99 protein-coding genes, 1 tRNA gene and 3 pseudogenes are annotated in these 109,309 nt (G+C 65.3%); 24 read left to right on the forward strand and 79 right to left on the reverse strand.

What is annotated here, in order from left to right; all coding sequences use genetic code 11:
* Window positions 1-121: 121 nt before the first annotated feature.
* Entirely contained in the window at window positions 122-436 is a 315-nt protein-coding gene (locus FEF27_RS08155; RefSeq protein ID WP_279526791.1) for an integrase core domain-containing protein, read from the forward strand.
* A 349-nt stretch (window positions 437-785) separates the two neighbouring features.
* On the opposite strand, the gene FEF27_RS08160 is transcribed toward FEF27_RS08155, so the two are convergent.
* The 6 genes from FEF27_RS08160 to FEF27_RS08185 form a co-directional block, all read right to left on the reverse strand.
* On the reverse strand, window positions 786-1,130 hold the full coding sequence (locus FEF27_RS08160; RefSeq protein WP_138170370.1) for a hypothetical protein: 345 nt from the start codon (window positions 1,128-1,130) through the stop codon (window positions 786-788).
* Between the two features lie 59 nt (window positions 1,131-1,189).
* Window positions 1,190-1,522 (reverse strand): VRR-NUC domain-containing protein, encoded by a 333-nt coding sequence (locus FEF27_RS08165; protein ID WP_166429964.1) that lies wholly within the window; start codon window positions 1,520-1,522, stop codon window positions 1,190-1,192.
* A 107-nt stretch (window positions 1,523-1,629) separates the two neighbouring features.
* Window positions 1,630-1,911 carry a hypothetical protein gene (locus FEF27_RS08170; protein WP_138170372.1) on the reverse strand — a complete coding sequence of 94 codons (282 nt, stop codon included), beginning with the start codon at window positions 1,909-1,911 and terminating at the stop codon, window positions 1,630-1,632.
* A gap of 1,734 nt (window positions 1,912-3,645) precedes the next feature.
* Complete coding sequence (locus FEF27_RS08175; protein ID WP_138170373.1) at window positions 3,646-3,831, reverse strand: hypothetical protein; 186 nt, start codon at window positions 3,829-3,831, stop codon at window positions 3,646-3,648.
* Window positions 3,832-4,409: 578 nt separating this feature from the next.
* Window positions 4,410-5,273 carry a MurR/RpiR family transcriptional regulator gene (locus FEF27_RS08180; protein ID WP_138170374.1) on the reverse strand — a complete coding sequence of 288 codons (864 nt, stop codon included), beginning with the start codon at window positions 5,271-5,273 and terminating at the stop codon, window positions 4,410-4,412.
* Window positions 5,274-5,328: 55 nt separating this feature from the next.
* Window positions 5,329-6,570 (reverse strand): pyridoxal phosphate-dependent aminotransferase, encoded by a 1,242-nt coding sequence (locus FEF27_RS08185; protein WP_138170451.1) that lies wholly within the window; start codon window positions 6,568-6,570, stop codon window positions 5,329-5,331.
* Window positions 6,571-6,758: 188 nt separating this feature from the next.
* Here FEF27_RS08185 and FEF27_RS08190 point away from each other — a divergent pair, with 188 nt between their 5' ends.
* Entirely contained in the window at window positions 6,759-7,655 is an 897-nt protein-coding gene (locus FEF27_RS08190) for a VOC family protein (protein ID WP_138170375.1), read from the forward strand.
* Between the two features lie 9 nt (window positions 7,656-7,664).
* On the opposite strand, the gene FEF27_RS08195 is transcribed toward FEF27_RS08190, so the two are convergent.
* Both FEF27_RS08195 and FEF27_RS08200 read right to left on the reverse strand, forming a co-directional pair.
* Window positions 7,665-8,558: a sulfite exporter TauE/SafE family protein gene (locus tag FEF27_RS08195; protein WP_243729157.1), complete on the reverse strand. Its 894-nt coding sequence runs from the start codon at window positions 8,556-8,558 to the stop codon at window positions 7,665-7,667.
* Window positions 8,559-8,562: 4 nt separating this feature from the next.
* The gene (locus FEF27_RS08200; RefSeq protein WP_138170376.1) at window positions 8,563-9,348 is read right to left on the reverse strand and encodes an ABC transporter ATP-binding protein; all 786 of its coding nucleotides are present in this window, start codon (window positions 9,346-9,348) and stop codon (window positions 8,563-8,565) included.
* 49 nt (window positions 9,349-9,397) lie between these two features.
* On the opposite strand from FEF27_RS08200, the gene serB reads away from it, so the two are divergent.
* The 6 genes from serB (at window position 9,398) to pgl (ending at window position 17,909) form a co-directional block, all read left to right on the forward strand.
* A complete protein-coding gene (gene serB / locus FEF27_RS08205) occupies window positions 9,398-10,366 on the forward strand; it encodes a phosphoserine phosphatase SerB (RefSeq protein ID WP_166429965.1) in 969 nt (322 codons plus the stop codon).
* A 70-nt stretch (window positions 10,367-10,436) separates the two neighbouring features.
* Window positions 10,437-12,545, forward strand: a complete 2,109-nt coding sequence (gene tkt / locus FEF27_RS08210) for a transketolase (protein ID WP_243729158.1) — start codon at window positions 10,437-10,439, stop codon at window positions 12,543-12,545.
* A gap of 32 nt (window positions 12,546-12,577) precedes the next feature.
* Complete coding sequence (tal, locus tag FEF27_RS08215) at window positions 12,578-13,720, forward strand: transaldolase (RefSeq protein ID WP_138170378.1); 1,143 nt, start codon at window positions 12,578-12,580, stop codon at window positions 13,718-13,720.
* 78 nt (window positions 13,721-13,798) lie between these two features.
* The gene (locus tag FEF27_RS08220) at window positions 13,799-15,451 is read left to right on the forward strand and encodes a glucose-6-phosphate isomerase (protein WP_138170379.1); all 1,653 of its coding nucleotides are present in this window, start codon (window positions 13,799-13,801) and stop codon (window positions 15,449-15,451) included.
* Entirely contained in the window at window positions 15,448-17,022 is a 1,575-nt protein-coding gene (gene zwf / locus FEF27_RS08225) for a glucose-6-phosphate dehydrogenase (RefSeq protein WP_138170380.1), read from the forward strand. The genes FEF27_RS08220 and zwf overlap by 4 nt, the downstream gene beginning before the upstream one ends.
* 53 nt (window positions 17,023-17,075) lie before the next feature.
* The gene (gene pgl, locus FEF27_RS08230; protein ID WP_243729159.1) at window positions 17,076-17,909 is read left to right on the forward strand and encodes a 6-phosphogluconolactonase; all 834 of its coding nucleotides are present in this window, start codon (window positions 17,076-17,078) and stop codon (window positions 17,907-17,909) included.
* A 39-nt stretch (window positions 17,910-17,948) separates the two neighbouring features.
* Here pgl and secG read toward each other — a convergent pair whose 3' ends face one another.
* From secG to uvrA, 11 genes are all read right to left on the reverse strand, one after another.
* Window positions 17,949-18,200, reverse strand: a complete 252-nt coding sequence (secG, locus tag FEF27_RS08235; protein ID WP_138170381.1) for a preprotein translocase subunit SecG — start codon at window positions 18,198-18,200, stop codon at window positions 17,949-17,951.
* Window positions 18,201-18,268: 68 nt separating this feature from the next.
* A complete protein-coding gene (gene tpiA, locus FEF27_RS08240; RefSeq protein WP_138170382.1) occupies window positions 18,269-19,081 on the reverse strand; it encodes a triose-phosphate isomerase in 813 nt (270 codons plus the stop codon).
* Window positions 19,078-20,316, reverse strand: a complete 1,239-nt coding sequence (locus FEF27_RS08245; protein ID WP_138170383.1) for a phosphoglycerate kinase — start codon at window positions 20,314-20,316, stop codon at window positions 19,078-19,080. The genes tpiA and FEF27_RS08245 overlap by 4 nt, the downstream gene beginning before the upstream one ends.
* 60 nt (window positions 20,317-20,376) lie before the next feature.
* Window positions 20,377-21,384 (reverse strand): type I glyceraldehyde-3-phosphate dehydrogenase, encoded by a 1,008-nt coding sequence (gap, locus tag FEF27_RS08250; RefSeq protein WP_138170384.1) that lies wholly within the window; start codon window positions 21,382-21,384, stop codon window positions 20,377-20,379.
* Window positions 21,385-21,607: 223 nt separating this feature from the next.
* Window positions 21,608-22,231, reverse strand: coding sequence for a superoxide dismutase (locus FEF27_RS08255; RefSeq protein ID WP_138170385.1), 624 nt, complete (start codon window positions 22,229-22,231; stop codon window positions 21,608-21,610).
* A 150-nt stretch (window positions 22,232-22,381) separates the two neighbouring features.
* Window positions 22,382-23,362, reverse strand: coding sequence for a DNA-binding protein WhiA (gene whiA, locus FEF27_RS08260; protein ID WP_138170386.1), 981 nt, complete (start codon window positions 23,360-23,362; stop codon window positions 22,382-22,384).
* Window positions 23,363-23,425: 63 nt separating this feature from the next.
* Entirely contained in the window at window positions 23,426-24,439 is a 1,014-nt protein-coding gene (locus tag FEF27_RS08265; RefSeq protein ID WP_138170455.1) for a gluconeogenesis factor YvcK family protein, read from the reverse strand.
* A gap of 26 nt (window positions 24,440-24,465) precedes the next feature.
* Window positions 24,466-25,356 (reverse strand): RNase adapter RapZ, encoded by an 891-nt coding sequence (gene rapZ / locus FEF27_RS08270; RefSeq protein WP_138170387.1) that lies wholly within the window; start codon window positions 25,354-25,356, stop codon window positions 24,466-24,468.
* Between the two features lie 9 nt (window positions 25,357-25,365).
* Window positions 25,366-27,249 carry an excinuclease ABC subunit UvrC gene (gene uvrC, locus FEF27_RS08275; RefSeq protein ID WP_138170388.1) on the reverse strand — a complete coding sequence of 628 codons (1,884 nt, stop codon included), beginning with the start codon at window positions 27,247-27,249 and terminating at the stop codon, window positions 25,366-25,368.
* Complete coding sequence (locus FEF27_RS08280) at window positions 27,242-27,997, reverse strand: lysophospholipid acyltransferase family protein (protein ID WP_138170389.1); 756 nt, start codon at window positions 27,995-27,997, stop codon at window positions 27,242-27,244. The genes uvrC and FEF27_RS08280 overlap by 8 nt, the downstream gene beginning before the upstream one ends.
* Before the next feature lie 11 nt (window positions 27,998-28,008).
* Window positions 28,009-30,948, reverse strand: a complete 2,940-nt coding sequence (gene uvrA, locus FEF27_RS08285) for an excinuclease ABC subunit UvrA (protein WP_243729160.1) — start codon at window positions 30,946-30,948, stop codon at window positions 28,009-28,011.
* 106 nt (window positions 30,949-31,054) lie between these two features.
* Between uvrA and FEF27_RS08290 the strand changes: the two genes are divergently transcribed.
* From FEF27_RS08290 to FEF27_RS08300, 3 genes are read left to right on the forward strand one after another with little or no spacing between them, the layout of a single operon-like run.
* Window positions 31,055-31,720 (forward strand): MBL fold metallo-hydrolase, encoded by a 666-nt coding sequence (locus tag FEF27_RS08290; protein WP_138170391.1) that lies wholly within the window; start codon window positions 31,055-31,057, stop codon window positions 31,718-31,720.
* On the forward strand, window positions 31,699-34,332 hold the full coding sequence (locus tag FEF27_RS08295) for a DEAD/DEAH box helicase (RefSeq protein WP_138170392.1): 2,634 nt from the start codon (window positions 31,699-31,701) through the stop codon (window positions 34,330-34,332). Before FEF27_RS08290 ends, FEF27_RS08295 begins: the two co-directional genes overlap by 22 nt.
* Window positions 34,329-35,612 carry an alpha/beta fold hydrolase gene (locus tag FEF27_RS08300; protein ID WP_138170393.1) on the forward strand — a complete coding sequence of 428 codons (1,284 nt, stop codon included), beginning with the start codon at window positions 34,329-34,331 and terminating at the stop codon, window positions 35,610-35,612. The genes FEF27_RS08295 and FEF27_RS08300 overlap by 4 nt, the downstream gene beginning before the upstream one ends.
* 9 nt (window positions 35,613-35,621) lie before the next feature.
* On the opposite strand, the gene uvrB is transcribed toward FEF27_RS08300, so the two are convergent.
* From uvrB to polA, 6 genes are all read right to left on the reverse strand, one after another.
* Window positions 35,622-37,754: an excinuclease ABC subunit UvrB gene (gene uvrB / locus FEF27_RS08305; RefSeq protein ID WP_138170394.1), complete on the reverse strand. Its 2,133-nt coding sequence runs from the start codon at window positions 37,752-37,754 to the stop codon at window positions 35,622-35,624.
* A gap of 21 nt (window positions 37,755-37,775) precedes the next feature.
* Entirely contained in the window at window positions 37,776-38,381 is a 606-nt protein-coding gene (gene coaE, locus FEF27_RS08310) for a dephospho-CoA kinase (protein ID WP_341805714.1), read from the reverse strand.
* A 4-nt stretch (window positions 38,382-38,385) separates the two neighbouring features.
* Window positions 38,386-40,179, reverse strand: coding sequence for a BCCT family transporter (locus FEF27_RS08315; protein ID WP_138170395.1), 1,794 nt, complete (start codon window positions 40,177-40,179; stop codon window positions 38,386-38,388).
* A 142-nt stretch (window positions 40,180-40,321) separates the two neighbouring features.
* Window positions 40,322-41,824, reverse strand: a complete 1,503-nt coding sequence (rpsA, locus tag FEF27_RS08320; protein ID WP_138170396.1) for a 30S ribosomal protein S1 — start codon at window positions 41,822-41,824, stop codon at window positions 40,322-40,324.
* A gap of 284 nt (window positions 41,825-42,108) precedes the next feature.
* A complete protein-coding gene (locus FEF27_RS08325; RefSeq protein WP_138170397.1) occupies window positions 42,109-43,494 on the reverse strand; it encodes a GNAT family N-acetyltransferase in 1,386 nt (461 codons plus the stop codon).
* A 34-nt stretch (window positions 43,495-43,528) separates the two neighbouring features.
* Window positions 43,529-46,330 carry a DNA polymerase I gene (gene polA, locus FEF27_RS08330; protein ID WP_279526792.1) on the reverse strand — a complete coding sequence of 934 codons (2,802 nt, stop codon included), beginning with the start codon at window positions 46,328-46,330 and terminating at the stop codon, window positions 43,529-43,531.
* A 41-nt stretch (window positions 46,331-46,371) separates the two neighbouring features.
* Here polA and FEF27_RS08335 point away from each other — a divergent pair, with 41 nt between their 5' ends.
* Complete coding sequence (locus FEF27_RS08335; protein ID WP_138170398.1) at window positions 46,372-46,893, forward strand: hotdog fold thioesterase; 522 nt, start codon at window positions 46,372-46,374, stop codon at window positions 46,891-46,893.
* On the opposite strand, the gene FEF27_RS08340 is transcribed toward FEF27_RS08335, so the two are convergent.
* Window positions 46,894-48,018, reverse strand: a complete 1,125-nt coding sequence (locus FEF27_RS08340; RefSeq protein ID WP_166429966.1) for a glycosyltransferase family 4 protein — start codon at window positions 48,016-48,018, stop codon at window positions 46,894-46,896.
* Window positions 48,019-48,120: 102 nt separating this feature from the next.
* Here FEF27_RS08340 and FEF27_RS08345 point away from each other — a divergent pair.
* Both FEF27_RS08345 and FEF27_RS08350 read left to right on the forward strand, forming a co-directional pair.
* Window positions 48,121-48,194, forward strand: a tRNA-Gly gene (locus FEF27_RS08345).
* A 34-nt stretch (window positions 48,195-48,228) separates the two neighbouring features.
* Window positions 48,229-49,320, forward strand: a complete 1,092-nt coding sequence (locus tag FEF27_RS08350; RefSeq protein ID WP_138170400.1) for a glycosyltransferase family 2 protein — start codon at window positions 48,229-48,231, stop codon at window positions 49,318-49,320.
* Here FEF27_RS08350 and FEF27_RS08355 read toward each other — a convergent pair.
* From FEF27_RS08355 to FEF27_RS08410, 12 genes are all read right to left on the reverse strand, one after another.
* The gene (locus FEF27_RS08355) at window positions 49,280-50,239 is read right to left on the reverse strand and encodes a glycosyltransferase family 2 protein (RefSeq protein WP_166429967.1); all 960 of its coding nucleotides are present in this window, start codon (window positions 50,237-50,239) and stop codon (window positions 49,280-49,282) included. The genes FEF27_RS08350 and FEF27_RS08355 overlap by 41 nt on opposite strands.
* A complete protein-coding gene (locus tag FEF27_RS08360; RefSeq protein WP_138170402.1) occupies window positions 50,229-51,434 on the reverse strand; it encodes an LCP family protein in 1,206 nt (401 codons plus the stop codon). The genes FEF27_RS08355 and FEF27_RS08360 overlap by 11 nt, the downstream gene beginning before the upstream one ends.
* Window positions 51,431-52,189 (reverse strand): ribonuclease III, encoded by a 759-nt coding sequence (rnc, locus tag FEF27_RS08365; protein ID WP_138170403.1) that lies wholly within the window; start codon window positions 52,187-52,189, stop codon window positions 51,431-51,433. Before rnc ends, FEF27_RS08360 begins: the two co-directional genes overlap by 4 nt.
* 19 nt (window positions 52,190-52,208) lie before the next feature.
* Entirely contained in the window at window positions 52,209-52,412 is a 204-nt protein-coding gene (gene rpmF / locus FEF27_RS08370) for a 50S ribosomal protein L32 (protein ID WP_138170404.1), read from the reverse strand.
* 35 nt (window positions 52,413-52,447) lie between these two features.
* A complete protein-coding gene (locus FEF27_RS08375; protein ID WP_341805715.1) occupies window positions 52,448-53,026 on the reverse strand; it encodes a YceD family protein in 579 nt (192 codons plus the stop codon).
* A 20-nt stretch (window positions 53,027-53,046) separates the two neighbouring features.
* The gene (galU, locus tag FEF27_RS08380) at window positions 53,047-53,955 is read right to left on the reverse strand and encodes a UTP--glucose-1-phosphate uridylyltransferase GalU (protein ID WP_138170405.1); all 909 of its coding nucleotides are present in this window, start codon (window positions 53,953-53,955) and stop codon (window positions 53,047-53,049) included.
* A 9-nt stretch (window positions 53,956-53,964) separates the two neighbouring features.
* Window positions 53,965-54,459: a pantetheine-phosphate adenylyltransferase gene (gene coaD, locus FEF27_RS08385; protein WP_138170406.1), complete on the reverse strand. Its 495-nt coding sequence runs from the start codon at window positions 54,457-54,459 to the stop codon at window positions 53,965-53,967.
* Window positions 54,460-54,461: 2 nt separating this feature from the next.
* The gene (locus FEF27_RS08390) at window positions 54,462-55,688 is read right to left on the reverse strand and encodes a glycosyltransferase family 4 protein (RefSeq protein WP_138170407.1); all 1,227 of its coding nucleotides are present in this window, start codon (window positions 55,686-55,688) and stop codon (window positions 54,462-54,464) included.
* Between the two features lie 30 nt (window positions 55,689-55,718).
* Window positions 55,719-56,270 carry a 16S rRNA (guanine(966)-N(2))-methyltransferase RsmD gene (gene rsmD, locus FEF27_RS08395; RefSeq protein ID WP_138170408.1) on the reverse strand — a complete coding sequence of 184 codons (552 nt, stop codon included), beginning with the start codon at window positions 56,268-56,270 and terminating at the stop codon, window positions 55,719-55,721.
* 45 nt (window positions 56,271-56,315) lie between these two features.
* The gene (locus tag FEF27_RS08400) at window positions 56,316-58,598 is read right to left on the reverse strand and encodes an ATP-dependent DNA helicase RecG (RefSeq protein WP_138170409.1); all 2,283 of its coding nucleotides are present in this window, start codon (window positions 58,596-58,598) and stop codon (window positions 56,316-56,318) included.
* The gene (locus tag FEF27_RS08405; RefSeq protein WP_166429968.1) at window positions 58,595-59,590 is read right to left on the reverse strand and encodes a DAK2 domain-containing protein; all 996 of its coding nucleotides are present in this window, start codon (window positions 59,588-59,590) and stop codon (window positions 58,595-58,597) included. Before FEF27_RS08405 ends, FEF27_RS08400 begins: the two co-directional genes overlap by 4 nt.
* Before the next feature lie 67 nt (window positions 59,591-59,657).
* Window positions 59,658-60,719 carry an LCP family protein gene (locus tag FEF27_RS08410; RefSeq protein ID WP_138170411.1) on the reverse strand — a complete coding sequence of 354 codons (1,062 nt, stop codon included), beginning with the start codon at window positions 60,717-60,719 and terminating at the stop codon, window positions 59,658-59,660.
* 140 nt (window positions 60,720-60,859) lie between these two features.
* Between FEF27_RS08410 and FEF27_RS08415 the strand changes: the two genes are divergently transcribed.
* Window positions 60,860-61,255 (forward strand): DUF3515 family protein, encoded by a 396-nt coding sequence (locus FEF27_RS08415; protein ID WP_279526793.1) that lies wholly within the window; start codon window positions 60,860-60,862, stop codon window positions 61,253-61,255.
* On the opposite strand, the gene FEF27_RS08420 is transcribed toward FEF27_RS08415, so the two are convergent.
* The gene (locus FEF27_RS08420; protein ID WP_138170412.1) at window positions 61,252-62,184 is read right to left on the reverse strand and encodes a tetratricopeptide repeat protein; all 933 of its coding nucleotides are present in this window, start codon (window positions 62,182-62,184) and stop codon (window positions 61,252-61,254) included. The genes FEF27_RS08415 and FEF27_RS08420 overlap by 4 nt on opposite strands.
* Before the next feature lie 35 nt (window positions 62,185-62,219).
* Window positions 62,220-64,436, reverse strand: coding sequence for a hypothetical protein (locus FEF27_RS08425; RefSeq protein ID WP_138170413.1), 2,217 nt, complete (start codon window positions 64,434-64,436; stop codon window positions 62,220-62,222).
* Window positions 64,437-64,579: 143 nt separating this feature from the next.
* Between FEF27_RS08425 and FEF27_RS08430 the strand changes: the two genes are divergently transcribed.
* Window positions 64,580-64,888: a hypothetical protein gene (locus FEF27_RS08430; protein ID WP_138170414.1), complete on the forward strand. Its 309-nt coding sequence runs from the start codon at window positions 64,580-64,582 to the stop codon at window positions 64,886-64,888.
* Between the two features lie 128 nt (window positions 64,889-65,016).
* Here FEF27_RS08430 and nucS read toward each other — a convergent pair whose 3' ends face one another.
* The 23 genes from nucS to FEF27_RS08545 all read right to left on the reverse strand — a co-directional run bounded on the left by nucS (window position 65,017) and on the right by FEF27_RS08545 (window position 89,094).
* Window positions 65,017-65,709, reverse strand: coding sequence for an endonuclease NucS (gene nucS / locus FEF27_RS08435; RefSeq protein ID WP_138170415.1), 693 nt, complete (start codon window positions 65,707-65,709; stop codon window positions 65,017-65,019).
* Window positions 65,710-65,820: 111 nt separating this feature from the next.
* Window positions 65,821-66,084 carry a F0F1 ATP synthase subunit epsilon gene (locus FEF27_RS08440; protein WP_138170416.1) on the reverse strand — a complete coding sequence of 88 codons (264 nt, stop codon included), beginning with the start codon at window positions 66,082-66,084 and terminating at the stop codon, window positions 65,821-65,823.
* A gap of 5 nt (window positions 66,085-66,089) precedes the next feature.
* The gene (gene atpD, locus FEF27_RS08445) at window positions 66,090-67,547 is read right to left on the reverse strand and encodes a F0F1 ATP synthase subunit beta (RefSeq protein ID WP_138170417.1); all 1,458 of its coding nucleotides are present in this window, start codon (window positions 67,545-67,547) and stop codon (window positions 66,090-66,092) included.
* Window positions 67,548-67,560: 13 nt separating this feature from the next.
* Complete coding sequence (locus FEF27_RS08450) at window positions 67,561-68,454, reverse strand: F0F1 ATP synthase subunit gamma (RefSeq protein ID WP_138170418.1); 894 nt, start codon at window positions 68,452-68,454, stop codon at window positions 67,561-67,563.
* Between the two features lie 41 nt (window positions 68,455-68,495).
* A complete protein-coding gene (gene atpA, locus FEF27_RS08455) occupies window positions 68,496-70,124 on the reverse strand; it encodes a F0F1 ATP synthase subunit alpha (RefSeq protein ID WP_138170419.1) in 1,629 nt (542 codons plus the stop codon).
* Between the two features lie 82 nt (window positions 70,125-70,206).
* On the reverse strand, window positions 70,207-71,034 hold the full coding sequence (locus FEF27_RS08460; protein ID WP_138170420.1) for a F0F1 ATP synthase subunit delta: 828 nt from the start codon (window positions 71,032-71,034) through the stop codon (window positions 70,207-70,209).
* Window positions 71,034-71,594, reverse strand: coding sequence for a F0F1 ATP synthase subunit B (locus FEF27_RS08465; RefSeq protein ID WP_138170421.1), 561 nt, complete (start codon window positions 71,592-71,594; stop codon window positions 71,034-71,036). Before FEF27_RS08465 ends, FEF27_RS08460 begins: the two co-directional genes overlap by 1 nt.
* Before the next feature lie 80 nt (window positions 71,595-71,674).
* Window positions 71,675-71,878 carry a F0F1 ATP synthase subunit C gene (locus FEF27_RS08470; RefSeq protein WP_119903463.1) on the reverse strand — a complete coding sequence of 68 codons (204 nt, stop codon included), beginning with the start codon at window positions 71,876-71,878 and terminating at the stop codon, window positions 71,675-71,677.
* An 85-nt stretch (window positions 71,879-71,963) separates the two neighbouring features.
* Window positions 71,964-72,773 carry a F0F1 ATP synthase subunit A gene (atpB, locus tag FEF27_RS08475; protein WP_166429969.1) on the reverse strand — a complete coding sequence of 270 codons (810 nt, stop codon included), beginning with the start codon at window positions 72,771-72,773 and terminating at the stop codon, window positions 71,964-71,966.
* A gap of 172 nt (window positions 72,774-72,945) precedes the next feature.
* Complete coding sequence (locus FEF27_RS08480; RefSeq protein ID WP_138170423.1) at window positions 72,946-73,344, reverse strand: hypothetical protein; 399 nt, start codon at window positions 73,342-73,344, stop codon at window positions 72,946-72,948.
* Window positions 73,341-74,453: a glycosyltransferase family 4 protein gene (locus tag FEF27_RS08485; RefSeq protein WP_138170424.1), complete on the reverse strand. Its 1,113-nt coding sequence runs from the start codon at window positions 74,451-74,453 to the stop codon at window positions 73,341-73,343. Before FEF27_RS08485 ends, FEF27_RS08480 begins: the two co-directional genes overlap by 4 nt.
* Complete coding sequence (locus FEF27_RS08490; protein ID WP_138170425.1) at window positions 74,450-75,097, reverse strand: L-threonylcarbamoyladenylate synthase; 648 nt, start codon at window positions 75,095-75,097, stop codon at window positions 74,450-74,452. The genes FEF27_RS08485 and FEF27_RS08490 overlap by 4 nt, the downstream gene beginning before the upstream one ends.
* A gap of 13 nt (window positions 75,098-75,110) precedes the next feature.
* Entirely contained in the window at window positions 75,111-76,037 is a 927-nt protein-coding gene (gene prmC / locus FEF27_RS08495) for a peptide chain release factor N(5)-glutamine methyltransferase (RefSeq protein WP_138170426.1), read from the reverse strand.
* A 26-nt stretch (window positions 76,038-76,063) separates the two neighbouring features.
* Window positions 76,064-77,140, reverse strand: a complete 1,077-nt coding sequence (gene prfA / locus FEF27_RS08500) for a peptide chain release factor 1 (RefSeq protein WP_138170460.1) — start codon at window positions 77,138-77,140, stop codon at window positions 76,064-76,066.
* 117 nt (window positions 77,141-77,257) lie between these two features.
* Complete coding sequence (gene rho / locus FEF27_RS08505; protein ID WP_138170427.1) at window positions 77,258-79,135, reverse strand: transcription termination factor Rho; 1,878 nt, start codon at window positions 79,133-79,135, stop codon at window positions 77,258-77,260.
* A gap of 205 nt (window positions 79,136-79,340) precedes the next feature.
* On the reverse strand, window positions 79,341-80,417 hold the full coding sequence (thrB, locus tag FEF27_RS08510; protein WP_138170428.1) for a homoserine kinase: 1,077 nt from the start codon (window positions 80,415-80,417) through the stop codon (window positions 79,341-79,343).
* Entirely contained in the window at window positions 80,383-81,465 is a 1,083-nt protein-coding gene (gene thrC, locus FEF27_RS08515) for a threonine synthase (RefSeq protein WP_138170429.1), read from the reverse strand. Before thrC ends, thrB begins: the two co-directional genes overlap by 35 nt.
* 12 nt (window positions 81,466-81,477) lie before the next feature.
* On the reverse strand, window positions 81,478-82,827 hold the full coding sequence (locus FEF27_RS08520; protein ID WP_138170461.1) for a homoserine dehydrogenase: 1,350 nt from the start codon (window positions 82,825-82,827) through the stop codon (window positions 81,478-81,480).
* A gap of 52 nt (window positions 82,828-82,879) precedes the next feature.
* A complete protein-coding gene (gene lysA, locus FEF27_RS08525) occupies window positions 82,880-84,325 on the reverse strand; it encodes a diaminopimelate decarboxylase (protein WP_138170430.1) in 1,446 nt (481 codons plus the stop codon).
* Between the two features lie 10 nt (window positions 84,326-84,335).
* Window positions 84,336-85,994 (reverse strand): arginine--tRNA ligase, encoded by a 1,659-nt coding sequence (gene argS, locus FEF27_RS08530; RefSeq protein ID WP_138170431.1) that lies wholly within the window; start codon window positions 85,992-85,994, stop codon window positions 84,336-84,338.
* 17 nt (window positions 85,995-86,011) lie between these two features.
* Window positions 86,012-86,683: a LysE family translocator gene (locus FEF27_RS08535; RefSeq protein WP_166429970.1), complete on the reverse strand. Its 672-nt coding sequence runs from the start codon at window positions 86,681-86,683 to the stop codon at window positions 86,012-86,014.
* Between the two features lie 63 nt (window positions 86,684-86,746).
* Complete coding sequence (locus FEF27_RS08540) at window positions 86,747-87,481, reverse strand: response regulator (protein WP_138170433.1); 735 nt, start codon at window positions 87,479-87,481, stop codon at window positions 86,747-86,749.
* Window positions 87,478-89,094: an ATP-binding protein gene (locus FEF27_RS08545; protein ID WP_243729168.1), complete on the reverse strand. Its 1,617-nt coding sequence runs from the start codon at window positions 89,092-89,094 to the stop codon at window positions 87,478-87,480. Before FEF27_RS08545 ends, FEF27_RS08540 begins: the two co-directional genes overlap by 4 nt.
* A gap of 200 nt (window positions 89,095-89,294) precedes the next feature.
* Between FEF27_RS08545 and FEF27_RS08550 the strand changes: the two genes are divergently transcribed.
* The 4 genes from FEF27_RS08550 to FEF27_RS08565 all read left to right on the forward strand — a co-directional run bounded on the left by FEF27_RS08550 (window position 89,295) and on the right by FEF27_RS08565 (window position 92,746).
* The gene (locus FEF27_RS08550) at window positions 89,295-90,764 is read left to right on the forward strand and encodes a CitMHS family transporter (RefSeq protein WP_138170434.1); all 1,470 of its coding nucleotides are present in this window, start codon (window positions 89,295-89,297) and stop codon (window positions 90,762-90,764) included.
* Window positions 90,765-90,938: 174 nt separating this feature from the next.
* Window positions 90,939-91,286: an ArsR/SmtB family transcription factor gene (locus tag FEF27_RS08555; RefSeq protein ID WP_138170435.1), complete on the forward strand. Its 348-nt coding sequence runs from the start codon at window positions 90,939-90,941 to the stop codon at window positions 91,284-91,286.
* Window positions 91,287-91,313: 27 nt separating this feature from the next.
* Window positions 91,314-92,288: an SRPBCC family protein gene (locus tag FEF27_RS08560; protein ID WP_138170436.1), complete on the forward strand. Its 975-nt coding sequence runs from the start codon at window positions 91,314-91,316 to the stop codon at window positions 92,286-92,288.
* A complete protein-coding gene (locus tag FEF27_RS08565) occupies window positions 92,285-92,746 on the forward strand; it encodes a VOC family protein (protein WP_138170437.1) in 462 nt (153 codons plus the stop codon). The genes FEF27_RS08560 and FEF27_RS08565 overlap by 4 nt, the downstream gene beginning before the upstream one ends.
* A gap of 66 nt (window positions 92,747-92,812) precedes the next feature.
* On the opposite strand, the gene FEF27_RS08570 is transcribed toward FEF27_RS08565, so the two are convergent.
* From FEF27_RS08570 to phnC, 13 genes and pseudogenes are all read right to left on the reverse strand, one after another.
* The gene (locus FEF27_RS08570) at window positions 92,813-93,307 is read right to left on the reverse strand and encodes an SRPBCC domain-containing protein (protein ID WP_138170438.1); all 495 of its coding nucleotides are present in this window, start codon (window positions 93,305-93,307) and stop codon (window positions 92,813-92,815) included.
* Entirely contained in the window at window positions 93,304-93,651 is a 348-nt protein-coding gene (locus FEF27_RS08575; protein WP_138170439.1) for an ArsR/SmtB family transcription factor, read from the reverse strand. The genes FEF27_RS08570 and FEF27_RS08575 overlap by 4 nt, the downstream gene beginning before the upstream one ends.
* Window positions 93,652-93,726: 75 nt before the next feature.
* Window positions 93,727-95,643: a hypothetical protein gene (locus FEF27_RS08580; protein ID WP_138170440.1), complete on the reverse strand. Its 1,917-nt coding sequence runs from the start codon at window positions 95,641-95,643 to the stop codon at window positions 93,727-93,729.
* Between the two features lie 12 nt (window positions 95,644-95,655).
* Window positions 95,656-96,237: a rhodanese-like domain-containing protein gene (locus FEF27_RS08585; RefSeq protein WP_138170441.1), complete on the reverse strand. Its 582-nt coding sequence runs from the start codon at window positions 96,235-96,237 to the stop codon at window positions 95,656-95,658.
* Between the two features lie 28 nt (window positions 96,238-96,265).
* On the reverse strand, window positions 96,266-96,799 hold the full coding sequence (locus FEF27_RS08590; RefSeq protein WP_138170442.1) for a DUF421 domain-containing protein: 534 nt from the start codon (window positions 96,797-96,799) through the stop codon (window positions 96,266-96,268).
* 52 nt (window positions 96,800-96,851) lie between these two features.
* Window positions 96,852-97,835 carry an acyltransferase family protein gene (locus tag FEF27_RS08595; RefSeq protein WP_138170443.1) on the reverse strand — a complete coding sequence of 328 codons (984 nt, stop codon included), beginning with the start codon at window positions 97,833-97,835 and terminating at the stop codon, window positions 96,852-96,854.
* 35 nt (window positions 97,836-97,870) lie between these two features.
* Window positions 97,871-98,335 (reverse strand): hypothetical protein, encoded by a 465-nt coding sequence (locus FEF27_RS08600; protein ID WP_424991675.1) that lies wholly within the window; start codon window positions 98,333-98,335, stop codon window positions 97,871-97,873.
* Window positions 98,336-98,359: 24 nt separating this feature from the next.
* Window positions 98,360-98,551 (reverse strand): annotated as a pseudogene (locus FEF27_RS13855) (peptide chain release factor 3); the annotation flags it as partial.
* Between the two features lie 68 nt (window positions 98,552-98,619).
* Window positions 98,620-98,808: pseudogene (locus FEF27_RS13860) on the reverse strand (transposase); the annotation flags it as partial.
* Between the two features lie 36 nt (window positions 98,809-98,844).
* Window positions 98,845-99,876, reverse strand: a complete 1,032-nt coding sequence (locus FEF27_RS08610) for a phosphonate dehydrogenase (RefSeq protein WP_138170445.1) — start codon at window positions 99,874-99,876, stop codon at window positions 98,845-98,847.
* A complete protein-coding gene (gene phnE, locus FEF27_RS08615) occupies window positions 99,873-100,706 on the reverse strand; it encodes a phosphonate ABC transporter, permease protein PhnE (protein WP_137319275.1) in 834 nt (277 codons plus the stop codon). Before phnE ends, FEF27_RS08610 begins: the two co-directional genes overlap by 4 nt.
* Complete coding sequence (gene phnD / locus FEF27_RS08620) at window positions 100,703-101,596, reverse strand: phosphate/phosphite/phosphonate ABC transporter substrate-binding protein (RefSeq protein ID WP_138170446.1); 894 nt, start codon at window positions 101,594-101,596, stop codon at window positions 100,703-100,705. Before phnD ends, phnE begins: the two co-directional genes overlap by 4 nt.
* Before the next feature lie 105 nt (window positions 101,597-101,701).
* Window positions 101,702-102,499: a phosphonate ABC transporter ATP-binding protein gene (phnC, locus tag FEF27_RS08625; protein ID WP_138170447.1), complete on the reverse strand. Its 798-nt coding sequence runs from the start codon at window positions 102,497-102,499 to the stop codon at window positions 101,702-101,704.
* A gap of 169 nt (window positions 102,500-102,668) precedes the next feature.
* Between phnC and FEF27_RS08630 the strand changes: the two genes are divergently transcribed.
* The 3 genes from FEF27_RS08630 (at window position 102,669) to FEF27_RS08635 (ending at window position 104,290) form a co-directional block, all read left to right on the forward strand.
* On the forward strand, window positions 102,669-103,586 hold the full coding sequence (locus FEF27_RS08630) for an amidohydrolase family protein (RefSeq protein ID WP_243729162.1): 918 nt from the start codon (window positions 102,669-102,671) through the stop codon (window positions 103,584-103,586).
* Complete coding sequence (locus tag FEF27_RS13640) at window positions 103,516-103,854, forward strand: amidohydrolase family protein (RefSeq protein WP_243729163.1); 339 nt, start codon at window positions 103,516-103,518, stop codon at window positions 103,852-103,854. The genes FEF27_RS08630 and FEF27_RS13640 overlap by 71 nt, the downstream gene beginning before the upstream one ends.
* A gap of 73 nt (window positions 103,855-103,927) precedes the next feature.
* Entirely contained in the window at window positions 103,928-104,290 is a 363-nt protein-coding gene (locus FEF27_RS08635) for a flavin reductase (RefSeq protein WP_243729169.1), read from the forward strand.
* Window positions 104,291-104,311: 21 nt separating this feature from the next.
* On the opposite strand, the pseudogene FEF27_RS13645 reads toward FEF27_RS08635, so the two are convergent.
* Window positions 104,312-104,525 (reverse strand): annotated as a pseudogene (locus tag FEF27_RS13645) (integrase core domain-containing protein); the annotation flags it as partial.
* A 47-nt stretch (window positions 104,526-104,572) separates the two neighbouring features.
* Here FEF27_RS13645 and FEF27_RS08645 point away from each other — a divergent pair.
* A complete protein-coding gene (locus FEF27_RS08645) occupies window positions 104,573-105,970 on the forward strand; it encodes an IS30 family transposase (RefSeq protein ID WP_166429972.1) in 1,398 nt (465 codons plus the stop codon).
* On the opposite strand, the gene FEF27_RS08650 is transcribed toward FEF27_RS08645, so the two are convergent.
* Window positions 105,935-106,327, reverse strand: a complete 393-nt coding sequence (locus tag FEF27_RS08650; protein ID WP_243729164.1) for a hypothetical protein — start codon at window positions 106,325-106,327, stop codon at window positions 105,935-105,937. The genes FEF27_RS08645 and FEF27_RS08650 overlap by 36 nt on opposite strands.
* 189 nt (window positions 106,328-106,516) lie before the next feature.
* Window positions 106,517-109,291: an AAA family ATPase gene (locus tag FEF27_RS08655; protein ID WP_243729165.1), complete on the reverse strand. Its 2,775-nt coding sequence runs from the start codon at window positions 109,289-109,291 to the stop codon at window positions 106,517-106,519.
* Window positions 109,292-109,309: the final 18 nt, after the last annotated feature.

The raw sequence follows: 109,309 nt of genomic DNA on the forward strand, positions 1-109,309 counted from the left end.
CGTTAAGCCGAGGAATTTCTACCGATCCGTCACAGGACCGGCCAGCACCAGATTCCTCGGCTTAACGAAAACCTCGGCATAATCCGAGTTAACCGGAACTCCGGTTAACAGTGACCGCGGGGTGCAGTACACCTCTGAGGACACCCACAAGGTCTGCTCCACCTTGGGGATTAGCCAGTCGGTGGGTAGGACGGGGGTCTGTTTTGATAACTCTATGGCCGAGAATGTGTTTTCTAAGCTGAAGACCGAGTTCTACTACCGGCGCTCATGGGCGACCCGAGCCCAGGCTCGCAGCGGGGTAGCCTGCTGGATCGAGAAGGTCTATAACCGCCGTCGGCTGCACTCCGCTGTTGGGATGATCCCGCCAGTGGAATACGAGGAATCCCTCCGTCACCAGGCAGAAGGACAGTCACAAGGAATTCAGGAAGCCGCCTGAAGAACTAAGCAAGTGTCCACGATTTGCGGGCAAGGCCAATGGCGCCCGAAGAGAAGCTGACTATCCTGCGGACCCGGCCTGCGCTAATAGAAAGAACAGCTCGCATTCCGAGTGACCAAAGGACGGTTCACGTGCGCCAAAGGCACACACTAACTCTTTTGCAGGGCGGCCGCACTATGGCTACCCTCGACGACCGCATGGATGTTACCCCTTACTGTCGGTAGGAATCGGTTCTCAGGCGCTACGCCTAAAACCGACGTCACAGCGGTCGGTCTACATGATTGCTCACCCTTACTTTGAGGCGCAGAAAAGGCCCCCACTATTCGGTGGGGGCCTTTGGTTTCCTCGATCATGGGTTCTCTTTGAGCCAGGGGTCTAAATCAACGCCTACGAGCCATCTGCGCAGGACACCTTCTCGGCCAACCTGCCAGGCATCGAGATCGGGCCCGTGCTCTTTCAATCGTTGGATCCGCTGAATCGTGCCTTGGGCAACTAATTCACGTTCTTCCTCGCTGAGACTCGGGTGCAGGTGGAGCTCGAAGGAGTAGCCGGGCTCACCAGACGACGTTTTCCCAGGTTGAGCGATGATGCATGCAGCGTAGTTCTTGCCCAACTTAATTGCTTCTTCTGCCACTTGTGGATCGTCTTCAATTGGCATATTAAGACGCTGCAGCCGCCGCATATAGTAGGCCACGTCTTGGCTCCTATCCGTGGTAGAACGTTCCTTCATCCTAGCGTGGCCCAGTCCTGCGTCTATCGTTTGCGGATATCTAGGGCGCGCAAAATTGCGCCGCTATGCAGGTTTTCCGGCTTCCAGGCGTGCGAGCTGATTTGGTGGCCATCAATCCATGCCCCTACCTGTCGCCAGACATCAAGCCACTGCTGCTGCTCGACTGTGACCTTGCCGAGTCGTCCCCGGCTGTTGTAACCCTTCAGCTCAATGAGCATTAGTCGGCCGGAAGTGTGCGCGGCGATGAAGTCCGGGAATCCGCGTTTCGACTTGCGGCTGTCTGTTTCGTGGTGCCATTTCCACCCGTACAGGGTGAGCATGTCCACGACTGCGCTCTGCAGCTCGGCTTCGCTCATACGCTTGGTGTGCTGGCGCCTCATCGTGTCCTCTCTCGTTTGCTTTTGTAGCCCGCGTTGGCCTTCAGGCGCGCTGCCACTTCCCTGAATGCTGGCGTTGGCGGCGTCTACGGTTTGCGCTCTGACGGCTCCCGGGCTCGCTGTTTGGCCTCAAATTCGCGCCGGCGCCTGCCGTACAGAATGCGCAGCACTGACGTGTCCATCGGCACCCGGCTGTGCGGCTCTGGGTGGCTGCCGTAATCGTCTTCAATCAGTGCCACCCCGGGCTCGAATGGGACATGCGGCAATTTCTTCTCCATCGTTCGCGCTGCGGCGTCGGTGTTGACCACCAGAGTGTCGTGGTGGCGCGCCAGTAACAGCAGCGCGTTGACCTCCCGTGGTGTCATCATGTCCCCCGTCCAGTTTGTGCGTGGCCGCCCCACAGTCCGGCCTATGTTGGCTGTGGCCTCATGTCGAACTCACCCGACTGGATGCGCTGGTCTCCGTCTTTGATGATTTGCAGTTCACGCTCGGCGGCCGTCAATTTCGGCGCCTGCTGGCCTGTTGCGTATTCGCTGGCCCGTGTCAGCCATGCGTGGAAGGCCAGGCCCCCAATCGGCGTATCGGTTGTCTTTCGACTGGTGGTGACTCTTGAATTTCTCAGCTTCCATGTGCAGGTCAAGAGAGAGTTGCCGCGCCATGGCGCGGTGCGCGTCGGTCGGCTCCCAATCGTCAGGCAGTGGCACCTTCGGCTTGGCGCGCTTCACTCTCTTAGTACCTTTAGGTACTACGGGTACGGGCTCGGGTACGGGGGTTACGAACTCATCCGTTACAGGCGCGTGACTCACGTCGGTGTCACGGTGTGGCGCATGCGTGACACCGCTGTCGTTACTGTGTGTGTTTGGCTGCGGTTCCCGTTGACGTGCCTGTTTCTTCGGCCGCTGTTCTCAGCGTCGGCGCGGTCTTTCCTTTGACGCTTCACGCTATGACTCAACTGATTCCCGCGTTGGCTGGTAGTCGTGCCAGTCACGGAATCGGTAGCCGTCCCCTGTGGTCTCCTAAAGTCCAGCCTCCACCAGCTCTGCCGCATGGGGGCAGTGCCCCGTGAACGCCTGCTCTGCCCTGGCCGAATGACACCGCCGGTCAGATCGTTGGCACACAGCCGCCGCCTGCCCTCCGTCGCTCTTTTGATCACTTCCTGCGCTGTCGAGCTCCACCTCATGGCGCGCACGTCATCGCCGGCGCCTTCTGCAACACCGGTTGCGCCGAGCCGGTGTCCGATGTCGAACTCGTCGTGACATTCGTCCTGGTCCCTCAGGCGTGTTTTTCGTGAAGGAAGAAATCGCCCTGTGGTGCCTGCGGGTGCCTCTGATGCGCAAGAGTGCATTTCTCGACTGCTAGGCCACTGACGGCCCCACACAGAGTCTCTGCGGATGCACCCCCGGCGATCGTGGAACTGTCGACACGGCAGCATCCGGCCAAATTGCAAGTCCTGGGGCACGACAAGCAGCTGATGATCACCTGGCCATCTATGCGCGCACCGGCCTGTCTCCACCCTCCAAACCAATGCTCCTCTGCATAGCTCTGGTGGTCGTGGTGTCCTGCAACCCCTGTCTAATTAGTGGCTGACCACCCCAGAGCTCGGCTTGACTCGGCTCGCGCCCGATGGCCAACTGCCGAGGCAGGATGCGCTGGTCCCTGTCGGCGGCAATCTGCAGTATCACCTCTCGTGAGCTTCGGCGCCTGGTGGCCGACGCTTTACTCGGCAGCCCGTGTCAACCAGGTGTAGCACGCCTCGTGAAAGTCGGAGCAACAGTTGTCGTTCGGGATGGTGGTAACTCTTGAATTTCGCAGTTTCCATATGCAGACCCAGTGAAAGTTTGACGCGCCTTGGCGCGGTGCGTAGCGGTCGGCTCCCAATCGCCAGGCAGCGGCACTTTTGGCTTTGCGCGCGAACTCTCTGGTTCTGGTTTAGGTTCTGGTTTAGGTTCTGGTTTTTCCTGCGCGCGAGGGGATACCCCATGCGATACCCCTTCGGATACCCCTTCCGGCATCTTTGGGAAAGGTGCATTTCTGACCATGAATTTGCTCACGGCATTCATGCCCGCTGGCCTATTCTCGTATTGGTCCATTCGGTGCAATTCTTAGCTTAGGGCTGCCCGTATCTGCACCGATTCGAGAAGGTCCAGAGCCGTGGCTACGCCCGTGTCTGTCTTGATGGGTGCGAAGATGCGGCCATTGCGGATGAATGAGCGCACGCACGCCGCTTCGGTGGCGTCGTGAATCATGATGAAGGCGCGCTGTGCCAGTTTCTGACCGGCGTGCTCCACACGCTCCGTCCTAATGTCATCGGCACTGGGAGAGATGCGTCGCGGACGCCAGTCGGTCGCGCCGGCAATTCTCAGCTTCGGGTCAAGACGCGACTCTAAGGCACGGATTTAGGCAGCCTCAGGGCCCCGCGCACTTGGTGGCCTTGCGGCGAAACACGACGTGACTCGCGAGCTGATCCGTCTCCCTTGAAAGTCGCACGAACGGCTCTCTGCGAGAATCCTCGACGCCCGATCCGGAGCCCAGCGGGCCAGTACGGACAGTTCCAATGCGTATCCCCAATGGGGATACAAAATGGTGAATAGCAGTGAATAGCAGTTAATACTGGTGAAGACCTACCTATTTCGGCAGGCGGGCTGGATGGCCCTGGATGCCTGCAATGACGGCGAAGTGGGCCGATTGTTACGAAACCTTGCAAGGTGGTTCAAGTCCCCCTCCGCGCACAGTGTGATGTGCCGGGACGTCGTTCACAGATGTCTCAGCACATTATTGAAAGGTAGGGTTCTGGACCGTCGGGTTCGGGGCCCTACCTTTTTTTGTCCCGAGGTCCGTGCGGCGGCTGCGGAGGGTGTCGCTCGGCTCAGTCCTCGTAGACGCCGAACTGCTCCAGCAGCTGCTCGTCCACGAGGAGCTCTGAGCGGGCCTCCGCGCCCCTTTCCACCGCGACGGCGGTCGCCAGCGTCTGGCTCAACGACGTGAAGACACTCAGCGAGCGAAGGATCGTCACGCCCTCAGTCTCGATGAGGAAGACATGGTCAGCTAGCTGCGCCAAGGGCGAGGACCTGTCATCAGTCAGCGCGATCGTCGTCAGCCCCTTCTCCCGGGCGTATCTGAGGCCTTGGACGGTACTTGCGGTATACCGCCGGATCGACGCTGCGATGAAGGCATCCCCCGCCTCGAGGTTCCGCAGCTCGTCCACCAGCCCGCCTTCTGCCGGTGCCAGCTGGAACACCTGGGGCCGCACCAGACCCAGAAGATAGGCCAGCAGCTGCGCGACGCTGGCGCATTTGCGCAGGCCCAGGACATGGACTCGGGGTGCAGCAGCGAGGGTCCGCACTGCCTCCTGCCACACCTCAGGCACGATCCGGGAGTATGTGCGACGCAGGTTCTCCTGCTCGTGGTGCAGCACTGCCGCGAACATGTCATCGGAGCTCGATCCTTCAACGAGATCGAACCGGGAGACCAGGTTTGCCTGCTGCGTCACCTGTGCCCGGCACAGGCCGACGACCGCAGCGTACCCGGGCAGGCCCAGGGACTGCGCGAATCGCACCACGGAGGACTGATTCACCGCAGCGAGTTCGGCGGTCTGGGCGATGGTGCGGAAGGCGGTGCCCTCCGGGTCGCGCAGCAGCAGATCCGCTATACGCTCCTGTCCAGGGGCAAGGCCGGCGCTGCGGCGAGCCTGGAGCGCTGCGGCCAGCTGATCGTAACTCTCAATAGCCATCCTGCCTGCCTTTCGGTTCACTGCCGTCATTCTCCGTTAGGCCCTCAGGCGACGATCACCGCAGCAGTGCGGTGAGGGCCTCGCGGAGGTGGTCCAGCGCCTCAGCAGTCCATGGCAGATTGAGCGGGTCAGTGGAGCCCAACGCCGCCCAGCGCTCTTCCTCGGTGGAGCCGTAGAGCAGACTCGTCGCCACCCGCGCCCGCACCCGCCGGTCGTCGTCGCCGAATGCTGCCCCGGCAAGCACCCCGACACCGTGGTCATTAAGGAGGACGCGTGCCAACTCCGTGCCCGTGGTGATTCCGCGCGCCGCTAGCCGCTCCCGCTGGGGCTCGAAGTCCGGATACAGGTAGAACCCCGCAGCCGGCGGACGTGCGACGGCGCCGACCTGGGCGAACTCCTCATACACAGCGGCAGCGACTGTGGCGTGCAGCCGAGTGGACTGCTCAATGTGGGCCAGAACCTCAGGTGCGTCGCTGAGGACGAATCCGGCGGCTTCCTGTTGCGGAGCGGCCAGCCCGGACCAGACCTCACTGGCGACTCCCACGATTCTCTGATGCACCGCGCGGCCCCATTCCGTGGCAGGTATGCGGGCGTAGCCGATTCGCCAGCCGCCCAGGGCAAGCGACTTCGAGAGGCCAGTAGTCACGATCACACGGTCGGGAAGCAGCTCGGCAATGCTCGGTGACTGTTGGCCTGAGTGGACCACTGAGGCATAGATCTCATCGGAGATCACCGCCAGGCCGTAGTGCTCCGCTATCTGGGCGATCTCCTGCAGCTGCGCCCATGAGGCCACCGTGCCGGTGGGATTATCCGGCACCGTGAGGACGAGCACCCCTGGCTCACGCCCGGCCTGTACGGCCTCCCTCAGCCGGCTGCGCAGCTGCTCCGGCTCGGGGACTCCTCCGGCTGGAGCCGAAATGGGCACCGGAATGGTGCGCTTGCCCAGCAGCGCTGCCTGAGCGGCATAGCTGACCCAGGACGGTGTCGGCAGCACCAGATCGCCGGGGAGGCTGGCCAGGCCAGCGAACAGCAGGGCCTTGCTGCCGGGAGCGAAGATCACCTGGTCGGCCTCGGTGGGCAGGCCGCGGCGTGCGAACCATCCCGCCGCCTGAGCCCGCACATGCGGGGCGCCGACCACCGGCCCGTACCCATTGCGGTGCGCATGTTCGGCCAGCGCATTCTGGATACTGGGCAGCACCGGCAGACCGGCTTCCCCGAAGCCCAGGTGCAGAACTCGTTCCCCGCGAGCACGCCGGGCAAGCACTGCTTCGTTGATGGCCAATGTGGCCGAATGCATCGTAGTCACAACTCTCCTTAGCAATCCTAGTTGCGTACAAAACCTTACACGCAATCACAATTGCCCGGCACCCCGGCTGACTCCGGAGCGCGAATGGCGAATGCCACCTATTGGTTGCAGCTTTAACCAAGTTATGGGACACTGGCATTACTTGTTACCGCAACTAAAACGCTTGAAGGAAACTACTCATGGAAGCACCGGCCTGGGCCCCTGAAGCCGTCGAGACACCGGGCGCGGCGGCGGCCGACACCCGCATGGACACTGTCGAACTGCTGGTCCACGACCTCGACGCGATGACCGCCTTCTACCGCGACGCGGTGACACTCGATGTCCTGGACCAGTCCGGTCCCACCGCAACTCTGGGCCGCGGAATCCGCCCCATGGTGATGCTGAAGCAGGAGAAGCATCTGCCAGGACGTGACAGCTACGGAGCCGGTCTCTTCCACACCGCCATCGTGTTCGAGGACCAACGCCGGCTGGCCGCAGCCTTGGCCTCCATGGCCGAAAACGCAGGAGACCTGTACCAGGGTGCCGCGGACCACTTGGTCAGTGAAGCCTTCTACTTCGCTGATCCCGAAGGCAACGGGATCGAGCTGTACCGCGACCGGCCCCGCGACCAGTGGCAAATCAGCGGCGGGGTGATCCAGATGGCGTCGAATCCCCTGAGCCCCCGGCAATATCTGACCCAGTGGCACGATCCCGACCTGCCCGCAGGCGGGACCTCTGCCGCCATCGGACACGTGCACCTCCAAGTCGGCGACATTCCCACGGCCCAGCACTTCTACACCGACATCATGGGGCTCGACGCCACCTTCAGGATGGGCCGCTCCGCACTCTTCGTCTCCGCCGGCGGTTATCACCATCACCTGGGACTCAATACCTGGAACAGTGCTGGAGCGGGCCCCCGCGCGGCCACCCTGGGTCTGGGCGATGTGCGGATGCTGACTCCCACTCGGGAGGATGTTGAGGCTCTGGCGGAGCGGCTCAGGCATTACCAGGTGCCGTTTGCCGACGATGGCAGCACGCTGCGTTTCGAGGACCCTTGGAAGACCCAGCTGATGGTCAGTCCCGAACAGGCAGCGTGAACCGGTCTGCTAACCGACCAGCAGGTTCCGGAGCATCACTGCCAGCGCTACCAGGCCCAGTGTGATGATGACCGCGCGCAGCACCAGTGGCGAGAGCTTCCGGCCCACCCACGCGCCAATGACTCCGCCCACGGTGGAGCCGACTGCGATGATCGCCACCACACCCCAGAGGATGACTCGGTCGTCGGGCTCGCGAATCAGGTAGTCCACCACCACATAGCTGACCGCGGCAGTGAGGTTCACGAACGCCACCAGGAGGTTCTTCACCCCGTTGGCCTGCTGCATTGTGGCTGCCAGCAGGATACCCATGATGCCCATCAGCAGGATGCCCTGCGCAGCGACAAAATACCCGCCGTAGACCCCTGCGAGGAACACCAGCAGGATCAGCGGCCAGCCGACCGAGTCGGCCGCCTTGCGCGCCACCGTCTCCGGATCGTCCTGCGGCTGCGGCGTGCGCGGATCGGGATCCTCGGTGCGCTCTGCGGTGCGCCGCCTGACCCAGGCCGCCAGCCGCGGCTGGGCGATGACCATCACCAGTGCAAGCACGATCAGCAATGGCGCCACAGCGCCGAAGACTTCCTCGGGCAGCGTGATCAGCAGTGTCGCGCCGATGACGCCACCGAGGAAAGACGCAGGAATCAGCCGGCCTAGGACGGACCTGATCTGGACGATCTCCCTGCGGTACCCCCAGGCGCCGGTGAAGTTCCCGGCGATCAGCCCCATGGCATTCGACACCGTCGCGGAGACGGGCGGGACCCCCATCGCCACCAGCACAGGGAAGGTGACCAGGGTCCCGGAACCGACCACAGTGTTGATGGAACCGGCCCAGATGGCGGCGATGAAGATCAGCAGCAGCAGACCTGCGCCCAGGCCGTGCAGTTCGAACTCGAGCAGCGCCTCCAAGGCGTCAGCTCTTCATGAAGGCGCTGTACCGGCCTTCACGCTCGGTCAGCTCCAGGGGCATGTCAAAGGTGGTGCTGAGGTTTTCCGAGGTCAGCGTCTCGGCCAGGGGCCCTGCGGAAACCACCTGTCCGTCGCGCAGCAGCAGCACGTGGGTGAATCCGGGGGGAATCTCCTCCAAATGGTGGGTGACCAGCACCGTGGCAGGAGCGAAGGCACCTTGCACCAGCGCGGCGGTCCGCGCCACCAGAGCTTCTCGGCCTGCCAGGTCGAGCCCGGCTCCGGGCTCATCCAACAGCAGCAGCTCGGGGTCAGTCATCAGCGCCCGGGCAATCTGGACTCGCTTGCGCTCCCCCTCGCTGAGCGTGGCGAAGGGCCGGTCGAACACGGTGCCGACACCCCAGTCGTTGAGCAGCTGGAAAGCCCGGCGCTCGTCCTGCCTCTCGTACTCTTCCCGCCACCGTCCGGTCACCCCGTAGGCGGCGGTGACCACCACGTTCAGCGAGGTTTCCCGCCCGGGCAGGGTGTGCGCCACCGAGTTCGAACACAGGCCGATGCGCGGACGCAGCTCAAAGACATCCACCCCGCCCAAAGTTTCGCCAAGGATTTCAGCGCTGCCTGCGGTGGGAAACATACGGGCGGCGGCAATCTGCAGCAGCGTCGTCTTCCCCGCTCCGTTGGGGCCCAGGATCACCCAGCGCTCCCCGTCCTCAATCCGGAAGTCGACGTCGTCGAGGAGCAGTTTGCGGCCACGGCGCACAGTGACACTGGAGAGATTCAGCACGGGACTCATGCGCCCAACCCTACCGAACCGCTCTCGCGGTTATAGGCTGAGACGCGCTATGACTGATCTGCCTTCCGGGACTATTGCCATGCTCGCCGCCGAAGACCTCGACGGCCCCCTGACCCGCTCGCTGACCGCGGAATTTGACCGCCGCGGCAGGGTCCACCACACCGAATCCGCCGAATTCACCACGCCGTCCGGCACCATCCGCGCTGTGCGATGGTCCTTGGAGCTGGGTGACTCGGACGACACTTTCGGCACCCAGCTGATCAGTTCGCTGCTCGACGACGCCGCAGCCCAGCTCGCACCCGCCCATGTCACCACCACGGTGCTCCCGGCCCGGCAGCGCCCCACCGGGGAGATGCTGCTGATCATGGACGTGGACTCGACGCTGATCGATCAGGAGGTCATTGATCTGCTGGCCGGTTTCGCCGGCGCCGCCGAGGAGGTCGCCGAGGTCACCGAACGGGCGATGCGCGGGGAGCTGGACTTCACCCAGAGCCTGCACGCCCGCGTGGCGACACTGGCTGGGCTGGACGACACAGTTCTTCACGAAACCTCTGCGGCGCTGACCGCCACCACCGGCGCCACAGACCTCATCAGCACCTGGCAGCGCCGGGGCTGGCCCGTCTACGCGGTCTCGGGGGGCTTCCGCCAGCTACTGGAACCACTTGCGGAGCAACTGGGTCTAACCGGCTTTGACGCCAACACGCTCCAGGTGCGCGACGGGCGCCTCACCGGCCGCACCGCAGGTCACATCGTCGATCCGCACACCAAGCGGCAGCGCCTGCTGGAGTGGAGCAAGCACCATGCCACGCCTGTTCAGAATGTGGTCGCTGTGGGCGATGGTGCCAATGATGCCGATATGGTGAAAGAGGCAGGCGTGGGGGTCGCTTTCTGCGCCAAGCCGGCGTTGGCGGAGCACGCCGACCTGGTGATCACTCATCGCCATATGGGGCTCATTGCCTACGCCATCGGCTTGGCCACAGAGGCGACGAAACCCACTCCCCCCGGTAGGGTGGAGTGAGACACGGCACGAGGGCGTGCCTCCTATAGGCCCCACCCAGAGACACATCACCGCTTGGAGGACTCTCACTGTGACCGAAATCTTCACCGACCTGGACAAGAAGGCCGTGAACACCCTGCGGGTGCTCGCCGCCGACGCCGTCGAGAAAGTCGGCTCAGGCCACCCCGGCACTGCGATGTCACTCGCCCCGGCAGCCTACCTGCTGTTCCAGAAGGTGATGCGCCATGACCCCTCGGACCCCGAGTGGGCCGGCCGGGACCGGTTCATCCTCTCCCCCGGGCACTCCAGCCTGACCCTCTACCTGCAGCTGTACTTCTCCGGATACGGTCTGGAGCTGGACGACATTCGCGCCCTGCGCACCTGGGGATCACTGACACCGGGCCACCCCGAGTACGGCCACACCGACGGCGTGGAGATCACCACCGGGCCCTTAGGTCAGGGCCTGGCCTCGGCAGTCGGCTTCGCCTACGGTCAGCGCCGACTGCGCGGCCTGCTGGACCCTGAGGCGGATCCGGGGACCTCCCCCTTCGACCACCACGTCTGGGTCATCGCCTCCGACGGCGACCTCCAGGAAGGCGTCACCTCTGAAGCCTCCTCGCTGGCCGGGCATCAGCAGCTGGGCAACCTCAACGTGATCTGGGATGACAACAAGATCTCGATTGAGGACGACACTGACATCGCCTTCACCGAAGATGTCATGGCACGCTACGCAGCCTATGGCTGGCACGTTCAGCGGGTCGACTGGCTGAAGACCGGCAACTACGCCGAGGACATCGAAGAGCTCCACCGGGCGCTCAGCGCCGCCAAGGCTGAAACGGCCAAGCCCTCGTTGATCGCGCTGCGCACAGTGATCGGCTGGCCCGCACCGGGCAAGCAGAACACCGGTGGGATCCACGGCTCAAAGCTCGGGGAGGAGGAGCTGGTCGCCACCAAGGAGATCCTCGGCTTCGACCCAGAGCAGCACTTCCACGTCGAGGACGAGGTCATCGGCCATGCCCGGCAGGTCGGTGAGCGGGGTGCTGCCGCCCGCGCCGAGTGGGAAGACAGCTATGCGGCCTGGCGGGAAGCCAACACCGATGCTGCCGCCCTGTACGACCGGCTTGTCGCCGGCGAACTGCCCCCGGGGTGGGAGGACCGGCTCCCCGTCTTCCCCGCCGGTGAATCGGTCGCCACTCGGGCGGCCTCCGGCAAAGTGATCAACGCCGTCGCACCGGTGCTGCCCGAACTCTGGGGCGGATCAGCGGACCTCGCCGGATCGAACAACACGCTCATCGCCGGTGAGGATTCCTTCGGCCCGCACAGCTGGTCCACCGGGAAATTCTCCGCCCAGCCGTTCGGGCGAAATCTGCACTTCGGCGTGCGGGAACATGCCGCAGCCGCGATCACGAACGGCATCCAGCTCTCCGTGCCGCTGCGCACCTACAACGGCACCTTCCTGATCTTCTCCGACTATCAGCGCCCGGCAGTCCGTCTGGCCGCCCTGATGGGCGTGGGCTCCATCTTCGTATGGACCCACGACTCGATTGGCCTGGGTGAGGACGGCCCCACCCACCAGCCGGTCGAACAGCTGGTCAGCCTCCGGGCCATCCCCGGGCTGGATGTCACCCGGCCAGCCGACGCCAACGAGGTCGCGGTGGTGTGGCGTGAGGTTCTCAAGCGCGCCGACCGGCCCGCAGGGATCGCCCTGACCCGACAGGGTGTGCCCACGTTCGCCCGGGGCGAGGGCCCCGCCACCGCTGAAGCGTTCGCCTCGGTGGAAGGTGCCGCCCGCGGCGCCTACGTGCTGGCAGAGTCAGTCCGCGACGGCGTCGTCACCACCCCCGACGTCATCCTCATCGGCACCGGGTCCGAGGTGTCGCTGGCTGTCGAAGCCCGCGATGAGCTGGCTGGAAAAGGAATCGCCGCCCGCGTGGTCTCCGCCCCGTGCTTGGAGTGGTTCGCCGAGCAGGACCCCGCCTACCGGGAATCGGTGCTCCCGAAGGATGTCAGAGCCCGTGTCGCCGTGGAGGCGGCGCACCCGTTGAGCTGGTATCCCTACGTCGGCGACGCCGGCCGGATTGTGGGCCTGGACCACTTCGGGGGCTCAGCTGACTACAAGGAGCTGTACACGCAGTTCGGCATCACCGCCGAGGCAGTCACGGCCGCGGCTGAAGATTCCATCAGCGCCGCGAAGAACTGAACTTTCACGACCTTCTGACCAAGGAGCACAGCATGACCGTCGACACCGAGTCCACCACCGGCAACCCCCGCACTCAGGCGCTCTCCGACATCGGAGTGTCCATCTGGCTGGACGACCTCTCCCGGGAGCGGCTGAACTCCGGCTCCCTGGCGAGGCTCATCAAGACCCACCATGTGGTGGGTGTGACCACCAATCCGACCATCTTTGAAACAGCCGTCAGCTCCGGAGAAGCCTATGAGCAGCAGCTGGCCCAGCTGGCGGAGCAGGGCGCCGACGCCGAACAGGCCGTTTTCGAGATCACCACCTCGGATGTGCGGGAAGCCTGTGATGTGTTTGCCGAGACCTACTCGGCCACCGGAGGGGTGGACGGGCGAGTCTCCATCGAGGTGGACCCGCGCATGGCTCGTGATGCCGATGCCACGATCGCCGAAGCAAAACGGCTCTACCAGGCGGTCGGACGCGAGAACGTCATGATCAAGATTCCCGCCACGGTGGAGGGGATCGAGGCCATTGCCGCGGTGCTGGCGGAGGGGATCAGCGTCAATGTGACCCTGGTCTTCTCCCTGGAGCGTTACCGTGCAGTGATCAACGCCTTCATGCTCGGCTTGGAGAAGGCACACACCGACGGTCTGGACATCTCCAAGATCCACTCGGTCGCGAGCTTCTTCGTCTCCCGGGTTGACAGCGAGGTGGACAAGCGTTTGGAGCTGGCCGCCGAAGAGGGCAAACCCGGAACTGAGAAGCTGAAGTCCAAAGCTGCCATCGCCAACGCCCGGCTGGCCCACCAGATCGCGGCCGAGTCGTTCAGCTCGGAGCGCTGGCGGCTGCTGGCCGAACGCGGCGGCCGGCCGCAGCGCCTGCTGCTGGCTTCCACCGGCACCAAGGACCCCAGCCTGTCTGACACCCTCTACGTCACCGAGCTGGCCGCAGCGGGGGTGGTCAACACCATGCCGGAGAAGACACTGCAGGCTCTGGCCGATCACGGCGAGGTGGACGGGGACACGATGACCGACACCTACGTGGAGTCCAACCGGGTGCTCGACGGGATCTCCGCAGCCGGTATCAGCTACCGCTCCGTGGTGGAGACCCTGGAGGCTGAAGGGCTGGAAAAGTTCGACAAATCCTGGGAAGGGTTGCTCAGCACCATCGATGAGGGCCTGAAGCGCCAGAGGTAAGCGGCACCGGAGCATATCCGGCCACCGCGTGAGCGGGACTCCCCGCCGGAACGAATTCGCAGAGAAGGGAACACTCAGATGAGCTCGCTGTCGTTGACCTTGATCGGTGCCGCAAGAGAGGCTGCCGAGGCCCAGGCACCCGGACTCGTCGACCACGAGTTTGCCTCCCGGCTGGCAGCCCAGGACCACACGCTTTGGGGTCCTGACGCAGAGGAGGAGGCCGCGAAGCGGCTGGGCTGGGTCGCACCGTTCGCCGCGGGGCGGCCGCTGGTGGACCAGATCAGCCGGCTGCGCCAAGAGCTCGCGGCCGAAGGCGTGAACCGGGTGGTGCTGGCCGGAATGGGCGGCTCCTCACTGGCGCCTGAGGTCATCTGCGCCTCCGCAGGCGTCGACCTTGTGGTGCTGGACTCCACTGACCCCCAGCAGGTCCGGGCGGCGCTGACCGAGCTCGAACGCACTGTACTGGTGGTCGCGTCGAAGTCGGGCTCCACAGTAGAGACCGACTCCCAGCGGCGCATCGTGCAGCACGCCCTCGAGCAGGCCGGCATCGACCCGTTCTCCCGGACGGTGGTCGTCACTGACCCCGGCTCCCCCATGAATGAGCAGGCCCGTGAGCAGGGTGTCCGTGCCGTGTTTGAGGCTGACCCGACAGTCGGCGGCCGCTACTCCGCCCTCACCGCGTTCGGTCTGGTCCCGGCAGGGCTGGCCGGGGCGGACATCGCTGAGCTCTTGGACTCTGCGGAGAGCGCAGCAGATCTTTTGGCGGAGGACGACGCCGCCAACCCCGGCCTGCAGCTGGGAGCCGCCCTGGGCGGGACTGCGCCGCTGCGGGACAAACTGGTCATCACCAATGCGGGATCGCCGCTGGTAGGGCTGGGCGCCTGGATCGAACAGCTGGTGGCCGAGTCCACCGGCAAGCAGGGCACCGGCCTGTTGCCGGTGCTCGTGGCCGACGGCGAGCCGGAGCTGACCCGCGACGCCGAGGACGCGCTGGTGGTCCAGCTGGTCGACGCCGAGGCCGACGAAGGCCCTTCGGTGGACGCCGACCCCGCCGAGACGGTGGTCTCTCCGCATATGGTGCGCACCGGCGGAAGCCTGGGGGCGCAGTTCCTGCTGTGGGAGGTCGCCACGGCGGTCGCAGGATCGCTACTCGGTATCAACCCCTTCGATCAGCCCGACGTCGAGTCGGCAAAAGTTGCCGCACGCGGCCTGCTGGACTCCCCTGCGCCGGTCCCGGCTGCCACCACCGTCGACGGCGCCGTGGAGCTCCGTGCCTCCGGGGACCCCAGTCTGCTGCCGGCTGGGGAGGTCAGCGTCGCTGAGGCCCTTGAGGCACTGCTGCGGCGGATCCCCGACCGTGGCTACCTGGCCGTCATGGCCTACCTGGACCGCATCTCTGAGAACCGACTTGAGGAGCTTCGGCCGCAGCTGGCCGCGCTGTGCGGACGCCCGGTCACCTTCGGATGGGGACCACGGTTCCTGCACTCGACCGGGCAGTTCCACAAGGGTGGGCCCGCGGTCGGAGCGTTTCTGCAGATCACCGGCACCCCGGAGCAAGACCTGGAGGTGCCCGACCGTCCCTTTACGCTCAGCCAGCTGATCACCGCCCAGGCCCATGGCGACGCTCAGGTGCTGGCTGATCACGGGCGCCCCGTGCTGCAGCTGCACCTGCGCGATCGGAACGCGGGCATCGCTGCGGTCCTCGACGCGGTCTCGGCGCTTGCCTCATGAGCAGTGCCGCACACGGCGACCCGCTAGCCTCCGCCTTTGCTCGCCAGGCGCAGGACCAGCGCACCAAACGCAATGGCTCGCGCCCGGCCGGGGACTGCGCGATGGTGATGTTCGGTGTCACCGGGGACCTGGCGCGGAAAAAACTGCTGCCCGCGATTTATGACCTCGCCAACCGCGGCAGGCTCCCGGAGAGCTTCAGCCTGGTCGGGTTCGGGCGCCGCGACTGGGACGACGCGGAGTTTGCCTCTCAGGTCAAAGCTCACGTGCAGGAGCGGGCGCGCACCGACTTCGACGAAGAGGTATGGGAGAAACTCGCCGCGGGTCTGCGATTCATCCACGCCGAGGGCTTCGACGACGACGACGCCTACCGGCGTCTGGGGCAAGTGCTGGTGGACCTCCAGGACGAGCGCGGCACCGGCGGCAATCACGCGTTCTACCTCTCCATCCCGCCCAACTCCTTCGAAACCGTGTGCCAGAAGCTCTCCAGCCACGGATTGGCCCGGCGGGCGCAGTCCGCCGCGGATTCCTGGTCCCGGGTCATTATCGAAAAACCCTTCGGGCACGATGAAGCCTCCGCCCATGAGCTGAACCACGCGGTGGAGCGAGTCTTCGCCTCCGACGATGTCTTCCGCATCGATCACTATCTGGGCAAAGAGACCGTGCAGAACCTGTTGGCTCTGCGGTTCGCCAACCGACTCTTCGAACCGCTGTGGAACAACCAGCACATCGATCACGTGCAAATCACGATGGCCGAGGACATCGGCATTGAAGGCCGAGCCAGCTACTACGACGGCGTCGGTGCCTCCCGTGATGTCATCCAGAACCACCTGCTGCAGCTTCTGGCGCTGACCGCGATGGAAGAGCCCATCAGCTTTGACGCCGATCACCTCCGGCGGGAGAAGGAGAAAGTGCTGGAGGCGGTGCACGTCCCGGAGGACCTCGGCGCCTCCAGCGCGCGCGGACAATACGCCGCCGGCACCCAGCACGGCGAGGAAGTTCCCGGGTTTCTGCAGGAAGAGGGCTTCGACCCGGAGTCCACCACAGAAACCTACGCCGCCTTCAAATTGGACATCCACACCCGCCGGTGGGCCGGCGTGCCGTTCTACCTGCGCAGCGGGAAGCGCTTGGGCAAGCGTGTCACCGAGATCGTGGTGCTGTTCAAACGCGCCCCGAATCTGCTGTTCACCGAAGCGGATGAAAACCAATTCGGACAGAACGCCCTGATCATCCGCATTCAGCCCAATGAGGGGGCCACCCTCCGGCTGGCCTCCAAGGTGCCCGGCACCGGGATGGACATCCGTGATGTGGACATGGACTTCAGCTACGGCCGCTCCTTCACCGAAGAGTCCCCGGAAGCCTATGAGCGGCTCATCCTCGATGTGCTTCTCGGGGAGCCGCCGCTGTTCCCCCGGCACCGTGAGGTGGAGCTCTCCTGGCGGATCCTGGATCCCTTCATTCAGCGCTGGGAGGCCATGGATACCCAGCCTGAGCCCTACAGTCCAGGCTCATGGGGTCCGAGCTCCGCTCATGAACTTCTCAGCCGCGACGGCCGAGCATGGAGGGTTCCCTAAGTCAGGGAACCTAGCCTGGGCCAGCGGAAACACAACGACCTCGAGGATAAGGGATGGGTGTTATGGAGATCAGCATCAATACGCACACCGCAGAGCCACAGATTGAAGTCTACGCGGACCGGCCCGCGGTCACCGAGGCCATCGCCAGCAAGCTCCTCACTGTGCTGAGCGAGGCACTGGTCAGCCAGCCCGCCGCACACGTGTCCCTGACCGGCGGCGGGGCAGGAATCGCGGTGCTCACCGCGGTCAAAGACCTCCTGGAGCACAGCACCACAGTTCCCGATTGGTCGGCAGTGCACTTCTGGTGGGGCGACGAGAGGCTGCTCCCCCGGGATGATGCTGAGCGCAATGAGACTCAGGCCAGGCAGGCTTTACTGGACGCTCTGGTCGACGAACACGGCCTGCCGGAGGAGAACATCCACCCCATGCCGACCTCCGAGGACGCCGCCCACCCGGCTGCCGGGGCGGAGATGTACGCCCAGCAGCTGGAGAGCTTCGCCCCCGAAGGCGGGATCCCGGGCCCACACGGACCACTCAATATGCCCGCCTTTGATGTCATGCTGCTGGGGGTGGGTCCAGACGGGCACATCAACAGTCTCTTTCCCGGCAAGGACTCCTTGACGGTGGTCGGTCAGACCACCGTGGGCGAGGAGGACGCCCCACAGCAGCTGGGCCCGCCGCTGCGCGTGACACTAACGTTCGATGGCATTCACACCGCGCAGCGGGTATGGACAGCGGTCACCGGAGCAGACAAGGCTGAGGCGGCCGCCCGGGCGCTGGCTGCCGAGCCCGACGTCTCAGAGGTCCCGGCCGCCAATGCCCGCGGAGCACAGGAAACGGTCTGGCACGTGGACCGCGCCGCCGCCGAGCAGCTGCCGCGCGTCTGAGTTCTTGCCCAGCGCGGCGGCTGGGTATTAACCGCTGCGCTACCAGGAACCGGTGGTCTGAATCAGCAGCGCCAGGGTGACGATGATCAGACCCCACACGATGCCCAGCACGATCGTCAGCCGCGTCAGGTTCCGTTCAGCGACACCAGAGGAACCCAATGAGGAGGTGATCCCGCCGCCGAACATGTCAGACATGCCGCCCCCGCGGCCCTTGTGCAGCAGGATCAGCAGAATCAGGAGCAGGCTGATCACCAAGAGGGCGACCTGAAGCCCGACGGTCATTGCGGTCACATGCGGCCTTTCGTGGACGTTCAGCAGAAATTGCGCAGCTACCAGCCTAGCAGGGCGGCTGCAGCCGGCTAAGCGGTGATGTGCTTTTCGAACTGGGCGATCTTGGCGAACTCCTCGGCATCAAGTGAGGCCCCGCCGACCAGTGCGCCGTCGACGTCGGCACCTTCCAGGATCGCAGCCACGTTGCTGGACTTCACAGATCCGCCGTAGAGGACTCGGACCGAGTCGGCGAACTCTGCTGTATAGAGCTCGGCGAGCTTGCTGCGAATAGCCTGCGCCAGTTCCTGGGCGTCCTCGGGGCCGGCGGTCTTGCCAGTGCCGATCGCCCAGACGGGTTCGTAGGCGATGACCAGTTCACTCAGCTGCTCCGCAGTGAAGCCCTGCAGCGCTGCCTCCACCTGAGCCAGCGTGTGCCGCACGTGGTCACCCGCCTCGCGCACCTGAAGTCCTTCACCCACACACAGCAGCGGGCTCAGCTGGTGGCGCAGAGCAGCCTCGATCTTCGCATGGATCAGCTCATCATTTTCGTGGTGAATCTCACGGCGTTCGGAGTGCCCGATGAGCACCTGGGTGCAGCCCAGCTTGGCGAGGAAGCCCCCTGGGATGTCCCCGGTGTAGGCACCGGAGTCTTGCGCGGAGAGATCTTGCGCGCCGTACGTCAGGGAGAGCTTGTCCCCGGCGACCAGGGTCTGCACACTTCGGAGATCGGTGAACGGCGGAAACACCGAGACTTCGACGCGGCCGTAGTCGTGGCCGGCGTCGTCGAGGGTCCAGGCCAGCTTCTGCACCAGGGCGATGGCCTGAATATGGTCCATGTTCATCTTCCAGTTGCCGGCGATCAGCGGCCGGCGGACATACGCCCCGTCCCGTGTGGTGGTCATGCTGCTCCTAATGCGTCGATTCCTGGCAGGTTCTTCCCCTCAAGATACTCCAGCGAGGCGCCGCCTCCGGTGGAGATGTGACCGAACCGGGACTCGTCAAAGCCCAGTGCCCGCACCGCGGCCGCCGAGTCCCCGCCGCCCACCACGGTGAACCCGCGAGTCTCGGTCAGCGCCCGGGCCACCGCGGCTGTGCCGTGGGCGAAGGCATCCATCTCGAACACGCCCATCGGCCCGTTCCAGAACACGGTCTCGGACCGGGAAATCTCGGCAGCGAACAGCGCCGCGGACTCCGGTCCGATGTCGAGACCGAGAGCCTCAGCCCCGTGGGCACCAGATTCCAGTGCTTCCAGGGGCAACACCTCATGCTCCGCATCCTCGGCGAACTTCGAGGCCATGACGATATCAGTGGGGAAGATCAGCTTGGTCCCGTGCTGTTCGGCCAACTTCATCAGTCCGGTGACAGACTTATCGTTCAGCAGGTCCGTCTCGACCAGGGACTTCCCAATCCGGTACCCCATCAGGGCCTTCGCGAGAGTGAAGACCATGCCGCCGCCGATGATGAGGCTGTCGGCTTTGGGAATGAGGTTCTCGATCACCGCGATCTTGTCTGAGACTTTGGACCCGCCCAGCACCACGGTGTAGGGCCGCTTTGGGGAGCGGGTGAGCCGGGTCAGCACCTCCAGCTCGGTGGCCACCAGGTCTCCCTGGTAGGCGGGAAGCTTTTGCGCAATGTCATAGACCGAGGCGTGCTTGCGGTGCACCGCCCCGAAGGCGTCATTGACGAAGGCCCCGCCCTCCCCCACCAGGGCGGCCAGTTCCGTGGCAAGCTCGGCGCGTGCGGCGTCGTCCTTGGAGGTTTCGCGCGCGTCGAACCGTACGTTCTCCAACAGCAGGATCTCCCCGGCCTCCAGGGAGGCGACCGCAGCGTGTGCCCGCGGACCCACCAGGTCCTCGGCGTGGGTCACAGAGGCGCGCGCGAGCTCTTTCATCCGCGCCGCCACCGGAGCGAGCGAGAACTCCGGATGCGGTTCACCCTTGGGCCTGCCCAGGTGAGCGGTGACCAGCACCTTCGCCCCGGCCGCGGCGAGCTTCTCCAGGACCGGCAGGGAGGCGCGAATCCGGCCGTCGTCGCCGACCTCACCTTGGATGAGGGGCACATTGAGGTCGGAGCGGACCAGTACGGTGCGCCCGGAGACACCCTGCCTGAGCAGGTCATCAAGAGTCGAAGCAGTCATAGCTGGCGCGGTGTCCCTTCCCATCACGTCGCGCTGAACCGGGGTCCCGGTCCGCTGTTTTCAGAGTTTACTGGCAACGTGCTCGGTCAGGCGCACCAACCGTGAGGAGTAGCCGTACTCATTGTCGTACCAGGAGAACACCTTGACGGTGCGCCCGATGACCTTCGTCAGCGGCGCATCGAAGATGGAGGCGTGGGGGTCGCCGATGATGTCGGAGGAGACGATGGGGTCCTCGTTATAGGCGAGCGCGCCGGCCATCGGGCCTTCTGCCGCGCGCTTGAAGGCGGCGTTGACCTCCTGAGCGGTGACCCCCTCCTTGGCGACGGTGACGGTGAGGTCCGTGCCCGAGCCGGTGATGACCGGGACGCGGACAGCGAAGCCGTCCAGCTTGCCGTCGACCTCCGGGATCACCGCGCCGATGGCTGCAGCGGCACCAGTGGAGGTGGGGACCATATTGTTCGCCGCAGCGCGGGCGCGCCTGGGGTCACGGTGCGGTGCGTCGTGCAGGCGCTGGTCACCGGTGTAGGCATGGACCGTGGTCATCAGGCCCTCGACGATGCCGAACTCGTCATTGAGCACCTTCACCAGCGGTGCCAGGCAGTTGGTGGTGCAGGAAGCGTTGGAGATCACGGTGTGGTTCTCCGCATCGTAAGTGTCCTCGTTGATGCCGGGCACAAAGGTGCCGTCCACACCATCACCGGGGGCGGAGATGATGACCTTCTTGGCGCCGGCGTCAATATGCTTGCTGGCTGCCGCCTTTGTGGCGAAGAATCCGGTGCTCTCAATCACGATGTCGATGCCCAGCTCCCCCCACGGCAGTTGAGCCGGGTCCCGCTCGGAAAGCAGCTTGATGCGGCGGGACCCGATCACGAGGGTGTCGCCGGAAAGGGTCACCTCCTGCGGGAAGCGGCCCAGAATGGAGTCATACTTGGTGAGGTTGACCAGCGTGGACGGGTCAGTGAGGTCGTTGATCGCAACGAGCTCCAGATCGGATCCTTGGTCTTGCAGCACCCGCAGCACATTGCGTCCGATGCGTCCGAATCCGTTGATTGCGATCTTAGTCGCCATAGTGTGTCCTTCCGTTTCCGGCTTGAGGTTTTCTGCATTAACCCACACGGTTAAACGTGCCGAGAAACAGGTTGGGGATCAGCTGCGCCGGTGTGTTTCCGGCGCCGCTGACCCCCAACAACTTCGTTGTTCTCAGGTGTAGCTGCAGAACGTGTTCAGTTTTCTTCAGCCTATTGTGTCATAGGCGCGACGCCGCGGCGTCGTCTTCGTCACATTCTTGCGACTACGGCGTGACGAGTTTGCCTGCTCCGGCGCGTGCGGCGGCCAGGCGGGAGGCGACGTCGTCCCAGTTGACGACGTTCCACCATGCCTTGACGTAGTCAGGCTTCACATTCTGGTAGTCCAAGTAGAAGGCGTGCTCCCACATGTCCAGCATCAGCAGCGGCGTCGTGGCCACGGGGATGCCGTTCTGCTGGTCGTAGAACTGCTCGATGACCAGGTTGCCGCCCATTGGCTCATAGGCCAGCAGCGCCCACCCCGAGCCCTGGATGGTCAGCGCCGCCTGCGTGAACTGCTCCTGGAACTTCTCAAATCCTCCGAAATACTCATCGATGGCAGCCGCCAGGTCACCTTCAGGGCGCCCCTGGCCGTTGGGCGTCATGTTTTTCCAGAAGATGGAGTGGTTGGTGTGCCCGCCGAGGTTGAACTGCAGGTCCTTGAGCAGCTTGGGGGTGGTGGCGTAGTCGCCCTTGTCGCGAGCCTCGGCCAGCTTCTCCAGAGCGGTGTTTGCACCGCCTACGTAGGTGTTGTGGTGCTTCGAGTGGTGAAGCTCCATGATGCGGCCGGAGATGTGCGGCTCCAGGGCACCGTAGTCGTAGTCGAGCTCAGGAAGGGTGTACTCAGCCATGCGTTCCTCCTTGTGACGGGGGTTCCGAGGTCGCTGCCTCGCTGCAGATTCATCCTATGCCGCCGGGGAGCTGCGATGAAGAGGGTGAAGCCGTGTGACAGGCTCTGTTCACCGATGGAGGAACGCCTCCAGCTGGCGTCCAGGTGCCGCTCAGCTGTCGAGCATCTCGTCGGTGACGTGAGCCTCGGTGCCGGGAATGCCCTTGTCTTCTGCGAGTTTGTCCGCCATGGCCAGCAGCCGACGGATTCGCCCGGCGATAGCGTCCTTGGTCATGGCTGGCTCCGCCAGCCGGCCCAGTTCGTCCAGTGAGGCCTGTTTGTGCTGCAGGCGCAGCTTGCCCGCATAGGCCAGGTGTTCGGGGACGTCCTCGCCCAGGATCTCCAGGGCTCGCTCCACGCGGGCTCCGGCAGCGACTGCCGCCTGGGCGGACCTGCGGAGGTTGGCGTCGTCGAAGTTGGCCAGCCGATTGGCGGAGGCGCGGTGCTCCCGCCGCTGCCGGCGCTCCTCCCACACTTCCAGGGTCTTGTGCGCACCCATGGCGGTGAGCAGCTTGGCGATGGACTCCGCGTCTCTGATCACCACGCGATCTGCATTGCGGACCTCCCGGGCCTTGGCGAGGATGTCCATCCGGCGCGCCGCACCCACCAGGGCCAGGGCGGCCTCGGATCCGGGGCAGGTGACTTCCAGGGAGCAGGACCGCCCCGGTTCGGTGAGCGAGCCGTGGGCGAGGAAGGCGCCTCGCCAAGCGGCCACCGCATCGTCCACCGAGCCGTTGACCACCACCGCTGGCAGCCCCCGCACCGGTCGCCCCCGTCCGTCCAGCAGGCCGGTCTGACGCGCAAGCGCGTCACCGTCGCGGACCACCCGCACCACATACCGGGAGCCCCGCTTGAGCCCATTGCCGGAGACCACAATGATTTCGCAGCCGTGCCCGAAGACTTCGCCCAGCCCGGCCCGGAGCCGCCGCGCGGTGTGCGCATGGTCCAGCTCCGCTTCAATGACGATCCGGCGCGAGATCACGTGCAACCCGCCGGAGAAGCGGAGCATGGCGGAGATCTCAGCCTTGCGCTGAGCGGTGGTGAAGACCTCCACCCGGGAGAGTTCGTTCTTGACCGATTCGGTCAGCGCCATTGGTATCTGATCCTCATGTGTGGTTCGGTTCGGCTGGTGCGCTGGAGCGTGCGCAATAGTATCTCAGGCGTGGAACACCTCGCTGAAGGAGATGGCCAGACGCAGCGGATCATGCACGTCCTGCTGGGTTTCTCGCCGGACCTCCCCGTACGTGATCGAAGCACCCAACTGGGCCGCCGCCTGCTCGAAGTCTGCCTGCTCCGTCTCCGCGATCGCGCGGGGATCCGCGATCACAGAGTCCACGCGCATCCCCGGGGCGTACTCGGCAATCACCTTGAGGTGATCAGCCGGAGTCATCCCGGGCGTCTCAGCAGTGTCCGGCTTGAGGTTCATCACAATGCACCGTCTGGCCTCCGTCTCACCCAGTGCGATGCGCAGCCCGTCCAGCAGCAGGTGGGGAAGTACAGAGGTGTACCAGGACCCGGGCCCGAAGACCACCCAGTCGGCCAGCTCGATGGAGGTCACTGCCTCCATGCACGGTTCGGCATCCTGCGGGTCCAGCTGCAGGTCGGTCAGCCTGCCGAGACTGCCGGCACGCGCGAGTTCAGCTTGGGAGCTCATACGGACCGGTTCTCCCCCGTCCTTGGGGTGCACCATCCCTGACAGCGCCAGCGGGGTGCGGGACATCGGCAGCACCTGACCGCGCGCTCCCAGCAGCGCTCCGGCCCAGCGAAGGCCGTCGACCGGGTCGCCCAGCAGCTCCCACAGCGCCACGATCAGCAGGTTGCCCATGGCGTGGTCGTCGAGGCTGCCGGTGATCCCCGCCTTGGACCTGAAGCGGTGCTGCATCACATCGGCCCATGTCCGGCCCCAGTCGGTGTCGTCACAGAGGGCGGTCAGCGCCATGCGCAGGTCTCCAGGGGGCAGCACATCCATGTCATGCCGCAGCCTGCCTGAGGAACCGCCGTCGTCCGCCACGGTACAAATCGCGGTGAGGTGCTCAGCTCCGACTATGCGCAGAGCTTTCAGCGTGGCCGAGAGGCCGTGACCCCCGCCCAGCGCTGTGACCCGGAAGGTCCTCCGGCTCGTGGGAGGGGCCATCAGCTGCGAGCTGACTGTCGGCACGGGGCCGGTCATATGGTTCACGGTGGGTCTCCCGCCAGTTACTCGCGGCCGAGATCGCGGTGAACAACGTTGACGGTGACGTTCGGCAACTGAGCCAGCCGACGGGCCAGCTCCTCACTGATCGCCACAGAGCGGTGCTTGCCGCCCGTGCAGCCCACCGCAAGGGTCGCGTAGTGCTTGTTTTCGCGTCGGTACCCGTCCAGGACCGGTTTGAGCGCTTCCACATAGCGGTCGACGAATTCTCCGGCGCCCTCGTTCTCCAGCACGTAGTCCCGGACCCGCGCGCTCTGTCCCGTCAGCGGGCGCAGCTCTGGCACCCAATGCGGATTGGGGATGAACCTGACATCGGCCAAGTAGTTGGCATCAGCGGGCACGCCGTACTTGAAGCCGAAACTCATCACGTTCAATCGCAGGGTGATCGGGCCGTCATCGTTGAAAAGCTCGTTGATGGCGTTGGCCAGGCCGTGGACGTTCAGATCCGTGGTGTCAATCACGATGTCAGCCTGGTCCTTCACGGGGGCGAGCAGCTCCCGCTCGGCGCGGAGCCCGTCGGGGATGCGTCCCTCCCCCTGCAGCGGGTGCGGACGCCGGCCCTGTTCGAACCGGCGGACCAGCAGCTCGTCGCTGGCTTCGAGGTACAGCACCCGGTAGTTGATGCCCGCCGCAGAGACCTGGGCCAGGCCCTCCTGCATCGAGCTGTAGAGTCCGCGGCTGCGCGCATCCAGCACCACCGCCAGCTTCTCCACCGAGCCAGGGTTGCGCGCCACCAAGTCCATCATGGTGGAGATGAGCTCCGGCGGGAGTCCCTCCACCACGTACCAGCCCATGTCCTCCAGCGCGTGGGCCGCGGTGGTGCGCCCCGCGCCAGACATTCCGGTGAGAATCAGCAGTTCGCTCTCGGGCGGTTTCACCGGCGCAAGGTCGCTCATGTCTCCACCCTACTGCCCCTGCTCGTCCGCGCGAAGGTGCTGCAAAATCTTCTGTGCTGTCTCCAGGCCCAGGCCCGGAACTTCCGCGATCTCCTCGGGGGTCGCGCGCAGAATATTGGCTACGGAGCCAAAATGGGCGACGACGGCGGCACGGCGCTTGGGACCGAGACCCGGCACCTCGTCCAGTGCTGAGGCTGTCATCTTTTTCGACCGTGTGGAGCGGTGGTAGGCGATGGCGAACCGGTGCGCCTCGTCGCGGATCCGCTGCAGCATGTAGAGCGCCTCAGAGGTCCTCGGCAGCACCAGTGGGAACTCCTCGTCACTGACCCATACCTCTTCGAGCCGCTTGGCCAGGCCGACCACCGGCATCTCGGCCAGCCCCAGATCCTGAAGCGCTCGGTGCGCAGCTGCCACCTGCGGCTGGCCACCGTCGACCACCACCAGGCTGGGCGGGTAGGCGAATTTCCCAGGATCGTCGACGTCGAGCTCGGCCGATTCTTCGAGGTACTTACTGAACCGTCGAGTCAGCACGTCATACATTGCCGAGGTGTCATCACGGGCCGCCTCGCCGCGGACGCTGAATCTCCGGTAATCCTTCTTCTTAGGCAGCCCATCCTCCAACACCACCATGGAGCCGACCACATTGGTCCCGCCCGTGTGGGAGATGTCGAAGCACTCGATGCGCAGCAGCGGTTCCGTGAGACCCAGCTGCTCCTGCAGTTCGCGCAGCGCCGCTGAGCGAGTGGTGATGTCGCTGGACCGGCGAGCCTTATGCAGACGCAGCGCCTGCTCCGCATTCTCCTGCACGGTTTCCAGCAGGGCGGCCTTGTCCCCGCGCTGGGGCACCCGCAGGTCGACGGCGGCTCCGCGCCGAGCGGAGAGCCACTGGGTCAGTTCGGCGCGGTTGTCGGGGACCGCGGGCACCAGGACCTCGCGCGGGATGCGTTCGGTGTCCGCCATGTCCCCGTAAATCTGCAGCACCAGCTGCTCCACCATGCCGGCGTCGTCGATCTCCTCCACCTTCTCTGAGATCCAGCCGCGCTGCCCGCGGATGCGGCCCTGGCGGACGTGGAAGACCTGGGCGCTGGCTTCCAACTCATCCTGGGCAAAGGCGAAAATGTCAGCATCGGTTTCGTCGGCGAGCACCACCGCATTGCGTTCAAAGACCCGTTGGATCGCGTGGAGTTCGTCACGGTGCCGAGCGGCGTCCTCATACCGCAGCTCATCGACCGCCTGCTTCATCTGCGCCTCAATCCGCCGGATGTGAGGTCCGGGGCGCCCGGCCATGACCTCCACAAACTCCTCGGCAAGCTTCCGGTGGTCCTCCACGGAGATCCTGCCCACGCACGGGGCGGAGCACTTGTCGATGTAGCCCAGCAGACAGGGGCGTCCGGCCGCTTCGGCCCGCTTGTACACCCCTGCGGAGCAGGAGCGGACCGGGAACACCCGAAGCATGGTGTCCACAGTGTCACGGATGGCTTTGGCGGGGTAGAACGGGCCGAAGTACTTCACCCCGGGCTTCTTGTCGCCGCGCAGCACCTGGACCCGGGGGACCTTCTCGTTCATGGTCACCGCGAGGTAGGGATAGGACTTGTCGTCCCGGTACATGATGTTGAACCGGGGCGTATGCTGCTTGATCCAGGTGTATTCCAGCTGGATCGCTTCGAGCTCGGAGCGCACCACCGTCCATTCCACTGACGCGGCGGCATGGACCATCGCGTACGTCTTCGGGTGCAGCTGATGCACGGAGGCGAAGTAGGTGTTCAGCCGGGACCTGAGGTTCTTGGCCTTTCCCACGTAGACAACCCGGCCGTGGGCATCGATGAACCGGTACACCCCCGGCGTGGTGGGGATCTCACCGGTCTTGGGACGGTAGCTGGCTGGGTCAGCCATCGGCTCCCGGGGTGCCGCCGGAGGCCGAGTCGGGCGCAGCGGGGCGAGCGTTGTAGGCGTCCACCCGCTCCTGCCCGGACAGGGCGGCGATGGCATCCATGACTGCGCTGGTGGCTTCCTTCCGGGGCTTCATGGAGTGCTTCTCGCCCAACTTCTCGAACTGCAGCGGCGCGCCCACGCGCATCTCAAACTTCGCCGGACGCATCATGTTCTTATCCGGCGGCTGCAGCTTCTCGGTTCCGCGCAAGCCCACTGGAATAACCGGAGCGCCGGTGGCCAAAGCCAACCAGCCCACTCCGTTCTTGCCACGGTAAAGCCGGCCGTCCCTGCTTCGGGTGCCCTCGGGGTAGATCCCGACCCCGTGGCCTGCTTCGATAATCCCGGTCAGCCCGAAGAGCGCCTCCACGGCCCCGGACTGCCGGTCGCGGTCCACCGGCACCGACCCGAACGACTCAAAGAAGAACCGCTTGCCCCTGCCGCGCAGCCCGGGCTGGGTGAAGTACTCGGCTTTTGCGAAGAAGCTGACCGCGCGGGGGAAGATGCCCTGAATCAGGACGGAGTCCAAGAAGCTGAGGTGGTTGGAGGCGACGATGAACCCACCGGCGTCGGGAACGTGCTCCAATCCGGTGACAGTAGGCCGGCACAGCAGGCGCACCACGCCCCCGCCCAGCTTGCGGATAGTCTCTTGGGCGGCGGTGCGGCCTTCGACGACGTCGGCCGAATCTGGTGCTTCCGGTACGGTGCTCATCGCAAGAGAGCTTAGCAACTGTGCTGGGCCACACGGGCAGCGCTCAGCAGCGGGGCCAGAAACCTGCCGGTGTGGGACCCGGTCTCCTCATGCGCTTCAGCGAGCGTCTCGGGGACCCCTTCTGCAATGATTCTGCCGCCGCCGGAGCCACCCTCGGGCCCAAGGTCGATCACCCAGTCCGCCGATTTCACCACGTCCAGGTTGTGCTCGATCGTGAGCACCGTGTTGCCCTTGTCCACCAGGCCCTGCAGCACCCCGAGCAGCTTGCGGATGTCCTCGAAGTGCAGCCCGGTGGTGGGTTCGTCCAGCACGTAGATGGAACGGCCATTGGACCGTTTCTGCAGCTCGGAGGCCAGTTTCACCCGCTGCGCCTCCCCTCCGGAGAGGGTGGTGGCGGACTGGCCCAGCCGCACGTAGCCCAGGCCCACCTCCACCAGCGTGTTGAGGTGCCGTGCGATGGGGGCGAACGCGGAGAAGAACTCGGCGGCGACCTCGATGGGCATGTCCAACACGTCGGCGATCGACTTGCCCTTGTAGAGGATCTCCAGGGTCTCCCGGTTGTAACGCGCCCCCTGGCAGACTTCGCAGGGCACATAGACATCGGGGAGGAAGTTCATCTCAATCTTGAGCGTGCCGTCACCCGAACACGCCTCGCAGCGTCCGCCCTTGATGTTGAAGCTGAACCGCCCCGGCTGATACCCGCGTGTCTTGGCCTCTGGGGTGGAGGCGAAGAGTTTGCGGATGTGGTCGAAGACCCCGGTGTAGGTCGCGGGATTGGACCGAGGCGTGCGTCCGATCGGGCTTTGGTCGACTTGGATGATCTTGTCGAGGTGATCGGCGACGCCGTCGATGCGGCGATGCCGCCCGGGCACCTGGCGTGCCTTGTTGAGGCGGTTGGCCAGCGCCTTCGACAGGATCTCGTTGATCAGGGTGGACTTTCCGGAGCCCGAGACCCCGGTCACGGCAAGGAAGAGGCCCAGCGGGATGTCGACGCTGACATTGTCCAGGTTGTTCTCCGTCGCCTCCACTATCCGCAGCTTCCGCTGCGGGTCGACCGGCCGTCGCTCACCCGGTACTGGAATGCTCCGGCGACCCGCGAGGTAGTCCCCGGTGATGGAGTCTTCATTGGCCCGCAGCCCCGCTACCGATCCGGAGTGGACAATGCTGCCGCCGCGCTCGCCAGCCCCGGGACCGATATCCACGATCCAGTCAGCCTCTTCGATCGTGTCCTCGTCGTGTTCGACGACGATGAGCGTATTGCCAAGGTCACGCAACCGCGTCAGTGTCTGGATGAGCCGGGCATTGTCGCGCTGGTGGAGGCCGATCGACGGTTCGTCCAGGACGTAGAGCACTCCCACCAGCCCGGAGCCGATCTGCGTCGCGAGCCGGATCCGCTGAGCCTCTCCGCCGGAGAGGGTCCCAGCCGCCCGCTCCAAATTGAGGTAGTTCAGGCCCACATCCAGCAGAAACTGCAGCCGCGCGTCGATCTCTTTGAGCACCTGGTCTGCGATCTTCGCATCGCGCGCCGAGAGCTTCAGCCCGTGGAAGAACGCGGCGCACTCGTCCAACGGCAGCCGTGCGACTTCCGCAATGGACCGGCCCTCCACGAGCACCGAAAGCACCGCCGGATTCAGCCGCTGACCCGAGCACGCCGGACAGGGTATCTGCCGCATGTACTGTTCGTAACGGTCCCGGGCGTTGTCGGACTCGACCTCTTCGTGCTTGCGCTCGATATAGGCCAGCACACCCTCAAACCCGCTGGTGTAGCGCCGCTCCCGGCCCCACCGGTTCCGGTAGGAGACCTTGACCTTGAAGTTGCGTCCGCGCAGCAGCGCCTTCTGCACTTTCGGGGTGAGGTCTCTCCAGGGCGTGCTGACCGAGAACTTCAACTCCTCGGTGAGACCCTCAATGATGCGTACCCAGTACTTCTTGGTCTCCGCCCCCATGGCCCAGGGCGCGATCGCCCCGTCCCGAATGGAGAGGGAGTCATCGGGCACCACCAGGTCAGGGTCCACCTCCAGTCGGGAGCCGATGCCGGAGCAGACATCACAGGCGCCGAACGGAGAGTTGAAGCTGAAGGTGCGCGGCTCGATCTCATCGATAGGCAGCGGATGCTCATTCGGGCACGCAAGATTTTCACTGAACGTCCGGTACTTGGGGCCGGTCAGCCCGTCCGGAACCCGTGAACGGTCAGCAGGCTCCCCGGTGGAGTCCAGGTCCACCAGGTCGATGACCACCCGACCGTCAGCCTGTTTGAGTGCCGTCTCTATGGAGTCCGTCAGACGCTGGCGTATCCCGTCCCGGATGACGAGCCGGTCGATGACCACGTCCACCGAGTGCTTGAACTGTTTCTCCAGGTGCGGCGGATCGTTGAGCTGGATCAGCTCATCGTCAACCACGGCGCGGGAGAACCCTGCCCCCGCCAGCTCCCGAAAGAGGTCTTTGAACTCCCCTTTCCGCTCCCGCACCACCGGGGCGAGGACCTGGAAGCGTGTGCCTTCGGGGAAGCTGAGGATCTGGTCCACGATCTGCTGCGGTGTCTGCCGGTCAATCTTCTCTCCGCACTCCGGGCAGTGCGGGACCCCGATGCGCGCCCACAGGAGGCGCAGGTAGTCATGGATTTCGGTGACCGTGCCCACCGTGGATCGCGGATTCCGTGAGGTGGACTTCTGGTCGATGGACACCGCCGGGGAGAGCCCCTCAATGAAGTCGATGTCGGGCTTGTCGACGCGCCCCAGGAACTGCCGAGCATAGGCAGAGAGTGATTCCACATAGCGGCGCTGTCCCTCGGCGAAAATGGTGTCGAACGCCAGCGACGATTTCCCGGAGCCGGAGAGCCCGGTGAAGACGATGAATGAGTTGCGGGGCAGCTCAACCCCGACATTCTTCAGGTTGTGCTCGCGTGCCCCTTGGACAACAATCTCAGTGGCTTCGGCTCGGGTTTCAGGCACGGGCTCAAGTGTAAGCCCGACCCCGAATTCGAACAAGTGTTCTATCTCACGTCGGCGTCCCCGGCCGACCCTTGAGCCGTCCTGCCCTGGGCATAGACTGGGACGCATGGCTCCGGACAATTCCTTGATCTATGACTTGCCCGCAGTGACCCTTCGGCGCATCGCCGTCAGTGACATGAGTAATAATGTCTATCTGCTCACGGCGAAGAAGACGGGCGTGCAGGTGCTGATTGACGCCGCGGACGACCCCGCGGCGATCCGCTCCATGGTGGAGGCGGCCATCGGCGACACACCCTGCTCCCCGCGGCTGGAGGCGGTGCTCACCACCCATCGGCACTGGGACCACATTCGCGCCCTGGCGGATTTTGCCGCCGAGGGGGTGGAACTTGCCGCCGGCGCACCAGACGCTGACAGCATTGAGGCTGAGCAGAGCGTGACCATCAACCGCCGGCTTGAGCATGGCACCACAGTCAGCTATGACGGCATCGGGCTGGAGGTCCTTCACCTGCGCGGGCACACCCCCGGGTCGGTGGCCTTCGTCTGCCGGGTGGAGGATGGACCCACCCACATCTTCAGCGGAGATTCGCTGTTCCCCGGCGGAGTGGGCAAGACCTGGAGCAGCGAAGACTTCCAGCAGCTCATCGGCGACGTCGAGTCCAGAATTTTTGACCAGTTCGACGACGACACCATCATCCACCCCGGACACGGTGCTCCCACCACACTGGGTGCCGAGCGCCCCAAGCTCGCCGAATGGCGGGAACGCGGTTGGTGACACCACCGGCAGCGACGGCAGCAACTCTGCAGGTTCCCGGCTCCTGGAGCACTCCTGCGCCCGAAGAGCTCTTCGCCACCTTCCGGGAGTGGGCGGCAGGGCAAGGGCTGAGCCTGTATCCGGCCCAGGAAGACGCCATTCTGGAGCTGGCGGACTCGCACCACGTCATCATGGCCACACCCACCGGGTCCGGAAAGTCGTTGGTGGCGCTGGCGGCCCATTTCTTCGCTCTGGCCAGGGGCCAGCGCACGGTGTACACAGCACCGATCAAGGCGCTCGTGAGTGAGAAATTCTTCTCTTTGGTGCGGGTCTTCGGTCCTGCGAACGTGGGAATGGTCACTGGCGACTCCGCAGTGAATGCCGGGGCTCCCATTATCTGCTGCACTGCGGAGATTCTGGCCAATGAGGCGCTGCGCGACGGCGCAGCAGCCGACCTGGGTCCGGTGGTGATGGATGAGTTCCACTTCTATGCAGACCCGCACCGGGGCTGGGCGTGGCAGGTGCCGCTGATTGAGCTGCCGCAGGCACAGTTCCTGCTCATGTCCGCCACCCTGGGAGATACAGCGCGCTTCGAGCGCCGCATCGCGGATCGGACCGGCCGTGACGTCGTCGTTGTTTCTTCAGCCCAGCGCCCGGTGCCGCTGGCCTTTGAATACTCCACTACGGCGTTGGTTGAGAAGCTGGAGGAGCTCGCTGCCCACCAGCTGGCACCGGTGTACGTGGTGCACTTCTCGCAGCGCGAGGCCGCGGAGCAGGCCGCCGGGCTGATGAGCCTGAACCTGTTGTCCAAGGCGGAGCGCGAGCAGCTGAGCGAACGGCTCAAGACGTTCCGCTTCGCCAAGGGGTACGGCCAGACCCTTGCCCGGCTGCTCAAGTCCGGCGTGGGCGTCCACCACGCAGGGATGCTGCCGAAGTACCGCCGGTTGGTCGAACAGTTGGCCCAAGAAGGCCTGCTGAAGGTCATCTCGGGCACCGACACGCTGGGAGTGGGCATCAATGTGCCGATTCGCACCGTGCTGCTGAGCGGGCTGTCGAAGTACGACGGCACCCGGGTCCGGCAGCTCAACGCCCGCGAATTCCATCAGATCGCCGGACGCGCCGGCCGGGCCGGGTTCGACACTCAGGGCACTGTGGTGGTCCAGGCTCCGGAGCATGTCATTGAGAATGCGGCCGCTGCCCGCAAGCTGGAGGCCAAACACGGCGGCGACGAGACCAAGCTCGCTCAGGCGCTGAAGTCCAAGCCCAAGAAGAAGCCCCCGGAGGGGTTCGTCTCGTGGAGTGAGAAGACCTTCGACAAGCTGATGGGGGCAGACCCGGATCCCATGGTCTCCCGGATGAAGGTCACCTATGCCATGGTCCTGCACATCCTCAACCGGCCGGAGGATCCCATCACCGCCATGCGCCGGCTGATCACGAACTCGGACGAGACTCCGGTGCGGCAGGCTCAGCTGCAGCGCCAGGCATTGCAGATCTTGCGGGAACTCCTGGCTGCCGGGGTGCTGGAGAAGTTGGAAGAACCGGGTGAAGACGGCCGGACCGTGGATCTGACCATCGAGCTGCAGGACGATTTTGCGCTCAACCAACCGCTGGCGCCCTTCGCCGTGGCCGCGCTTGAGCTGCTGGACCCCGAGTCTGAGACGTACGCGCTGGAGGTGATCAGTGTCATCGAGTCCATTCTGGAGACGCCGTATCAGGTGACCGGCGCGCAGGTGAAACGGATCAAATCCGAGCGACTCGCCGAACTGAAGGCCGAGGGCGTCGACTACACCGAACGGATGCGCATTCTCGATGAGCTGACACATCCGCAGCCGCTGGCGGAACTTCTCGAGCAGCAGTTCGAGGTCTACCGGGCTGCTGCCCCGTGGGTGGCCGATTATGAGCTGCAGCCGAAGTCGGTGGTCCGGGACATGATTGAGCGGGCTTTCACGTTCATCGACGCGGTCAACTACTACGGTCTGGCCCGCAGCGAGGGTGTGCTGCTGCGCTACCTCACCGACGCCTACCGGGCGCTGCGCCAGACGGTTCCTGCCGCAAAGGTGACCCCGGAACTCGAGGACCTCCTGGAGTGGCTCGGTGAGGTGATCCGGCAGACCGACTCCTCGCTGCTGGAGGAGTGGGAACGGATGGCCGCCGGGGAGGACCCCGAGAAGCTCGCCGAATGGGACCGGCAGCGTGCCCAAGACGTGGAGTCAGCTCCCCCGGCGGGTTTCACCGGGAATGAGCGGGCGTTTGCCGTGGTGGTGCGCAACGCAATGTTCCGCCGGGCAGAGCTGTTCGCCCAGGAGAAGGAGGAGGCGCTGGCCGCCCTTCAGCGAGAACATGCCCCGAGGTCCGAGTGGGCGTCCCCCGAACGCTGGGGTGAGGCACTGGACACGTTCTTCAATGAGTACGAGGACGTCTATGTTGACGCTCAGGCGCGCAGCGCCGAGTTCTTCCGGTTGAGCAAGAATCCCGCCGACAGGCCCGGCTTCTGGCACGCCGTGCAGGTCCTCGACGATAACGAGGGCAACCGTGACTGGGGTATCCACGCCTGGATAGATCTCGCCGCATCGGACGAGGCAGAGGCGGCGGTGATCACGGTGGACCACGTCGGTGAGCTGCGAGCTCCATGACCACCCGGCAGCTGCTGGACGGCACTCGCCTCACTGAGCATTGGGTGACTGCTCCCTTGGACTGGTCCGACCCGCATGGTGAGCAGCTTCAGGTCTTCGCCCGTGAGTTCATCGGCCCCAACGCAGTGGCCAAAGGCGAGCTCCATGTCGAGAGTCTCCCTTACCTGCTGTTCCTCCAAGGGGGACCCGGCGGCAGAGGAAGCCGCCCCGCCAAGCTCAGCGGGTGGATGGCGGACCTGGCGCAGGACTTCCGCATCATCATGCTGGATCAGCGCGGCACCGGCCTGTCCTCACGCGTGGACCGGCACAGCCTCTGCGCTCGGGGGACGCCGGAGCAGCAGGCCGCCTACCTGCGCAACTTCCGCGCTGACTCCATTGTGCGCGACGCCGAGGCGCTGCGTGAACAGCTCGGCATCCGCTCCTGGACAGTCTTCGGGCAGAGCTACGGGGGGTTCTGCACCCTGACCTACCTCTCCTTGGCTCCGCACTGCATGGACCGGGCACTCATCACCGGCGGGCTTCCGCCCCTGGAGGGGCACCCCGACCGGCTCTACCGCCGGACCTACCGCCGCATGGCCCGCCGCAACACCGAATACTTCGACCGTTTCCCGGAGGACCGGGAACGACTGGATGCGGTCTTCGACCACCTGCGACGGCACCGGGTTCAGCTGCCCGACACCTCTCCCCTGACACCGATGCGGCTACAGCTGCTCGGCCTGGAGCTCGGCGGCAATACGAAGGCCGACTCCCTGCACTACCTCCTGGAAGAAGCCTTCACCGGGGGCAGGCTCTCCGACGTCTTCCTGACCGAGGTCGGACACCGGATCAGCTTCGCCAGCAATCCGATGTACGCGCTGATGCACGAATCCATCTACGGACTGCCCGGCGAGGGACCGACAGACTGGTCCGCTGAGCGGGTGCTGCCGGAGTTCCCGGAGTTCTCCACCGCCGACGAATCGCCGCTGCTGACCGGCGAGATGATCTTTCGCTCTCACCTGGAGCTGGACCCGATGCTCGCACCACTGAGCGCCACAGCCGAGGCGCTGGCGGCAGTGGACGATTGGGGCCCGCTCTACGATCTGACGCAGCTGGCCCACAATGAGGTGCCGGTGGCGGCGTGCGTCTACACCGACGACGTCTTCGTGGACCGGGACCTGTCCTGGGAGACCGCCGCCCGGGTGGGACAGCTGAGCGTCTATGAGACCGCCGAGTTCCACCATGACGGGATCCACGATGACGGTCCCGCCATCCTGCGCGAGCTGCTGCGCCGCACCGAGTGACCGGCGGCGCTACTCGGCCGTCTGGATGGCGCGCAACTCCCGCTTGAGGTCGCCGAGCTCATCGCGGAGCCGGGCAGCAAGTTCGAAGTTCAGATTCTCCGCCGCCCGGTGCATCTGTTCGGTCAGCTGGGCAATCAGGTCTGCGGTGTCCTGGGCCGGAGTCTGCGCGGCAAGACTGGGCGCAGTCGGCTCCTGACCCGGGGCGTCGTCGTCCTCTCGGTGGAATCCGGTGAATCCCCGGTGACCCTTGCCGTACTGGAACCCGGTGGCCAGTCCGCCCATCCCCTGCAGGAGGTCCGCGGTGTCTGCGTCTTCCCGGGCCAGCTGGTCGGTGATGTCGGCGATCTTCTTCACCAGCGGCGCCGGGTCAATCCCGTGCTCCCGGTTGTGCGCAATCTGCCGCTGGCGGCGCCGTTCGGTCTCGTCAATGGCCCTCCGCATGGAGTCGGTGATCTTGTCGGCGTACATGTGGACTTCACCGTGGAGGTTTCTGGCCGCCCGGCCGATGGTCTGGATGAGGCTGGTGGTGGACCGGAGGAAACCCTCCTTGTCAGCATCCAGAATGGCCACCAGAGAGACCTCGGGGAGATCGAGGCCCTCCCGCAGCAGGTTGATCCCGACGACCACATCGAAGGTTCCCTTGCGCAGCTCCCGAAGGATCTCGATCCGTTTGAGAGTGTCGACATCCGAGTGCAGGTACTCCACCTTGACCCCATGCTCCAGCAGGTACTCGGTGAGGTCCTCTGCCATGCGCTTGGTCAGGGTGGTGACCAGGGTTCTCTCATTGCGCTCGGACCGGGTTCTGATCTCGTGGAGCAGGTCATCAATCTGACCCCGGGTGGGTTTGACCTCAATCTTGGGATCCACCAGACCGGTGGGCCGGATGATCTGCTCGACGACGCCGTCGGACTGTCCCAGCTCATAGTTGCCGGGAGTGGCCGAGAGGTAGACGGTCTGACCGATGCGCTCCAGGAACTCGTCCCACTTCAGCGGGCGGTTGTCCATGGCCGAGGGCAGCCTGAATCCATGCTCCACCAGAGTGCGCTTCCGCGACATATCCCCTTCATACATGCCGCCGATCTGCGGGATGGTGACGTGGGACTCGTCAACGATGAGCACGAAATCGTCGGGGAAATAGTCCAGCAGGCAGTGCGGGGCGGAGCCGGCAGGCCGGCCGTCGATGTGCCGGGAGTAGTTCTCGATGCCATTGCAGAAGCCCATCTGCTGCATCATCTCCAGGTCATAGGTGGTGCGCATCCGCAGCCGCTGGGCCTCCAGCAGCTTGTTCTGCGCCTCCAGCTCCTGGAGCCGTTCACGCAGCTCGTCCTCAATGGCGGCGATCGCCTTGGCCATCCGGTCCTCCCCGGCCACATAGTGGCTCGCCGGGAAGATGTACATCTCCTCCTCCTCGCGAACCAGCGTGCCGGTCAGCGGGTGCAGGGTTTGGATGGCCTCGATCTCATCGCCGAAGAACTCGATGCGCACCGCGAGCTCCTCATACATCGGGATGATCTCCACCGTGTCTCCGCGCACACGGAAGGTCCCCCGGTGGAAGTCGGTGTCGTTGCGCACATATTGCATGTTGACGAACCGGCGCAGCAGTTCGTCCCGGTCCACCACCTGCCCGCGCCGCAGGGAGACCATCTGGGCGATGTACTCCTCGGGTGTGCCCAGGCCGTAGATGCATGAGACAGTGGCCACGACGACGGTGTCGCGCCGAGTCAGCAGCGCGTTCGTCGCTGAGTGGCGCAACCGCTCCACCTCTTCGTTGATGGAGCTGTCCTTCTCAATGAACGTGTCAGTCTGCGGCACGTAGGCTTCAGGCTGGTAGTAGTCGTAGTAGGAGACGAAGTACTCCACCGCGTTGTGCGGCAGCAGTTCGCGAAACTCATTGGCCAGCTGCGCAGCCAGGGTCTTGTTCTGCACCATGATCAGCGTGGGGCGCTGCAGCCGTTCGATCAACCAGGCAGCGGTCGCGGACTTCCCCGTTCCGGTGGCACCCATCAGCACCACGTCCTTCTCGCCGCCCTCCACCCGCTCAGCCAGCTCCTCGATCGCTTGCGGCTGGTCGCCCGACGGCTGATACGGACTCTCCACAGTGAACGGCGCGACAGTGCGGGAGATCTTCGGGGCGAGACTCATGAGGGGTAGTCTACGCCCCCGTCATCGAATACGTGTTCGAAGCTGCTCCCAGAGACGGTCAGTCTGGGCGTAGAGCTCCTCGAGAGTCCCGGAGTTGTCCAGCACCACATCGGCCGCTGCGGCCCGCTCCTCATCCGTGGTCTGCGCCCGGATCCGCAGCTGGGCCTCACGGCGGCGCATCCCCCGGTCCTCAGTCATCCTGCGCAGTCGCTCCGATTCAGGGGCCTGCACCACCACCAGCACGTCGAACCGTTTCTGCTGCCCGGTCTCCACCAGGAGCGGTATGTCCTCCACCACCACCGACCCCTCGGGCGCCGCCTCGCGCTTGCGGGCGGCGGCGGCTCGGACTTTGGGGTGGATGATGGCGTTGAGTCGCCTCAGGGACTCCTCGTTGTCGAAGACCCGCTGGCCCAGGGCCGGACGGTCCAAGGAACCGTCGGCGGCGAGGACCTCCGGACCGAATTCCTCGACGATCTGCGTCAATCCCTCGGTGCCGACGTCGACCACTTCGCGGGCAAGCTGGTCGGCGTCGATGATGACTGCGCCGTGCTCGGCCAGCCGGCGGGACACTGCGGACTTCCCGGAGGCGATGCCCCCGGTGAGCCCCACATGGAGAATACGGGCCATGAGCTCAGCGGCGCGGCGGAGTGTCCCCCGCGTCCGGGGCGGCCGGATCAATCACGGGCTGCTCCCCGGTGCGGAGCCGGTACTCTTTGACCACCCCGGGTTGCTGCCCGTGCTCCACCTCAGGGGCGTTCTCCGGCTGGGTGCCTTCCGCAAAGTCAGGGGCGACCACCGCATTGGCCAGCGTGTCGTCGTTCTCCTCCATCCGGCGTTCGAACTCCTCCGGCGGCAGCGTCTGCAGCCAGCGCCGGGTCCGCAGGTGGCGGATCTCTCCGGCGTCCTCGCGCATGGCGCGCGAGAGGTTGAACATGATGAAGTACCCCAGCACGAAGAACGGCAGTCCGAAGACCAGCGCCACATTCTGCAGCGCTTCCAATCCGCCTTCGCCGGTGGCGGTCAGCAGCACCGCGGCGATCGCACCGATCGCGATGGTCCAGAATGCGCGCTGGTGCAGTGGTGCTTTGCCCTCGAAGCCGTTGCACATATCGTCCAGCACCAGCGAACAGGAGTCCATGGAGGTGATGAAGAAGATGCCCACCAGCATGATGGCTACTGCAGAGGTCAACGTGGCCAGCGGGAACTCGGCGAGGAAGCTGAACAGGGCGGTTTCCACACCGTCCTCTATGACCGAGTCGACCAGTCCCCCATCACCGTTGAGCTCGATGTCGAACACGCCGGTTCCCCAGACGCCGAACCAGATGACGCTGAACAGTGTCGGCAGGCCCAGCACCCCGGTGACGAACTGCCGCACTGTCCGCCCGCGGGAGATGCGAGCGATGAAGATGCCCACGAAGGGTGCCCAGGCGATGGTCCACGCCCAGTAGAAGATGGTCCAGCCTTCCTGCCAGCCGGTGTCGGCCAGGGTGTCGTTCCACCACGCCACCTCCGGCAGCAGGCCGAGGTAGACGCCGGTCCACTCGAACATGCCGCGCAGCAGGTAGACGGTGGGACCGGTGACGAGGATGAAGACCAGCAGCACGATGGCCGTCCAGATGTTGAAGTTGGAGAGCTTCTTGATGCCTCTCTCCACCCCGAGGACCGAGGAGATGGTCGCGACCAGCGTGACCGCACCGATGATGACGATGAACGCCCACCAGACGTCCGGCAGCCCGACCAGCTGGGCCAGCCCGGCGTGAATCTGCATGGTGCCCAGGCCGATGGAGACCGCCACACCGAAGATCGTGCCCACGATGGCGAAGACGTCGATGGCCTTGCCGATCGGACCGTGAATGCCGTCGCCGAGCAGCGGCTGGAACAGGGACGACACCCGTGGGGGGAGCTTGCGCTTGTAGATGAAGTATGCGAAGGCGAGTCCGGGAAGCGTGAAGATGGTCCAGGTGTGCAGCCCGAAGTGGTAGAGCGTGAAGCCCATGGCTTCCCGGGCTGCTTCCGAGGAGCCGCCCTCGATTCCGAGCTGCTCACCCCGCGGGGGGTCACTGAAGTGGTTGGCCGGCTCGGCCACCGCCCAGAACATGAGGATGGTGCCGATGCCAGCGGCGAAAAGCATGCCGAACCAGGAGATGTCACTGTGCTCGGGGCGTTCGTGGTCATCGCCCAGGCGCATCAGGCCGAATCGGCCCACGGCCATCCAGAGCAGGAAGATCAGGAAGATGGTCACGCCGGAAACGTAGAACCAGCCGAGGTTTTCGTAGAGCCATCCGGAGCCGGTACCCCAGAACTCGCCCATCTCTGCGGGAATGAGCAGCGTGACGACGACGAACACAGTCACGATAGCCGCTGAGATGAAGAATATGGCCGGACTGGTCCTGAGCCTGAACAGGTCGTGCACCTTCTTGAGCATGATCTTCCCCTCACCTCGAGCACCGGCCTGACAAGGCCCTGGACAGTGCTTTACCGTAAGCAGGATGTGCCCCCAAACGCAACAGAAGCCGTCCAACCCCTAGGGGATGAACGGCTTCTGTTCAGCGTTTGCTCAGCTAATGTTACTTTCCGGTGAGCTTCTCCCGCAGTGCGGCCAGAGCCTCATCGGAAGCGAGAGTTCCGGCGTCCTCAGTGTCGGACTGCGCGGAGGAGTAGTTGGACGGCGCCGGCTCCGACTTCCGTCCGCTGCTGGAGGAGCTGGAGGACATGGATGCCTCAGCCGCGGCCTCGGCATCAGCCTCGATGGCCTTGCGCACCTGCTGCTTGTGGCTTTCCCAGCGCTCCTGGGCCACGGCGTACTGCGCCTCCCAGGTGGCACGCTGCTCCTCGTAGCCTTCCATCCACTCGTTGGTCTCGGGATCGAAGCCTTCGGGGTACTTGTAGTTGCCCTCGTCGTCGTACTCGGCGTCCATGCCGTAGAGAGCCGGGTCGAAGTCCTCAGCCTCCGGCTCGACCCCCTCATTGGCCTGCTTCAGGGACAGGCTGATCCGGCGGCGCTCGAGGTCGATGTCGATGACCTTGACGAAGACGTCGTCGTTGACGGAGACGACCTGCTCAGCAAGGTCCACGTGGCGCACTGCCAGCTCGGAGATGTGCACCAAGCCTTCGATGCCGTCTTCCACCCGCACGAATGCACCGAAGGGCACCAGTTTGGTGACCTTGCCCGGGACGATCTGGCCCAGGGCGTGGGTGCGTGCGAAGGTCTGCCACGGATCTTCCTGCGTGGCCTTCAGCGACAGTGAGACCCGCTCGCGGTCCATGTCCACCTCGAGGACCTCCACGGTGACCTCGTCGCCGACTGCCACCACTTCTTGTGGGTGGTCGATGTGCTTCCAGGACAGCTCCGAGACGTGCACCAGTCCGTCCACTCCGCCCAGGTCGACGAATGCGCCGAAGTTGACGATGGAGGAGACCACGCCGTTGCGTACCTGACCGCGCTCGAGCTTGTTCAGGAAGGTGGAGCGCACCTCGGACTGGGTCTGCTCCAGCCATGCGCGGCGGGAGAGGACCACGTTGTTGCGGTTCTTGTCCAGCTCAATGATCTTGGCCTCGAGCTCCTGGCCGATGTAGGGAGCCAGGTCACGCACGCGGCGCATCTCCACCAGCGAGGCCGGGAGGAATCCGCGCAGCCCGATGTCGAGGATCAGGCCACCCTTGACCACCTCAATGACCGTACCGGTGACGACGCCGTCCTCATCCTTGATGCGCTCGATGTCACCCCATGCGCGCTCGTACTGGGCGCGCTTCTTGGACAGAACCAGACGGCCTTCCTTGTCCTCCTTCTGGAGCACGAGAGCTTCGACCTGATCGCCGACGGAGACCACCTGACCGGGGTCAACGTCGTGCTTGATCGACAGTTCGCGGGAAGGGATCACGCCTTCGGTCTTGTACCCGATGTCCAGCAGGACCTCGTCACGGTCGACTTTGACGATTGTGCCTTCGACCAGGTCGCCGTCGTCGAAGTACTTCATCGTGGCATCGACTGCGGCGAGGAAGTCCTCCTCCGTTCCGATGTCGTTGACGGCGATCTGTGGGGCACCGGGTGCGGTTGCAGTGGTGGTCATGTAGTAGGTGTTCCTAGTGGGATTGTGTGATTGGGTCAGTGCACTGTTCATAGCTGGCACTGATCGGCGGACAATTGCAGGCGCCCGGAGTCATATGAAATCCATATGATTCTCGAGCGGGATCTGTCAGAAGTCAGACACGACTCTGTGCGCAGAACGCGCCCGATTAGTCTATACTCCTGCGCCAACCTGGCACAACCGCACGCGTCCCAGGCGCTGGGACCCATGAGGAGTCCGGCGACTGGGCAATGCGAGGGGACGGACGGGCCGTCGAGCCCGGGCCCTCAGAAGTGGGTGGCGCAGTGCGGGGCGGTTGGCAGGTCCATAGTGGCGGCGAACGCTGACCAGTCGGCGCCGTCGTCGGCGGTGATGCGGCCAGCCTCGCGCATGGTCAGCACGGAGGCATCCCCCAGGTAGAGCGACCCGAGGGTGGCGACGTCAAGCGTGAAGTGCTGCGGCGCCGTGGCGCTCTCCGCGCTGGTGACCTGGGCAACCCCGGAGGAGACGGACACAGTGAACACGCCGTCGGCGATGCCCAGGCCGTCGCGGACAGTGAGGCTGAACTCCCCGTCGGCGTTCCACGCCCGGGACTCCAGGGCAACCACAGGGTTGAGCAGGCGCACCCACAGCACATCGCTCACGCTGGTGGTCTTCACCACTCGCGGGTTGACCAGCGCATGCTCCAGCGGATCCGTCACCGGCGCGCCGTGCGGGATGAGGATTCGCTCCACCAGGTCCATCTCGGCAAGATGCCGCAGCAGCTCCAGGCGGCTGGCGGCGTCCACGGCGATCAGATCGCGGATACGCATGGTGGCTGGCTCCGTGTCCCACCCGGCGAAGGTGAAGACCACGTAGCCGCCGAGGCTGCCGTCGTCCTTCACGTGCACCGCCGCCCGGGCCTTGCGGTCCCAGCTGGTGATATTGTCCGGATCCCACCGGGCGCTGCCGGTCTCCCAGTAAGTTCCCTGCCGTTCCACTGAGCCACGCGTGCTGCGGTGGAACTGCGCGAACACCTCCTGCAGCACGTCTCTGGTCTTGGAGGGATCCACGGTGAGGACTTTCCCCGTTTTCGACCCCCGGGGTGCGAACCCGTCGTCGGCCGCGGAGGCGCTGATCTGCAGGCTGCGCAGCCGGGTTGCAGGCCCGAAGCCGAACCGGCCGTAGATTCCGCCTTCCGATACGGTCAGCGCGGCCACCGCCATGCCGTCCTTCACTGCGGCGGCCAGCCGGCTGGTCATCATATGTTTCAGGATGCCGCGCCGCCGGAAGCTGGGGTTGACCGTCACTCCGGTGATCAGACGTGCCGGCAGCGGCTCCGCTCCCCCGGCGTTGAGGGTCTTGTCATAGTCGACGAAGGTGCCCACCGGATGTTCAGGATCGAATCCGAACTCCTCGAACGCTGCACCCCACGGCTCCAGTGCGGCGAAGCCGCGGTCCATATAGACCCCGGTGAGCTGCTGGGCGTCGGCACTGAAGACAGGGTGCAGCCGCGCCAGCTGCTCGTCGCTGTACCAGGGCTCGTAGAACCCGTACTCCACGGTTCGGGTGAAGGCCGCCGTGTGTGCCTCCGGCGTGCCGTCCTCACCGGCGGCAGGTTCGAACGTCCGGCTGCTGAGCCCATCGGCCAAGCCTGAGACGGCAGGCATCCCGGGGGCGTAGTGAGAAGTCACGACTCCACCCTATACGCTGGTCCCCCGCGGCCCCTCAGTGTGCCGCACTGTGCCAGGACTCGCCCACGCCGACATGTACATCCAGCGGCACCGCCAGCTCGGCGGCGGAGCCCATTTTCTCAGTCACCAGAGCTTCCACCCGCTCCTGCTCGCCCGGGGCGACTTCCAGGACCAGCTCGTCGTGCACCTGCAGCAGCACCCGGGAGCTCAGGCCGCCCTCGCGGAGCCCAGCGTCGACGTCGATCATGGCGCGTTTGATGATGTCGGCCGCCGATCCCTGAATGGGTGCGTTGAGTGCGGCCCGCTCCGCCATCTGCCGCAGCTGCCGGTTGTCGCTGGTCAGGTCGGGAAGATAACGACGACGCCCGTAGAGAGTGGAGGTGAAGCCGTCACGCTTGGCCTGTGCCACCACATTCTGAAGATAGTCACGGACGGCGCCGAAGCGCACGAAGTACTCGTTCATCAGCTCCCGAGCCTCATCGACGCCGATTCCCAGCTGCTTTGACAGGCCGAAGCTGCTCAGGCCGTAGACCAACCCATAACTCATCGCTTTGATCTTCGATCGCTGCTCGGCGGAAACCTCGTCGGTGCCCACCCCGAACACCCGCGCCCCGACAAAGTTGTGCAGATCCTCACCCGCGCGGAACGCGTCGATCAGTGCCTGGTCTCCGGAGAGGTGAGCCATGATGCGCATCTCAATCTGCGAATAGTCCGCTGTCAGCAGGGTCTGGTAGCCCTCACCGACCACAAAGGCATCGCGGATCTTCCGGCCGGATTCTGTGCGCACCGGAATGTTCTGCAGGTTCGGATGCAGGCTGGAGAGCCGCCCGGTGGCGGCCACGGTTTGGGCGTAGGTGGTGTGCACCCGTCCGTCGTCGCCCACCGCCTCAATCAAGCCGGTGACTGTCTGGCGCAGCTTCGAGGCGTCACGGTGATTCATCAGATGCACCAAGAACTCGTTCTCCGTCTTGACCAGCAGGTCCTGCAGCGTCTCCACGTCGGTGGAGTAGCCGGTCTTGTTCTTCTTCACCCCCGCGGTGGGCAGGCCGAGCTCTTCGAACAGCACCTGTTGGAGCTGCTTCGGAGAACCAAGATTGACCTCATGGCCCACCACCGCGTAGGCGGCACGAGCGGAGGCGGTGATGGAGGATTCGAACTCGGCGTCGAGCGCCTCCAGGCGCTCCCGGCTGACTGCAATGCCGGTGAGCTCCATCTGCAGCAGGATCTCCGCCAGCGGAAGCTCCAGCTCATAGAGCAGCTTCTCGGCGTGACGCTGCGTCAACTCATCGTGCAGCGCGGCGGAGAGCGGGTGCAGCAGCATGGCGTGCACTGCCGCACGCGCCATGTCTTCTTGCGTCACGCCAGTGATCACGTCCTGGTCGAAGAGGTCCAGCTGCGCACCGTCGGCGCTCTGCGGCGCGAACTCCTCCCCGCCGATGTAGTCGGCCGGTTCGGTGGAGCTCCCCAGGTGCTGGGTGACCAGGTCGGCAAACGCGAAGTTCCTCCGGTCGGGTTGGACCAGGTACCCGGAGAGCAGCGTGTCCTCCACTGTGCCCCGCAGGCTCAGCCCGCGCCAGGCCAGGCGTTTGCCGGCGTCCTTGACGTCGTGCACCAGCTGAGGGGCATCCGGGTCCGCGAGCCAGGCATCCACTGCCGCCTCGAGGTCGGCATCAGCCTCAGCCAGCGGCACGGCTATGGCGGGCACGGCGGTTTCGGGGTCGATCGCCGCCGGCACGAGGACGAGCGCGAGGACCTCCGCGCCGCGAGCGGCCTCATCGCGTTTGGCTTTGGTCGACAGCGACTCTCCTGACCGGTCCAGACACAGGGCCAGTCCCAACGGGCTGCCGTGGTGCTCACCTGTGAAGGCGGTGAACTCTGCTGCCGTGCTGACCACCTGAACCCGGGGCAGAGCCTGGGTGGGTTTTGCGGCCAGCTCGGCGCCCGGGAACCGGGCGGCAAAAGTGTCGAAGAGCCGTTCGCGTATCTGGTTGAACTGCAGAGCGTCGAAGAGCGGTTCCACGGCCTCCCGGTCGGGGGCGGTCAGCACACAGTCCTGCAGCGGCACCGGAAGCTCCAGATCGGTGACCAGCCGGTTGAGCTCCAAGTTGCGCTCGACGTCGGCGAGCGCGGCCCGCAGATTCTCCCCGGCTTTCCCCTTGATCTCGTCGGCGTGTTCGATGATCCCTCGGGCGGAGCCGTATTGGCCCAGCCACTTGGCGGCTGTCTTCGGGCCGACTTTCGGCACCCCGGGGAGGTTATCGGCGCTCTCCCCCACAAGGGCTGCCAGGTCCCGATACTTGGCGGGCGCCACGAGGTATTTCGCCTCCACGCCTGCGGGGTCCAGGCGGACCGACTTGCTGACTCCGCTGGTGGGATAGTCCAGGTGCGTGTTCTCGGTCACCAGCTGCAGCGCATCACGGTCTCCGGAGACGATCACGGTCTGCCACTGGGCGGCTTCGGCCTGTGTGACGTAGGTGGCGACGATGTCGTCGGCCTCATACCCCTCCACGGTCACTGCGGGGATGTTCAGTGCGGCGGCGACCTCTTTGATCAAGTCGATCTGCCCGGCGAATTCGGCCGGGGACTTCTCCCGGCCGCCCTTGTAGTCATCGTAGGTCGCGTGCCGGAAGGTCGGGGTGTCCAGATCGAAGGCGAGCGCGATGTGGGTCGGCGCCTCTTCGCGGATCAGTTTGAGCAGCATATTGGTGAAGCCGTGCACCGCGTTGGTGTACTGCCCTGTCGAGGTGCGGAAAGACTCCGTCGGCAGAGCGTAGAACGCACGGAATGCCATCGAGTGCCCGTCGATTACCAGTAGTTTGTTGCCCTCGTCGCTCACACCGACAGCCTACCGTCCGGATGCTGGCTAAGCTGAAGCTCATGAGCTTCGACGGATATGGTCCAGAGTTTCCGACCCCGGGCGTCCCCACCCCGGTCCCCACCGAGTCCGAGCGGATTGCGCGGATGCGGGCCGCAGGGGTCGACGAGGAGTACTGGGATTGGATGGGCCCGCACGGCACCTCCGCCATGAGCGCCAAACTGGGGCTGAAGTTTGTGGAGATGAGTCCTGAGCGGTTGGTGGCCACGGTGCCGGTGGGGGGAAATGAGCAGAACGCGGGGCTGTTTCACGGCGGCGGTCACTTCGTCCTGGCCGAGACTTTGGGCTCCATTGCGGCGATCTTCCATGTGCGCGCCAATCTGGGGTGGGACCGGCAGGTGGTCGGCACTGAGCTTTCGGCTACGCACCACCGCGCGGCCACCAGCGGCCTGGTGTGGGGCACCTGCACTCCGCTGAACCTGGGCAAGCAGCTCACTGTGCATGAGATTGTGATGCGCGATGACCAGCACCGCCGGCTCTCGACTGCGCGCATGACCAATATGATCCTGGCCCCGCGGGACTGATCAGGAGCGCAGGAAGTGGCGCAGACCCGCTTCGAACGCGGCGGCGTGCGCTTCGGCGGTGTAGCGCTGGCGCACCAGCTCCAGGCCGTTGGCGCCGAGTCGGCGAGCCTCCTCGGGTGTGGCGAGCAGCGATATGAGCACCTGCCGCAGGGACTCAGGGTCGGCGGCGTCGTAGTACCGTCCGGTGTGTCCCTCAACGACCGCTTCGATTTCCGGTGAGGAGTCCCGGTTACCCGCTTCGGCCACTACGGGAACTCCGAAGCCCAGCGCCTGGATGACGTTGAGTCCGGCCCCTCCGATGGCGAGGGCCGCCTGCGCCTGCCCGTAGTGGTCCTTCAACTGCTCAAAGTCGTACACTGCGCCGAGGAATGTGGCCTCCACCCCGGCCTCGGAGAAGACCCGCTCCAGGCGGGGCCGTTCGGACCCCTCTCCGATGATCACCACACGCGGTGCCGGGCGATCGGCCGGCCAGTCGGAGAGCGCGTCGGCGAGCACATCCAGCCGGTGCCGCACAGTCAGCCGCGAGGAGTAGATCAGGGTGGGCTGGTCTCCGGCGGCGGCACGGTCCAGCGGCTGGGCGGGAAGCTGCTGCTGGGAGTAGAGGCTGTTGTAGATGACGTGGATCTTCTGCCTCGGCACCCCGTACGCGGTGCCGAGCTCCTGGGCACGCTCGCCGTAGACCAATAGCCCGTCGACCAACGTGTAGAACGCGAGTCTGAGCAGACGCTTCGGGCCCGATTCCGGGCGCTTCCACCCATGTCCCCAAAGCAGTACCCGGCGTCCGCGCAGCTTGCCGAGTGCTCCTGCCACCCAGGTGGAGAGGGTATAGATTCTGCCTTCGAGCACGTAGGCGGCGTGCCCGCCGCGCCACACGGCCGAAACCTGTCCGGCCTCCCACCACAGCGGTCCCAGCGCTCGGGTGCGCAGCGGGGTCACCCGCGCCAGGACCCCGGCAGAGGCGGAGGCGATTCGGTCGGCCTCGCTCGCCTCGCTGTTCTTCACCCGGCCCACCAGGTCGTAGGTGAACTCTGCTGAGGCGAGCAGCCGCTTGACCAGGGGCTCACGGTAGTGCGAGACCGTGGGCTGCACCTGGAGCCTGATCCGGGAAAGGGGTGTCGGTGTCACGGGGTCCATCCTGCCTTGGGCCGGCGGTACCGCCGCTGATCAACACCCAGTTTTGCAGCTGACTGGGTGCTTGATAAGGTGACTAGGCGCTCAACGCGGAGCGGGGGTGTAGCTTAGTGGCAAAGCTCCAGCCTTCCAAGCTGGTCACGCGGGTTCGATTCCCGTCACCCCCTCCATTGCCTCTCGGCCCCCGACCGGTACAGTCGGAGGGTGGCCGCTCCCAGACTCAGCATCATTGTTCCGGTGTTCAACACCGGTGAGCATCTTCGCACCCGGGCGTTCCCGTCCTTAGCGCGACTCCCGCATTTCGAACAGATCCAGGTGCTACTGGTCGACGACGGGTCGACCTATCCGCAGACCCGCAGCGCGGTCCGTGAGCTGGCCGCCGCTCACCCTCATGTGCAGGCCTGCTTCCTCGACTCCGGGGGTTCCGGTTCAGCTTCCCGGCCGCGCAACACCGGGATCGACCTGGCCGAAGCCGAGTACCTGGGGTTCCTGGATCCGGATGATGAGTTCCTCGGCGCGGGGCCCTGGCCGCTGGTGGAAGCGCTGCAGGCCCACCCCAGTGCCCAGCTGGCCATCGGCCAGCAGCATCGGATATACGCCGACCGCCAGGAGCTGGTGAACAACGCTTCGCACTACACCGAGCGGACTGACGCCCACGGCCTCTGGCCGGCCGGCGGTGAGGTGCTGACGGCTGCTCGGTTCCGCCCCAGCAACCTCAGCAGCTTCGTAGTGCGCACCGCATGGCTGAGGGAGACGGGCCTGCGGCAGGTGGTGGGCGCGGCGGGGCAGGACTCCCTGTTCTTCCGGCAGCTATTCGCCGCCGCCACGGCCTTCGTCGCCTCATCTGAGGTGATATACGCCTACCACGCAGAGACCCCGGGCTCGATGGTCAACACGGTCAACGCTGAGTACTTCGCCAAGTGTCTGTTGCGGGAGCGCGCCCAGGCGGAGTGGCTGCGGTCCGCTGGCCTGTTCGACGCCTACGTGGCCAGCGGGTTCGAACGAGCCTTCGCGTGGTACCTCCCCCGGCTGCGCCGAGTGCCAAAGGATCAGCGCGCTGAGGCCCGGGCGGTGCTGCGCACGATCGCCGAACTCTATGTGGATCCCCAGACCCACCGGTGGCGCTACCCGGAGGCGATGGCGTTCTTCAAGCGACCAGCAGTTCCCTCCCTGGAAGGGCTGAAGCCGCTCTCCGCCGTGGCCGCGCGCCGGGCCCGGGACACGGCCCTGGCGGCCGTGGCGGCCGGACGCCGGGTCAGTTCGTCCGTGCGTACTCGGCGGCGCCTCGACCCATGAGGGCCTGAAGCATACCGAGGCCCTCGCACAGGTAGTAGTCGTCGGTGTAGGTCACCGGACGTCCACGGAGCCTGCTGCTGAATCTGCGCGCTGCGCCGTAGCCGGCTCGCGCGAGCCCCTCAGCGGCCACCGCCGGTCCGGATGCTGAGTTGCGCAGCTGCCGCTTGGCCGCCCGGACCTGACCGCCGCGCAGAGCCCGACGCCGCAGCCACTCCTTGGTGGCCCGCTCAGCGGGAACGTGCTCAGTCACCGCAGCCTCGGCGCACCACCAGTACTGTGCGCCAGCGTGCATCATGCGTTCGAAGAGGTCGGAGTCGGAGCCCCCGATGAAGTTGAACGTCTCGTCGAATCGGTATCCCCGGCCGCCCGAGTCCTGGGACTGGAACCAGTCCGCACGCACCAAGGTGTTGTTGGTGGCCAGTCGGCGCTGGTGCGGGCCGCTGGGGAAGTCCGTACGGCGGACGTACCCGTAGGTGTGCACCCAGGCGGGCTCACCGTCGTCGAACACGGGTAGCACCGGACCGCCCACCGCATCGGCTGCGGAGCGCTCACCGGTGCTGAGCAGGTGGGTGAACCACTCTGGGGTGACCTGTTCGTCGTCGTCGAGGAAAATCACCGCCTCGGCATCCGCGGGCAGGGCGTCCAGCGAGGTGTTGCGGGCGGTGGCGATACCCGCGCGGGACTGGTGGAGATACACCGCCTCGGGATAGAGGCTGGCCACCACGTGCTGGGCCTCTGGCCCGGGTGCGTTGTCGACCACGATCAGCTGTGGTCGGGGCCGTACTGCACCGGGGGGCATGCGGGCGGCATCCAGCGACGTCAGCAGCTGAGCCAGGAGGTCGTTCCTGCGGTAGGTGCACACCAGCACCCAGACGTTCTCCGGGGTGAGCGCACGCCCCCGGGCAGAATCATTCCTCACCGTCGAGACTCTCTCCCAGCTGACGGCCCAACTGCCGGCTGAGCTCGTCATCATCCTCCGAGACGGTGAAGGCGCCACCAGCGGAGTCGGGGTCCAACGCTTCGGTATACCTGACGAAGCCGGACATGTTCTCACTGGAGAGGGAGCGCCGCAGCAGGTCCATCATGTCCTCGTCGGGGAGAATGACCTGCGCGCCGCCAGAGGTGGTGTGCGGCTCCCCCGAGGGCATGGTGAAGGTATGGATGTCCCGCCCGCGCATATGGGTCATATCAAGGCCGTAGCCAACGATGGTGTTGGCGTCCAGTCCACCGTCCATCTCCATATAGGGCAGGATCGCTTCCAACACGGCGAAGATGCGCTGCGGGTTGGTCAGGGTGTCTCCGGAGAGGAAGCGTTCTGCGATGGCCCGCATCACCAGTTGTTGGTTTTCCACCCGGACGTGATCGTTGGTGGGAAAGGACTTCCTTTCGCGGACGAACCGCAGCGCGTCCGAGCCTTGCAGCCGTATGGTGCCCTCTGGGTAGAACGCGGGATTCTGCTGGCCTGCGGCAAAGGGGCGTGGATTGTCCACATAGACCCCGCCAAGGGCGGTGGTGAGATCCTCGAATCCGTCGAAGTTGATAGTCACCACGTGATCGATGTGTGTGTACAGGAGGTCCTCGACGGTATCGACCGCGAGATCCAGTCCCCCCGCCGAGAGTGCGGTGTTGATTCGCCCCTCCCCCTGGCCGGGAATCTCGACCCACAGGTCCCGCATGATCGACATGACGTAGATGCCGGAGCGGTCTTCCGGGATGTGCACCAGCATCATCGCATCGGAACGTTCGCCCTCTTCTCCGGTCTGCGCCCGATAGTCGGTGTCATCCTCACCGCGGCTGTCGGAGCCCAGCAGCAGGACGTTCACTGTCCCTTCCGGGGTGCGGTAGGCGGTGTCGTCGTCAAGGTCGTCGAGTTCCTCGATGACGTTGCGCTCCTCTTCGAAGACCGTCTGGAGCCTGTTGACGTAACTGTAGGCGACGATCCCGCCGATGAGCAGCAGCGTGGCCAGCACGGCCAGCGAAATGAGGATGATGCGCTTCCGGCGGCCGGGCCGGGGCGCGGGGTCCTCGGCCTGGGCCGGCGCAGGCGCGGAAGCCGGCGGCGAAGGCGGGACGGCCCCGCCCCTGGCCCGGCGGGGACGGTGCTGCTCACTCACCTCGTGTGCCTGCTCTCTGCTTCGGCGGTCGCCTCATAGCGGTCCAGCACCAGGGTCAGCACATCGGCCTGACCGCGCCCCCCGGTGAGCTCTTCCACGGTGACTCGAGCGGCATCCCGCTCTGCCTCCTTCTTGGACGATCCGGTGCCCTGCCCGTAGGTGGTGCCGTCAATGGTGACCGTGGCACGGAAGGATTTGCGGTGGTCGGGGCCGGAGTCCTCGATCAGATACCGGATCTCGCCCATGTCGCGCGCGGCGGCCAGCTCCTGGATGGTGGTCTTCCAGTCTTTGCCCGCTGTCATCGCTTCGGTGTCACTGAGCAGCGGGGTCACGAGCCGGAGCACTAGTGCTTGAGCCGTGTCGAATCCGTGGGCGGAGTAGACCGCACCGATGATCGCCTCCACGGTGTCGGCCAGGATCGAGTCCTTCTCCGCGCCTTGGGTACGCAGCTCGCCGGCGCCGAGGCGGATATGCGGTCCCAGCTGCAGGGTGCGCGCAATTCTGGCCAGAGCCCGGGTGGAGACCAGGGCGGGGCGCAGCTTGGCCAGGTCACCCTCGGTGAGGTCGCCGAAGGTCCGGAAGAGATAGTCGGTGACGACAAGCTGCAGCACGGCGTCGCCCAGGAACTCCAGGCGCTCGTTGGTGGCCAGGCCCTCATTCTCGTAGGCGTAGGAACGGTGCGTCAGGGCAAGACGAAGAGCCTCAGGGTCAACGTGGACCCCAAGGCTCTTCTGAAGTGTCTCTGACGCGCTCAACCCTTGCGAAACGACGAGATCAGGCGTCGGCGACTTTGCGGCCCTTGTACTCGTAGAACAGCGGGGTGTCTGCAGAGTCGGTCACCAGCTTGGCCTGGTGCGGACGGCTGTAGACGACACGGCCGTTCTCCACTGTCTTCACCAGGGTTGGCACGTCGGCCTTCCACTGCGAGCGGCGGTGACGGGTGTTGGCACGGGACTTCTTCCGCTTCGGAACAGCCACGGTGTCCTCTTCTCTCTCAGTTGACTAACAGTTGACTACGACGACGCGTCGTCGTCCTCATCATCATGATTCAGTGTATCGGCCAGGCTTGCAAGCGCAGCCCAGCGGGGGTCGAGCTGCTCGTGGTGGTGTCCAGGGTCCTCCTCCATGCGGAATCCGCACTGGGAGCACAACCCCGGGCAGTCCGCCCGGCACACCGGCTGGAACGGCAGTGCTGAGACCAAAAGGTCCCGCAATACCGGCTCCAGTTCGAGGGTCAGTTCCGCGGTGACTTCCCGAGTTTCCTCGTCGTCACCGTCAGCCTGGTGGCCCTCCGGAGTCCAGGTGTAGAGCTGCATGACGTCGACGGTCAGCGGGTAGCCTAGGGGGTCCAGGCAACGCCCGCACTGACCAGTGACCTCTGCGGAGGCGGTTCCTGTCAGCAGCACTCCCTCGTGCACGGACTCCACTCGCAGGTCGAGGTCCAGGTCGCTGTGTTCGGCGATGCCGACCAGAACGGTGCCCAGCCCTGACGGAGCGTCCACCGTGCGGGAGAGGGTTCGCTGAGCTCCAGGATGGCCTTTGAGCTCTTTGACGTCCACGTGCAGCAAATAGTCCTGCTGTGGATGTTTCACAGCGGACAACTCTACAGGACTCAGATGCTTTGGGCGAACTCCTTCAGCCACGGTCTCAGCTCGGGGCCGAGGTCCTCCCGGCCTGCGGCGAGGGTCACCACCGCTTTGATGTAGCTGAGTTTGTCCCCGGTGTCGTAGCGGCGTCCGCGAAAGATCACTGCGTGGACACCCCCGCCGTCTTCAGCTGGGATGGCTGCCATGGCTTGCAGGGCATCGGTCAGCTGGATCTCCCCGCCCTTGCCCGGTGGGGTGCGTTCGAGCTCGGTGAAGATGGCCGGGTGCAGCACATACCGACCGATGATGGCCAAGTTGCTGGGCGCCTCCTCTGCCGGGGGTTTCTCCACCAGACGGTGCACCGGCACCACCTGGGCACCCGGCTCGAGGTGCTTGCCGCCGGCGTCGACCACGCCGTAGGCAGAGACAGCCTCCTGGGGCACTTCCATCACCGCGATCACTGAGCCGCCGAGGCGCGCCTGAGCCTCCATCATGGTGGTGAGCAGCTCATCGCGGGGGTCAATGAGGTCATCGCCGAGCAGCACGGCAAAAGGCTCATTGCCCACATGCTGCTTTCCGCAGAGCACCGCATGACCCAAACCCAGCGCCTGGCCCTGGCGCACATAGTGCAGGTCACCAAGGTTGGTCGCATGCTGGATCGCCTCCAGCTTCTTCGTGTCTCCCTTGTCCCGCAGCGTCGCCTCAAGAACGGGAGCGCGGTCAAAGTGATCTTCCATGGACCGCTTGTTCTGACCGGTGATCATCAGAATGTCATCCAGGCCAGCCCGCGAGGCTTCCGCCACCACGTACTGGATGGCCGGCTCGTCGACCACCGGGAGCATCTCCTTGGGCATCGCCTTCGTCGCTGGCAGGAATCGGGTTCCCAGGCCTGCTGCAGGAATGACGGCTTTTCTAATCCGCTGAGTGGCGCTCATGAACATACCTTACCGCGAGTGTGCCTTGTGTCCGCGCTCCTTGAGCCGCTTCTGCACCGCACGGGGGATATATTCGGAGACATCCCCGCCGAGCAAATGCACCTCTTTGACGAGAGTCGAGGACAGGTGGGTGTAGCGGCCGTCAGCGGTGAGGAAGACGGTCTCCAGGCTGGTCAGGTGGCGATTCATGGTGGCCATGGACGCCTCATACGCCAGATCGTGGACCCCCCGCAGGCCCTTGATCACCGCCGAGGCCCCCACCTCTTTGCAGAAGTCGGTCAGCAGCACCCCGGGCCGCAGCGGCTTGACGGTGACTCCTTTGAGGTAGGAGAAGGTCTCCTGCGCCATCAGGATCCGCTCTTCGAGCGGGAACATGGGGCTCTTATGCATATTGGCGGAGACCGCCACAATCACCTCCTCGAAAAGATTGGCCGCGCGGGCGATGATCTCGACGTGCCCGTTATGCATGGGGTCGAAGGATCCTGGGCACACTGCTGACTGCATAATTACTCCACCCGGCTCGGCGTCGTCGTACTGGTGATGTTCTGGGCAGGTGCGGCACTCTCCACCACACTCAGGAACCTGTCGAAGAGCAGGTCCCGGTCAAATTCCTTGCGCGCGAGCTCCAGCGCGGCCGCGGAGCCGGCGGACAGGTCAATTTCTCCAGATCGCAACCGTTCCACCAGCTGATCAGCTGCAGTGCCGGGGTGGCGGGAAAGCTGCCAGCCCGCACCATGTGCTGCCAGAATCTCCGGAAGCCAACCGGCATGGTTGAACACCACCGGCCGCGCTGCCGCAAGTGCGTCGAAGACTTTGTTCAGGGAGTTGATCTCCAGGGCGGGGTTGTCCACCAGGGTGGAGACCGCCAGGTCCGCAGCCGGGAGCATGCGTTCGATCTCCGTGCGGGGGATGTTGCCCGGCAGCACCTGAAGCGGGTCAAGTCCGAATTCCCGGGCCAGGCGGCGGCAGGTGCCGGTGTCGGCTCCTTCACCGTAGGCCACGACCCGGAACTTCTCGCCGCGCCGGCTGAGCTGACCAGCCAGACGGACCAGCCAGGGCACGTCATAGGTCACCCCGAAGCTTCCGGCGTAGAAGAGCACCGTCTCGTCCTCGGCCCACCCGAGTTCGGCTCGGACCTCGTTGCGGTGCTCCCGCGATGCGGCAAAGTTCTCCACATCAGAAGCATTGGGCACCACGGTGGTGGTTACCTCCGGGCAGACCCGCTTGACTCCGGCCTCCATCCCCGGGGAGAGGGCGATGACGTGGTCAGCTGAGCGGTAGGCGAACTTCTCCAGCTGCTCCGCCGCCCAGATGGCACCACGGTTCTTCAAGAACCCCAGCGCCACCGGCGCCTCCGGCCACAGGTCACGGACTTCGAAGATGAACGGGGCCCGCCTCAGGGTGGAGGCAATAATCCCGGGAACTGCCGTGGTCAGCGGAGTCGAGGAGGCGAACACCACATCAGCGTTGACCTTGGAGGCGAACCAGCTGGCGCGGGCCATGAACGAGGCAAAGGACCTGACCCGCTGCCAAAACGTCATGGCGTTCTCATACGGCACTGTCAGCCTGTGCACTTCCACCCCGTCAAGGTGCTGACGGGCGGCTTCCTTGCCGCCGCAGATGACAGTGACCTCATGACCGGCGCGCGCCAGCCGACGGGCGAATTGCCAGGGACGCTGCCAGCCGGGCTCCGAGGGGAAGTTGAAATGCTGATGGATGTAGACGATGCGCACGCACGCCAGTCTACGTGGATGCCGAGCCGGTCATTGCGGCTCTGCCAACCATATCCGGGTGGACCCGTAGCTCTTCTCATGAAACCTGCGCAGCGTCGGTGGCCAGGCCGGCTCCGGGGCGCGGGCGTCACGTTCCACGACCACGGTGGCGCCGGGATGCAGCTGGGGCGAGGCGGCATGCAGCACCTTCTCCAACTCCGCCTCACTGAGGGTGTACGGAGGATCCAGGAACAGCAGCTCGATGGGCTCTCCGCGCCGGGAGTTCAGATATCTCAGCGCCTGGGACTTGTGCACACTCAGCCCGTTCTGGACGAAAAGCTCCGCGTTCCTGTGCAGGGTGCGGTAGGCCGCCTCGGCGACGTCGACCGCCTCCAGGCTGCGGGCCCCGCGGCTGAGAGCTTCGAACCCCAGGGCGCCAGAGCCGGCGAACAGGTCCACCACGACCGCGTCCTCCAGCGCGTCATAGCCTTCCAGTCTGGAGAAGAGCGACTCCTTGACCCGGTCGCTGGTCGGGCGTGTCCCCGTCCCGGGGACGGCTGCAATGCGGCGGCCCTTGTGCGTGCCGGCAATGATGCGTGCCATGGCTGCCTCGCTCTCCCTGTGGCGGTGTGCTGACGTCCCTGCACCCTATCCCTGATTCACATAGTCGACGGCGTCGTCGTGCTCCCGCTCCCACCGGGTGACTGCCCGGGCCAGTTCCGGTGCGCCTTCCCAGAACGGATCCTCAGCACTGAGCCGGGCGATATGCTTTGCGGCAGCACTGATGAGGTCTTCGTCACGCAGGATGCTCAGGTGCTGCAAGGAGCTGCTGCGGCCCGATTGGCTCGCGCCCAGGACGTCCCCCTCGCGCCGCCGGGCCAGGTCCAGGCGGGCCAATGCCATTCCGTCACGGTGTTGGGCCACCTGTCGCAGCCGCTCCACCGAGGGGTGAGACTCCGGCATACGAGTCACCAGCAGGCACAGGTTGGTGGTGGTGCTGCCGCGGCCGATGCGCCCGCGGAGCTGGTGCAGGGTGGAGATGCCGAAAGACTCCGCGTCCAGGATGACCATGGCGGTGGCGTTGGGGACATCGACGCCGACCTCCACCACTGTGGTGGCCACCAGCACGTCGATCTCACCGGACTCGAACCGAGACATGATCTCTGCTGCCTCCTCGGCCGGCAACTGACCGTGCAAGGTGCCGAGCCGAGCCTCAGAGAGCAGCTCATTGCCCGCCAGGCGGTCGGCAATGAGTTCCACTGAGGCGTCCTGGGATACGAAAGCCTCGGCCCATTCGCGGGTGATGGTGGCACCATGGGCGGCCCCATCCTCGGTCTGCCCAGCCAGTGTGGTGTGCTGCTGGCCGGGCAGCAGCCCGAACCTGTATTCCAGCTGACGCTCCACTTCTTCGTCGGTCGGGGCCTTGGCGGTGATCTTGGGGCAGACGATGTAGACCTGACGGCCAGCCTGGACCTGCTCCGCGACCCGCTCCCAAACCCGCTGGATCCATGCCGGGCCCCGCATGGTGGGCACCACGTGGGTCTGGATGGGGCTGCGACCGCCCGGTAGCCCCTCCAGCACGGTCAGCTCCAGATCCCCGAATACCGTCATGGCCACTGAGCGCGGGATGGGCGTGGCAGACATCACGAGCATATGCGGGGTGGGCGCGAAGCGTTCGCGCAGTGCGCTGCGCTGTTCCACTCCGAACCTGTGCTGCTCATCAATGACCACCAGGCCCAGCTGGGCGAATGACACGGCACCGCTGAACACCGAGTGGGTTGCAATGATGATGTCGGATCGGCCGGAGGCGATGTCCAGCAGGGCCTTCTTCCGCTCCGAGGTGCGCAGGGAGCCGGTGAGGACGGTCACCGCAGGGGCGGACTCCCCCATCGGTCCAAGAGCACGGCGCAGCGACCGGGAATGCTGGGCGGCGAGCACCTCAGTGGGCGCCACCAGCACTGATTGAGCGCCGGCGTCGGCGGCCTGGAGCATGGCCCGCAGCGCCACCAGCGTCTTCCCCGAGCCCACCTCCCCTTGGAGTAGGCGATTCATTGGACTGGAGCGGGCGAGGTCCCGGGCGATGAGCGTACCGCTGTGCTGCTGGCCCGATGTGAGCTCGAACGGCAGCTGGGCGTCGAAGGCGGCAAGCATCCCGTCGGAGCGCAGCGGCATGGCTGTGGCATCCCACAGGGCCGTCTCCTGACGCCGGCGCTCCAGCACCCCCTGCATGAGAAGTGCCTCCTGGAACCGGAAGCGCCGGATTCCCGAAGTGTGCGCACCCTCCTCCTGAGGCTGGTGCACCAGCCGGTAGGCGGTGCCCAGATCCGGGAGGTTCTCCGCCCCCGCGATATGCGGTGGGACGGGATCGGGCCACGTGCTGAAGTCGACCAGCTGCAGCACCGCCGCGACTGCCCGTTGGATATCCCAGCTGGCGATATGCCGATTGGCCGGGTAGAGCGCCATCGGGCCGCCGCTCAGCGCCTGCGCGACCACCAATTCAGCCGCACCCTCCACCGTGTCGGAGTGAACGGCGTAATCGGGGTTGTTCAGCGTCAGCTGGGAGTTGAAGGTGGTCACTTTGCCATGGAACAGCGCTCGGACGCCGGGGCTGAGGTCTTTGAGGGCCCGATACCCGTTGAAGTACGCCATGCGCAGCCTGCTGCCCTGACCGTCCTCGACAGTGACTTCGACGATGAACCGCTTGCGCCCCTGCAGGCTGCGCCGCTGGGTGCCGGTGACCAATGCGATGAACGTGACATACTCACCCTCGGAAAGTTCACTGAAGTCAGAGAGCGAACTGGCCTGGATGTAACGGCGAGGGAAGTGGTCCAGCAGCTGCCGTACCGTGCGGATCTCGAACCCCGTGGCCAGCCGCTGAGCCGCTTTGCCGAGGAGCCGGTCCACCGGAGTGTCCGGCAGGATGCTGGTCATGGGTTCAGCGCTGTGGTGGAGCTGTCCTCCACCGGGCCGGCCTGCCTGACCGCCTCCAGGGTGAGGTCGGGATCAGGTGTGTGCACGTGGATGCGCCAGCGCAGGTCCCCTTCTGGCGCCGTCACCGGATCAATCGGGGTCAGGATGACCGACTCGCCCAGTTCGTTCAAGCGCTGACGCAGCTGTGCCGCCTGCAGCGGGTCTAAGCGGGCGGTGCACATCAGCTCCACACCGGGTGGAGAAGCCTCACCGGACTGCCCCGGTGTGGTGCCGTCTGTTTCAGTATCCACAAGATGCTCCCCCTGCGGGCCGGAGTCCCAACCGGCCAGCCCCTGGGTCAGAGCATGGTCCAGCTCTTCGTCCCGCACCGTGGCAGAGAGTGCGGCCAGCAGCAGCAGCAGGCCAAGCCCCCCGGAGTCCACCACATGAGCGCGGGTGAGTTCCGGCAGCTGGTGCTCGGTCTGGGCCACAGCCTTCCGCGCCGCGGCGACCACCAGGGGCAGCGCCGCGGCGACAGCTGCTCCGGAGTCCTGATTCGCCGCCGCGGCGGCGCAGCGGCTGGCTTCATCCCGCGCAGCGTCGAGCACCGAGAGCATGGTGCCGCTGACGGGGTGGGTCAGCGCCGCCCATCCGCGCTGGCTGGCCTGCTCCAGTCCGCGGCTGAAGGAGTCCACGGTGAGCCGGTGCTCGCCGTCGAGTGGTTCAGCGAATCCCTTGATCAGCACCGCCAGCAGGGTGCCTGAGTTTCCATGCGCCGAGGCCATGGCATGAGCGCCTGCCGCGGCCAGCAGGCGCCCCAGATCTTCTTGGTCGGTGCGCGCCAGCGCGGACCTGGTGGCCTGGACAGTGGCCAGCATATTGGAGCCGGTGTCGGCGTCAGGAACCGGATACACATTGAGCCGATTGAGCCGGTCGCGGTGAGTGGTGAGCGCGTCGTCAGCGAGGGCGAACCAGCGCCGCACTGCGGCTGCCCCGTCTTTCCTGCCTCTCACTACAGCCTCCCTCTGATCGGCGTGACGCGCTGACACTTCCGAGCCCATTGTTCACTATCGTCCGGCGTCACTCCGAAAGGTAGTCGGCGAGGGTGCCGTCGCGCAGCGCCTGAGAGAGCTCACTCTGCGCGTCCGTGTCCTGGTACCAGATCCACTGCCCGTCCGGGGAGGTGCCCGAGCCGGCGGTGGGGAGTGTGGCGAACGTGATGTCGCCTGTGGCCTCCCGGGCGTCCCAGGCCAGTGCGGCGGCACGCGTGGCGGTGAGGTCTGCATCTGCCATCAGGTGTGAGGCGAACGTGGAGATCATGTTGTTGGTCTGGACCGGGTTGGCCAGCGTGGACGGCGAGGCCGACTCCTGAATCACCGCGCGAATGAAGGCGTGCTGATTGCGGATGCGCTGGAGGTCGCCGTCGGGGAAGCTGCTGCGGTGCCTGACAAAGCTCAGCGCCTGATCAGCGTCCATGAACTGCTCACCGGGGGTGAACGTGTAACCGTCCCCGGTGGTGAACGACTCACCGTAAGTGGACTCGACATGCACCCCGCCGAGCTCCTCCACGAGGCCGACGAACCCCTGGAGATCCACCGCGGTGACATGGTCGATGCGCACATCCAAGAGATCTTCCACGGTGGCCCGGGCAAGCCAGTGGCCCTGATCCCCGCCCAGGGCAAGACCGGCATTCACCTTGTGCCAGCCGTAGCCCCCCGGGATCTCCACCCAGAGATCGCGCGGGATGGAGATGACCTGGATGGAGTCCCCGGATTCGGGGATGTGGACCAGCATCATGGTGTCGCTGCGGCCTCCGCCTGGTACACGCGGAAGGTCTTCGTCCTCGCCGGATCCTCCGCCTGCGTCGGTGCCCAGCAGCAGGACATTGATCGCGTCGGTGTCCTCGGGCCGCTCCGCCTCGTCGAGACCGACCGAGTCATCAGCCTCAGGGAAGTGCGTCACATTCGAGTCGTAGGACCGCTGCAGGGTGAACAGGTAAGCACCGGCTGCCAGCAGCGCCAGGATCAGCAGCAGCGCAGCTCCGCCGAGGACCCACCGTGAACCGCGACGGCGTCTGCGCCGCCGCGGCGGCTCCTCGTCGTCGTAGACAAAGAAGTGGTCTGCGGGCCCGGCAGCGGTCATGGGCGTTCTCCTGATGGCGCGAATGGTGCGGATGGCACCTCGTTAGATATTCCTACAGAATAGGACACGTGTGTGGAAAGTTCTTGCTCCTACCCGTGGCCGCCGTACTGGGGCTAGTGGGCTGCACCTCATCGTACTCAGTGGAGCCAGCCCCCGATGCTCATCATCCGGACTGCGCTGACGTCATGCTGAACCTTCCTGAGCAGGTCGGTGACTATCAGCAGCGGCTGAGCTCCTCCCAAGGGACCGCTGCATGGGGCGACCCAGCGGCGGTGGTGCTGCGGTGCGGGGTGGAGCCTATCGGCCCCACTGAACATCCCTGCGTCTCACCGGCCGGGGTGGACTGGGTGTGGATCGAGCACGATGATCACACGCAGTTGGTCACCTTCGGCCGCGTGCCCGCCGTGGAGCTGCTGTTGGACCAGGAGCACATCACCGAGTCCAGCATGATGAACGTCCAGGCCGCGCTGTCCGGCCCGGTGCAGGAAATCGATCAGGAGCGAGAGTGCCTGCCCATCGATGAGGCCGAGCTTTAAAAGAGTGCGGCGGCGAGCTTCTTACGCGCCGCGGCGACCCGCGGGTCGGTGTCTCCGACGATGCTGAACAGCTCCACCAGGTGCTTCCGTGCGGTCTCGCGGTCCTCGCCGGGGTGGGTCTGAATGAAGCGGATAAGCCGCAGGAACGCATCTTCCACATGCCCTCCGAGCACATCAATGTCAGCCACGTCTGTTTGGGCCTGCACATCATCGGCGTGTTCGGCGGCGCGCTGGCGGACCGCTGCAGCATCCATCTGCTGGGTGCGCTGCATCAGCCGCACTTGGGCGAGACCCAGCTTGGCCTCGGCGTCGTCGGGCTTCTGCTTCAGCGCCTCGGCGAAGGCGGCAGCTGCGGCCTCGTGGTCGCCGCGCTCCAGTGCCTCATGGGCCTGCCGGTGCAGCGGAGGGAGCTCCGGTTCAGCCTCCGGCTCCTCACCTCCGCGCTGTGACTGTGCCGGAACTGTGCCCGTGACGCCGTTTTGGGTGGCCAGTTGCAGGATCTGAGTCACCACTTGGGGCAGCTGGTCCACCGGCGCCGAGGAGTCGAATTCTCCGATGGGCTGACCTGACAAGAACGCGGTGACCACGGGCAGCTTGCCCGCCTGCTCGGCCACCTCTGGCGCAGCTGCGGCGTCGATGGTGGCCATGACGATCCGCCCCTGGTGCGAATCCACCGCCCGCGCCAGGGTGGAGACGAACTGCTCGGAAATGGCGTCGCTGCCGTGGATGAGCACCAGAGCCGGCACCTGGGCGGAGAGCTGGACAATCCGCTGCAGCTGCTGCGGTGCGACAGCGACCACCCAGGAGTCCTGGCCCTGCTGTGGTGCGCCCGCCCGGCCATCCTGGCCGGCACTCTGGGCCAGTCCCGAAAGGTCTACGGCGCCGTGGGCATTGACGGAACGGTCGTTGGCTGAGGAATTGTCATTCATCGCTTGTCATCCTACCGCTCCGGCCGGTGGGTCTCCTAGTAGCCGTCGAACCACTCCGGGGTGTTGATCTCCGCATCAGAGATCAGGTTGTCCACCCCGACAAGCACTACGTCGTCCTCTGAGTCCTCCGGCGGAATCTGCACGACGATAAATTCGCGGGAGGTGATGCGGGTGGGGAAGGTGGTCCAATCGGTGCCGACGATCTCCACCACCAGGTCATGCTCCAGGAAGATGGTGTCACCATCGCGGATCGGGGCCATTTCCATGGTCATGTCGAAGGACCCAGCGACCACAACGGAGCCGTCGGGCAGCTCCACTGCAGAAGCATTGTCGAGGTCGACCTCGGGGTCGGCGAACTCGATGACGGTGTCGTCAGCAGCCTCGGTGAGCTCGTCGTGGTAGTCGTGGAGGGCATCGATGTAGACGCTCTCGGCCATCTGCTCACCGAAGTCATGGTCCTGGTCGACGAACCAGCGGGAGACTCCCTGCAAGGCGGAGGCAGGGCTGCCGGAGTCATCCGTCTCCCCCGGTGAGACCACCGAGACCCCGCCCTGTTCGGCGGAGACGGCCGGGAATTCGGTTCCCGGAGCCATCATGGCGGTGTGCACCAGCTTGTAGTTCTCCCGGGCAGCGGCCTGCTCGATGATGAGCACCTGCGGGACCTCGGCGTCAGGGTGTTCCACAATCACCACAGCCTGACGAGGGAAATCGGACTCGCCGGTCACGGCCGCGGAGAGCACTTCGGTCCCGATAGGGGTGGGCATCGAGGTATCAGCCAGCTCATTGTTCCGGTAGGCGAGCTCCCGGTAGTTCAGCGCGTCGGCAGCGACCCGGTCCTCCAGCAGGTCGGCGTCGAGCTCCTCATCTGCGGCCTCAACGGTCGACGCGATGTCTTCCATGATGCGCTCCAGCTGGGAGCTCAGCAGCACAGAGTAACCTTCAGAGGGCACCTCACCCTCCACACCGGTCTCCTCCTCGGCACCGTTGTCCTCTTCAAGCTCCTCAGGGTCGACGTCTGCCGGGTCATCCTGCTGGACCTCGCCCTCTTCGTCCGCCTCCGCATCCTCCTCAGCGTGAGCCGGGCCAGCCAGGCCCACTGCGGAGGTCAGTGCGATCATCCCGGCCAAGCCGGCAGCAAAGGAGGTCTTGCCTCCTCCGCCGAGCCGGTCACGCAGCCCGGTGGCCCAACCAGAGAGCCGCTCGCTGTTGTTGGTCTCCGAGGCTTTCGGAGCAGAGGGGCTGGAGTCATCCGGGGAGTCGTGGTCCTCGGAGTCCGTGCCCGCCGAGCCCGAGTCGTCGGAGTCCGAGTCGTCGGAGTCGGGGTCCTCGGAGTCGTCTTCGTACTCGTCGTCGTGGTCTTCTGCCGGGGACTCCGCTGCGGGCGTATGCCCGGTGCTCTCCTGCGCCGCCCACGCGGGAACGAACTCCTGGGTCAGGTCGTCCTCGGCGGGTCCCGGGACGGGGTCCTGGTCCACGGTGATGTCCTCGTCGGGTCCCGGGACGGGGTCCTGGTCCACGGTGATGTCCTCGTCGGGCAGGCGTGCCGGCTCCTCCTCCGGCAGGCCGGCCGGGGTCTGCGCGGCCGCGGGTGCCGCCGTGGCGGCGGAGGCTGTGGCGGTGGCTTCAGCGTTCCGCCTGCGCCGCGGAGCGCCCGCAGCCCAGTAGAACAGCCCCAGGGCCAGCAGAATGACCAGCGCGCCGCTGACCAGCAGGGCGATGCCGCCGGTCTGGGAAATGGTGAGCGTTTCGGTGGTGGTGATCGCAGCTGGAGCAGGCTCGTCGCCCTCCCGGTAGATCAGCAGCGCCCACTCCCCCTGCTCATCGGGAGTGTCCCAACGGTAGGGCATCTCACCTTCGGCGGTCTCCACGCTGACCCACAGGTCAGATTCGGTGGGGTCGGGGACGTCAGTCTCCCCGTCGATGTACTCGGCAGTGATCCGCGCCGTCTCCTCATCGCCGTCGCCGGATTCGAAGCCGGTCACCCGGTTGTGCGCAGCGTCGTCGAGCCAGGCTTCAACGTCGTAGGTGCGGCCCAGGGCGATGAGGTACTCTCCCTCCGCCTCAATGGTGAACTCCTCGCGGCCCGCGTCGGTGTCAATGACGTCATTGGTCACGACCGTGAACGGTGCGTCCTCCGCGCCCTCGGTCTCCACGAGATACGTCTCCTCCGTCTCCGCTGTCAGCTGGTTGATGCCCAGTCCGAGCAGCGCCAGGCCGGCGACAAAAGCAATGATGGCGTAAACGAATCGCACGGGGGTGTTGTCCTTAGATTTGGCGGAGCGGGGCGGCGGTCACCCCAAACATTGATGTCCAACGAACTAGAATACAGAACATAACGATATGGTTACAATTCGTGTGGTTCTGCCCACATCGCAGCGTCTGCGAGAATGAGCCCGTGGGGAAGGGAAGACGACGCCGCGGCAGCTCAAAGTGGCAGCAGGAGCCCCGTCCGCTCAACTCTGCTCACCTGGCACCGGGAGGGTTGAGCGCCGGCCGGGTGAGACGCCGCGACGGCGAGTACCACGTGCGAACCATCTCCGGCTCTGCTGCAGCGAAGGAATACCTCTGCCCCGCCTGTCAGCTGCCCATCAGCGCAGGGACCCCGCATGTGGTCGCCTGGCGGGCTGACTGGATCTTAGGCGACGAGGACGCTGCCTCCCAGCGCCGGCACTGGCACACCCACTGCTGGAGAATTTCCGGCTAGAGGGTGCGCACCCTCCTCTCTCCAACGTTGAGCGTCTCCCGATGTGGGAAACTCACGGGATTTCCGGCGGACTTTCCAACATCCAGAGACGCTGTGCTGCTGTGGGAAGGCGGTCCGCGCGAGCCGACTCAGAACAGCCGAGGAGCCCCGGACTCCTCCCCCTTCATGTCCTCGTAGTCCAGGACCACGCACCGGATGCCCCGGTCTTCGGCCAGCGTGCGGGCCTGCGGCTTGATCTGTTGGGCGGCGAAGACCCCCGCCACTGGAGAGAGCAGCGGGTCCCGGTTCAGCAGCTCCAGATAGCGGGTGAGCTGCTCGACGCCGTCGATGTCGCCCCGGCGCTTCAACTCCACTGCCACCACTCCGCTGGGGCCCCGGGCAAGGATGTCGACCGGACCGATCGGTGTGGCGTGCTCCCGGCGGATCAGAGTGTGGCCCTTTCCGAGTCTCTCGATCTGCTCAGCGAGCAGACGCTGCAGATCGGCCTCGACCCCGTCCTTGACCAGACCGGGATCGGTCCCCAGCTCATGGGCGGTGTCGTGGTGGATCTCGGAGATCAGAATGCAGAGCTGGTCGTCACTCTTCTCGGCAGAAACTGTCCATACTTCCCGGATGCCGGCATCGACCTGGAGCTGGTCCGGCTCGGCGACCTTCAGCGATGCCGGCGGAGACATCCAATTCAGCGGCTTGTACGAACCACCATCGGAGTGGATGAGCACGGCACCGTCGGCCTTGACCATGATGAGCCGCTTGGCCAGCCCCAGGTGAGCGTTCAACCGCCCCGAGTAGGTGACGGAGCAGCTGGCAATGACTAATCGCACGGTGGTTGATTCTATCGGAGATCTGCCCCTGATAACCGGGTGGGCCTGAATATGCTGATGGCCCCGGCATCAGCCGGAGCCATCAGCTCGTCACACCAGGGGTGCTGCGGTTCAGTCGGTGACGTCAGCCTCGTCGGCGACGACCGTGACTTTGTCGGCGTCCACGGAGAAGAAGCCTCCCTTGACATATGCCTTCACGGTGTCCCCCTCGACCGGCTCGATGGTGAGGTCGCCCTGAGCCAGCAGGGCCAGTACGGGCGAGTGCCCGGGCAGGATCCCGATATCGCCCTCTACGGTCCGCCCGGTGAGGGATCGCGCCTCCCCGGACCACACCGCGTGATCGGCGGCCACAACCTGTACGTCAAGCGTCGCCATCAGGATCAGCCCTGCTTCTGCATCTCGGCGTACTTGCGCTCCACGTCCTCGAGCCCGCCGATGTTGTAGAAGGCCTGCTCTGGAACATGGTCGAGGTCGCCGTTGGCGATCGCGTTGAAGCCTTCGATGGTGTCCTTGATCGGCACCGTGGAGCCCTCCACGCCGGTGAACTGCACCGCGGTGTAGGTGTTCTGCGAGAGGAACTGCTCGATCCGGCGGGCGCGGGAGACGATGATCTTGTCTTCCTCGGAGAGCTCGTCGACACCGAGAATCGCGATGATGTCCTGGAGCTCTTTGTTCTTCTGCAGAATCTGCTTCACCCGGGTGGCGCAGTCGTAGTGCTCCTGGCCGATGTACTGGGGATCCAGAATGCGGGAGGTGGAGGTCAGCGGGTCCACCGCGGGGTAGAGACCACGCGAGGCGATCGCACGGGAGAGCTCCGTGGTCGCGTCGAGGTGCGCGAACACGTTGGCCGGCGCCGGGTCGGTGTAGTCGTCTGCGGGCACATAGACCGCCTGCATAGAGGTGATCGAGTGTCCCCGGGTGGAGGTGATCCGCTCCTGCAGCACACCCATCTCGTCAGCCAGGTTGGGCTGGTAGCCCACAGCTGAGGGCATGCGGCCCAGCAGCGTGGAGACTTCGGAGCCTGCCTGGGAGAAGCGGAAGATGTTGTCGATGAAGAGCAGGACATCCTGGTTCTTCACGTCGCGGAAGTACTCCGCCATGGTCAGCGCGCTCAGTGCCACGCGGAGACGCGTGCCAGGTGGCTCGTCCATCTGACCGAACACCAGCGCGGTGTCTTTGAGGACTCCGGCCTCTTCCATTTCCACCCAGAGGTCGTTGCCCTCACGGGTGCGCTCCCCCACGCCGGCGAAGACGGAGGTGCCGCCGAAGTTGCGGGCCACACGGGTGATCATCTCCTGGATGAGCACCGTCTTCCCGACGCCTGCACCACCGAACAGGCCAATCTTGCCGCCGTTGATGTAGGGAGTCAGCAGGTCGATGACCTTGATGCCGGTCTCCAGCATCTCGGTCGAGCCCTCCAGCGCCGCGAAGTTCGGAGCCTCGCGGTGGATCGGCCAGCGCTCGGTGACTTCGAGCTCTGCGGTGGGGATATCGAGGGTCTCTCCGAGCACGTTGAACAGGTGGCCTTTGACGGTCTCACCGACCGGCACCGAGATCGGCGCGCCAGTGTCCTGAACGTTGACGCCGCGGACCAGACCATCAGTGGCCTGCAGCGAGATCGCGCGGACCAGGTTGTCGCCCAGGTGAGCAGCAACCTCGAAGGTCACCGTCTGGGTCTTTCCGCCGAGCGTCAGCTCAGCGGTGAGCGCGTTGTACATGGCGGGGATAGCGTCGGCGGGGAACTCAATGTCCACCACCGGGCCGATGACACGGGCGACCCGACCGGTCGCGCCGGGCTGCACGGCCTCTGTGGGCTGTTCTGCAGTAGTGGCAGTCATCTCTCTCACTTTCTTACGACGACGCCAGCGCGTCGGCACCGGCGATGAGCTCGGTGAGCTCCTGGGTGATTTCGGCCTGGCGTGCATTGTTCCGGAGCAGCGTGTACTTCCGGATCAGCTCGTCGGCGTTGTCTGCTGCGGACTTCATGGCCTTCTGGCGGGCGGCCAGCTCGGATGCCGAAGCTTCCAACATGGCGGAGAAGATCCGTGATTCGATGTACTTCGGAAGCAGGGCGTCCAACACTTCTTCGGCGGAGGGCTCAAAGTCGTAGAGCGGCATCGGCTCGGTTCCGACACCGTCCTCAGACTCCACCACAGCCAGCGGCAGAAGCCTTTTGACCACCGGTTCCTGGGTCACCATGGACTTGAACTCGGTGAAGACGAGATAGATCTCATCCACACCGCCGGACTCGTAGGGCTGAACGAACTGGTCGACGAGGGTCTGGCCGATTTCGCGAGCACGCCCCACAGCCGGGGCGTCGGTCTGGCCTGTCCAGACCTGGTCGTACTCACGGTGCCGGAAGTCGTAGAACGCCTGTGCCTTCCGCCCGTAGAGGTACGGGCGAACCTCAATGTTGTCCTGCTTGAGGCGGGCCAGCAGCGATTCTGAGCGCTTGAGCACATTGGTGGAGTAAGCGCCTGCGAGACCGCGGTCGCTGGCCAGGATGAGCACGGCGGCACGCTGCGGGTTGCTCACCTTCTCCGTGAGCACATGCTCGACGTCGTCCTGCGAAGCGACCGCCGACACCGCACGGGTGATGGCCTCCGCGTAGGGCGAGGCCGCCTGCGCACGGCTGCGCGCCTTGCCGACCCGCGAGGTCGCGATCAGTTCCATCGCCTTGAAGATCTTCTTCATCGACGACGTCGATGCGATCTTCTGGCGATAGACCCGGATCTGGGCTCCCATGCTTGTCCTTCCTTAGTTCACGTCGAAGAGGTCGGCCACACTCACCGGGAGGTGGGGATCTCTTCCTGCTCAATGTCCTCGTCCGAGAGCGCCTCAGCGGTTTCGTTGCCCACCAGAGACTCTGCGCCTTCGGAGTGGAAATTACGCTTGAACGTCTCGATCTCCGCATTGAGCGTGTTGACGGTGTCGTCTTCGAGCTTGCCTGTGGAGGCCAGTGTGGTCAGCACATCGGTCTTCCGCCGGAGGTGTTCGATCCATTCCGTCTCAAAGCGTTTGATGTCAGCCAGTTCCACATCATCGAGGTGGCCCTGAGCACCGGCCCAGATGGAGACGACCTGCTCCTCGACGGGGAACGGGGTGTACTGCGGCTGCTTCAGCAGCTCAGTCTGGCGCTCACCACGGGTCAGCTGCTGGCGGGTGGCTGGGTCCAGGTCCGAGGCGAACATGGCGAATGCCTGCATGTCCCGGTACTGGGCCAGGTCCAGCTTCAGCGTGCCGGAGACCTTCTTCATCGCCTTCACCTGAGCGGCGCCGCCGACGCGGGACACTGAGATGCCCACGTCCACGGCCGGACGCTGGTTGGCGTTGAACAAGTCTGACTGCAGAAAGATCTGACCGTCGGTGATCGAGATGACGTTGGTGGGGATGTAGGCCGAGACGTCGTTCGCCTTGGTCTCCACCATCGGCAGCCCCGTCATGGAGCCGGCACCGAGCTCGTCGGAGAGCTTCGCACAACGCTCCAGCAGGCGTGAGTGCAGGTAGAACACGTCGCCGGGGAAGGCTTCACGGCCCGGCGGGCGGCGCAGCAGGAGGGAGACCGCACGGTAGGCTTCGGCCTGCTTGGAGAGGTCATCGAAGATGATGAGCACATGCTTGCCGCCGTACATCCAGTGCTGTCCGATGGCGGAGCCGGCGAACGGTGCCAGATACTTGAAGCCTGCGGGGTCGGAGGCGGGAGAGGCGACGATGGTGGTGTACTCCAGGGCACCGCGCTCAGCCAGGGTCTGACGCACCGAGGCGATGGTGGAAGCTTTCTGACCGACGGCGACATAGATGCAGCGCACCTGCTTGCTGACGTCGCCGGACTCCCAGTTGGCTTTCTGGTTGAGAATCGCGTCGATGGCAATAGCCGTCTTGCCGGTCTGGCGGTCACCGATGATCAGCTGACGCTGGCCGCGTCCAATCGGAATCATCGCGTCGATGGCCTTGATGCCGGTCTGCAGCGGCTCGTGCACTGATTTACGCTGCACCACTGACGGTGCCTGCAGTTCCAGCGCGCGGCGGGATTCTGACTCGATCTCGCCCATGTCATCAATGGGGTTGCCCAGCGGGTCCACCACTCGGCCCAGGAAGTTGTCACCGACCGGCACGGAGAGCACCTCTCCGGTCCGGGTGACCTCCTGGCCTTCTTCGATGCCGGAGAAGGCGCCGAGCACCACGACGCCGATTTCCCGGGTGTCGAGGTTCTGGGCCAGGCCCAGGGTGCCGTCTTCAAAGCGAAGAAGTTCGTTCGACATGGTCGAGGGAAGGCCCTCAACTCGTGCAATGCCGTCTGCCGCTGAGATGACGCGTCCCACCTCGGTGCGCTCGGCACCGCCCGGCTCGTAGGACGCGGCAAACTCGTTCAAGGCGTTGCGGACGTCATCGGCGTTGATGGTCAAATCAGCCATCTGCAGTCCCTGCTCTCCTCTATCAGTGGCCGTGTCGTGCACGGCCGTTCGGGTCAATAAGTTGTCGGTCGGGCTAGCGGAGCTAGCGGGCAATAGTGCGGTGCAGCTCGTTCAGTCGGGAGGCCACAGTGCTGTCGACTACTTCATCGCCGACTTGGACTCGAATGCCGCCGACCACGGAGGGGTCGACCTTGACATCGAGTTTCAGTTCCCTGCCGAAGTACTTGTCCAGGCTCGTGGAGAGTCTCTCCAAGTACGCGCTGCTGAGGTCCTTCGCCACTGTCACCTGTGCGATCCACCGGTCCTGACGAGCAGCGATCACGGCAGCGAACCGTTCAATCACCGCGGTGATCCGCAGTCCGCGCGGCGCGGTGACCGCACGGTCGATCAGCAGCCGCGCCTCCGCGGAGGCATCGGCACTGAGCCGGGCTGCCAGCTGCTGTTTGGCTGAGGCTGGTGCCTGGTCGTCGCGGAATGCGCGCTGCAGTTCGTGCGAGTCAGCGATGGCCCGACGGAAGCTCAGCAGGGTGCCTTCGAGTTCTTCCAGCCCCTGCAGGCCCCTGCTCTCGGCTCGAGCGGCCACAGCAGTCACCGCCAGGGTCTCCACTGCGTCACCCAGGTCACGTTCGCTCCCCCAGCGCTGTGCCACGGCTGCGCCCAGAACTTGCACGGTGGTCTGCTGGGCACGCTGGCCGAACAGCGACCGGATCACCTCCACACGGGCGGCCTGTTCCCGCGCCGGGTCGGTCAGCGACCGCCGCAGTGCTGCCGAACCGTCCAGCACGTCGAGCGCAGAGAACAACTCGTCAGCCACCGTCAGATCGGCCGCGGCGATAACGGCCTCCAGCTCACTCTGCAGCGTGTGCAGGGAGGCTCTGGACCGACTGGATTCGCTGAACTGCACTGCCATTACCGCGGTGCCCCCTGGGTCTGCTGCTCAGCATCCAGGTTGGCGAGGAAACGGTCCACCACTCGATTGGAGCGGGCATCGTCGTCGAGCGCCTCGCCGACAATCTTGGAGGCAAGCTGGGTGGCCAGCGCGCCGACCTCGGACTTCAGCGCTGCAGCAGCGGCTGCCCGGTCAGCTTCAATCTGGGCATGCGCCTGCTCACGGATGCGGGCGCTTTCCGAAGCAGCCTTCTCCTGAGCCTCCGCGACCAGCTGGGCGCCTTCAGCCCGGGCCTCCTCGCGGATCCTCGACGCCTCAGCGCGCGAGTCCGCCAACTGCTGCTCGTACTCGGCGCGGAGAGCCTCAGCTTCAGCCTGAGCCTCTTCTGCCTGATTGAGTCCGCCTTCGATGGCCTCGACACGGTTCTGGTACGACTGCTCGAACCGCGGCGCGATTACCTTGACGACGATGATGAAAAGCACGATGAAGCCGATTCCGGCTACGGCAGCTTCCCAGGGGTTGGGGACCAGCGGGTTGGCGTCCTCATACTCCGCTGCCCGGATCAGTGTTGTGCTGACCATGTGTTCACCCATCTTCATTGGTCTGACGGTCTTCTGGTGCCGCCGTCAGAGACGGCGGCGGCGTAAGTGCTAAACCTGCGTCAGAGCACAAAGGCGAAGACGATGGCCAGAATGAACACAGCCTCGGCAAGGGCGAAGCCGAGCAGCGCAATCGGCTGCAGCACACGCTGCGCCTCCGGCTGACGCGCCACACCATTGAGGTAGGCAGCGAAGACCATGCCGATCGCGATGGCCGCGCCGAATCCAGCGAGGCCGAGGCCGATCATGTTCAGGGTGCCTTCCATGTGTTTCTCTCTTTCTGTCTCGCTTCCGGTGGCTTTCACCGGAAAAACTGTGCGGGAACTGGTTAGGTTGGGGGTTCTTACAGGGTCAGTGCGCGTCGGCTTCGATTGAGCCTTGGATATAGATGGCGGTCAGCAGAGCGAAGACGAATGCCTGCAGCACCATCATGATCAACTCCAGGAAGTACAGCGGGATGGAGCCGAGCAGAACAGCCACACCCAGACCGGCGTTGGCGATGCCCTCCTGTTGGGCGATCAGGAACTCCGCCCCGGAGCCGGCCAGCATCACGATGATGTGCCCGGCGAGCATCACCGCCATCAGACGCAGGCTGTGCGTCAGCGGCCGAATGATGAAGTTGGAGAGGAACTCCAGCGGAGTCAGGATCAGCAGCAGCGGCTTCGGCACTCCGGAGGGCACCGTCATCAGTTTCATGAACTTGGCGCCGTGGAGCTTGAAGCCCAGCGCGATCCAGGTGACCCAGATGATGCCGGCCATGGCGTAGGCCGGTCCGGCGTGGGAGAAGGTCGGCATCTGCAGTCCGGGGATCGCGCCGAAGAGATTGTTGAACAGCACGAAGAAGAAGACGGTGAACAGCAGCGGGATCCACGGACGGAAGTGCTTGTCACCGAGGATGTCCCGTCCCATCGTGTTGCGCACGAAGCCGTAGGCAGACTCAGCCAGGTACTGTCCGCGGGAGGGAACCAGCGCTTGTTTGCGGATTGCGAAGGTGAACAGCCAGGTGATCAGCACGACCGCCAGGATCACCATCAGCATGTTCTTGCCGAAGCCGGTGCCCCAGGGCGCCATCCACGGGAGGATCTCCGGAAGGTGGGTCTCACTGATAGTGGGTGGCTGGAAGCCACCCTCTTCGGCGGCACTCAGGGCAAGCGATGACAACGCTGGTCCTCTCATCGGTCGTCGAAAGATCGAGACATACTGATCTCGGGTTCGGGCGAGGGAAGTCTGCGCATGGACATCCAGCCGCGGCCCGCGCTAAGCCTACCAAAGCTCACCGCTGCGCACGGCACGTTATCCAGCTGTGACAACACTACTACAAGCTGTAGAAAAACTATGCATCGGGCTCGATGGCAAGGCGCATGCGCGCAAAGCTGAGCACCTCGACGATCTGCCAGACCAGCAGCACCGCGATTCCTGAACCCAGCGCCCAGCCGGGATGCAGCCACTGGCCTGGCTGCACCAGGGGCATGGCCAGTGCCAGCACTACGATCTTGATGCCGAATCCCATCATGAACAGTGGTATGGCGAGGTGCGGCCGGTGCCGCTCGGCCCAATCGATCAGGGCCAGAGAGAGGAAGGACAGCACCAGGACCAGTCCGCCTCCGGCCGCAGCCGAGGCCGCAGCCTCACCGCCGTGAATCAGCGCCGCAGCCCCGGTGGCCAGACCCCACGTGAGCAGGCCCGCCTGGGTGGTGCTCACCAGTACCGCACGCCAACCTGAGCTGCTCATCGGGGCCCCTCCTCGCTCAGCGGTGCGGCGGTCTGACTTTTCGACACCCTGGCACGACGGCGCACCCAGGGCCCCAGCGTCAGCACAGTCGCCAGACCCAGGGTCAGCGCCATCGCAGCGCTGACCACCTGCCAGGCGACGAAGTTGAAGGAGATGGAGCCGAAGGCGATCAGTCCAGCCCACAGGTAGAGCAGCAGCACCGCCTGGGCGTGGGAGTATCCGGAGTCCAGCAGCTTGTGGTGCAGGTGTCCCCGATCCGGGGCAAACGGGCTCTGGCCCCGCCACGCCCGGCGGATCACAGCCAGAAACAGGTCCAGCACCGGCATATAGGCGGGGATGTTCCGGAAGCGGAACTGTTCCTGGTGCAGGTCCAAGGAGCTTGTGGCGATCACCGCTGCGGTGGCCATCACGAAGCCCAGCAGCATGGCCCCGGTGTCACCCATGATGAGCTTCGACGGGTAGAAGTTGTGCGGCAGAAAGCCCAGGCAGGAACCGACCAGCACCGCCATCAGCAGCGTGCCGAGATGAGAGGGTTCAAACTCGCGAATCGACAGCGTGAGCAGATAGCTGTAGATGAAAAAGGCCGCCCCGCCAATGGCAGCCACTCCCGCTGCGAGTCCGTCAAGGCCGTCAATGAAGTTGAAGGCATTGATCGTCAGGACCACCAGGAAGACAGTCAGCACTCCTTGCAGCAGCGGCCCGCCGACGCCGAGCCAGCCCACCGGCATCACCTCCAGTTGGATGCCGTGGACCACTAGGAGCACCCCGGAGGTGATCTGCGCGGCCAGTTTGACCAGCCAGTGGATGTCCCAGGCGTCGTCGGCCAGACCGGTGACCATGATCAGCGTCATTGCCAGCATCACGCCCAGCACCTGCGTGAGATCGGCGAATATTCCCGTGAAAAGCGGAATCACGGCGGAGACCCCGATCCCAGCGAGCATCCCAGCGTAGATGGCCATGCCGCCCCAACGAGGTTTGACCTCGGTGTGGATATCCCGGGAGCGAATGCCGGTGTAGATGCCCAGGCGGAGCGCAAGTCTGCGCACCGGTGGGGTCAGCACATAGGTGGTGGCGGCTGCGGCGGTGAGAACGATCAGAAAATAGATCACTCCGCAGCAGCCACCTCGGGCACCACTGCCTGGAGTTCGTGGAGGGGGATCGTCCCGTGGCGGACCACAGTGGGCGCCTCACGGGTGCAGTCGACAATGGTCGAAGCCTGCTGCTGGGAGCGCTCCCCGTCGTCGAGGTACACCGCGACTGCCTCGGCCAGCATCTCCTCGGCCGCTGCCACCGATGTGGCTGCGGGAAGACCGGTGCGGTTTGCGCTGGAGACGGCCATTGGCCCCACCGCACCCAGCAGCTCCAGGGCGACCTCGTCAGCGGGCATGCGCAGCGCCACGGTGCCGCGGGTCTCCCCCAGGTCCCAGGCCAGCGAAGGTTGGGCATGCAGAATCAGCGTCAGACCCCCAGGCCAGAATGTGTCAGCCAGCTGGCGCGCAGCCTCGGGTATCTCGGTGGCGAGGGCGTCCATCACCTCAGTCCGGGCAATGAGCACCGGCGGGGGCATGGTCCGGTCGCGGCCCTTGGCGGCCAGCAGCACGGCCACAGCTTGTGGGCTGAATGCGTCCACCCCGATTCCATATACCGTGTCAGTCGGCAGCACCACTGGGGCGCCGCGGTTCAGGGCACTGCGGGCGGCATCGATGGCGGTCTCGCGCTGCTGGGGCTCGGTGACGTCATAGGTCTCGCTCACGCGCAGTATTCTTTCACGCTGCCGGCTCGGATGTGGACCGGACTCTCGCCGAGGTGGCGCGCTGCCGACCTGTGAGGTCCTGGTGGCTCTGCACGCTGGTCAGCGCCGGCTCAGCCCGGCAGAGCCCAGCCACCGCCTCGGCCTGCACCTCGGCGTGTTCCAGGATCAGCCGGCCGCCGGGGGCCAGCACGGTCACCGCCGCACTCACCACGGCCGCGGGAAGCTCCAGTCCCTCGGGTCCTCCTCCGTAGAGCGCGATCTCAGGGTCATGGTCACGAACTTCCTGCTCGACCGGCACCATGTGGGGAGGAATATAGGGCGGATTGGAGACCACAACGTCGAAGGAGCTTCCTCCCCCGGCGGGATCCTGACTCCACTGCTGGGGGAAGTCACGCAGATCGCACTGATGCAGGGTCACCTTACTGGCCGTGGCGGGCAGCCGCTGGAAGTTCAGCTGCGCCCAGGCGGCGGCCTCGGCGGAGAGTTCCACGGCATGAACCTCTGCATTCGGGAACTCCAAGGCGATCGAGGCCGCGATCGCTCCGGAGCCGGTGCCGAGATCCACCACGCGGGGGGCGCGGACTCCTTCACTGTGGAGCGTGCGCAGGTGCTGCAGCGCCAGCTCCACGACTGTTTCCGTCTCCGGACGGGGGACGAACACGCCTGGACCCACCCGAAGCTCGAGCCACCGGAAGGGTGCAAACCCTGTGATGTGCTGCAGCGGAACCCGGCGGGCGCGCTCCTCGATCAGCTCCCAGAACCGGGTCTGCTGCGGGTCCGCAGGGTGAGCGCCGGTGCCGGAGAGCGCCTGCAGCTGCAGCTGTGCGCGGCTGAGCCCCCAGGCGTGGGCGGCCAGCAGCTCTGCGTCTGTGTGGCAGCTGGCAATGCCTGCCGCAGCAAGGCGCTCAGCGCCCCGGCGGATCGTGAGCTGGAGGTCCATGGGTGTGCGACTTGAGGCTACGTGGCCTACTGGTGGGAGAGCGCGTCGAGCCGCTCCTGCTCATCCAGTTGGATGCAGGAGGCGATGACGGCTTCGAGGTCGCCGTTGATGACCGCGTCGAGATTATAGGCCTTGTAGCCGGTGCGGTGATCTGCGATCCGGTTCTCCGGGAAGTTGTAGGTGCGGATCCGTTCGGAGCGGTCCATGGTGCGCACCTGGGACTTCCGGGCCTCCGCGCTTTCGGCGTCGAGCTGTTCCTGCTGATGTGCCAGGAGTCTGGAGCGCAGCACTCGCATGGCAGCCTCTTTGTTCTGCAACTGGGACTTCTCGTTCTGCATCGCCACCACAATCCCGGTGGGGAGGTGGGTGATGCGCACCGCGGAGTCGGTGGTGTTCACGCTTTGTCCCCCCGGCCCGGAGGAGCGGTAGACGTCGATCTTGAGGTCGTTCTGGGAGATGTCGATCTCTTCAGGCTCATCAACCTCAGGAAGGACCAGAACGCCGGCGGCGGAGGTGTGGATCCGCCCCTGCGACTCCGTCTCAGGGACCCGCTGCACCCGGTGAACTCCGCCTTCGTACTTCAGGTGCGCGTAGACCCCCTCGGCGGGGTCGTTGGTGTGGGACTTAATCGCCACCTGGACATCCTTGTATCCCCCCAGATCCGACGGCGTGGCAGAGAGAAGCTCGGCCTTCCAGCCCTTGGACTCAGCGTATCGGGTGTACATCCGCAGCAAGTCACCGGCAAAGAGTGCGGCCTCGTCACCGCCTGCCCCGCCCTTGATCTCCACGATGGCGTTGCGCACATCGTTCTCATCGCGAGGAATGAGCATCCGCAGCAGCCGCTCCGAGGCCTCCTGCAGCTGCTCCTGCAGGCGGGGGACTTCTGCGGCGAACTCGGCGTCGTCCTCGCCGAGCTCCCGCGCGGCATCCAGATCACCTTGCAGCTGCGTCCAGCGCCGGTGCGCCTCGACCACTCCGTTGAGCTGCGCATAGCGCCGGCCGAGCTTCCGAGCCAGCGACTGGTCGGCATGGGTCTCCGGCTCAGCCAGCCGGGCCTGCAGCTCCTTGTGCTCCTCAATGAGGCCGCCGACGGAGTCGAACATGCGGGGGTTGATCTCGGTGCTCATAAGCCTTCCTGGGACAACAGCGTTGCGGGAGGTGAAGGCCCCGTCAGCTGTCCGTGGCCGGAAGCGACGGGGCCTCGCCCTGGGGTCTCGGCCCTAGTCGCCGTTGCCGCCCAGGGTCGTCTTCTGGGTCAGCAGCAGGAACTCTGCATTGGAGCTGGTGTCCTTGATCTTCTTCAGCAGAAGGTCCAGGCCCTGCTCCTGCTCCAGCCCGGAGAGCACCCGGCGCAGCTTCCACATGATCTGAACCTCTTGGGGTGAGAGCAGGTTCTCTTCACGTCGGGTGGAGGATTCCGACACGCTGATGGCGGGGAAGATACGCTTGTCAGCCAGCCGGCGGGACAGGCGCAGCTCCATATTGCCGGTGCCCTTGAACTCCTCAAAGATGACTTCATCCATCTTGGAGCCGGTCTCCACCAGGGCGGTGGCCAGGATCGTCAGCGAGCCGCCGTGCTCAATATTGCGGGCCGCGCCGAAGAACCGCTTGGGCGGGTAGAGCGCATTGGCGTCCACACCACCGGAGAGGATCCGGCCCGACGCCGGGGCTGCCGTGTTGTACGCACGGCCCAGCCGCGTCATGGAGTCCAGCAGCACCACGACATCTTTGCCGACCTCCACCAGTCGCTTGGCTCGCTCGATTGCCAGCTCAGCAACGGTGGTGTGATCGTCGGCGGGACGGTCGAAGGTGGAGGCGATGACCTCACCGTCGACGGTGCGCTGCATGTCGGTGACTTCCTCGGGGCGCTCATCGACCAGCACCATCATCAGGTGCACCTCTGGGTTGTTGGCCTTGATCGCCCGGGCCAGGGACTGCAGGATGATGGTCTTGCCCGCCTTGGGTGGGGAGACGATCAGACCGCGCTGGCCCTTGCCGATCGGCGCCACGAGATCAATCAGGCGCGTGCTGAGGTCTTTGGGATCGCCTTCCAGGCGCAGCCGATCCTGCGGGTAGAGCGGAGTCAGCTTATTGAAGTCCACCCGGTCGGTGTTGGCCTCGGCAGGGCGACCGTTGACCTTCTCCACCTTCACCAGGGCGGCGAACTTCTGCCGCTTGTTCTGCTTCTGGTTCTCCTGCGGGGCCTTGATGAATCCGGTCACCACATCTCCCTTGCGCAGGTTGTTCTTCTTCACCTGCTGCAAGGAGACATAGACATCATTCTGACCGGGGAGGTACCCGGAGGTGCGCACGAACGCGTAGTTGTCGAGCACATCGAGGATGCCGGCGATCGGGATCAGCTGGTCATCTTCAGTGAAGTCAGTGTCGTCATGCTCGGGCCCGCGGTTGCGGTCGCGCCCCCGGCGGTTCCGGTCATTGCGGTTTCGCCGCCGGTTGCGACGATCGTTGCGGTCGTCGTCCTGATCATTGTCGCTGTCACTGTCGCGACCGCTGTTGTCCTGGTCCCTGCGCTGATCCTGCGAGTCGTTCTGGTTGGACTGGCGGGACTGCTTCTTCTCAGCGCGCTGCTGGCGCTGGTCATCACCGCGGTCGCGGCCCTCTTTGGTGGAGTCAGACTCAGAGCTGGCGTTGTCTCCGCCGGCACGGCCCTCTTCGCCCTTGCCGCGTCCACGGCGGTGGCGGTTGTTGCCCTTGGAGGGGGTCTCCCCCTCGCCCTGGGCAGCACCCTTGGACGAGTCGCCCTTGGAGGAATCACGCGTGTCCTCCCCCTTGACGGGGGCACCGCGGTCGGTCTCTCCTTCGGCTGCTGGTGTGCCGTTGTTCTCGGCAGCCGACTGGGGCTGCTCGGCTGGCTTCTGCTGCTTCTTGTCCCGGTCGGCGACCGCACCTCCGCGCTGGTGGGCAGAGATGGCTTCCACCAGGTCAGACTTCCGCATCCGGGAAGACCCGGCGATGCCGAGTTGGGAGGCCAATGCCTTCAGCTGCGCAAGTTTCAGTCCGGCAAGCCCGGTATTTGTGGTGCTGTCGGCGTCGTTCTTCACGTCCTGAGGGGCTTCCTCAGTGGTGGTTTCTGTCACGAAGGTTCCTTCTCCCTCGTCAGGCAGACCGCGTTCAGATGCGGCCAACGGTTTCCATGGCAATCTTTCGCGTCAACGCGGTGAAGAATTCCCGTTCAGTACACTCGTGTACACACTCGGGCTGAACACATCAATAGGTGCGTGCTGTGTTAATGACCCGGCTGGGAGCGCGAACTGCGCGAAAGGCACTCGGCGATAACTGTGATCACCGCAGTGACTCAACTATAACACCTGTATGGGCGATCGGCAGATTCGCCGGGGTAAAAGTGCACTGACCGGGGTGTTCGCGCTCGAAGGCCTGCACCGCCTCCATGACGTGGTCTGCGTGTGCGGTGTCGGTGAGCACAATCACCGCCGGACCAGCGCCGGAGATCACCGCGGCAAAGCCCTGCCTTCGCAGCGAATCCACCAGTGACATGGACAGCGGGAAGGCTTGCCGCCGGTACTCCTGGTGCAGGAAGTCCTCGGTGGCCTCCAGCAGCAGCGCCGGGTCTGCGGTGAGCGCGTGCACCAGAAGGGCCGCCCGGGAGCTGTTCTTGGCTGCCTGATCGTGGGGAACGCTGCCGGGCAGCAGGTCACGGGCCGCCTGGGTGGACTGGGTGAAGGAAGGTACTGCCACCACACACCTGAGCTCCGGGTGCACATCCAGGGGCGCTGTCCGGAACGTCGGTTCGGAACTCTGGGAGGCCAGCCAGGACACCGCCGCGCCTCCCCGCAGCGCAGGCGCGTAGTTGTCCGGATGGCCTTCCATCCGCGAGCCGATCTGCAGCTGCTCGTCCTCGCTGAGCCCACCGGGCAGAAGCTGATGAGCCGTCTTGACCGCTGTGGCGATGGCCGCGGCGGAGGAGCCCAGCCCGCGCGAGTGCGGAATAGTGTTCTGCGCCTGCACCTGAAGATCTGGCAGGTGGTACCCCTCCGCGGCAAGAATCCGCTCCACGGTGCTGATCACCAGATGGGAGGCATCGGCAGGCAGCTCTCCGGCCCCTTCGCCGGTGACAACGACGTCGACCTCAGGCCGCTCCGGATTGCGGCGGGGCCGGGCGGAGACGACAATCTCATCTCGCCACTCCAGGGCGAGCCCCAGGGTGTCATAGCCCGGACCGAGGTTGGCGCTGGTGGCTGGCACCCGCAACCGGAAGTGTGTTTCGGCGCTGAGCGGGGCGCGCAGCTGAGCAGCCGGGGTCCCGGCTGCCGCCTCGGCGCCGAGGCCTTGGCCCAAGCGCCCGACCTGAAGTCCCATCTGCGGCTCAGAGCCCCAAGGTGCGGGCGACGGTTTCGACATCCTGCGGCACCTGGGTCGGGGCGGCGTCGTTGCCTTGACTGGTCTGCAGCTCCGGGTTGTTGATGGCCCAATCGGGGTCTTTCAGCCCGTGACCGGTGACGGTGATGACCCACGTCTTTCCGGCGGGCACCTGGCCCGCCTCATAGCGCTTGAGAAGCCCTGCCACCCCGGAGGCTGAGGCTGGTTCCACGAAGACGCCCTCTTTGGCGGAGAGCCATCGGTGGGCAGCCAGGATCTGATCGTCGGTGACCGATTCGATGACCCCGGATGACTCGTCGCGGGCAACCTCAGCCTGCTCCCATGAGGCCGGGTTACCGATCCGGATGGCCGTGGCCACAGTTTCTGGATCGGTGATGGGGTGTCCTGCGACGATAGGCGCCGCTCCTGCCGCCTGGAAGCCCCACATCTGCGGCAGGGCGGAGATCAGCTGATCCTGGTGGTATTCCTGGTAGCCCTTCCAGTAGGCGGTGATGTTCCCGGCGTTGCCGACCGGGAGCAGGTGGTAGTCCGGGGCTGCGCCCAGGGCGTCGACGACTTCGAAGGCGGCAGTCTTCTGACCCTCGATCCGAGCCGGATTGACGGAGTTGACCAAGAAGACCGGGTAGTTTTCCGCCAGTTTGCGCGCCACATCCAGGCATCCGTCGAAGTTGCCGTCGATCTGGATCAGCTCGGCCCCATGCGCCACGGCTTGGGAGAGTTTGCCCATGGAGATCTTGCCTGCGGGCACCAGCACCGCGCAGGTCAGTCCGGCCTGGGTGGCATAGGCGGCTGCAGAGGCGGAAGTGTTCCCGGTGGAGGCGCAGACCACCGCTTTGGCACCGTCGGCCACTGCGGCGGTGATCGCCATGGTCATCCCGCGGTCTTTGAAGGATCCCGTGGGATTCATTCCTTCGACCTTCAGGTGCACCTCGCCCTGAACCAGCGCAGAGAGCGCTGGGGCATGGACCAGCGGGGTGCCGCCCTCGCCGAGGCTGATGATGCGGTCGCCCTCTTCCACCGGCAGCCGGTCAAAATACTCCCGGATCACTCCTCGCCACTGATGAGCCATGTGCTCTGCTCCCTACTTCTCGACTTCGACGCGCAGCACAGAATTTACCGTCTTGACCACGTCGAGTCCGCGCAGCTCCTCCACTGTCTCGCGAAGGTCCTTTTCGGTCGCCAGGTGGGTCACCACCTGCACTTTGGCGCCGTTGTCGCTGTCTTCGACCTCGCCTTCGACGGTGACGCTGCCGGGTTGGCGCATGGACTCAATGGAGACGTGATGGTCGGCCAGCACCCGGGCGATCTCGGCGATCACTCCTTCGCGGTCGGCGACCTCCATGTCGATGTAGTACTGCGTGGTGGCTTTGTCGAGCGGCAGCGGGGGGAGGTGGACCTCGCGGGAGATGGTGGGAGCCTCCGGCACCGGGGTGCGCAGCCGGCGGGCCACGGCGACCACATCGCCCATGATTGCACTCGACGTCGGACGTCCACCTGCCCCCTGGCCGTAGAACATCAGCTCGCCGGCGTTCTCAGCGACCACGAAGACCGCGTTGAACGCTCCGCGCACGCTGGCCAGCGGGTGGGTCCGCGGAAGCAGCGTGGGATGGACCCGCAGCACCACCCCAGGTGCCTGGTTGCGGGTGTGCTTCTCAGCAATGGCCAGCAGCTTGACCACGTACCCGGAGGCCGCAGCGGCCTCGATATCGTCCCGGGTGACTTCGGTGATGCCTTCGCAGTAGACGTCGTCGAAGCTGAAGGGCGCGTGGAAGGCCAGGGTGCCGAGGATCGCTGCCTTGGCAGCGGCATCGAGCCCGGCGACGTCGGCGGTGGGGTCGGCTTCGGCATAGCCGAGCTTCTGCGCCTCCTCCAGGGCGTCGTCGAACGCGGCCCCGGTGGTGTCCATCTGATCCAGCACATAGTTGGTGGTGCCGTTGACGATCCCCATCACCTTGGTGATCCGGTCTCCGGAGAGGGATTCCTCGATCGGGCGCAGGATCGGGATGGCCCCGCCGACGGAGGCTTCGAAGCGCAGCAGTGCCCCGGTCTCTGCGGCGATCGCGTTGAGTGCGGCGCCTCGGCTGGCCAGCAGTGCCTTATTGCCGGTCACCACTGCTGCTCCCCGGCGCAGCGCGCGCTCAATCAGTGCGCTGGCGGGTTCCATACCGCCGATGAGCTCGATGACCAGGTCCGACCGGTCCACCAGTGCTTCCGCATCAGTGGTGAGCAGCTCCCCCGGAATGCGCCAGTCCCGGGGAGCCTCCGGGTCGCGCACGGCCACGCCGAGGAGCCTGACCGGTGTGCCGACCCGAGCCGATATCAGCTCCCGCTCCTCCACGAGCGTCTTGGCCACTTGGGCACCGACGTTGCCGGCCCCGAGCAGGCCGATCGTGATCGTTTCGCTCGATGTGGACTGCGGCGGCAGGGCCATGATCACCTCTTCAGTGTGGAGTTCGGTTGGGCCGACGCGAACGTCTGTCGGCTTAGGCGGGATAGCCGGTGTCGCGGGCGAGCATCATCTCTTCGGTCTCCCGCCGGATCAGCACCTGGGTATGGCCGTCTCTGACGGCGACTACGGCAGGTCGGGTCAGATAGTTGTAGTTGCTCGACAACGAGTGGCAGTAGGCCCCGGTGGCCGGTACTGCGATGAGGTCCCCCCGGGTCACGGCCGGTGGCAAGTATACGTTTCGGACCACGATATCTCCGGATTCGCAGTGCTTTCCCACAATGCGAGACAGCACATGCTCTCCGGTGACTCGTCGCGAGCCCAGGACCGCTGAATAGTCGGCGTCATAGAGCACAGGCCGGGCGTTGTCCCCCATGCCGCCGTCCACAGCAATGTAGCGGCGGCTGAGACCGTCGGTGACCACGACATCTTTGGTGGTGCCGACGCTGTAGAGCGTCATGCCGGCCGGACCGGCGATGCTGCGTCCGGGTTCAATGCTCAGCCGCGGGATGGCGATCGCGTGTTCGCGGCAGGCGGCGCGGACTGCGGCGGCCAGCGCTTGGGCGATCGCCTCGGGTGAGCGCGGGTGGTCGGCCTCGGTGTAGGCGATGCCGTGACCTCCGCCAAGGTCGAGCTCCGGCAGGGCCACACCGTGGCTGGCCTCAATACGGGCGAGGAAGTCGATCAGTTTGGAGGCGGCGAGTTCAAAACCGGCGGGTTCGAAGATCTGCGAACCGATGTGACAGTGCACGCCGATAAGTCTCACTCCTGGTGCGGCCAGCGCCTCGGTGACCGCTGTCCACGCCGGAGAGCCCAAATAAGGGTTGGCCGAGTCGGAGGTGGCTCCGGGGACAGGGGTGAGTGAGAGCCCGAACTTCTGATCCTCATGGGCAGTGGCAATGTACTCATGGGTGGAGGCGTGCACCCCTGGGGTCAGCCGCAGCATGACCGAGGCGGTCCGGCCTAAGCCGGAGGCAATGGCTGAGATCCGCCCGATCTCCTCCACCGAATCGGCGATGATGCGACCCAGGTCCAGTTCCACTGCGCGGGTGATCTCCGCATCCGACTTATTGTTCCCGTGCAGACCGATGCGCGCCGGGGGCACTTCTGCGGCGAGCGCGATGGCAAGTTCGCCGCCGCTGGCGGTGTCGATGTTCAGCCCCTCTTCGGCGGCCCAGCGCGCGGCGTGGGTGGAGAGGAAGGCTTTCCCTGCGTAGAAGACGTCGACTTCGGTCTCCGGGGCGAAAGCCGCGTTGAATGCCGTCCGGAAGGTGCGGGCCCTGGCGCGGAAGTCGGTTTCGGAGACCACGTAGAGCGGGGTGCCGTAGGTGGCGGCGAGTTCACTCACCGGTACGCCGTCGACGGTGAGCTCACCGTCGGAGCTGCGGGCAGCAGTGCTGGGCAGCAGTGTCGCCTCGAGGTCGTCGGTGTTTTCCCGCGGCCTCAGCCAGTCCGGGGCCAGGGGGTGTGCGTGGAGAGTCATCGGGGCGGCCTCACATCTGCTCCGGCGCGCTGACCCCGAGCAGCGCCAGCCCGTTGCTGAGCACCTGCGCCGTGGCGCTGTTGAGCCAGAGCCGACTGCGATTGAGGTCCGTCACCGGAGCCACGGTGCCGTCTTCGGAGGTGGAGGGCGCGATCCTGCACTTGGCGTACCACGCGTGATACGCGCCGGCGAGGTCCTCCAGATACCGCGCGACCCGGTGCGGTTCGCGCAGCTGCGCTGCTCGCGCCACGGTGGTGGGGAAGGTGGCCAAATGCGCCAAGAGTTCCTCCTCCCGCACGTGGTTGAGCTGCGCGGCATCGAAGCTTGAGTGATCCACCCCTTGCGCCTCGGCGTTGCGAGCGGCGTTGCATGCCCGGGCGTGGGCGTACTGGACGTAGAAGACCGGGTTGTCGTTGGTCTTCGACTGCAGCACCTCAGGATCGACGTCGATAGGCGAGTCGGCCGGGTAGCGTGCCAGGGTGTAGCGCAGCGCGTCAGTGCCCAGCCATTCGATGAGGTCATCGAGTGCGATCACATTGCCCTTGCGCTTGGACAGCCGGGCGCCTTTGACGCTCATCAATTGGCCGATGATGATCTCGATATTGCGTTCGGGGTCGTCGCCGGCGCAGGCGGCCATGGCTTTGAGCCGCCCTACGTAGCCGTGGTGGTCGGCTCCAAGGATGTACATCTTTTCGCTGAAGCCGCGTTCACGCTTGCTCAAGTAGTACGCGGCGTCGGCGGCGAAATAGGTGGGCTCGCCGTCCTCCTTGATCAGCACCCGGTCCTTGTCATCCCCGAAGTCGGTGGTGCGCAGCCAGACTGCGCCGTCGCGGTCGTCGATGTGGCCCTCTTCGCGCAGGGTGGCGATGGCTGCCTGGATTTTCCCCTGATCATGCAGGGACTTTTCTGAGAACCACTCGTCAAAGTGGACTCCGAAGTTGGCCAGGGTGTCTTGGATCTGGGCCAGCTGCGCTCGGTAGGCCAGGTCGCGGACCAGTGGCAGGGCCTCCTCGCGGGGGAGGTCTCGGATGTCAGGACGCTCGGCGGCGACGGTCTCGGCCAACTCATTGATGTACTCGCCGGGGTATCCGTTCTCCGGCCGGTCCTCGCCGCGGAGCTCAGCAAGCACGGTCGCGGCGAAGACGTTCATCTGGTTGCCGGCGTCATTGATGTAGTACTCGGCGGTGACCTGCGCACCGGAGGCGCGCAGCAGCCGCAGCAGCGCATCCCCCAGGGCGGCCCACCGGGTGTGCCCCATGTGCAGCGGACCGGTGGGGTTGGCCGAGACGTACTCCAGGTTGATCACGTGACCCTGCAGGGCCTGGTTATGACCGTAGTCCGCGCCAGCCTCCACAATCGTGCGGGCCAACTGGCCAGAAGCTGCGGCGTCGAGCGTGACGTTGATGAAGCCGGGACCAGCGACTTCCGCGCTGGCCACCTGGGTGTGCTCCGCCAACCGGGAGGTGAGGATCTCGGCGAGCTGGCGCGGGGCCATCCGGGCTGGCTTGGCCAGTTGCAGGGCAATATTGGTGGCCCAGTCCCCGTGGTCGCGGCTCTTGGGCCGCTCCACTCGCACATCCTCCGGAAGGGCCTCCAAGGTGATGTGGCCGGCGTCGACGGCCTCAGCAAGGGTGGTCTTCACAAGGGCGGAGAGTTCTTCAGGAGTCACCCGACCATCCTAAGGGCTCAGGGAAGCAGCCCCAGCGTGCCGGCGATCACCATGTACAGCCCCAGGCAGAGCAGAGTCAGGCCGCTGACCAGCTCGATCCACCCTGTCACGCGCGGGTTGGACAGCCAGCGGTTGGCTGCATCGACCAGCAGCACCACGCTGATCAGATACGCGAACACGGTGAGCACCACTGTGCCGCCCAGGACCACAATGGCGAAGACCGGGCCCATGCTGGTGGGGGTGAACTGCGGAAACAGCGCCAGGAAGAACAGTCCCACCTTGGGGTTGGTCATACAGGTGGCCATACCGGCGAACAGCGGAGTCAGCGGCGTGGTGCTCTGCTGCTGCGCGGGCGTGGCCTGCTGGAGTCGGGCAGCGCTGATGACTGCTGCGTCACGAAACCGTCCGCGTGCGGTCCAGCAGGTGCGCGCGCCCAGCAGCAGCAGATAACAGCCGCCAAGCAGACTGACGACGTAGTAGGCGATGTCGGAGGCTTCGAACAGCGCAGCCAGGCCCAAAGCCGCCAGCGCGGCCCAGACGAACATTGCCACGGAGGATCCTGTGGCCGCTGCCGCCCCAGCCCGCCGGGAGACCAGCGCGTAGCGCAGCGACAGCAGTGTGTCCGGACCGGGCGTGACAGCCAGGATCACGGCCACGCCGAGGAACGCAAGGTAGGTGCTGAGGGTCACTGCTCTATCCTGCGTCGCCAACGGAGGCGGACACAACCACGCCGTTGCCGGGCCACCACCGGCTCACGGCACCCAACGGTAGCGGTGCTCAGGTCGGCCGGCTTGACCGTAGCGCAGCGTCAGCTCCGCCCGCCCCTCCGCACACAGGTGTTCCAAATACCGGCGGGCCGTCACGCGTGCGATCCCGGTCCGGTCGGAGACCTCAACAGCGGAGACATCTTCCTGTGCGGATCGCAAAGCTTCAGCAACTCGCTCAACGGTCGCCGGAGTGAGCCCCTTGGGCATCGAGCGCGAGGCGGCCGGGCGCATCATCCCGAACAGCGTCTCGACGTCCTTCTGCGTCACCGTGGACATGGCATCCATGCGCTTCCGCGCAGCAGCATAGCGTTCCAGATGATCGCGCAGCTGACGCAGCGGGAATGGCTTGATGAAATAGTGCAGCGCCCCCATGGCCATCGCGTGACGGACCTGCTCGACGTCGCGCAGCGCGGTGATCAGGACTACATCCACAATGCCCACTTCTCGCAACCACACCGAACTCCGCAGCTTCTCCAGGACGGCCAAGCCAGTGCCGTCGGGCAGGAAGAGGTCCAGCAAGAGCAGTTCGGGACGATGCTGCCGGACTGCTTCGAGGGCCTCCGCTGCGGTGTGGACCGTGGCAAGCACTTCGAACCCAGGCAGAGAATTGACCAGCTCCCGATGATTACGTGCCACCCGCACATCATCGTCCACAATCAGCGCGGTGATCGGGCCGACGGCGCGGGACCCGGCTGCGGAGTGGTCCGAGGGGAGGCTCATGATGGACCCACCTTATGCCGCACCGGGAGGTAGGCACAGAAGGTAGTCGCATCCTCCGTGTCCACGCTGACTGTCCCGCCGCGCCGCAGGCAGGCCTGACGAACCAGTGCCAGGCCCAGGCCTCGCCCTTCTCCGGAAAGATCCTTGGTGGAGCTCCCCATGCTGAAGACCTCGTCAGCAATTGCACTGTCCACACCTGGACCGGAGTCAATGACTCGGACTTCCAGCACAGCGTTCTCTCCTCCGCCGTGCTGGCGCACCATCAGCTCCATCCAGCCGTCCGGACCGGCAGCGTCCATGGCGTTGTCCGTGAGATTGCCGAGCACCAGAAGGAGGTCATCGCGAAGGTCGTGCGGCAGATCTTTCGGCAAGTGGGACAGCGCAGACAGGTGGAAGTGCACGCCTCGTTCGGCCGCCTGCACGGATTTGGCCAGCACCAGTGCCGCCACCGTCATGTCCTGCAGGCTGGCGGCAATCTCCGCATCAGCACCGGAAGTGGCCAGCGAAAGCTCGGAGAGGTACTCCTGGGCCTCGTCCACGGCGCCGAGCTCCAACATGCCGGCCACAGTGTGGATGCGGTTGGCGAACTCATGCCGTTGGGCACGCAGCCCATCGGTGACTGTGCGCGCACCGTCCAGCTGGTCGCTGAGTCGTGTCAGTTCCGTGCGGTCACGCAGCGTCACGACGACGCCGCCGTCACGGTCACGCACCCGCACAGGTCTCCTGGTGCAGACCAGAATCAAGCCATCCTGGTTCAGAAGCAGATGCTCGCCAGGTTCAGTCCCATTGAGCACAGCTTGGGCTTCTGGCCCCAGCCCGAGTTCCGCCGGGGTCTGGCCCAGGTGTTCCTCGGGAAGCCGAAGAAGCTGCTGTGCCGGCGCATTGGCCAGCACCACACGTCCGGCATGATCCAGGCCGATCACGCCTTCTCCAATAGCGTAGAGCAGCGCCTCGCGGCCATCGAGAAGCGCTGTAATTTCCCGGGGCTCAAGCCCGTGGGTTTCTGCGCGAAGCCGGCGCGCCAACGATCGGGCGCCGACAGCGCCCATACCCACGGCCAGCAGTGCCACCCCCGCTATCAGGGGCAGCTCTCCAATTGAGGCCAGCTGGACCTCGGAGGCGAGAATACCCACAGAGACGAACCCGATCACCTCTTCGGACTCATTGAACACCGGGACCCGGGCTCGCATGGTTAGTCCCGCATAACCATGTTCCACCCCGGTCCACGTCTCGCCGGCCAGCACGGCTGCGGGGTCAAGATCGGGGCGCTGGCCGATGGCGGCGGGGTCCGGGTGGGACTGTCGGATGCCGTCGCTATCGGCGATCATGATGTATTCGTAACCTGTGGCCTCACGCAGCGTCTCGGCCCACGGTGCAAGAATCTGTGAAGGATCCTCCGTCTCCAGTGCCTCCTGCACGGTCTCCATCACAGCAACGGATTCGGCCATCGTCAGCACTCGGTCCTCATACTGCTGGCGGACCTCGACGTACTGGTTCACGCCCCAGAGCAGGCTGACCAGGGTGACTGCCCCAATGAGCAGCACCATGTTCCACCGAAAGAGCCGATGGTCCAACGAGAGTTCGCGATGGACGTGGCGCCGACGGCGTGTCATGACGGCCACTAGACCCTCCTCTTGCCCCTGTCACGCGGGACCCGGAACTCTCCGGCAACCCCCGCCTCTGAGACCAATACGACCAATAATGCGCCAATGTGCACAAAACTGTGGGGCCGGTCACATGCATTCAATACTGTCACGTGGCTCACATTTCCTGAGACCGAACCTACCCGCAGAACCGCACCAAGGAGAAAACCATGCTCAGCCTAATTGGCCTGGCAGTGATCGTCACTATGACGACGCTGCTCATCATGGGGCGGATAGCCCCGATCGTGGGACTCACGGTCATACCTTTCGCAGGAGCGCTGCTGGCCGGCTTCACCTTCACCGAGATCGGAGATTTCTTCGGCGAAGGCATAGGCGCAGTACTGGATGTGGCCGTCATGCTGATCTTTGCGATCCTGTTCTTCGCGATCATGAACCAGGCAGGGCTCTTCGACCCCTTGGTTCGGCTTGTGGTCCGGCTGACGCGCGGAAATGTGATCGCCATCTGCGTCGGTACCGTGCTGTTGGCCGCCGTCTGCCACCTGGACGGAGCAGGCGCCTCCACCTTCCTGATCGTCATCCCCGCACTGCTCCCCCTGTACCGCCACCTGGGCATGAGCCCTTACCTACTGTTGCTGCTGGCTGGGATGAGCATGGGGGTGCTGAACATGCTTCCGTGGGGCGGCCCAGTGGCGCGTGCGGCTGCGGTGGTCGGTATGGATCCCATCGCACTGTGGCGAGGGTTGATCCCCGTGCAGGTCCTCTGCCTGCTGATGCTCGTGGTAGCTGCCGTCCTGCTGGGGATGCGGGAGAAGCGCAGGATTGCTGCCCGCGGCACGGCAGTAGAGACCCAGGAGACCCCCGTTGAGCTCCAGGACTCCCAGGTCGAGGAAGCAGCAGAGCGCGAGCTGGTCACCGTCGCAGCGCACGGGCGCGCCGAGTCTGTCCCGGCTGGCCACCAATCAGCCGGGACAGGCGCTGGGCATTCACCGGGTGCGGGAGACAAGTACCGCGGGGAAGCCGACGACGTGTGGGGCGCTCAGGACTCAGATGAGCCCACCCCGCGGTGGAAGATGGCCGTCAACATCGCCCTGGTCTTGGGCATGCTCGCTCTTCTGGTGTCGGACATCCTGCCAGCTCCACTGGCGTTCATGCTGGGGCTCAGCGCAGCCCTGGTGGTCAATCACCCCAAGGTCAGCGACCAGATGGAGACCATTAAGAATCATGGTGGCAGCGCCATCACCACTGGTGCCATCGTCCTGGCCGCCGGCTGCTTCTTAGGCATTCTCGAAGAATCCGGAATGCTTGACGCACTGGCCACCAATGCCGTCGCCATCCTGCCGGCGGCCCTCGTTCCCTATGTGCACCTGATCGTCGGTTTCTTCGGCCTGCCGCTGGAGCTGCTGCTGAGCACCGACGCGCACTACTTCGCGCTGCTGCCCGTGGTGGAGGGTGTCGCCGGACAGGCAGGCGTGGAGACGATCTCCGTGGTCTACACCGTGCTGGTGGGCAATATCATCGGCACCTTCATCAGCCCATTCTCCGCCGCCCTGTGGCTAGCTCTCGGACTGGCCGGCTGTGACATCGGCAAGCACATCCGGTATTCGTTCGTTCCCATGTGGGTCTTCTCTGTGGTAGCCCTGGTGCTCGCGCTGGTCCTCGGGTTCATCCCATGGAGCTGAGGCCGCTCCCGCCGCATTGACGTCGGCCGAGACGTCAAGCCCCCGTAGCCTCCGCACATTTCTCGACCCTGGAGAGAGGACCGTGTGGAGGCTACGGGGACATTCGCGTCAACACTAAAGACTGAAGGCCCCAACCCTTGACCAGCTCACGGCGCACACCTAATATGCAACTTAATGGTTGTATATCCGGATGTAGACGCAAGACTCAGTGACGATGAGGTGGACCGCATCTTCCGCGCCCTGGCCGATGCCACCCGCAGAGACATCGTTCAGCGCACCCTGATTGAGGATGCCTCCATCTCTGATCTGGCGGAGCGCTATGACATGTCCTTCGCAGCCGTTCAGAAGCACATCACCGTCCTGGAGGGGGCCGGGCTGGTGACCAAACACCGCAGCGGCCGCATGCGGCACATACGCGCCAACGCGCAGGCGCTGCGCAAAGCACAGGGGCTTCTCCAGACCTACGAACGCATCTGGCAACACCGCCTCGCCCAGCTCGATGCACTCCTCGCCGAGGAATAGCACCACCACTGAGAGAAAGGCCACACCATGCCGGTCACATCGGTCGACAAGGACCTCGACAATCTCACTATGACCATCGTCGCGGACTTCTCCGTGCCGCGCGCACGCCTCTGGGACGCCTACGCCGACCCCCGTCAGCTCGAGAAGTTCTGGGGCCCGCCGGGATGGCCAGCCACCTTTCTCCGCCATGACCTCTACCCCGGCGGCCGCTCCGAGTACTACATGACTGGGCCGCAGGGCGAACGCTCACACGGCTACTGGGAGTTCACCCGCGTGGAGCCGGGGCGCTCCATTGAAGTCCTTGACGGCTTCGCCACCGAGGACGGCCAACCCCAGAATGACATGCCCTCCATGCGCATGGTGTTGACGTTTGCTGACACCGAGACGGGTTCGCAGCTGGTGACCACCACGTACTTCAACAGTCTTGCCGAGCTGGAGCAGCTGATTGAGATGGGCATGGAGGAAGGCACCCGCGCGGCAATGAGCCAGATCGACGACGTCGTGGCAGATACAGCAAGCTTCTCCGCGGATCGTGGCGTGGACACCCAGATCCTCTCCGAGACCCAGGTGCGCTTCAGCCGGGTTCTTCGCGGCACAGTGGAACAGATCTGGAGGGCGCATCACGACCCGGAGCTGCTCAAACAGTGGCTGTTCGGCCCTGACGGCTGGCAGCTGGCCGAGTGCCAGCTCGCCGACACGGTGGGAGGGCCTTACCGGTTCACCTGGGTGAAGGCCGACAGCGAGACCGGGTTCAGCATTACGGGAGAACTGGTGGAGTCGGATCCTCCGCACCGGGAGGTCACCACCGAAGCCATGGAGGACATGCCGGGCCCGCCAACTCTCAACGTGCAGACACTGATCCCCGTCCAGAGCGGGACCCTGCTCACCTTGCTGATCACCTACGCCACCCAGGAGCTGCGCGACGCCGCCCTGGAGACCGGGATGACCGACGGCATGGAACTTAGCTATGCACGTCTGGAAAACGGGCTGGCTGCGGCATGAGCACTCAGATCCAGATCACCTTTGACGCCCACGACCCCCGTGCACTTTCAGCGTTCTGGGCTGAAGCTCTGGGTTACCTGCACCCCGCCCCACCGGGGGTGGAGCTGCCACCCGGTCAGGATGGCCAGGAGGCTTGGGATGCGTTTCTCACCGAAGCCGGGGTTCCGGAGGACCAACACAACAGTGCCTCGGCCCTAGAGGATCCGGAGCAACGGGGCCCACGGCTGTACTTCCAACGTGTTCCGGAAGGAAAGACCGCCAAGAACCGGCTGCATCTTGACCTGCGTGCTGCCCCTGGTCTCGCCGGTGGAGAGAAAATGGCCGCGTTGGAGGAGGAATGCGCTCGGCTGGTGGGACTGGGCGCCAGCCGGCTGGAACGCCATGAGCCGGCTCCACCCATGAGCACCGGATTTATTGTCATGGCTGACCCTGAGGGTAACGAATTCTGCCTGGACTGAGAGAGGCGATGCACGAGAAGGGACTTGCGCTCCGAAGCGACTCCACTGCTGGCTGAATGCCTGTGGCTATTCGAGATGCCGGGCGTACTGAGTCGTCAGCTCTGCGAACCGGGAGGAAAAGTCACTGTCCGGCTCCCCCGCCGGGAGTCTTTCGAGGAAGGCGTGCCACCCTGGGCCGTACTGGAGAACGTCGGCGGCAAGGAGGTCTTCGTGCTCCAGCACCAGGAGCACGCCGTCGTCGTGAGGGGTCAAAGTGACGCGCAGGATGGTCTCGGTGAACGGCTCGGCGTCATCGCTGGCGAACCAGCTCACTTCGATCACCTGCGGAGGTTCGCACCGGAGGATCTCCCCTCGGGCGTACTCCCGGCCGTCATCCCAATAGGTCGCCCATTCGCGGTCTGCCACGGTCACAGGAGCGAACCACCGGGCGATTCTCTGGGGGTCACTGATGATCCGCCAGGCATCATCCACATCTGTGGTCAGTATGCGCTCGAACCGTATGCTCGCCCGCTCCCCCGTGGTATTGACTTGTGCAAAGTCTGTTGCTTTCGCTGACGTCATGACAGGTTCCTTTCCACGTTCTTACGGGCTGTTTGGCCTCGAGCCACTTCGGTTTCCAGCGCATCGAGCCGTTGGGTCCAGAAAAGCGAGACCCGCTGCGCCCATTCCGTGACATCGGTGACCGCCGCTGGTGTCAGCGAATACACGCGCCGCTGGGCATCGACGGCACTTTCGACGACGCCGGCTTCCTTCAGTACACGGAGGTGACGCGAGGTGGCAGGCTGGCTGATGCCAAACTCGCCATGGAGCACATCTGCCAGTGCGCCAGCGGGACGAGCGCCGCGAGCGAGCTCCTCGACGATTCGGCGTCGGACGGGTTCTCCCAGAACATCCAGCGCATGCATGGCACTATATTTGCATATTGCGTTATATAACGCAATTATTAATTGAAGTCCGACGTTGCGGCTGGCCCAGCACGTTCACGGTCCACATCTCCGGCGGAACTCACGCACCGTGGCTTTGTAGACGCTTTCATTCTGATAATCCCGATGTCCCGCCACATCGGCCCAGGGCTGCCGCAGCGGTTCAGGATCATCCGGAGCGATCGGAAAGCTTACCGCCGAGACCTCAGCCGGGTCCGGGACACAGACATCGACCGCCGGGTCACCGCGGCCCACTACCGGTCCGCCGATCGGATCCGTGAGGCGGTAGAGGTTGACCCAGCCGCCGCAGCTGGGGTCCGTGCGCTCCTTCAAGTCATCCACCGGACGCTGACCGAAGTAGGCCGGAAACACCTGGCCATACAGCGCGGTGATGGGCGAGCCTGAGGTCAGCACGCCGCAGCGGTGCAGCATGGCCGCACCCATCGGCGCCAGTGCGGCCAGCGCCAGCACCGAGCCCTGAGAATGCGCGGAGACGATCAACCCCTCATCTCTGCGGATCCGTTCGGTGATCAGCCCCTGAAACTCCGGCACCGCGCGTTCGGTGAAGGGGCGGACAGCGAAAGGGTGGTATCTCCGGGGCCAAAATGTCAGGACATCCCACGTAATGGCGACCGTCCGGCGCAACACGGCATTCCGACTCGACTGCCACACCACCACCATTGCTGCTACGGGGATGCCAGGCAGCAGCATCGCCGCCACGGTGGAGAGCACGCTGCGCTGCGGTGGAGGCACCCAGTCCATCACAGGTTGGGACAGATCCAACCGCATCACCACAGACACCACTGCAGAGAGCAGAAACAGTCCGGCAAATACGGTGACCAGCTGCGGGGCTCGGCGCGCTGCGGCGGCACGTGATCGTTGCCTGGCCACCTGGGCTCGGAGCTCCTCGGTGACACCATCGGGCTCGTCGTCTCCCACGGTGCGGGAAGGCAGCTCATCGGCATTGGCACGGCCGCGGCGTCGTGCTCTCCACACGCCGAACGCCACGGCCCAGAGCACCACAGTGGTGACGAATGATTCGATCAGGCCCAGCTCCTGCCCCCAGCGGTCCCAGGGGATCCCCATCAGCTGAGCCACCAGCAGCGCAAATCCGGCGCAGACTCCGTTGCTCAGCGCCACCGCGAGAGTCACTGCCGCCGCCGGCAGCGCTCGCCCGGCAGACAGGTCCGCGTACCTGCCCGCCGGATTCCAGCAGAGCACTGCGAGGGCGGCGATACTCCCCACCTGCAGCGCACCGACCAGCAGGAAGAGACGTCCCAGTCCCAGATTGGGCTCCCCCCATTGGACGAGGACCATCCACACCACTGCCGCGAAGCTCATCGCAGTGATCACCCCGTGCCACCCCAGCAGCTTCTTCAGGCTTCGATCGTGGGCGAAGAACTGTTCACTTCTGAGGTCCTCCTGGGCTGCCCAGCGGGCTTGACCGTCGCGGGTGCCGATGCCGTAGCCGGCTTCCGGCTTCTCGAAGCGCCGCCGGGTGACATTGGCAATGGTCATCAGAACAGCGGGGACCCCTGCAGCCAGGAGAAACCCCAATACGACGCCGAAGACCTGCGCGGTCTCACCCCACCTCCCGATGGCCTGGTAGCCGACGTAGTCGACACCGATGATTGCCGCCCACAAGGTGTAGGTGGCGGTCAGCAGCCCCGCGGAGGCGTGGACAGCCCCACGTGTGGCGAGGAGGCGACGCCGGCTGCTGGAGAAGTCACCGTGGGCCCATCCGGCCACGTTGACCAGCGTGAAAGGAAGCAGCAGCACCCACAGGGGTTGAAGCGGCGAGTCAGTGGTCAGCCGCCCCCAGTCGTACCCCTCCACCCGCGGATCCCTCCGGCGCGCCAGCACCTGGGTCCGCCGACCCTGCCGAATCACCTTCGCGTCCCCTGGCTTCACCCCCAGCATGGCGGCACCGGGCGACCCGCCCACCCCGTGAATGCGCAGTTCACGAATGGTCATCGGACGGCGGTGTCAGGAACGGCCGGCGTCCGGGATCTCCTGCAGGAAGGTCTCCACTGTGGGGTGGTCATCAGTCCGGTTCCAGGGAAGCAGGCTCAACGCCCTGGCCATGGCGCAGGTGTTGGTTGCCGCGGCGAAGATCAGTCCGCTGCCGATACCAGCCGAGAGGTAGGCGAATCTGCGGTCGATGAGCTTGGCACCAAGCAGTCCTCCCACCACCAGCGTGCCGGCGACCATGCGCACTTGGCGCTCCATGGCCCACCGCTGAGTCTCGTGTACGGCCTCGCCGCCGGTGTCTTGAAAACCAGCGATGCCACCGGCCAGTACCGCAGTGTCATCCGAGCCGGCCCGGGAGAGAGCCGCTGCGGCCTGTTTGGAACGAGCGCCCGAGTGGCAGACCAGCACGGTGCCTGCAGGCAGCCGGGCAGCCACAGCCTCAGGATTCCGCTGCAGCTGGTCCAGGGGCAGGTTCCGAGATCCCGCGATTCGGACGGTCTCGAACTCGGCGGGGGTTCGCACATCCACCAGCAGCGGAGCCTCGCCGGAGGCCAAGGTGGTGCGCAGCTCATCCGGTGCGCAGAGAGAAGTGGTCATCGGAAGGTCCTTTCGCGGTAGATACGGGCTATGTCGACTCGGGTGCGCCGGTGTAGGGCAGGACGCTGGAGGCATCCCCCAGAGCGTCATGACCAATGACTTCCAGCGTGCCGTTCTGCTCCAGCACCACCGCTGAGACCTCGTGGAGCGCCCCTTTGCTGGAGGTGCGCACTGCAGTGTGCACATCATCCTCCACCAGCTGGTGCTTCCGCATCGCCCGGCGTTGGAAGCTGCCCTGATAGTAAACCAGCACCGGCGGGGAGTCGACCAGCCTGCGGATCCGCGGGGAGCGGCCGCGGACCCAGGCGAGCACCCACTGCAGTAGCACCAGCAGCACCAATGCGAAGATCGTCTGCGCCAGTGGCACCTCCACTGCGGTGACGGTCCGGCCGAAGGCAGAGCCGATGGTCACCGCGATGATGAGATCCAGCGGTGTCATGGAGGCCATGGTGCGGGCCCCGGAGATGCGCAGCAGCACCAACAGGGTGAGGTAGCCGGCCACCAAGGTGACCAACGTGTGCACGATCGGCTCCCAGCCGTCCCAGTACTGTGAAATTTCCATGGGGGACCCTTCCAGGTCTGCAGTGCGATGTCCACATAGGGCCGGTGCGGCACTACCGCAGACGGGCCGCAATATGGGCGCTGCCTGGCGCTACGTACAACCACGGCGTCCAGGGGCGGGCCGCGAGGATGAGCATCGTCAGAGCCAGGGCCAGCACGGTGATGACGGCGACATGCACACCGGCGGAGAGTTCCCCCTGGCTCAGTACGGTGTCGCGGAGGAAGATCACCACCGGGAAGTGGGCCACATAGACCACAATCGAGTGCCGGCCCGTCCAGCTGATCAGGCGGAAGGCACCGGAGCGGGGAATGCGCGGTGCCAGCCAGATCACCACCGCGATGCCGGCCACGGCTACACCTGCCATTGCTGGGGTGCGCAGCTCCGCGTTTGCCCCGTTGGCCCCGAGGGCTGAGATGCCCAGCAGGAGCGCCAGCAGCAATGTCCCGGCCCACCAGGGGGCAGCAGTCCACCGGTGCAGCCGGGCAGTAGCCCATGCCCCGAGAAAGAAGAAGGAGCCGTACCAGAGTGTATTGCCGGCCAGCCCAGCGATGGGGCCGCTGATCAGCATGGTGAACATCATCACCGCCGACAGCGCCAGAAATGCCCAGCCACCGGTGCGAGGGTCGGAAACCACCAGCGGCCGGAAACCTGCCCCGACGGCGTAACAGATCAGCAGGGCCATCAGGAACCACAGGTAGTCACCTGTGGCCAGATAGTCGACTATGTCCTCCGGCAGGCCGAGTCCGCCGCGGATGAGCAGTCCGTAGAGGCTCAGCCACACCAGCAGCGGCCAGCCCACGGCCGCGATTTTTCCCCAGAGATACAGCGGCAGCGGTTTGGCCAGCGAGCGCGTCAGCAGCAGCCCCGAGAGGAACATCAGCAGCGGCATCCGGAAGGGAGCCAGGTACCTGTTGGCCTCATCCCACCACAGCACGGTGGCCCCGCCGTGCTGAGCAGCGTGGAGCACGACCACCAGGAGTACCGCGACACCTCGGAGAAAGTCCATCCAGTGCATTCGGGCATCGGGCTGGGTCACAGCGCTCCTGCGCAGGTCTGAAGCATCGGGAGTTATCACCGGTGGGCGGCGGAAGGAAGGTGCTCTGCAATGCCGCGCATGGGTTCCACGGTCAGGTCAGGGTATTGACGCTTGACGCTGCGCAGCTTCCACGGATTGGGGAACAGACCCAGCAGCGTCCCATCGTCGCGGGTGACCACCTCGCAGTCTCGGTGACCGGCAAGCACCTCTCCGGCCTCGTGGTCAATCTGGCAGGCGAAGCTGTAGTCGAGGGTGTCCAGGTTGAGCGGGGCGTTGAATTCGCCCCGCATCCGTTCCAGGACCACGTCGAACTGCATGGGACCCACGGCGCCGAGCACGGGGTGTTGGGCGCCACGGCGTTCCGAGTGCAGGACTTGGACGATGCCCTCCTCCCCCAGCTGGCGGATGCCCCGGCGGAACTGTTTGTGTTTGCCGGCGTCGGCGCAGCGGGCCTCGCGGAAGTATTCGGGGGCGAAGTGCGGCAGCCGCGGGTAGCGCACCGGGCCGGTGCCCGAGTGGAGTGTGTCACCGGGCCGCAGTGCGGCCGCATTGACCAGGCCCACCACGTCCCCAGGCCACGCGGTGTCCACTGTTTCGCGCTCACGGCCGAATGCCTTCTGCGCGTACTTGGTGGCAAACGGCTTCCCGGTCTGCGCGTGCGTGGCCACCATGCCGCGCTCGAAGACACCGGAACAGACCCGGGCGAAGGCGATCCGGTCTCGATGAGCTCGCGGACTTCTTTCTCCAGCTCAGCCAGGCGGTTGGCATCGTCGGTGGTCGTGCCCGGGCGATCGCCGGCGTCGATCTGGATTCGACGGACCCAGCCGCGCAGCGTTTCGGGGTTGATGCCGAGCTGCTCACCGACTCGGCGGAAGACTCCTCGCTGCGAGCCGGGTTCGTCTTCCAGGGCATCGAGGACCATGCGAACCGCTCGCTCGCGCAGCTCGTCGGGGTACTTGCGTGGTGCAGGCATGACAGGGAAGTCCTTTCCGTGGCTTCACTGCCTCCATCATCCCCGGGGCGAGACACGAACGTCCCTCTGAGGTTGGTTGACCGCACCGTCGGGCACTTGACCGTCGAGTGCCTGCAGAATCGCCCGGGCGGCGTGCTCCTCGATCCTGAGCCGGGCAGAGGCCACTGCCGATCCCAGGTGCGGGGTGAACAGCGTCCGGTCGCCCATGTCGATCAGCTCCTCGGGAATGGCCGCTGGCCGGTCCGGGCGCGACAGGTCCTCGAACTCGAAGACGTCGGCGGCGAACCCGCCGAGGTGCCCGCTGCGTAGGAGTCCGGCCACGGCGCGCTCGTCCACCACCGAACCGCGGCCGACGTTGACCAGCAGTGCGCCCGGTCGCAGCGACTCCAGCCGGTCGCGGTCGAGCAGGTGCAGCGTGCTGTCGTCGAGCGGAGCGCAGACGATCACGGAGTCGCTGCGCTCCAGCAGCTCCGGCAGTTCGACGCGTTCCATCTGAGGCACCTCCTCGCCGGCCGGCGAAGCGGGCGCGGGATCGCAGCAGAGCAGCCGGGCGTCGAATCCCGTGAGCATCCGTGCCACGCCGCGGCCCAGCCGTCCCGCGCCCACGATGCCGATCGTCGATCCGACGAGAGTGCTGCCATAGAGGGTCGGCCGCCACCCCGGCTTGCCGGCGCGCACAGCACGGTCGCCGGCGACGATGTGCCGTGCGAGTCCGATGAGCAGGCCGACCGCGAGCTCTGCCGTGGGCTCGGTGAGGAGATCCTCGACCCGCGTGAGCCAGATTCCGCGGTCCGTGCATGCCTCGATGTCGATGTTGTCGTGGCCTTTGAGGGCCCCGGCGACCACCTGCAGCTGCGGGCACCCGTCGAGGAAGTCCGCGTTGATCCGGTCGGGCATGAACACCATCAGTCCGTCGGCCTCGGCTGCACGGCGCCGCACCTCGTCCGCGGACAGGCTGTCGTCGCTCTGGTTGGCGATCACCTTGCACCGCTCGCCCAGCACGTCGAGGATCTGCGGGTGGACCCGGTGGGTGAGGACAACCACCGGGCGATGGGCTTGGTTGATCATTGGAACCTCTTTCGCAGAGCTCCGCCGAGGGCGTCGACGACGGTGACAGTGGCAAGTATGACGAGGAGGATCGCGGCGACCTCGTCGTACTGGAGGGTGCGCAGAGCGGCGATCAGTTCGAAGCCGATGCCCCCGGCGCCGACGACACCCACCACGACCGAGGCGCGGAAGTTGAGCTCCCAGCGGTAGACGGTGACGTCGGCCAGCTGCGGCAGCACCTGCGGCAGGATGCCGTGCAGGATCACCTGTGCAGGTCCGGCCCCGGTGGCGCGGGCCGCCTCGATGGGTGCGTTGTCCGCGTGCTCGATCGCCTCGGCGAAGAACTTGCCGACCATTCCGGCGGAATGGATGCCCAGCGCCAGCGCGCCGGGCAGAGCCCCGAAGCCCACCGCCGCGACGAAGACGATGGCCATGATCAGCTCGGGCACGGAACGCAGCACGTTGAGGAAGAGGCGCGCAACCCAGTAGAGCGCCGGATGCGGTGATGTATTGCGGGCCCCGCACAGTGCGAGCGGGACGGAGAGGACCACTGCCAGCGCCGTGGCGGCGATGCTCATGGTCATCGAATCCCACAGCGGGCCCCACCAGCTGTTGATATTGGTGAAGTCCGGCACCCACATCTCGCTGAGCAGGTCGGCGATGTCGGCCAGACCGGTGATCATGCGCGTGCCGTCGAGCATTCCCACGACCCACGCACTCACCACCACGACGACGAGGATGAACCCACCGACGGCGATCGAGCGCTTCCACCCCGACCGTGCATGATCGGAGATCTGCCGGTACTCCTGCTCCCGCTGCTCTTCGAGAGTAGCGCTTCCGGGGCCGCTCACTGGTAGTCCTCGAGGTTGATGTCGAGCAGCGGCGCGAGGTCGCGCACCGCGTCGTAGTCCGCGTCAGTGACCTCTTCGAAGCCGGTGGCGTCGAAGGGTTCGAGCACGGCCGGATCCTCGAGCTCCAGGAACGCCGCGCGCAGCTTCCCCTTGACGTCCTCCGGAAGATTCGACTGCATCGTCCACGGATAGTTGGCGTAGGGCTCGGACTCCTGGACCTTCACAACCTTCTCGGAGTCGATGACGCCCTCCTCGACCATGCGCTCGTAGATGGGCAGGCTCATGCCACCGGCATCGGCGTTGCCATTCTGCACTGCGAGGGCGACTGCGTCGTGAGACCCGACGTGCTGCTCCTCGTAGTCGCCCTGGTCGACGCGCAGGTCGGCCTCTTCAGCGAGCATGGCCTTGGGGATCAGGTGGCTGGACGTGCTCGCCTGGTCTCCCCAGGCCACGGTCCTGCCGGCGACGTCGGCGAGGCTCTCGATTCCCGCGTCGGCATTGGCGATGAACACCGACTGGTACGTCGGGTCCTCGCCGTCGACTTCCTGCAGGGCCGCGAAGGGCTCGATATCGGCCTTTTCCTGTGCGACAACGTACGAGAGAGGACCGAAATAGGCCAGTTCGAGGCGGCCGCGCGACATCGCCTCGATCATCGAGGAATAGTCGGTCGTCACGACGAGCTCGACGTCCATCTCCAGCTCCTCTTCGAGGTGCTTCTTGAGCGGTTCATTGTTCTTGATGACGTCCGAGGCGTTCTCGTCGGGCAGCAGGGCAACCCGGAGCGTGTCGGGTGCGGCGCTCGCCTCTCCGGCGGCACCGCAGCCGGAGAGAAGGAGGGCGGAAGTCAGCAGGGCTGCCGCAGCAGCGGTGAAACGGGGGCGTCCGATCATGGTGATTCACTCCTGGGGTGAGTCGTGTCGCTTGGTGAGTCGGGTCGTGCAATGGGTCGTTCGATGTCGTGGTGGGTGCGACTGAGTTCGGTTGAGCGGCTCTGGTCAGGAGCGCTCGGCCGCAAGCGTGTCCTGACCGGCTCTTACAGGGGCGTCGGATCGGGAATCGTCCGGCGCGCCTTCGTAGATCAGGCGGAGGTCTGCGTCGGTGACGCCGGCAGCGGGACCGTCATAGACGATCCGCCCGCGGGCGAGGCCCACGATGCGGTCGGCGTGCTCGAGCGCGAGGTCGACCTGGTGAAGGCTGGCGATCAGGGTGATTCCGCTCTCCTGGCAGACGCGGCGCAACAGGTCCATGACGCGACGCGCCGAGGCGGGATCGAGGCTGGCGACCGGTTCGTCGGCCAGGATCAGGTCCGGCTGCTGGGCCAAAGCGCGGGCGATGCCCACGCGCTGCTGCATACCGCCGCTGAGGTTGTCGACGCGGGTCAGGGCCTTGTCCAGCAGCCCGACTCGGTCGAGCGATTCGAGGGCGATGCGTTCGTCGCTCCGGCTGAAGGGCAGAAGGCTGCGCCAGAAGCTGTAGTAACCGAGCCTGCCGAGGAGCACATTCCGCAGCGCCGTGTACCGGGGGATGAGCTGGTGGTGCTGGAAGACCATTCCGGTGCGTCTGCGGTGGTGGCGCAGGTCTTTGCGTGATTCGAGTGCCGGGACGCCCTCGACCCGCACTGTTCCGGTGCTGGGGGTCACGAGCAGGTTCATGCACCGCAGCAGAGTGGATTTGCCGGCCCCCGACGGGCCGAGGAGTACGGTGACCTTTCCGCTCTCGATCGATAGGTCGGTGGTCCCGAGGGCTTGCACTCCGCCCTGGTAGGTCTTGCTGACATCCGTGAGTTCAATCATTGCGAGTCCTCTATACGACTACTCGTTACGCGATCAAACGTATAGATGAATTGTGAACGCGCGGTCGGATCTGGGATAACCGTTGGTGAACGCCGGTGGAACGGCGGAGGTGGATGGGCGTTCACGAGGCGTACACATCGCAGTCAAGAGCGGGTGACAGGCTCTGTGGATGGCATCTTTGACCTCGGACGGAACGATCTCCGACATTGTGATCGGTCACGCCGCTGCAGTGCTGCCCGACAGAGTGGTAGATGACGCCAGGGTCGTTGTCCGCGGTGGCCGCATCACCGAGGTCGGGACGCATCCTCGTGGGGCCGAGTGTGACCTTGATGCTCGTGGAGCCTTCGTGTTGCCGGGGCTCGTCGATGTGCACAGCGACCTGCTCTCGCGGGAGGTGCGTCCACGACCTGGTGCCGCGCTCGATCCATCGTTCGCCGTCGCATCTGCCGGCGCTCGGCTGCGCGCTGCGGGCATCACGACGGCCTTCCACGGGCTGGCCTTCCAAGAGAGCTCGATCGTGGGGACGCCGATCGATTCGCCTGCAGCCTCCGAGCTTTCGGAGGCACTCCGCGACACCGACGACTCTCAGGTTGATCATCAAGTGCTGCACCGACTAGACATTCGCTGCGCGCACGGGCGGGCGCTTCTCGAGAAGGATTTCGAGTCACGGGTGTCTGCGCCGCGTGTGCCAGTCGTATCTCATGAAGACCACACGCCGGGGCAAGGACAATTCTCCGACCCGGCGAAGATGCAGAAGTGGCTGGTTCATGGTGAAGGAATGTCTGACGAAGACGCTGCTGATCATGTCGAATGGTGGCGCAGCAGTCGTGACGAGCGTCTTGCCGTGCGCGACAGCACCCTGTCGTGGTTGGAAGGCCTGGCCCAGGAAGGTGCCATCCGGCTTTTCGCCCACGACCTGACGACGCCGGAGGAGGTGTCAGCGGCAGCTGCTCGCGGTTGCGCTGTCGCGGAGTTCCCAACGACCGTTTCGGCCGCGCGCGGCCCGGGACCTTGGAATGCTCATCATCGCGGGCACGCCCAACATTGTCCGCGGAGAATCGCACACCGGCAACGTATCCGCAGCTGAACTCGTTTCTGCGGGCCTGACCGATGCGCTCGCCAGCGACTACATCCCGACGTCAATGCTTCCGGCCATACTTCGACTGGTGCGTGACGGAGTCGCGGCGCTTCCACAGGCGGTTCGACTCGTCACCTCAGGTGCTGCCGCCTGTGTGGGTCTGGACGACCGTGGCTCTCTGGTCGAAGGGCTTCGGGCCGACCTGGTGCTCGCAGATTTCAGCAAGAGCTGGCCCTCCGCTCTCGCCTTCACAAGCAGAGCCATGGATGATGAATGACGACGGCAAGCCTTCCGGCAGGTCGTATGAAAGGAGTGCGTCCACGATGAGTGACGACGCTTTCGAAACCCTCATGGCCTCGGTCGACCAGCCCCTGATCGTGGTGACAACCGTGGCGGAGGGCGAACTGGCCGGCTGCGTGGTCGGGTTTCATACGCAGTCGGGAATCAGCCCGCAGCGGTACTGCCTATGGCTGTCGAAGGCCAACCACACCTATCGTGTGGGCCTCCGCGCTACGCACTTCGCAGTTCACTTCCTAAGCGCGGACAACCGTGCCATCGCGGAGCGGTTCGGCACCCGTTCCGGCGACGACACGGACATGTCAAGCCCCGGGTTTGGTGGAGGGCGGGTTATCTGGCGTCCAGGAGGACGGGGACGGGTTCTGACGAGTCGGTGGATGCCTCGAGCTGGCTGGCCCGGTACGCCTGCGGAGTGAGACCATCGAGCGCACCGTGCGGTCGGTAGGTGTTGAACCAGTGGACCCACTCGGCAGTCGCGATCTCGACGTCGTCGATCCCGGTCCAGGGGCCGCGGTTACGGATGAGTTCGGCCTTGAACAAGGAGTTCAAGGCCTCGGCCAGCGCGTTGTCGTAGGAATCGCCTTTCGACCCGACCGAGGCAACAGCGTCCTGTTCAGCCAGAGCCTCGCCATAGCGGATCGCTCGATACTGGCCGTATTCAAGTGGTCGTCGCAACACCTACCTGATGGAGGTGTTCGATGGGCATTGGCCCAAGGCAGAAGAGGGCAAGGGAATATCGCGGTCAGATCGTCTCTCCTGGGCGCCCAACGGTGGCTTGGCGCGAGGACCGTGTGCGGTTCTGGCAGGCCATCGCTGCAGGAGCTAAGACCCGAGAGGCCGGTGAAGCCGCCGGTGTCTCCGAGCCTGTAGCTCACCGTTGGTTCCGACATGCTGGTGGCGTGAATCCACACTTGGCCTCGACTGTTTCCGGACGGTATATCTCCTCCTCTGAACGGGAGGACATCGCTTTATGGCGAGCCCAAGACAGCGGGGTCCGTGAGATCGCCCGTCGGCTGGGGCGTAGCCCATCGACGATCTCACGGGAGCTACGGCGTAACGCCTCGACCAGGACCTATCAGCTGGAGTACAAGGCCTCGATTGCTCAGTGGCATGCTGAGCGGCGCGCCCGCCGTCCGAAGACCGCGAAGATGGTCACCAACGACCGGCTGCGCCAGTACGTCCAAGACAAGCTCAGCGGTGAGATCATCACCGCCGAAGGTGAAGTTGTCGGCCCCGAGGGCCCGGCCTGGGATGGAAAGAACAAGCCCCACCGTGGGGATCGTGAATGGGTCACCGCCTGGAGTCCGCAGCAGATTGCCAAGCGGCTGCCACTGGAGTTCCCCGATGACCCGACCATGAGGATCTCTCATGAGGCGATCTATCAGGCCCTCTACGTCGAATCCCGCGGCGGGCTTGCCCGGAAGCAGTCCTGGCACCTGCGCCGAGGTCGCACCAAGCGAATGCCCCGGGCCCGCACACGGCAGGAAGCCTGGGCTCATGTCACTGCCGAGACCGTGCTGCAGAAACGCCCCAAGGAGGTCGAGGACCGCAAGATCGCCGGCCACTGGGAAGGTGACCTGATCATCGGACTGAAACGCTCAGCGGTGGCCACCCTGATTGAGCGCACCACCCGCTACACGATGCTCGTACACCTGCCCCGACAGGTCGGCTACGGGCTCATCCCGCCGAAGAAGAACGGTCCCGCCCTGGCCGGCTACGGGGCACTGACCATGAAGGACGCTCTGATCAATGCTATGACTCCGGTGCCACCGACGCTTCGACGATCCTTGACCTGGGACCGGGGCAAGGAACTCTCAGCCCATGCTCTGTTCACTGAGGCCACCAAGACCCCGGTGTACTTCGCCGACGCGAAGAGCCCGTGGCAGCGGGGCAGCAACGAACACCTCAATGGGCTGCTGCGGCAGTACTTCCCGAAAGGCACCGACCTCTCACGGTGGAATGCCGCGGAGATCGCAGCTATCGCCACCGCCATGAACAACCGGCCACGCGGGATCTTGGGGTGGCGCACTCCCGCCGAGGCGTTCGCCGATCAACTACGCTCAGTCCAACAACACACTGTTGCGACGACCAGTTGAATACGGCGGCTGTCCCGCAGTCACTGTGGTGTCAGGTTCGATGCGGCGGGTTGCGGTGGCTTCGCGGATGCGTTCTCGGGCCAGCAGGAAAAGGCTGATGGGTCCGATCCAGAAGAACTTCATGGCGTTCCAGATGCAGACCAGCACGATCAGGTGCAGCCAGCCGGGGGCTCCGGTCTCGATGAGCTGGGCACAGAAGCTGGCTGCGTAGAGGTAGGGCAGGGTCAGCAGCATTGCCGGGAGTCCCCATTTGTGACCGCGTCGGGTGCGGAGGGCATCGAGGGCGATGTTGGTGGGCATGTAGCGCCGCATGAAGTAGCGGATGTGAACGCTGGCGCTCCAGATCAGGCGGATCATGGTTGGACCTTTCCTCTCGTACGCACGGCTAGCTAGTAGCGGTGAGACGGTGCGTTAGAGAGTGACCCAAGGGTCTGCCGCGAAGGGCGCGTTATTAAGGAGGGTTCCGCCTCATGGTTCAGTTTACGTCGGTCCGGTGACACCGTGAAGATCTACTGTTCCCGCCCGACCTCTCCCTTGGCTCGGGGTTCAGAGGCTGCGGCCCGTTGCTGAGCGGTCCACAGTCTGCCGTCCGTTTTCCTGGGTGTGCTTGGTCAGTTGTTGGGCTTGGTGGAGTGCGGTGCGGGCTCTGGCGTGGTCGATTTTCTGTGCGGTGGTCTCCGGTTCGGCACCCAGGGGGTGGGCGCTGTTGATCTGGTAACGGTCGCGGTAGGCCGCCACGGTGCGGACGACTCGATGCCACTGCCGCTGGCCCCTTTCGTACGAAGGCGGCTCGCCGAGCTCTTGGGCCCAGGGTTCGTCGTCCTGGAGTGCTGTCTCCAGGATAGTGGTGGCGCGGGTTTCGATGTGGTCGCGGCGTTCCTCCAACGCCTGCCGCATCTCTTCGTCCATGGGGCCCCGAGCGGGTGCGACCAGTCCGGCAATGAGGCGGGATGGTTTACGGGTGCGGCCTGATCCTGCCGGGCGTGCGGTAGCCATTGCCACGCGATGGTGAAGCACCGCAGCAACATCATCGGCATCCTCCAAACCTTTGGCTGCGACGAGTCGTGGGAGCAAGGTTTCGGGGTTGTGGTGATTGGCTTCCGCGCGTCGTAGTTCTGCGGTGAGTGGGCCGAAGGCCTCGGAGGTGACGGCTTCTTCTGCTTGTTCATCGGTGAGGCCGCTGTGGCGGATGAGGGTGGCCCATCGATCGTGTTGTGCTGCGGCGGCGATGGTCTCGTACTCGGCAGCCAGTTGAGCGATTGACCCCCAGGTCTCTTGCTCGGCGGTGATCGTCTCATGCGCCGATAGCTCGGCACCGGAGTGTTGGAGCACCCCGTAGAGCACTGTCCGGGCGGTGGCATCTGGGTTCACCCCCGGGTGGGGCTCGGCGTGTTCATCGGGCTGGTCGAGCACCACGTAGGCGCGGTTGGCTTCTCGGCCTCGGGTCATGGCGACGTAGAAGTTCTCCCGGGTCGTGGTCGGCTCCACCAACACATGGGAGGTATCGGTGGTGAGCCCTTGTGCCCGGTGTGCGGTGACGGCGTACCCCAGGTCGAGATGCTCGGCGACGTAGGAGGCGGGCAGCACGATCGCGCCGCCGAATCGGCGGCCATGTTTGCGGACGCTGACCGAGCCGTCGCCGCGGATGTCGGTGATCCTCCAAGTGTCTCCGTTGCGGACCCAATCACGTCCAGTGCGCAGCCGGCGGTCGTTGCACCGGGTGATCACCGTGTCCCCGACACCGGCCTGAGTACCGTCGTTGACTGTGATTTCGGGGCCGGGTTTCAGGGTGCCATCGAGGATAAGGTCGGCTCGGGCACGGGCGTTAAGCATCGCCACCTGCTCCCGAGTCTCAGCCACCAGCACCGAAGACTTTCCTGCCTGCCGGTCGGTACGCCAAGCGGTGTAAGCGGCGTCGGCCATCGTCTCTGCTTCGCCTTCGCTGATCCGGTCGTGGTCCAGGTAAGTATCAATCACCTCAGTGCGGCCGTGCCGTAGCGCGAGGGAGGCGGTCTTCTCCCACTGGTGGGTGAATCGGTGAACATCGACCAGCTCAGGAGGGTCGTCGCGGTCGTTGACCAGCAGGGAGAACGCCCCACCAGCATCCACGGATTGCAGCTGCCCATGGTCACCAACCAGCAGCACTTTTGCCCCGGTCTCTGCGGCGTGGGCTGTGATCCGGTCCAGGGTCAACGTTCCGGCCAGGGATGCCTCGTCGATGATCACCAACTGGCCGGCTTGGAAGGAGGCACCGTAACGGGTGTGGTTGTCCCACCATTTCGCCGTGTTCTCCGTGGTGATTCCCAGGTCTTCGGCGAGCACCTGGGCTGCTACGGCTGAGGGTGCCAGTCCGACCACGGAGCCTATGCCGTGCTCGGTCTCCCACGCTTGGCGGAGGGCACCTAGGGCGGTGGTCTTACCTGCCCCAGCAGGACCGACCAGCACATCCAGCATCCTCCCGGAGACCGCCACCCGCGCCAGTGCATCGGCCTGGTCTGGTCCGAGCCGGCGGCCCTGACGATCCGGGCTACTGGTGATCTTCTCCACCGTGCCCATGTCCACGACCGAGCTGGTGTGGGTGCGTGCCCGTTCTAGGAGGCGGTCTTCTGCGGCCAGGAGGTCTTCGGATGAGAACACGGTCGAGTGTTTCGGGCGGAAGACGCTGGTGCCGTCGTCTCGGCGGAACACTACTGGCGAGACTGCCAGTTCGGGTGGGGTGAGACGCAGGGAGGCGTGTTCGGCGGCGTCGGTGATCATGCCCAGGATGGCGTGGCGGTCTTCGGTGCTGGCGAACCTTAGTCCCATGGTCTGTCGGGAGGCTTCGGCGTAGAGGTTCCAGCGCCGCCAGGTCGAACGCTTCTCCCCGACCACCGCCACTACAGATTCGCCCAGCTGGCTGACGGCGTCCAGGGGCACATCGTCAGCCCGCAGTAACTGAGGTGCCGGGTTCTGGTGGGCGGTTCTGGAGGCCCAGGTGGTGGCGTCCTCACCCAACACGCTGGTCGCCCGGGTGCGCCACTGGTCAGTCAGTTTGGCCAGGGAGCGGACCTGTTTCTCTGGTCGGGTGGTCAGGGTGGCTTGGGCGCGTAGCTTCATGATGGTCGCCGGAGCAGGCCTGCGCCCGTGCTGGGCGACGTAGTTCTCGATGAGACGGTCGGTCTCGGCGTCGATATGCCTACTGCGGGTCGAGAACTCACCCACGAGGTCTTCGGGGACGGTGGTGATGGCCCAGGAGGGGTTGCGGTCCCGGCCCATGTCCCGTGACTCCCAGGTGACTCCGAGCATCCGGGTCAGGTGGTCGGCGAAGATCGGGCTTGTCAAGTAGTTTGTGTACGGGGG

Source organism: Nesterenkonia sphaerica (assembly GCF_005771565.1).
Lineage (GTDB): Bacteria > Actinomycetota > Actinomycetes > Actinomycetales > Micrococcaceae > Nesterenkonia > Nesterenkonia sphaerica.

Coding starts and splice junctions, on each gene's coding strand:
- FEF27_RS08165 (WP_166429964.1), bottom strand. CDS start 1,522: ATGAGCGAAGCCGAGCTGCAGAGCGCAGTCGTGGACATGCTCACCCTG.
- FEF27_RS08170 (WP_138170372.1), bottom strand. CDS start 1,911: ATGATGACACCACGGGAGGTCAACGCGCTGCTGTTACTGGCGCGCCAC.
- FEF27_RS08180 (WP_138170374.1), bottom strand. CDS start 5,273: ATGGCTATTGAGAGTTACGATCAGCTGGCCGCAGCGCTCCAGGCTCGC.
- FEF27_RS08185 (WP_138170451.1), bottom strand. CDS start 6,570: ATGCATTCGGCCACATTGGCCATCAACGAAGCAGTGCTTGCCCGGCGT.
- FEF27_RS08190 (WP_138170375.1), top strand. CDS start 6,759: ATGGAAGCACCGGCCTGGGCCCCTGAAGCCGTCGAGACACCGGGCGCG.
- FEF27_RS08200 (WP_138170376.1), bottom strand. CDS start 9,348: ATGAGTCCCGTGCTGAATCTCTCCAGTGTCACTGTGCGCCGTGGCCGC.
- serB (WP_166429965.1), top strand. CDS start 9,398: ATGACTGATCTGCCTTCCGGGACTATTGCCATGCTCGCCGCCGAAGAC.
- tal (WP_138170378.1), top strand. CDS start 12,578: ATGACCGTCGACACCGAGTCCACCACCGGCAACCCCCGCACTCAGGCG.
- FEF27_RS08220 (WP_138170379.1), top strand. CDS start 13,799: ATGAGCTCGCTGTCGTTGACCTTGATCGGTGCCGCAAGAGAGGCTGCC.
- zwf (WP_138170380.1), top strand. CDS start 15,448: ATGAGCAGTGCCGCACACGGCGACCCGCTAGCCTCCGCCTTTGCTCGC.
- pgl (WP_243729159.1), top strand. CDS start 17,076: ATGGGTGTTATGGAGATCAGCATCAATACGCACACCGCAGAGCCACAG.
- tpiA (WP_138170382.1), bottom strand. CDS start 19,081: ATGACCACCACACGGGACGGGGCGTATGTCCGCCGGCCGCTGATCGCC.
- FEF27_RS08245 (WP_138170383.1), bottom strand. CDS start 20,316: ATGACTGCTTCGACTCTTGATGACCTGCTCAGGCAGGGTGTCTCCGGG.
- gap (WP_138170384.1), bottom strand. CDS start 21,384: ATGGCGACTAAGATCGCAATCAACGGATTCGGACGCATCGGACGCAAT.
- FEF27_RS08255 (WP_138170385.1), bottom strand. CDS start 22,231: ATGGCTGAGTACACCCTTCCTGAGCTCGACTACGACTACGGTGCCCTG.
- whiA (WP_138170386.1), bottom strand. CDS start 23,362: ATGGCGCTGACCGAATCGGTCAAGAACGAACTCTCCCGGGTGGAGGTC.
- FEF27_RS08265 (WP_138170455.1), bottom strand. CDS start 24,439: ATGACCGGCCCCGTGCCGACAGTCAGCTCGCAGCTGATGGCCCCTCCC.
- rapZ (WP_138170387.1), bottom strand. CDS start 25,356: ATGAGCGACCTTGCGCCGGTGAAACCGCCCGAGAGCGAACTGCTGATT.
- uvrC (WP_138170388.1), bottom strand. CDS start 27,249: ATGGCTGACCCAGCCAGCTACCGTCCCAAGACCGGTGAGATCCCCACC.
- FEF27_RS08280 (WP_138170389.1), bottom strand. CDS start 27,997: ATGAGCACCGTACCGGAAGCACCAGATTCGGCCGACGTCGTCGAAGGC.
- FEF27_RS08290 (WP_138170391.1), top strand. CDS start 31,055: ATGGCTCCGGACAATTCCTTGATCTATGACTTGCCCGCAGTGACCCTT.
- FEF27_RS08295 (WP_138170392.1), top strand. CDS start 31,699: ATGGCGGGAACGCGGTTGGTGACACCACCGGCAGCGACGGCAGCAACT.
- FEF27_RS08300 (WP_138170393.1), top strand. CDS start 34,329: ATGACCACCCGGCAGCTGCTGGACGGCACTCGCCTCACTGAGCATTGG.
- uvrB (WP_138170394.1), bottom strand. CDS start 37,754: ATGAGTCTCGCCCCGAAGATCTCCCGCACTGTCGCGCCGTTCACTGTG.
- coaE (WP_341805714.1), bottom strand. CDS start 38,381: ATGGCCCGTATTCTCCATGTGGGGCTCACCGGGGGCATCGCCTCCGGG.
- FEF27_RS08315 (WP_138170395.1), bottom strand. CDS start 40,179: ATGCTCAAGAAGGTGCACGACCTGTTCAGGCTCAGGACCAGTCCGGCC.
- rpsA (WP_138170396.1), bottom strand. CDS start 41,824: ATGACCACCACTGCAACCGCACCCGGTGCCCCACAGATCGCCGTCAAC.
- FEF27_RS08335 (WP_138170398.1), top strand. CDS start 46,372: ATGAGCTTCGACGGATATGGTCCAGAGTTTCCGACCCCGGGCGTCCCC.
- galU (WP_138170405.1), bottom strand. CDS start 53,955: ATGAGCGCCACTCAGCGGATTAGAAAAGCCGTCATTCCTGCAGCAGGC.
- coaD (WP_138170406.1), bottom strand. CDS start 54,459: ATGCAGTCAGCAGTGTGCCCAGGATCCTTCGACCCCATGCATAACGGG.
- rsmD (WP_138170408.1), bottom strand. CDS start 56,270: ATGGCACGCATCATTGCCGGCACGCACAAGGGCCGCCGCATTGCAGCC.
- FEF27_RS08400 (WP_138170409.1), bottom strand. CDS start 58,598: ATGACCAGCATCCTGCCGGACACTCCGGTGGACCGGCTCCTCGGCAAA.
- FEF27_RS08410 (WP_138170411.1), bottom strand. CDS start 60,719: ATGACCGCTGCCGGGCCCGCAGACCACTTCTTTGTCTACGACGACGAG.
- FEF27_RS08420 (WP_138170412.1), bottom strand. CDS start 62,184: ATGAATGACAATTCCTCAGCCAACGACCGTTCCGTCAATGCCCACGGC.
- FEF27_RS08440 (WP_138170416.1), bottom strand. CDS start 66,084: ATGGCGACGCTTGACGTACAGGTTGTGGCCGCCGATCACGCGGTGTGG.
- atpD (WP_138170417.1), bottom strand. CDS start 67,547: ATGACTGCCACTACTGCAGAACAGCCCACAGAGGCCGTGCAGCCCGGC.
- FEF27_RS08450 (WP_138170418.1), bottom strand. CDS start 68,454: ATGGGAGCCCAGATCCGGGTCTATCGCCAGAAGATCGCATCGACGTCG.
- atpA (WP_138170419.1), bottom strand. CDS start 70,124: ATGGCTGATTTGACCATCAACGCCGATGACGTCCGCAACGCCTTGAAC.
- FEF27_RS08460 (WP_138170420.1), bottom strand. CDS start 71,034: ATGGCAGTGCAGTTCAGCGAATCCAGTCGGTCCAGAGCCTCCCTGCAC.
- FEF27_RS08465 (WP_138170421.1), bottom strand. CDS start 71,594: ATGGTCAGCACAACACTGATCCGGGCAGCGGAGTATGAGGACGCCAAC.
- FEF27_RS08470 (WP_119903463.1), bottom strand. CDS start 71,878: ATGGAAGGCACCCTGAACATGATCGGCCTCGGCCTCGCTGGATTCGGC.
- FEF27_RS08480 (WP_138170423.1), bottom strand. CDS start 73,344: ATGAGCAGCTCAGGTTGGCGTGCGGTACTGGTGAGCACCACCCAGGCG.
- prmC (WP_138170426.1), bottom strand. CDS start 76,037: ATGGACCTCCAGCTCACGATCCGCCGGGGCGCTGAGCGCCTTGCTGCG.
- prfA (WP_138170460.1), bottom strand. CDS start 77,140: ATGTTCGACTCCGTCGGCGGCCTCATTGAGGAGCACAAGGAGCTGCAG.
- thrB (WP_138170428.1), bottom strand. CDS start 80,417: ATGTCGAAACCGTCGCCCGCACCTTGGGGCTCTGAGCCGCAGATGGGA.
- thrC (WP_138170429.1), bottom strand. CDS start 81,465: ATGGCTCATCAGTGGCGAGGAGTGATCCGGGAGTATTTTGACCGGCTG.
- FEF27_RS08520 (WP_138170461.1), bottom strand. CDS start 82,827: ATGGCCCTGCCGCCGCAGTCCACATCGAGCGAAACGATCACGATCGGC.
- lysA (WP_138170430.1), bottom strand. CDS start 84,325: ATGACTCTCCACGCACACCCCCTGGCCCCGGACTGGCTGAGGCCGCGG.
- FEF27_RS08540 (WP_138170433.1), bottom strand. CDS start 87,481: ATGAGCCTCCCCTCGGACCACTCCGCAGCCGGGTCCCGCGCCGTCGGC.
- FEF27_RS08545 (WP_243729168.1), bottom strand. CDS start 89,094: ATGACACGCCGTCGGCGCCACGTCCATCGCGAACTCTCGTTGGACCAT.
- FEF27_RS08550 (WP_138170434.1), top strand. CDS start 89,295: ATGCTCAGCCTAATTGGCCTGGCAGTGATCGTCACTATGACGACGCTG.
- FEF27_RS08555 (WP_138170435.1), top strand. CDS start 90,939: ATGGTTGTATATCCGGATGTAGACGCAAGACTCAGTGACGATGAGGTG.
- FEF27_RS08560 (WP_138170436.1), top strand. CDS start 91,314: ATGCCGGTCACATCGGTCGACAAGGACCTCGACAATCTCACTATGACC.
- FEF27_RS08565 (WP_138170437.1), top strand. CDS start 92,285: ATGAGCACTCAGATCCAGATCACCTTTGACGCCCACGACCCCCGTGCA.
- FEF27_RS08570 (WP_138170438.1), bottom strand. CDS start 93,307: ATGACGTCAGCGAAAGCAACAGACTTTGCACAAGTCAATACCACGGGG.
- FEF27_RS08575 (WP_138170439.1), bottom strand. CDS start 93,651: ATGCATGCGCTGGATGTTCTGGGAGAACCCGTCCGACGCCGAATCGTC.
- FEF27_RS08580 (WP_138170440.1), bottom strand. CDS start 95,643: ATGACCATTCGTGAACTGCGCATTCACGGGGTGGGCGGGTCGCCCGGT.
- FEF27_RS08585 (WP_138170441.1), bottom strand. CDS start 96,237: ATGACCACTTCTCTCTGCGCACCGGATGAGCTGCGCACCACCTTGGCC.
- FEF27_RS08590 (WP_138170442.1), bottom strand. CDS start 96,799: ATGGAAATTTCACAGTACTGGGACGGCTGGGAGCCGATCGTGCACACG.
- FEF27_RS08610 (WP_138170445.1), bottom strand. CDS start 99,876: ATGATCAACCAAGCCCATCGCCCGGTGGTTGTCCTCACCCACCGGGTC.
- phnD (WP_138170446.1), bottom strand. CDS start 101,596: ATGATCGGACGCCCCCGTTTCACCGCTGCTGCGGCAGCCCTGCTGACT.
- phnC (WP_138170447.1), bottom strand. CDS start 102,499: ATGATTGAACTCACGGATGTCAGCAAGACCTACCAGGGCGGAGTGCAA.
- FEF27_RS08630 (WP_243729162.1), top strand. CDS start 102,669: ATGGCATCTTTGACCTCGGACGGAACGATCTCCGACATTGTGATCGGT.
- FEF27_RS13640 (WP_243729163.1), top strand. CDS start 103,516: ATGCTCATCATCGCGGGCACGCCCAACATTGTCCGCGGAGAATCGCAC.
- FEF27_RS08635 (WP_243729169.1), top strand. CDS start 103,928: ATGGCCTCGGTCGACCAGCCCCTGATCGTGGTGACAACCGTGGCGGAG.
- FEF27_RS08645 (WP_166429972.1), top strand. CDS start 104,573: ATGGGCATTGGCCCAAGGCAGAAGAGGGCAAGGGAATATCGCGGTCAG.
- FEF27_RS08650 (WP_243729164.1), bottom strand. CDS start 106,327: ATGATCCGCCTGATCTGGAGCGCCAGCGTTCACATCCGCTACTTCATG.